Annotated in this window: 130 protein-coding genes, 1 tRNA gene, 1 pseudogene, 2 riboswitches and 1 other annotated feature (1 of these 135 only partly in view); of the genes and pseudogenes, 11 read left to right on the top strand and 121 right to left on the bottom strand. The window is 44.5% G+C overall.

Translation table 11 applies throughout. From position 1 onward, the window contains the following. From trpC to G519_RS0100430, 45 genes are all read right to left on the bottom strand, one after another. A protein-coding gene (gene trpC / locus G519_RS0100655) for an indole-3-glycerol phosphate synthase TrpC (protein WP_029193024.1) crosses the window boundary here: on the bottom strand, window positions 1–431 show its 5' portion. 367 nt of this gene lie to the left of the window's left edge; 431 of the gene's 798 nt are visible here — the first part of the coding sequence; it begins with the start codon at window positions 429–431; its stop codon lies beyond the left edge, outside the window. Beyond that, window positions 421–1,461, bottom strand: coding sequence for an anthranilate phosphoribosyltransferase (gene trpD / locus G519_RS0100650; RefSeq protein WP_029193023.1), 1,041 nt, complete (start codon window positions 1,459–1,461; stop codon window positions 421–423). Before trpD ends, trpC begins: the two co-directional genes overlap by 11 nt. 27 nt (window positions 1,462–1,488) lie before the next feature. After that, entirely contained in the window at window positions 1,489–3,036 is a 1,548-nt protein-coding gene (trpE, locus tag G519_RS0100645; protein ID WP_029193022.1) for an anthranilate synthase component I, read from the bottom strand. Window positions 3,037–3,325: 289 nt separating this feature from the next. Continuing rightward, on the bottom strand, window positions 3,326–3,712 hold the full coding sequence (gene aroH, locus G519_RS0100640) for a chorismate mutase (RefSeq protein ID WP_029193021.1): 387 nt from the start codon (window positions 3,710–3,712) through the stop codon (window positions 3,326–3,328). 3 nt (window positions 3,713–3,715) lie between these two features. Continuing rightward, window positions 3,716–4,810, bottom strand: a complete 1,095-nt coding sequence (gene aroB, locus G519_RS0100635; protein ID WP_029193020.1) for a 3-dehydroquinate synthase — start codon at window positions 4,808–4,810, stop codon at window positions 3,716–3,718. Between the two features lies 1 nt (window position 4,811). Further along, entirely contained in the window at window positions 4,812–5,975 is a 1,164-nt protein-coding gene (gene aroC / locus G519_RS0100630) for a chorismate synthase (protein WP_029193019.1), read from the bottom strand. 226 nt (window positions 5,976–6,201) lie between these two features. After that, on the bottom strand, window positions 6,202–6,366 hold the full coding sequence (locus G519_RS51215; RefSeq protein WP_164826741.1) for a hypothetical protein: 165 nt from the start codon (window positions 6,364–6,366) through the stop codon (window positions 6,202–6,204). 74 nt (window positions 6,367–6,440) lie between these two features. Then, complete coding sequence (locus G519_RS0100620) at window positions 6,441–7,223, bottom strand: CheR family methyltransferase (RefSeq protein ID WP_029193018.1); 783 nt, start codon at window positions 7,221–7,223, stop codon at window positions 6,441–6,443. Window positions 7,224–7,349: 126 nt separating this feature from the next. Beyond that, on the bottom strand, window positions 7,350–7,793 hold the full coding sequence (gene ndk, locus G519_RS0100615) for a nucleoside-diphosphate kinase (RefSeq protein WP_029193017.1): 444 nt from the start codon (window positions 7,791–7,793) through the stop codon (window positions 7,350–7,352). Window positions 7,794–7,917: 124 nt separating this feature from the next. Beyond that, window positions 7,918–8,895 carry a polyprenyl synthetase family protein gene (locus tag G519_RS0100610; protein ID WP_029193016.1) on the bottom strand — a complete coding sequence of 326 codons (978 nt, stop codon included), beginning with the start codon at window positions 8,893–8,895 and terminating at the stop codon, window positions 7,918–7,920. Continuing rightward, window positions 8,892–9,755, bottom strand: a complete 864-nt coding sequence (locus G519_RS0100605) for a menaquinone biosynthetic enzyme MqnA/MqnD family protein (RefSeq protein ID WP_029193015.1) — start codon at window positions 9,753–9,755, stop codon at window positions 8,892–8,894. Before G519_RS0100605 ends, G519_RS0100610 begins: the two co-directional genes overlap by 4 nt. Continuing rightward, the gene (locus tag G519_RS0100600) at window positions 9,736–10,347 is read right to left on the bottom strand and encodes a UbiX family flavin prenyltransferase (RefSeq protein ID WP_029193014.1); all 612 of its coding nucleotides are present in this window, start codon (window positions 10,345–10,347) and stop codon (window positions 9,736–9,738) included. The genes G519_RS0100605 and G519_RS0100600 overlap by 20 nt, the downstream gene beginning before the upstream one ends. Further along, window positions 10,344–11,219 (bottom strand): UbiA-like polyprenyltransferase, encoded by an 876-nt coding sequence (locus tag G519_RS0100595; protein WP_029193013.1) that lies wholly within the window; start codon window positions 11,217–11,219, stop codon window positions 10,344–10,346. The genes G519_RS0100600 and G519_RS0100595 overlap by 4 nt, the downstream gene beginning before the upstream one ends. 6 nt (window positions 11,220–11,225) lie before the next feature. Continuing rightward, window positions 11,226–11,975, bottom strand: a complete 750-nt coding sequence (locus tag G519_RS0100590; protein ID WP_029193012.1) for a demethylmenaquinone methyltransferase — start codon at window positions 11,973–11,975, stop codon at window positions 11,226–11,228. Window positions 11,976–11,993: 18 nt separating this feature from the next. Continuing rightward, the gene (locus tag G519_RS0100585) at window positions 11,994–12,860 is read right to left on the bottom strand and encodes a heptaprenyl diphosphate synthase component 1 (protein WP_029193011.1); all 867 of its coding nucleotides are present in this window, start codon (window positions 12,858–12,860) and stop codon (window positions 11,994–11,996) included. Window positions 12,861–12,956: 96 nt separating this feature from the next. Next, window positions 12,957–13,490, bottom strand: coding sequence for a hypothetical protein (locus tag G519_RS0100580; protein ID WP_029193010.1), 534 nt, complete (start codon window positions 13,488–13,490; stop codon window positions 12,957–12,959). A 123-nt stretch (window positions 13,491–13,613) separates the two neighbouring features. Beyond that, window positions 13,614–13,862: a trp RNA-binding attenuation protein MtrB gene (gene mtrB, locus G519_RS0100575; protein ID WP_029193009.1), complete on the bottom strand. Its 249-nt coding sequence runs from the start codon at window positions 13,860–13,862 to the stop codon at window positions 13,614–13,616. 78 nt (window positions 13,863–13,940) lie between these two features. Then, window positions 13,941–14,867, bottom strand: coding sequence for a phosphatase PAP2 family protein (locus G519_RS47130; protein ID WP_051252979.1), 927 nt, complete (start codon window positions 14,865–14,867; stop codon window positions 13,941–13,943). Between the two features lie 96 nt (window positions 14,868–14,963). Further along, window positions 14,964–15,037 (bottom strand) — tRNA-Pro (locus tag G519_RS0100565). Between the two features lie 154 nt (window positions 15,038–15,191). After that, window positions 15,192–15,464, bottom strand: a complete 273-nt coding sequence (locus tag G519_RS0100560; protein WP_029193008.1) for an HU family DNA-binding protein — start codon at window positions 15,462–15,464, stop codon at window positions 15,192–15,194. Between the two features lie 246 nt (window positions 15,465–15,710). After that, window positions 15,711–17,189: a stage IV sporulation protein A gene (gene spoIVA, locus G519_RS0100555; protein ID WP_029193007.1), complete on the bottom strand. Its 1,479-nt coding sequence runs from the start codon at window positions 17,187–17,189 to the stop codon at window positions 15,711–15,713. A 304-nt stretch (window positions 17,190–17,493) separates the two neighbouring features. Beyond that, window positions 17,494–18,243: a hypothetical protein gene (locus G519_RS0100550; protein ID WP_036631719.1), complete on the bottom strand. Its 750-nt coding sequence runs from the start codon at window positions 18,241–18,243 to the stop codon at window positions 17,494–17,496. A gap of 23 nt (window positions 18,244–18,266) precedes the next feature. Next, window positions 18,267–18,614: a 2Fe-2S iron-sulfur cluster-binding protein gene (locus G519_RS0100545; RefSeq protein WP_029193005.1), complete on the bottom strand. Its 348-nt coding sequence runs from the start codon at window positions 18,612–18,614 to the stop codon at window positions 18,267–18,269. A gap of 31 nt (window positions 18,615–18,645) precedes the next feature. Continuing rightward, complete coding sequence (locus tag G519_RS41210) at window positions 18,646–19,233, bottom strand: nucleotidyltransferase family protein (RefSeq protein ID WP_051252978.1); 588 nt, start codon at window positions 19,231–19,233, stop codon at window positions 18,646–18,648. Between the two features lie 27 nt (window positions 19,234–19,260). Then, entirely contained in the window at window positions 19,261–19,554 is a 294-nt protein-coding gene (locus G519_RS0100535) for a 2Fe-2S iron-sulfur cluster-binding protein (RefSeq protein ID WP_029193004.1), read from the bottom strand. Between the two features lie 21 nt (window positions 19,555–19,575). Beyond that, window positions 19,576–19,755: a DUF2768 family protein gene (locus G519_RS0100530; protein WP_029193003.1), complete on the bottom strand. Its 180-nt coding sequence runs from the start codon at window positions 19,753–19,755 to the stop codon at window positions 19,576–19,578. A gap of 103 nt (window positions 19,756–19,858) precedes the next feature. Beyond that, window positions 19,859–20,140: a stage VI sporulation protein F gene (locus tag G519_RS0100525; RefSeq protein WP_029193002.1), complete on the bottom strand. Its 282-nt coding sequence runs from the start codon at window positions 20,138–20,140 to the stop codon at window positions 19,859–19,861. Window positions 20,141–20,217: 77 nt separating this feature from the next. Then, window positions 20,218–21,261 carry an NAD(P)H-dependent glycerol-3-phosphate dehydrogenase gene (locus G519_RS0100520; protein ID WP_029193001.1) on the bottom strand — a complete coding sequence of 348 codons (1,044 nt, stop codon included), beginning with the start codon at window positions 21,259–21,261 and terminating at the stop codon, window positions 20,218–20,220. A 164-nt stretch (window positions 21,262–21,425) separates the two neighbouring features. After that, window positions 21,426–22,028 carry a glycerol-3-phosphate 1-O-acyltransferase PlsY gene (plsY, locus tag G519_RS0100515; protein ID WP_029193000.1) on the bottom strand — a complete coding sequence of 201 codons (603 nt, stop codon included), beginning with the start codon at window positions 22,026–22,028 and terminating at the stop codon, window positions 21,426–21,428. Window positions 22,029–22,041: 13 nt separating this feature from the next. Continuing rightward, the gene (gene der, locus G519_RS0100510) at window positions 22,042–23,367 is read right to left on the bottom strand and encodes a ribosome biogenesis GTPase Der (RefSeq protein WP_029192999.1); all 1,326 of its coding nucleotides are present in this window, start codon (window positions 23,365–23,367) and stop codon (window positions 22,042–22,044) included. 130 nt (window positions 23,368–23,497) lie between these two features. Continuing rightward, window positions 23,498–23,677 (bottom strand): capping complex subunit for YIEGIA, encoded by a 180-nt coding sequence (locus tag G519_RS0100505; RefSeq protein WP_029192998.1) that lies wholly within the window; start codon window positions 23,675–23,677, stop codon window positions 23,498–23,500. A 6-nt stretch (window positions 23,678–23,683) separates the two neighbouring features. Continuing rightward, entirely contained in the window at window positions 23,684–24,589 is a 906-nt protein-coding gene (locus G519_RS0100500; RefSeq protein ID WP_029192997.1) for a YIEGIA family protein, read from the bottom strand. After that, window positions 24,589–25,215 (bottom strand): YphA family membrane protein, encoded by a 627-nt coding sequence (locus G519_RS0100495; protein WP_029192996.1) that lies wholly within the window; start codon window positions 25,213–25,215, stop codon window positions 24,589–24,591. Before G519_RS0100495 ends, G519_RS0100500 begins: the two co-directional genes overlap by 1 nt. A gap of 130 nt (window positions 25,216–25,345) precedes the next feature. After that, window positions 25,346–26,404 (bottom strand): type 2 isopentenyl-diphosphate Delta-isomerase, encoded by a 1,059-nt coding sequence (fni, locus tag G519_RS0100490; RefSeq protein ID WP_029192995.1) that lies wholly within the window; start codon window positions 26,402–26,404, stop codon window positions 25,346–25,348. Between the two features lie 29 nt (window positions 26,405–26,433). Then, window positions 26,434–27,738: a 30S ribosomal protein S1 gene (gene rpsA, locus G519_RS0100485; protein WP_029192994.1), complete on the bottom strand. Its 1,305-nt coding sequence runs from the start codon at window positions 27,736–27,738 to the stop codon at window positions 26,434–26,436. A 151-nt stretch (window positions 27,739–27,889) separates the two neighbouring features. After that, a complete protein-coding gene (locus G519_RS0100480; protein ID WP_029192993.1) occupies window positions 27,890–28,471 on the bottom strand; it encodes a lysophospholipid acyltransferase family protein in 582 nt (193 codons plus the stop codon). A gap of 1 nt (window position 28,472) precedes the next feature. Continuing rightward, window positions 28,473–29,156 carry a (d)CMP kinase gene (cmk, locus tag G519_RS0100475; RefSeq protein WP_029192992.1) on the bottom strand — a complete coding sequence of 228 codons (684 nt, stop codon included), beginning with the start codon at window positions 29,154–29,156 and terminating at the stop codon, window positions 28,473–28,475. Window positions 29,157–29,295: 139 nt separating this feature from the next. Continuing rightward, entirely contained in the window at window positions 29,296–29,520 is a 225-nt protein-coding gene (locus tag G519_RS0100470; RefSeq protein WP_036631716.1) for a hypothetical protein, read from the bottom strand. A gap of 68 nt (window positions 29,521–29,588) precedes the next feature. Continuing rightward, a complete protein-coding gene (locus G519_RS0100465; RefSeq protein ID WP_029192990.1) occupies window positions 29,589–30,242 on the bottom strand; it encodes a flagellar brake protein in 654 nt (217 codons plus the stop codon). Window positions 30,243–30,346: 104 nt separating this feature from the next. Next, window positions 30,347–31,720, bottom strand: a complete 1,374-nt coding sequence (gene ypeB, locus G519_RS0100460; RefSeq protein WP_029192989.1) for a germination protein YpeB — start codon at window positions 31,718–31,720, stop codon at window positions 30,347–30,349. A gap of 108 nt (window positions 31,721–31,828) precedes the next feature. Beyond that, the gene (locus G519_RS51210) at window positions 31,829–31,984 is read right to left on the bottom strand and encodes a hypothetical protein (RefSeq protein WP_164826740.1); all 156 of its coding nucleotides are present in this window, start codon (window positions 31,982–31,984) and stop codon (window positions 31,829–31,831) included. Between the two features lie 70 nt (window positions 31,985–32,054). After that, window positions 32,055–32,750, bottom strand: a complete 696-nt coding sequence (gene prsW, locus G519_RS0100450; protein WP_029192988.1) for a glutamic-type intramembrane protease PrsW — start codon at window positions 32,748–32,750, stop codon at window positions 32,055–32,057. Window positions 32,751–32,856: 106 nt separating this feature from the next. After that, complete coding sequence (locus G519_RS0100445; RefSeq protein ID WP_051252977.1) at window positions 32,857–34,359, bottom strand: DnaB-like helicase C-terminal domain-containing protein; 1,503 nt, start codon at window positions 34,357–34,359, stop codon at window positions 32,857–32,859. A 132-nt stretch (window positions 34,360–34,491) separates the two neighbouring features. Beyond that, window positions 34,492–35,097, bottom strand: a complete 606-nt coding sequence (locus G519_RS0100440) for a genetic competence negative regulator (RefSeq protein ID WP_029192986.1) — start codon at window positions 35,095–35,097, stop codon at window positions 34,492–34,494. A 247-nt stretch (window positions 35,098–35,344) separates the two neighbouring features. After that, window positions 35,345–35,656 (bottom strand): hypothetical protein, encoded by a 312-nt coding sequence (locus tag G519_RS0100430; RefSeq protein ID WP_029192984.1) that lies wholly within the window; start codon window positions 35,654–35,656, stop codon window positions 35,345–35,347. Window positions 35,657–35,823: 167 nt separating this feature from the next. Between G519_RS0100430 and G519_RS0100425 the strand changes: the two genes are divergently transcribed. Beyond that, on the top strand, window positions 35,824–36,663 hold the full coding sequence (locus G519_RS0100425; protein ID WP_029192983.1) for a polysaccharide deacetylase family protein: 840 nt from the start codon (window positions 35,824–35,826) through the stop codon (window positions 36,661–36,663). A 58-nt stretch (window positions 36,664–36,721) separates the two neighbouring features. Here the strand turns inward: G519_RS0100425 and G519_RS0100420 are convergent, their stop codons facing one another. The 3 genes from G519_RS0100420 to G519_RS0100410 form a co-directional block, all read right to left on the bottom strand. Continuing rightward, window positions 36,722–38,377 (bottom strand): stalk domain-containing protein, encoded by a 1,656-nt coding sequence (locus tag G519_RS0100420; protein WP_029192982.1) that lies wholly within the window; start codon window positions 38,375–38,377, stop codon window positions 36,722–36,724. Window positions 38,378–38,492: 115 nt separating this feature from the next. Beyond that, window positions 38,493–38,696 carry a hypothetical protein gene (locus G519_RS0100415; protein ID WP_029192981.1) on the bottom strand — a complete coding sequence of 68 codons (204 nt, stop codon included), beginning with the start codon at window positions 38,694–38,696 and terminating at the stop codon, window positions 38,493–38,495. Continuing rightward, window positions 38,693–39,301, bottom strand: a complete 609-nt coding sequence (locus tag G519_RS0100410) for a CPBP family intramembrane glutamic endopeptidase (protein ID WP_029192980.1) — start codon at window positions 39,299–39,301, stop codon at window positions 38,693–38,695. Before G519_RS0100410 ends, G519_RS0100415 begins: the two co-directional genes overlap by 4 nt. A 91-nt stretch (window positions 39,302–39,392) precedes the next feature. On the opposite strand from G519_RS0100410, the gene G519_RS0100405 reads away from it, so the two are divergent. Further along, complete coding sequence (locus tag G519_RS0100405) at window positions 39,393–40,313, top strand: hypothetical protein (RefSeq protein WP_029192979.1); 921 nt, start codon at window positions 39,393–39,395, stop codon at window positions 40,311–40,313. A gap of 37 nt (window positions 40,314–40,350) precedes the next feature. Here G519_RS0100405 and G519_RS0100400 read toward each other — a convergent pair whose 3' ends face one another. Beyond that, window positions 40,351–40,659 carry a rhodanese-like domain-containing protein gene (locus G519_RS0100400; RefSeq protein WP_279626863.1) on the bottom strand — a complete coding sequence of 103 codons (309 nt, stop codon included), beginning with the start codon at window positions 40,657–40,659 and terminating at the stop codon, window positions 40,351–40,353. Between the two features lie 256 nt (window positions 40,660–40,915). Continuing rightward, window positions 40,916–41,147: a binding site (T-box leader), on the top strand. Window positions 41,148–41,221: 74 nt separating this feature from the next. Here G519_RS0100400 and serA point away from each other — a divergent pair. Next, entirely contained in the window at window positions 41,222–42,802 is a 1,581-nt protein-coding gene (gene serA / locus G519_RS0100395; RefSeq protein WP_029192977.1) for a phosphoglycerate dehydrogenase, read from the top strand. A gap of 142 nt (window positions 42,803–42,944) precedes the next feature. Here serA and G519_RS0100390 read toward each other — a convergent pair whose 3' ends face one another. The 9 genes from G519_RS0100390 to G519_RS0100350 form a co-directional block, all read right to left on the bottom strand. Then, window positions 42,945–44,822, bottom strand: coding sequence for a sensor histidine kinase (locus tag G519_RS0100390; protein WP_029192976.1), 1,878 nt, complete (start codon window positions 44,820–44,822; stop codon window positions 42,945–42,947). A 1-nt stretch (window position 44,823) separates the two neighbouring features. Continuing rightward, window positions 44,824–45,531, bottom strand: a complete 708-nt coding sequence (locus tag G519_RS0100385) for a response regulator transcription factor (RefSeq protein WP_036631784.1) — start codon at window positions 45,529–45,531, stop codon at window positions 44,824–44,826. A gap of 43 nt (window positions 45,532–45,574) precedes the next feature. Further along, window positions 45,575–46,831, bottom strand: a complete 1,257-nt coding sequence (ccsA, locus tag G519_RS0100380) for a cytochrome c biogenesis protein CcsA (RefSeq protein ID WP_036631710.1) — start codon at window positions 46,829–46,831, stop codon at window positions 45,575–45,577. After that, on the bottom strand, window positions 46,828–48,489 hold the full coding sequence (gene resB / locus G519_RS0100375) for a cytochrome c biogenesis protein ResB (protein WP_029192973.1): 1,662 nt from the start codon (window positions 48,487–48,489) through the stop codon (window positions 46,828–46,830). The genes ccsA and resB overlap by 4 nt, the downstream gene beginning before the upstream one ends. A 35-nt stretch (window positions 48,490–48,524) precedes the next feature. Beyond that, window positions 48,525–49,058 carry a thiol-disulfide oxidoreductase ResA gene (gene resA / locus G519_RS0100370; protein WP_029192972.1) on the bottom strand — a complete coding sequence of 178 codons (534 nt, stop codon included), beginning with the start codon at window positions 49,056–49,058 and terminating at the stop codon, window positions 48,525–48,527. 83 nt (window positions 49,059–49,141) lie between these two features. Next, the gene (locus G519_RS0100365; RefSeq protein ID WP_029192971.1) at window positions 49,142–49,888 is read right to left on the bottom strand and encodes a pseudouridine synthase; all 747 of its coding nucleotides are present in this window, start codon (window positions 49,886–49,888) and stop codon (window positions 49,142–49,144) included. 106 nt (window positions 49,889–49,994) lie between these two features. Beyond that, window positions 49,995–50,528 (bottom strand): spore maturation protein, encoded by a 534-nt coding sequence (locus G519_RS0100360; protein ID WP_029192970.1) that lies wholly within the window; start codon window positions 50,526–50,528, stop codon window positions 49,995–49,997. A 6-nt stretch (window positions 50,529–50,534) separates the two neighbouring features. After that, a complete protein-coding gene (locus tag G519_RS0100355) occupies window positions 50,535–51,134 on the bottom strand; it encodes a nucleoside recognition domain-containing protein (RefSeq protein ID WP_029192969.1) in 600 nt (199 codons plus the stop codon). Window positions 51,135–51,236: 102 nt separating this feature from the next. Further along, window positions 51,237–52,430, bottom strand: coding sequence for a D-alanyl-D-alanine carboxypeptidase family protein (locus tag G519_RS0100350; RefSeq protein WP_036631706.1), 1,194 nt, complete (start codon window positions 52,428–52,430; stop codon window positions 51,237–51,239). Between the two features lie 268 nt (window positions 52,431–52,698). Between G519_RS0100350 and G519_RS0100345 the strand changes: the two genes are divergently transcribed. Further along, window positions 52,699–53,994 (top strand): ArsB/NhaD family transporter, encoded by a 1,296-nt coding sequence (locus tag G519_RS0100345; protein ID WP_029192967.1) that lies wholly within the window; start codon window positions 52,699–52,701, stop codon window positions 53,992–53,994. A 56-nt stretch (window positions 53,995–54,050) separates the two neighbouring features. Here G519_RS0100345 and ytfJ read toward each other — a convergent pair whose 3' ends face one another. From ytfJ to G519_RS0100275, 14 genes are all read right to left on the bottom strand, one after another. Continuing rightward, window positions 54,051–54,548 carry a GerW family sporulation protein gene (gene ytfJ, locus G519_RS0100340; protein ID WP_029192966.1) on the bottom strand — a complete coding sequence of 166 codons (498 nt, stop codon included), beginning with the start codon at window positions 54,546–54,548 and terminating at the stop codon, window positions 54,051–54,053. A gap of 118 nt (window positions 54,549–54,666) precedes the next feature. Continuing rightward, window positions 54,667–55,368 carry a DUF2953 domain-containing protein gene (locus G519_RS47125; RefSeq protein ID WP_051252976.1) on the bottom strand — a complete coding sequence of 234 codons (702 nt, stop codon included), beginning with the start codon at window positions 55,366–55,368 and terminating at the stop codon, window positions 54,667–54,669. 220 nt (window positions 55,369–55,588) lie between these two features. Continuing rightward, window positions 55,589–56,191: an SMC-Scp complex subunit ScpB gene (gene scpB / locus G519_RS0100330; protein ID WP_029192965.1), complete on the bottom strand. Its 603-nt coding sequence runs from the start codon at window positions 56,189–56,191 to the stop codon at window positions 55,589–55,591. Further along, the gene (locus G519_RS0100325; protein WP_029192964.1) at window positions 56,175–56,966 is read right to left on the bottom strand and encodes a segregation and condensation protein A; all 792 of its coding nucleotides are present in this window, start codon (window positions 56,964–56,966) and stop codon (window positions 56,175–56,177) included. Before G519_RS0100325 ends, scpB begins: the two co-directional genes overlap by 17 nt. A 15-nt stretch (window positions 56,967–56,981) precedes the next feature. After that, a complete protein-coding gene (locus G519_RS0100320; protein ID WP_029192963.1) occupies window positions 56,982–57,623 on the bottom strand; it encodes a site-2 protease family protein in 642 nt (213 codons plus the stop codon). After that, complete coding sequence (gene ribH, locus G519_RS0100315; protein ID WP_029192962.1) at window positions 57,623–58,093, bottom strand: 6,7-dimethyl-8-ribityllumazine synthase; 471 nt, start codon at window positions 58,091–58,093, stop codon at window positions 57,623–57,625. Before ribH ends, G519_RS0100320 begins: the two co-directional genes overlap by 1 nt. Before the next feature lie 51 nt (window positions 58,094–58,144). Next, entirely contained in the window at window positions 58,145–59,371 is a 1,227-nt protein-coding gene (locus tag G519_RS0100310) for a bifunctional 3,4-dihydroxy-2-butanone-4-phosphate synthase/GTP cyclohydrolase II (protein ID WP_029192961.1), read from the bottom strand. Between the two features lie 48 nt (window positions 59,372–59,419). After that, on the bottom strand, window positions 59,420–60,091 hold the full coding sequence (ribE, locus tag G519_RS0100305) for a riboflavin synthase (protein ID WP_029192960.1): 672 nt from the start codon (window positions 60,089–60,091) through the stop codon (window positions 59,420–59,422). Window positions 60,092–60,107: 16 nt separating this feature from the next. After that, on the bottom strand, window positions 60,108–61,217 hold the full coding sequence (gene ribD, locus G519_RS0100300; RefSeq protein WP_029192959.1) for a bifunctional diaminohydroxyphosphoribosylaminopyrimidine deaminase/5-amino-6-(5-phosphoribosylamino)uracil reductase RibD: 1,110 nt from the start codon (window positions 61,215–61,217) through the stop codon (window positions 60,108–60,110). Window positions 61,218–61,450: 233 nt separating this feature from the next. Next, a riboswitch (FMN riboswitch) is annotated at window positions 61,451–61,633 on the bottom strand. A gap of 203 nt (window positions 61,634–61,836) precedes the next feature. Then, complete coding sequence (locus tag G519_RS0100295) at window positions 61,837–62,268, bottom strand: peptidylprolyl isomerase (protein ID WP_029192958.1); 432 nt, start codon at window positions 62,266–62,268, stop codon at window positions 61,837–61,839. Window positions 62,269–62,501: 233 nt separating this feature from the next. Further along, window positions 62,502–63,833, bottom strand: a complete 1,332-nt coding sequence (lysA, locus tag G519_RS0100290) for a diaminopimelate decarboxylase (protein ID WP_029192957.1) — start codon at window positions 63,831–63,833, stop codon at window positions 62,502–62,504. A gap of 159 nt (window positions 63,834–63,992) precedes the next feature. Further along, complete coding sequence (locus G519_RS41200) at window positions 63,993–65,627, bottom strand: spore germination protein (protein WP_051252975.1); 1,635 nt, start codon at window positions 65,625–65,627, stop codon at window positions 63,993–63,995. Between the two features lie 23 nt (window positions 65,628–65,650). Next, window positions 65,651–66,073 (bottom strand): stage V sporulation protein AB, encoded by a 423-nt coding sequence (locus tag G519_RS0100280; protein ID WP_051252974.1) that lies wholly within the window; start codon window positions 66,071–66,073, stop codon window positions 65,651–65,653. Further along, window positions 66,070–66,702 (bottom strand): stage V sporulation protein AA, encoded by a 633-nt coding sequence (locus tag G519_RS0100275; RefSeq protein ID WP_029192955.1) that lies wholly within the window; start codon window positions 66,700–66,702, stop codon window positions 66,070–66,072. Before G519_RS0100275 ends, G519_RS0100280 begins: the two co-directional genes overlap by 4 nt. A gap of 178 nt (window positions 66,703–66,880) precedes the next feature. Between G519_RS0100275 and G519_RS0100270 the strand changes: the two genes are divergently transcribed. Further along, window positions 66,881–67,090: a DUF378 domain-containing protein gene (locus G519_RS0100270; RefSeq protein ID WP_029192954.1), complete on the top strand. Its 210-nt coding sequence runs from the start codon at window positions 66,881–66,883 to the stop codon at window positions 67,088–67,090. A gap of 83 nt (window positions 67,091–67,173) precedes the next feature. On the opposite strand, the gene G519_RS0100265 is transcribed toward G519_RS0100270, so the two are convergent. The 19 genes from G519_RS0100265 to tnpB form a co-directional block, all read right to left on the bottom strand. Beyond that, complete coding sequence (locus tag G519_RS0100265; protein ID WP_029192953.1) at window positions 67,174–68,604, bottom strand: SulP family inorganic anion transporter; 1,431 nt, start codon at window positions 68,602–68,604, stop codon at window positions 67,174–67,176. A gap of 159 nt (window positions 68,605–68,763) precedes the next feature. Continuing rightward, complete coding sequence (gene sigF, locus G519_RS0100260; RefSeq protein WP_029192952.1) at window positions 68,764–69,519, bottom strand: RNA polymerase sporulation sigma factor SigF; 756 nt, start codon at window positions 69,517–69,519, stop codon at window positions 68,764–68,766. An 11-nt stretch (window positions 69,520–69,530) separates the two neighbouring features. Then, on the bottom strand, window positions 69,531–69,977 hold the full coding sequence (gene spoIIAB, locus G519_RS0100255; RefSeq protein ID WP_029192951.1) for an anti-sigma F factor: 447 nt from the start codon (window positions 69,975–69,977) through the stop codon (window positions 69,531–69,533). Continuing rightward, window positions 69,974–70,327 carry an anti-sigma F factor antagonist gene (gene spoIIAA, locus G519_RS0100250; RefSeq protein WP_029192950.1) on the bottom strand — a complete coding sequence of 118 codons (354 nt, stop codon included), beginning with the start codon at window positions 70,325–70,327 and terminating at the stop codon, window positions 69,974–69,976. The genes spoIIAB and spoIIAA overlap by 4 nt, the downstream gene beginning before the upstream one ends. A gap of 161 nt (window positions 70,328–70,488) precedes the next feature. Then, complete coding sequence (locus G519_RS0100245) at window positions 70,489–71,664, bottom strand: D-alanyl-D-alanine carboxypeptidase family protein (protein WP_029192949.1); 1,176 nt, start codon at window positions 71,662–71,664, stop codon at window positions 70,489–70,491. A 160-nt stretch (window positions 71,665–71,824) separates the two neighbouring features. Next, complete coding sequence (locus G519_RS0100240) at window positions 71,825–73,126, bottom strand: pyrimidine-nucleoside phosphorylase (RefSeq protein WP_029192948.1); 1,302 nt, start codon at window positions 73,124–73,126, stop codon at window positions 71,825–71,827. A 118-nt stretch (window positions 73,127–73,244) separates the two neighbouring features. Then, on the bottom strand, window positions 73,245–73,628 hold the full coding sequence (locus tag G519_RS0100235) for a cytochrome c oxidase subunit II (RefSeq protein WP_029192947.1): 384 nt from the start codon (window positions 73,626–73,628) through the stop codon (window positions 73,245–73,247). A gap of 179 nt (window positions 73,629–73,807) precedes the next feature. Then, window positions 73,808–74,245 carry a hypothetical protein gene (locus G519_RS41195; protein WP_051252973.1) on the bottom strand — a complete coding sequence of 146 codons (438 nt, stop codon included), beginning with the start codon at window positions 74,243–74,245 and terminating at the stop codon, window positions 73,808–73,810. A gap of 152 nt (window positions 74,246–74,397) precedes the next feature. Further along, window positions 74,398–75,252, bottom strand: a complete 855-nt coding sequence (locus G519_RS0100225; RefSeq protein WP_029192946.1) for a purine-nucleoside phosphorylase — start codon at window positions 75,250–75,252, stop codon at window positions 74,398–74,400. Window positions 75,253–75,270: 18 nt separating this feature from the next. Next, window positions 75,271–76,098, bottom strand: a complete 828-nt coding sequence (locus G519_RS0100220) for a purine-nucleoside phosphorylase (RefSeq protein WP_029192945.1) — start codon at window positions 76,096–76,098, stop codon at window positions 75,271–75,273. 55 nt (window positions 76,099–76,153) lie between these two features. Continuing rightward, a complete protein-coding gene (gene deoB / locus G519_RS0100215) occupies window positions 76,154–77,329 on the bottom strand; it encodes a phosphopentomutase (protein ID WP_029192944.1) in 1,176 nt (391 codons plus the stop codon). 109 nt (window positions 77,330–77,438) lie between these two features. Beyond that, the gene (gene xerD / locus G519_RS0100210; RefSeq protein ID WP_029192943.1) at window positions 77,439–78,335 is read right to left on the bottom strand and encodes a site-specific tyrosine recombinase XerD; all 897 of its coding nucleotides are present in this window, start codon (window positions 78,333–78,335) and stop codon (window positions 77,439–77,441) included. Between the two features lie 93 nt (window positions 78,336–78,428). Continuing rightward, complete coding sequence (locus G519_RS0100205) at window positions 78,429–78,665, bottom strand: DUF4227 family protein (RefSeq protein WP_029192942.1); 237 nt, start codon at window positions 78,663–78,665, stop codon at window positions 78,429–78,431. 57 nt (window positions 78,666–78,722) lie between these two features. Further along, window positions 78,723–79,838, bottom strand: coding sequence for an alanine dehydrogenase (gene ald, locus G519_RS0100200; RefSeq protein WP_029192941.1), 1,116 nt, complete (start codon window positions 79,836–79,838; stop codon window positions 78,723–78,725). 181 nt (window positions 79,839–80,019) lie between these two features. Further along, window positions 80,020–80,505 carry a ferric iron uptake transcriptional regulator gene (fur, locus tag G519_RS0100195; protein ID WP_029192940.1) on the bottom strand — a complete coding sequence of 162 codons (486 nt, stop codon included), beginning with the start codon at window positions 80,503–80,505 and terminating at the stop codon, window positions 80,020–80,022. 105 nt (window positions 80,506–80,610) lie between these two features. Then, a complete protein-coding gene (gene spoIIM, locus G519_RS0100190; RefSeq protein ID WP_029192939.1) occupies window positions 80,611–81,252 on the bottom strand; it encodes a stage II sporulation protein M in 642 nt (213 codons plus the stop codon). Window positions 81,253–81,313: 61 nt separating this feature from the next. Further along, entirely contained in the window at window positions 81,314–82,492 is a 1,179-nt protein-coding gene (locus G519_RS0100185) for an endonuclease Q family protein (RefSeq protein ID WP_029192938.1), read from the bottom strand. Then, complete coding sequence (locus G519_RS0100180; RefSeq protein ID WP_029192937.1) at window positions 82,493–83,047, bottom strand: NUDIX hydrolase; 555 nt, start codon at window positions 83,045–83,047, stop codon at window positions 82,493–82,495. It abuts the gene before it with no gap. 167 nt (window positions 83,048–83,214) lie between these two features. Next, window positions 83,215–84,318 carry an IS200/IS605 family element RNA-guided endonuclease TnpB gene (gene tnpB, locus G519_RS0100175; protein WP_029192936.1) on the bottom strand — a complete coding sequence of 368 codons (1,104 nt, stop codon included), beginning with the start codon at window positions 84,316–84,318 and terminating at the stop codon, window positions 83,215–83,217. Between the two features lie 197 nt (window positions 84,319–84,515). On the opposite strand from tnpB, the gene mciZ reads away from it, so the two are divergent. After that, window positions 84,516–84,722 (top strand): Z-ring formation inhibitor MciZ, encoded by a 207-nt coding sequence (gene mciZ / locus G519_RS53415; protein WP_084159952.1) that lies wholly within the window; start codon window positions 84,516–84,518, stop codon window positions 84,720–84,722. On the opposite strand, the gene G519_RS0100170 is transcribed toward mciZ, so the two are convergent. Continuing rightward, window positions 84,622–85,734, bottom strand: coding sequence for a DUF3866 family protein (locus G519_RS0100170; protein ID WP_029192935.1), 1,113 nt, complete (start codon window positions 85,732–85,734; stop codon window positions 84,622–84,624). The two genes, mciZ and G519_RS0100170, sit on opposite strands and share 101 nt — an antisense overlap. 468 nt (window positions 85,735–86,202) lie before the next feature. Further along, complete coding sequence (locus G519_RS0100165) at window positions 86,203–87,333, bottom strand: M20/M25/M40 family metallo-hydrolase (RefSeq protein WP_029192934.1); 1,131 nt, start codon at window positions 87,331–87,333, stop codon at window positions 86,203–86,205. 76 nt (window positions 87,334–87,409) lie between these two features. On the opposite strand from G519_RS0100165, the gene prli42 reads away from it, so the two are divergent. Continuing rightward, complete coding sequence (gene prli42, locus G519_RS49780; protein WP_244279968.1) at window positions 87,410–87,514, top strand: stressosome-associated protein Prli42; 105 nt, start codon at window positions 87,410–87,412, stop codon at window positions 87,512–87,514. 1 nt (window position 87,515) lies between these two features. Here prli42 and G519_RS0100155 read toward each other — a convergent pair whose 3' ends face one another. From G519_RS0100155 to lpdA, 4 genes are all read right to left on the bottom strand, one after another. Further along, entirely contained in the window at window positions 87,516–88,871 is a 1,356-nt protein-coding gene (locus tag G519_RS0100155) for a dihydrolipoamide acetyltransferase family protein (RefSeq protein WP_029192933.1), read from the bottom strand. Window positions 88,872–88,926: 55 nt separating this feature from the next. Continuing rightward, window positions 88,927–89,907 (bottom strand): alpha-ketoacid dehydrogenase subunit beta, encoded by a 981-nt coding sequence (locus G519_RS0100150; protein ID WP_029192932.1) that lies wholly within the window; start codon window positions 89,905–89,907, stop codon window positions 88,927–88,929. Between the two features lie 3 nt (window positions 89,908–89,910). After that, on the bottom strand, window positions 89,911–90,921 hold the full coding sequence (locus G519_RS0100145) for a thiamine pyrophosphate-dependent dehydrogenase E1 component subunit alpha (protein WP_029192931.1): 1,011 nt from the start codon (window positions 90,919–90,921) through the stop codon (window positions 89,911–89,913). 108 nt (window positions 90,922–91,029) lie between these two features. Then, window positions 91,030–92,454: a dihydrolipoyl dehydrogenase gene (lpdA, locus tag G519_RS0100140; RefSeq protein WP_029192930.1), complete on the bottom strand. Its 1,425-nt coding sequence runs from the start codon at window positions 92,452–92,454 to the stop codon at window positions 91,030–91,032. Between the two features lie 169 nt (window positions 92,455–92,623). On the opposite strand from lpdA, the gene G519_RS0100135 reads away from it, so the two are divergent. Beyond that, on the top strand, window positions 92,624–92,881 hold the full coding sequence (locus G519_RS0100135; protein ID WP_029192929.1) for a DUF2627 domain-containing protein: 258 nt from the start codon (window positions 92,624–92,626) through the stop codon (window positions 92,879–92,881). 9 nt (window positions 92,882–92,890) lie between these two features. On the opposite strand, the gene G519_RS0100130 is transcribed toward G519_RS0100135, so the two are convergent. Genes G519_RS0100130 through steA form a run of 3 tightly spaced genes read right to left on the bottom strand, consistent with a single transcriptional unit; the run spans window position 92,891 to window position 95,642 of the window. Further along, window positions 92,891–93,874 (bottom strand): hypothetical protein, encoded by a 984-nt coding sequence (locus G519_RS0100130; RefSeq protein WP_154669518.1) that lies wholly within the window; start codon window positions 93,872–93,874, stop codon window positions 92,891–92,893. Beyond that, window positions 93,760–94,491, bottom strand: a complete 732-nt coding sequence (locus tag G519_RS0100125) for a glycosyltransferase family 2 protein (protein WP_029192927.1) — start codon at window positions 94,489–94,491, stop codon at window positions 93,760–93,762. The genes G519_RS0100130 and G519_RS0100125 overlap by 115 nt, the downstream gene beginning before the upstream one ends. Beyond that, window positions 94,488–95,642 carry a putative cytokinetic ring protein SteA gene (gene steA, locus G519_RS0100120; RefSeq protein WP_051252972.1) on the bottom strand — a complete coding sequence of 385 codons (1,155 nt, stop codon included), beginning with the start codon at window positions 95,640–95,642 and terminating at the stop codon, window positions 94,488–94,490. Before steA ends, G519_RS0100125 begins: the two co-directional genes overlap by 4 nt. 129 nt (window positions 95,643–95,771) lie before the next feature. Here steA and G519_RS0100115 point away from each other — a divergent pair, with 129 nt between their 5' ends. Beyond that, window positions 95,772–95,957 (top strand): hypothetical protein, encoded by a 186-nt coding sequence (locus G519_RS0100115; protein WP_029192925.1) that lies wholly within the window; start codon window positions 95,772–95,774, stop codon window positions 95,955–95,957. Window positions 95,958–96,040: 83 nt separating this feature from the next. On the opposite strand, the gene G519_RS51205 is transcribed toward G519_RS0100115, so the two are convergent. Together G519_RS51205 and G519_RS41185 are read right to left on the bottom strand one after the other, a co-directional pair. After that, complete coding sequence (locus G519_RS51205; protein ID WP_164826760.1) at window positions 96,041–96,217, bottom strand: hypothetical protein; 177 nt, start codon at window positions 96,215–96,217, stop codon at window positions 96,041–96,043. Window positions 96,218–96,546: 329 nt separating this feature from the next. Then, window positions 96,547–96,801, bottom strand: a complete 255-nt coding sequence (locus G519_RS41185; protein WP_051252971.1) for a hypothetical protein — start codon at window positions 96,799–96,801, stop codon at window positions 96,547–96,549. A 180-nt stretch (window positions 96,802–96,981) separates the two neighbouring features. On the opposite strand from G519_RS41185, the gene G519_RS0100100 reads away from it, so the two are divergent. After that, window positions 96,982–97,248, top strand: coding sequence for a hypothetical protein (locus G519_RS0100100; RefSeq protein ID WP_029192924.1), 267 nt, complete (start codon window positions 96,982–96,984; stop codon window positions 97,246–97,248). A 47-nt stretch (window positions 97,249–97,295) separates the two neighbouring features. On the opposite strand, the gene G519_RS0100095 is transcribed toward G519_RS0100100, so the two are convergent. The 11 genes from G519_RS0100095 to G519_RS0100045 all read right to left on the bottom strand — a co-directional run bounded on the left by G519_RS0100095 (window position 97,296) and on the right by G519_RS0100045 (window position 108,410). Then, a complete protein-coding gene (locus G519_RS0100095) occupies window positions 97,296–98,684 on the bottom strand; it encodes a cobyrinate a,c-diamide synthase (RefSeq protein ID WP_036631698.1) in 1,389 nt (462 codons plus the stop codon). Further along, a complete protein-coding gene (locus G519_RS41180; RefSeq protein WP_051252970.1) occupies window positions 98,684–99,841 on the bottom strand; it encodes a cobalt-precorrin 5A hydrolase in 1,158 nt (385 codons plus the stop codon). Before G519_RS41180 ends, G519_RS0100095 begins: the two co-directional genes overlap by 1 nt. Beyond that, a complete protein-coding gene (gene cobM, locus G519_RS0100085; protein WP_029192922.1) occupies window positions 99,838–100,614 on the bottom strand; it encodes a precorrin-4 C(11)-methyltransferase in 777 nt (258 codons plus the stop codon). The genes G519_RS41180 and cobM overlap by 4 nt, the downstream gene beginning before the upstream one ends. Continuing rightward, the gene (gene cobI, locus G519_RS0100080; RefSeq protein WP_029192921.1) at window positions 100,615–101,325 is read right to left on the bottom strand and encodes a precorrin-2 C(20)-methyltransferase; all 711 of its coding nucleotides are present in this window, start codon (window positions 101,323–101,325) and stop codon (window positions 100,615–100,617) included. It lies immediately after the preceding gene. Then, on the bottom strand, window positions 101,318–102,553 hold the full coding sequence (locus G519_RS0100075; RefSeq protein ID WP_029192920.1) for a bifunctional cobalt-precorrin-7 (C(5))-methyltransferase/cobalt-precorrin-6B (C(15))-methyltransferase: 1,236 nt from the start codon (window positions 102,551–102,553) through the stop codon (window positions 101,318–101,320). Before G519_RS0100075 ends, cobI begins: the two co-directional genes overlap by 8 nt. Beyond that, a complete protein-coding gene (locus G519_RS0100070; protein WP_029192919.1) occupies window positions 102,550–103,680 on the bottom strand; it encodes a cobalt-precorrin-5B (C(1))-methyltransferase in 1,131 nt (376 codons plus the stop codon). Before G519_RS0100070 ends, G519_RS0100075 begins: the two co-directional genes overlap by 4 nt. A gap of 5 nt (window positions 103,681–103,685) precedes the next feature. Next, entirely contained in the window at window positions 103,686–104,336 is a 651-nt protein-coding gene (locus tag G519_RS0100065) for a precorrin-8X methylmutase (protein ID WP_029192918.1), read from the bottom strand. Window positions 104,337–104,341: 5 nt separating this feature from the next. Continuing rightward, window positions 104,342–105,118: a precorrin-6A reductase gene (gene cobK / locus G519_RS0100060; protein ID WP_029192917.1), complete on the bottom strand. Its 777-nt coding sequence runs from the start codon at window positions 105,116–105,118 to the stop codon at window positions 104,342–104,344. Beyond that, a complete protein-coding gene (locus G519_RS0100055; protein ID WP_029192916.1) occupies window positions 105,115–106,080 on the bottom strand; it encodes a sirohydrochlorin chelatase in 966 nt (321 codons plus the stop codon). The genes cobK and G519_RS0100055 overlap by 4 nt, the downstream gene beginning before the upstream one ends. A 19-nt stretch (window positions 106,081–106,099) precedes the next feature. Next, the gene (cobJ, locus tag G519_RS0100050; RefSeq protein ID WP_029192915.1) at window positions 106,100–107,794 is read right to left on the bottom strand and encodes a precorrin-3B C(17)-methyltransferase; all 1,695 of its coding nucleotides are present in this window, start codon (window positions 107,792–107,794) and stop codon (window positions 106,100–106,102) included. 141 nt (window positions 107,795–107,935) lie between these two features. Then, window positions 107,936–108,137, bottom strand: a riboswitch (cobalamin riboswitch). Between the two features lie 42 nt (window positions 108,138–108,179). Then, entirely contained in the window at window positions 108,180–108,410 is a 231-nt protein-coding gene (locus tag G519_RS0100045) for a hypothetical protein (RefSeq protein WP_029192914.1), read from the bottom strand. Window positions 108,411–108,573: 163 nt separating this feature from the next. On the opposite strand from G519_RS0100045, the gene G519_RS0100040 reads away from it, so the two are divergent. After that, window positions 108,574–109,152 (top strand): guanylate kinase, encoded by a 579-nt coding sequence (locus G519_RS0100040; RefSeq protein WP_029192913.1) that lies wholly within the window; start codon window positions 108,574–108,576, stop codon window positions 109,150–109,152. Window positions 109,153–109,218: 66 nt separating this feature from the next. Here G519_RS0100040 and G519_RS41175 read toward each other — a convergent pair whose 3' ends face one another. From G519_RS41175 to G519_RS0100005, 8 genes and pseudogenes are all read right to left on the bottom strand, one after another. Beyond that, window positions 109,219–109,644, bottom strand: coding sequence for a hypothetical protein (locus G519_RS41175; protein ID WP_036631695.1), 426 nt, complete (start codon window positions 109,642–109,644; stop codon window positions 109,219–109,221). 78 nt (window positions 109,645–109,722) lie between these two features. Next, window positions 109,723–110,199 carry an SRPBCC family protein gene (locus G519_RS0100030; RefSeq protein ID WP_029192912.1) on the bottom strand — a complete coding sequence of 159 codons (477 nt, stop codon included), beginning with the start codon at window positions 110,197–110,199 and terminating at the stop codon, window positions 109,723–109,725. A gap of 8 nt (window positions 110,200–110,207) precedes the next feature. Beyond that, on the bottom strand, window positions 110,208–111,164 hold the full coding sequence (locus tag G519_RS0100025) for an MBL fold metallo-hydrolase (protein WP_409371977.1): 957 nt from the start codon (window positions 111,162–111,164) through the stop codon (window positions 110,208–110,210). Between the two features lie 309 nt (window positions 111,165–111,473). Further along, a complete protein-coding gene (locus G519_RS0100020; RefSeq protein ID WP_029192910.1) occupies window positions 111,474–111,704 on the bottom strand; it encodes a helix-turn-helix domain-containing protein in 231 nt (76 codons plus the stop codon). A 39-nt stretch (window positions 111,705–111,743) separates the two neighbouring features. Continuing rightward, window positions 111,744–111,863: pseudogene (locus G519_RS49775) on the bottom strand (sporulation initiation factor Spo0A C-terminal domain-containing protein); the annotation flags it as partial. 389 nt (window positions 111,864–112,252) lie between these two features. Beyond that, window positions 112,253–112,750, bottom strand: a complete 498-nt coding sequence (locus G519_RS0100015) for a hypothetical protein (RefSeq protein ID WP_029192909.1) — start codon at window positions 112,748–112,750, stop codon at window positions 112,253–112,255. A 416-nt stretch (window positions 112,751–113,166) separates the two neighbouring features. Continuing rightward, window positions 113,167–114,426, bottom strand: coding sequence for a sensor histidine kinase (locus G519_RS41170; RefSeq protein WP_051252969.1), 1,260 nt, complete (start codon window positions 114,424–114,426; stop codon window positions 113,167–113,169). A 373-nt stretch (window positions 114,427–114,799) separates the two neighbouring features. Then, on the bottom strand, window positions 114,800–115,047 hold a 248-nt coding region (locus G519_RS0100005), incomplete at its 5' end, for an integrase core domain-containing protein (protein WP_029192908.1).

Genomic DNA, 115,047 nt, shown 5'->3' with positions numbered 1-115,047 from the left:
AAAATGGCTGCAATCAGCAGGATAGCATCAGCGCCAATCAAACGCGCTTCATAAATTTGCTTCGGATCAATGGTGAAATCCTTACGAAGCAATGGCACATTCACAGCCTTACGAACAGCTTTCAGGTACTCATTACTGCCTTGGAAGTAGTCCACATCCGTGAGAACGGAGATACAATCTGCGCCAGCCCTTTCATAGGCTTCCGCTAGAAGAACCGGTTCAAAATCATCGCGAATCAATCCTTTGGACGGGGAGGCCTTCTTCACCTCTGCAATTAAACCCATTGCACGGTTTTTCCGTGTAGTTAACGCTTGTTCAAAGCCTAAACAAGGAGGCATGTCCGAGATTAACCTCTCAGCATCCTTGATTGAAAAGCTGCTCATCGCTTCAACCTCTACCCGCTTAGTGGCAACAATTTTATCAAGAAACATGGCAAAGTTCTCCTGTATATTGGATTAATTCATTCAATTTTTGTTCCGCACGACCGGAATCAATGACGTCGGCCGCTAATTTCACACCCTGTTGAAGGGTTCCGACTTGGCCAGTCACATAGAAGCAGGCTGCAGCATTTGCAAGTACGATATCGCGGTAAGGTCCCTTCTCGCCAGCAAAAATATGACGAATGATTTCAGCGTTTAATATCGCATCTCCACCCGCTACGTCTTTGATACTATGTGAGCGTAAGCCAAGTTCATCCGGAGTAATGAGATAAGTACGAATGGTGTCAGCTTTCAGTTCCGTTACTTTCGTAGGTGCTGATATGCTGAACTCATCCAAGCCATCCTCGCTTGCTACGACCAAAGCTCGTTTCAGTCCAAGGGCTTGCAGCGCTTGCGCAATTAGCTCAGTCTTCGTGCTGTCGAATACACCAAGCACTTGACGGTCAGCGCCCGCTGGATTGGTTAAAGGCCCCAGCAAGTTGAATACGGTTCTGAAGCCTAGCTCACGCCGAGGTGCCGCTACATGCTTCATGGATTGATGGTACGCCTGGGCAAACATGAAGCAGATGCCTGTTCTGTCTAAGCATTTAGCCGCTTGCTCTCCGCTTAACGTAATCTTCACACCAAGAGCTTCTAGGACGTCTGCGCTTCCGCTTTTGCTCGACATCGCCCGATTGCCATGTTTCGCTACGCGAATCCCCCCAGCAGATGCAACGATCGCTGCCGTTGTGGAGATATTGAACGTCTCTGCGCCATCTCCGCCAGTCCCGCATGTATCCAGCAGATCATTCTGGCGTACATTGACCTGAACCGCTTTGCTCCGCATCGCTTCAGCGAAGCCCGTAATCTCCTCCAGCGTCTCTCCTTTGATTCGAAGTGCGGTAAGCAGACTGCCGATTTGAGCCTGAGTCGCAGCACCATCCATGATTTCTGACATGACGCCGCGCGCTTCCTCACGCGACAAATGACTACCGCTAACGACTTTCCCGAGCGCTTGCTGTATATGAATAAGTCCACTCATGACTAGAGTCTCCTCTCCTTCTCTCCCTTAAGAGTTAACAAAATAATCTTTGTTTATATCGCTAACTGGTCTAGGCTCAGGGCTGAACATGGCCTCTGCCATCCGAATTGATTTGAGCAAAGCTGTCGCTTTATTAACCGTCTCTTGGTATTCACTTTCAGGAACTGAATCCCATACAATACCGGCTCCGGCTTGCACGTAGGCTTTGCCTTTTTTGAAAATAATCGTACGGATCGTAATGCAAGTGTCCAAATTCCCCGAAAATCCTAAGTAACCAATCGCTCCGGCATAAGCACCGCGAGATTCTGGCTCCAGCTCAGCAATAATCTCCATCGCTCTCAGCTTCGGCGCTCCAGACACCGTCCCTGCAGGCATACAGGAAAGAAAAGCATCGAAGAAATCTTTGTCTTTTGCAATTTTACCAGAAACGTTTGAAACGATATGCATGACGTGTGAATACCGTTCAATGTCCATGAAAGTATCGCACTTCACAGTTCCGAATTCCGATACACGCCCGATGTCATTGCGACCTAAGTCCACCAACATCAAGTGTTCAGCGCGTTCTTTCTCATCTGCGAGCAATTCTTTTTCCAGGGCAAGGTCTTCTTCTGGTGTCTTTCCTCTAGGTCTTGTACCCGCAATTGGGCGCGTCTCTACTTTCTCTTCTTCAACGCGAACCAACAGCTCCGGCGATGTGCCAACGACGACTTCATCATCCATTTTGAGCACGTACATATAGGGCGAAGGATTCATCGTACGCAGTACTCGATACACTTGCAATGGTGAAACATTCGTTTCCATTTCAAAACGCTGCGACAACACGACTTGGAAAATATCACCGGCTCTGATGTATTCCTTCGCTTTATTCACGTTGGCGATATACTTTTCTTTCGTTATGTTGGATCGAATTTCGCCGAGATCCGGTTCAGACACAATCGGATTGTGAGTCATCGTATCGGACCCAAGCGGACGCTTAATCTTCTCGATGGTGGCATCGATTTTCTCACAAGTCGCATGATACGCTTTTACAATCTCAGCATCCGTAGCAAAAGGTTGAACATGCACATTGGCAATCACTTTGATCTGCTGTTTGAAATGATCGAACACAATGACTTGATCGCAGAACATGAATTGAATATCATTCATTTGTAAATCATCAATTTGATGAGCAGGGAGATTTTCGTAGTACTGAAGCAAATCGTATCCGAAAAATCCGACAGCACCGCCTGTAAAACGCGGCAAGTCCGCAAGCTGAGGACTGGAGTAGGATCTTAGATAGGCTTTCAACACATCGATTGGTTTCTCGTCTAAAACCTTATTCTCGGTTTGTGTTTCAACCATGGTCTTCCCATGCTTCGCCTTAATCATCAAGAAGGGATCGCTGCCGATAAAGGAATATCGAGCCCATTTCACTCCGCCCTCAACACTTTCTAAGAGGAAGGCACGCGGTTCTTGGTAAAGATGTTGAAATACACGTATCGGGGTTTCAGTATCTGCTAACAAATGACGTACGACAGGAATGAGATTATAATTTTTGGCCAAACGAATAACTTCTTGAATTTCAGGTGTATACATGGAAACATCCCCTCTCAGCTTGTGCGACTCGTCGATCTCAGTGGTGCAGAAAGCTCTATTCGAATGACAAAAAAACCTCTACCGAAGTAGAGGTTGACTTTAGTTAAAGTAGAAGTTCAATGGAATATGAAAAAAGAAGCCATGGCTATGTATGAACAAACAGACGCCCTCGAATAGAGTCGCTCTTATCTTCACACAAACCTATGTTACCTTTTCTCATCTCAACTGGGCTAAGCTCTACTCGACTAAATGCTTCTCTACTTACCTAAACTCATCTACTCACACTATACTACCGTGTTGCTTCATTTGTCAATTTAACAATATCAGGTCGTAGCGCCTTAGCTTCCTTCAAGTAAATATGGTTGATCTCAGCTTGGCTTTTGGTTGTGTTAACCTGCACCATAAAACGGATACATTTGGGCAATGCGTTCTCAACCGGTACTTCCAGTGAACACATTAATGGGACTAATTCCCAACCTACCATCGTGCGGATCGCACGGGCAGGGAATGTTGCCGTAATATCTTCTGTTACTGTAATGAAAACGGAACAAATATCTTCAGGTCGAAAATCATTCGCATCTACAATTGCTGCAAGCAGTTCACTGGTAGCGGTTAAAATCTCCTGAGCCTCATTGTGTTCAACCGTCGTCGCTCCACGAATTCCCCTTAAGAACATCGGCTAACTCTCCCCTTTTAAAAGCTCAACAATTTGTCTGACTTGTTCTACCGTGACATCCTTACGGATTTCTACTTTGCCGATCTCCGTTGGGATGATGTAGACCATTGTGCCTTCTTTGAATTTCTTATCATGCATCATCGCGCTCATGATGCTATCCGTATCCAAATGAGACGGAATGCTGACGGGCAATCCAAATTTCTCGAAAATCGCCTTCGTCACCATGTGGATGTCCTCGGAATAACCGAACTGCTGAGCTAATTTTGCAGCCCCCACCATACCGATTGCTATCGCTTCACCATGCAGCAGCTCGCCATAACCAGCGACTGCTTCCAAGGCGTGACCAATCGTATGACCGAGATTCAAAATGGCACGCAAATCATTCTCACGCTCATCTTGAGAAACAACGATAGACTTGACTTTACAACCTATGTAAAGCGCATAACTGAGCGCTTCCGGATCTAAGGCAAGCAGCTTCTCCGCATTGTTGTCGCACCACTGCGTGAATGCAGCATCCCAGATCAAGCCATGCTTGATTACTTCCGAGAGGCCCGCTTTCACCTCGCGGGGCGGCAATGTTAGCAGCAAGTCGATGTCGAAGAGAACGAGCTCGGGCTGGTGGAACGCCCCGATGATGTTCTTCGCCATCGGATGGTTAACCGCGACCTTGCCGCCGACGGAACTGTCGTGGGCAAGGATCGTTGTCGGGATCTGCGCGAAGCGGATCCCGCGCATGAAGCTCGCCGCAGCGAAGCCGGCGAGATCGCCGACCACGCCTCCTCCAAGGGCGACGATCGCAGAACTGCGATCGAGGCCCGCTTGGAGGGCGGCGGTGACAATTCCCTCGAGCTGCGCGAGGGATTTGGTGGTTTCGCCTGCGGGCACGACGCAGGCCGTGGCGGCGAAGCCGCCCTCACGGAGCAGCGTCATGACGCGCTCCAGGTGCAGCGCAGCCACCGATTCATCGGTGACAACGAGTAGCGGCGACTTGCGGCTAAGCTTCGCCCGGTCAAACAGAGCCGTGATATCGTTAAGAATGCCTTGGCCGATATAAATAGGATAAGACCGTTCTCCAAGATCTACGGTGAGCTCTCTCATATTAGTAGCTCTCCACTTGGGCTAAGAAATTGCTTAAGTTCGCACGAATTTCCTCGAGGGAGTCTCCTCCAAATTTGTCCAAGAAAGCATTTGCTACTTCCCAAGCAATTACATTCTCCATAATTACTCCTGCAGCTGGGACCGCACAAGTGTCCGAACGCTCCACTTGAGCTGTGAATACTTCCTTCGTATCAATATCTACGCTTTGCAGCGGTTTATAAAGAGTCGAGATGGGTTTCATGACACCGCGCACGATGATTTGCTCACCCGTTGTCATACCGCCCTCGAAGCCGCCTGCGCGATTCGTTCTGCGACTAAAGCCATCCTCTTTTGTGTATAAAATTTCGTCATGAACATTGGAGCCTCTACGCTCTGCAGCTTCGAAGCCGATTCCGAATTCAACACCTTTGAAGGCTTGAATAGAAAGAACCGCTTGCGCGATTTTACCATCCAGCTTACGATCCCATTGCACATGGCTGCCAAGTCCTACAGGAACGCCTTCAATGATAACTTCAACGATCCCGCCGAGTGTATCTCCATCTTCCTTGGCTGCGTCGATTGCGGCGATCATTTTGGCTTCAGCCTCTTTATCAACTACGCGTACCGGAGATTCTTCTGTAATGCGAATAAGTTCATCGACTGGAAGCTCTTGACGCTCTACTTCTACATCACCGATACGGATAACTTGGCCTGCTACTTTAATGCCGAACTCAGCCAACAATTGGCGTGCTACAGCGCCAGTTGCTACACGCATCGTTGTTTCACGCGCGCTTGAACGCTCAAGAATGTTGCGCAAATCTTTTTGATTATATTTGAGGCCGCCGTTTAAATCCGCATGTCCTGGACGAGGACGGTTTACACGACGCTTGCCTTCATTATCCTCTTCTACCGGCTCAATTCCCATTACCGTTGTCCAATGCTTCCAGTCGTTATTAACTACAACAAGCGCGATTGGAGCTCCTGTGGTTTTGCCATGGCGTACTCCGCCTGCAATGGTTGCTGTATCTTTCTCAATCTGCATCCGACGACCGCGGCCATAGCCTTTTTGACGTCTATGTAATTGGAAGTTCAAATCCTCAAAGTTTAGAGTTACATTGCTTGGAAACCCTTCAATAATCGCAGTCAGCTGCGGGCCGTGCGTTTCACCTGCTGTTAAATATCTCACAATCTATTACCCCCTATGAGTTTTGCGAAGCATCACAAGCTTCGTAAGCATACACTTTTGAGTTGTTGCTTTCATTAAACACTTTAGCGCTTTGACGCGCGATTATCTTTTGTCATTATAGTATAGGTACTCGGGTTTGGCAACAGCACAAACGCAAAAACACGCTTCGCACGTAAGGGAGAATCCCCTTAGCGAGAGCGTGTCTACATCTAGTCATGAGCAAAGATTACCCGTGCATAGGCTGCTTTTGGACGACTCTTGGGAGTTCGGAGAGCTGTGGATCATTCATGAGACCCACGATCTGTGACGAGTCCACACCCAAAATCTGCGCACATTCCTGAATGGAGATCATTCCCCTGCGATAAGCAGTAATCACTTTGCGTTTGTCCATAATTGCCTCCTAAGAGATATTGCCTTAGCAATAACTTGCATCGTACATCTTAGTATTGGAATTTATGGAAGAACTTATACACCCTTTTTGCGATAAAAGAAAGTGTCTGCGGGTTCAAGATCATATTGCCCTGGAGAGAATATTTGCTCTGTAGACCCAACGAACAATAAACCGCCAGGTTTCAGCGCTTTTGAAAATTTCTGATACAGGACATGCTTTGCTTCTTCCGTGAAATAAATGATGACATTACGGCAAACGATGAGATCATATCCCGTATCAAATGTATCGACAAGCAGGTTTTGCTTTTGAAATTTAATAGATTTTTTAAGATCGTCCGTAATATGATACATCATTTGTTCTTGTCGGAAATATTTCTTTGCATACTTCTCAGGCACATCTCGCAATGAACGATCGAGGTAGATCGCTTTGCGTGCTTTTTCCAAGGCGCCATCATCAATATCCGTCGCATGTAGATGGACCTCATTAAGCGCCCCCTGTTCTGCCAGTATCATCGCTAGCGTATAAGGCTCTTCCCCTGTTGAACAAGCCGCACTCCATACCTTCAAGCGTCTGTTCTTCTTCAACATCTCGGGTATAAATTTCTGCTCAACGAGCTCCCAACGATTCGGATTCCGCCAGAACTCAGAAACATTAATCGTCATACGATCCAGAAATTCATAGAATAGTTCTTTATCCTTCATCATCGCATCAAAAAAAGCGACAAACGTATTATAACCACGCTTCATCCGTAGAGTTGTTAAACGTCTTTTCATTTGCGCTTCTTTATAAAGAGCAAGATCAATGGACGTGTGTTCTTTTACTTTTTTAATAAATAACAAAAAATCTTGATCTTCCATGCTGTCCACCCACCTTGGTCAATTTCTGTTAACATACATTCTGTAAGCAAATGCCAATATCCTTTATAATACGACAAAAAAAAGAACCCGCATCCGTTATGATGTCAGGTTCCTTGATTGGTCGAACTAGATCCATTGTTGAATGACTTTACTGTATTCAAAAAGCTCGTCCGATTTAAAGAAATTGCTAATTTCGCGCTCAGCGCTCTCAGGTGAATCCGAACCATGAATGAGATTTAAATGCGTATGTACAGCATAATCACCACGTATAGTTCCCGGAGCAGCTTCAAGAGAATTCGTTTTCCCAATCATCGTGCGGGATAAAGCAATGACTTGTTCACCTTGCCACACCATCGCGAATACAGGTCCTGACGTAATAAATGTCACAAGTCTTTCGAAAAAATCTTTACCTTTATGCTCCGCATAGTGAAGTTCGGCTTGCTCTCTCGAAATAACCGTTAGCTTGCTGCCGATTAATTGAAAGCCCTTCTGTTCAAAGCGTTTTACAATTTCGCCTACAAGGCCGCGCTGTACGCCATCCGGTTTAACCATCAAGAATGTTTTTTCCATGTAAGGACTTCCTCCTTATAGTTTCCGTAAGAAACATCTGCATAAACTTACTCTTGGTTCAATCTATGTATTCTCCACTAGTTTACACTTTTTGTCAGCTTTTCTCAAATCGAAGAACAATCCATTAATAAGAACGATTTCCGATAAAATGTGCAATTTCAATGAGATCTTTCTTAGCTTGAACATTTGGCAGTTTGTCCAGAGAAGCAATGGCCTTATCAATATACTTCTGAGACAACAAATCTGCTTTATCAATGCCTTCACTACCACGGATCATATCCAAGAATTGAGTGACATCGGTTTGTCCATCCAGCTTATGTATACGGTCTAGTTCTGATAAAATGAGCGGCTTCAAGGATTCGTCCTGCATGGCAAGCAGAACTGGAATCGTTATGTTTCCTTGTTTGACATCGCTGCCCGGCGGTTTCCCTATTTGCTTTTCCGTGCCAATTAAATCCAGAATATCATCCCGTATTTGAAACGCCATACCTACGTTATATCCAAAAGCATACAGCTTGCTGCTTATCCAATCAGGTGCATCAGCTGCCATGGCCCCTAATTGGCATGAAATGGCAATAAGTAGTGCCGTTTTACGTCTAATCCGTAATAGGTAATCTCGAATGCTTTGCTCTGAGTGGAAAAAGAAACGAATTTGCTCCATTTCCCCAATTGACATCTCTACAATGGCCTTAGACATAATTTGATGGACTGCCGGCTTATGAATTTGAGTAATGACCCCTAAAGCTTTGGCAAAAATAAAATCACCCGTGAACATGGCAATCCGATTATCCCACTTGGATCGGACGGTCAATTGTCCGCGTCTTGTGTTTGCATCGTCAATCACATCATCATGAACAAGCGATGCCATATGTATGAGCTCGAGCGGTACCGCGACATGCTTCATCGTTTGGAGATGATAGCTCCCAAACTCGCCTGAAAGCAGAACAAAGACGGGGCGAATCCGCTTTCCTCCCGCTTTCAGTAAATGCATAGAGGTTTCTCGCAGCATCGCATGATCTGTATACACGCTTTCCTCGAGCTCTTTTTCAATTGCAGCTATATCCTTTTTCTTTCTTGTATAGATTTCCATTAGATTTTTCATTCTGTCACCCGTGCGTTCATTTTCTCTGACCATAAACCAATACTTACCGGCTTCGGCAGGAAACCAAGCTCATAACAGTACTTGTAATACGTAGCAAGTCCTTCCCATTGTTCCGATGCAAAATCATAACATAGCGTATGAAAATAATGATGCCAATACTGCGATGTCCCACCAACTGTACTTTGTGCTTCGCGGATCATTTCTTCCGGATTTTTGTGTGCTTTGGCTTTACTTGCCATGAAAGCCTCAAAAGCAGCTGCTACTAATTCCGGATACTTCTCGGTTGTCTCTCTTCGAATCGCCCATACGGCAAATGACATCCATTGTCCCGTCCATTTGGCCCATTCTTGCCCAAGATCTGTAATCATATACGTTTGATTGTGCCAACTCTCTTTAATCGCATCGTCTCCGATCAATAAAGCCCCATCTGCTTTTTCCATCATCTTTTCTAAATTAGGTTTCGCATATTCATATGTCGGGTTCCCATTATAGAATTTTTGGAGAATGATTTTGAGTAAATTCACTGATGTAGCTGAGGTTGTAGGCAACACAATATGTCCATTCGCAATTTCACGTAACGGCTTTTCATGGAACAATAAAATGGAATTCACTTCTCCATAGGCGCTAACGGAAAGATCCGGATACAACATGTAATTTTCAAAGGATTCTCCGTAAGCAAAGGAAGAAATGGGCCCCATGTCGATGTTACCAGCAGCCATTTCTTGATTAAGGGATGTTGGGACTTGTTCAATAATGTCGACCTCAGAGCTCTTCATAAGTTCGGGAAAGTAATAGTAGATCGGCCAAACGTTCGTATAATTAATCCGGCCAATTCGTAGTTTAGGGTCTAGGTTGCTCATTGTTATCTCCCCATCTTCTGTATAAGGAATGTTCAATGTCCATGCTATCCAGCACTTTACCCACCAAAAAATCGACCATTTCATCGATAGAACACGGACGATTATAAAAGGCCGGCATTGCCGGGAGCATGCGTACCCCCATTCTTGACAAGGTTAGCATGTTCTCCAAATGTATGGCGTGCAATGGCGTTTCCCTTGGAACCAGGATTAATTTTCTTCCTTCTTTGAGCATGACATCCGCTGTTCGCTCCAATAAATTATCAGATGAACCATGAGCGATCCCTGATAAAGTTCCCATTGAGCAAGGAATCACAACCATGCCCTTGGTCCGAAAAGAACCACTTGCCACGGTTGCCCCAATATCAGCAATTGGATGATAGTCAAAAGAGCCTGCGCGGCCGCCAAAATGTTCCTGCAGCATTTCTTGGCGTTTGCCTGCGTTCCAATCCAATTCGTCATGCAATACTCTCCAGCCTGCATCCGTAACGATTAGATGAACATTTAAGCCTTGATCCAGCAGTACTTGGCTGAGCCGCACCCCATAGATAGCACCACTAGCTCCAGTAATCCCTACTACCCAATTGCCGCTCATGAATGCTGACTCACTAGCACATCAAGTAAGGTGAAGGCAAACATCACTAAGCTCAGTACACCGTTCATCGTGAAAAATGCTGTGTTCAATTTGGACAAGTCTTGCGGTGAGACAAGTCGATGTTCTTTGTACAAAATAAAATAAGCGATAATAAGTCCAATTAAATAGAACCAACTCAAGTGTGTAATGAAAAACAATGTGACTAGACCAACAGCAGTAAGAACATGTAGGACACGAGCGGTATTCAAGGCAGCCTTAATCCCGAATCGGCTTGGTAAGGAATGAAGACCTTCATTCCGATCAAACTCGGCATCTTGACAAGCATAAATCAAATCGAAACCTGCGCTCCAACATACTACTGTCAAGTAGAAAATAATCGAAGACCATGTAAATTGACCGGTTACGGCAACCCAGCCTCCAAGTGGAGCTAATCCTAAGGTCAAACCTAAGACAAAGTGACAAGTCCATGTAAACCTTTTGGTGTACGAGTAAAAGACAAGAAAAAACACTGCAATTGGCAGCAGTTTCATGGATAAAGAGCTTAAATTAGAGGTCGCCCAGAAAAGCATCGCAAACGAGATAATGATATAAATAATAACCTGTTGAATGGAGATAAGCCCCGCGGGTATGGCTCGATTCTCCGTCCTTGGATTTCTTTTATCAATGGCTTTATCAATCACACGATTCAAGGCCATCGCTGCAGTTCTCGCTCCAACCATCGCAAGCGTAATCCAACCGATCTGGGCCCAGCTAGGCAGATGTCCATTTAATACGACTGAGCCTAGAATGGCTCCCATGAAGGCAAAAGGCAAGGCAAACACACTGTGCTCAAATTTAATCATTTCCAAAAATATTTTCAATTTAGTAAACATAGCTGACTACACTCCTGATTTCGTTTTCCCCTTAGTACCTATATGCAAGGCAGCAACCCCACCTGTTAATGGGTACGCCTCTACATGCTCCAATCCTTGTTTCGTAAAAATAGCGGCTAACTGTTTATGGTCTGGAAAATGGATCAATGATTCCGGCAGCCATTTGTACTGTTCGTACTTCTTTACAATTAGTTTGCCCAAAAATGGCAGTACGCGTTGAAAATAAAAATAATAAATGGACTTGAACGGCTGCCAAGTTGGTTTGGAGAGCTCTAGAGACACAACTAGCCCTCCGGGCTTAACGACACGCTGCATTTCACGGATGACCTGCTCCAAATCGGGTACATTACGAAGAGCAAATCCGATCGTTGCATAATCAAACGTGTTGTCGTCAAACGGAAGACTCATCGCATTGCCTTGAATGAGCTCAATCTGCTGATCCAAGTGAAGCTGCTTGATTTTCTCTGCACCGTAATCCAGCATGTTTTGGCTAAAATCCAGCCCAACCATTTTACCGCTTCCACTTGCCTGAGCAAGACTGATCGTCCAGTCGCATGTGCCGCAGCACAGGTCAATAGCTGTCTCCCCCGGCTGAACGTTCATCTTCTTCATTGTGAATTTACGCCATGCTTTATGCCTACGAAAGCTTAGGATACTGTTCATAAGATCATATTTGGGTGCAATACTTTCAAAGACTGAGTGAACGAACTCTTCTTTGGTTTTGGTCGTATTCGTTTTGCTATTTGTTTTTGTCATATTCATCTGGATGTCACCTCAAATTTCTTCTAGCACTTTGGGCTGCTTCGCTGAGAATCGAAGAAACGGCTCCCCAATGTGAAACAGTTCACTTATTAGTTTATCCGATTCAAGTTGCTGTACTTTGGACTGCAACTGCTTGGTGTGGGAGTCCAGCATCTGATAAAGCTGCGAAGTAATATTATATTTATGAATGAGTGTACGAAGTCTAGTTTGATCGGATTCATCCGCATGCAGTTGCTTCCGTTCTTCCTTCGTACCATGCTGAAGAATGTGCCAGAATCCCCAGCTGTCCCTGAAATTCGCCGCAGATTCTACGCGGAAAATTTCTTCAAAAATAACCTCACACTTGGCATAGCTTCTCAGAATATCCGGCCATGCTTGATCATACACCTCAGTCATAAAGTCAGAGAAAGACAAAAACAGCTGAGATTTAATTTCCACGGTTAGGTGGATGTAATCTTCTGCCGTCAATTTCAATTGCTTCATTTTCATGTAGATATTCATTTTGAGCCGGTTGACTTCACAGATTGCATTCGACAACTGTTTAATCATCTCGATCTGGCCTGCCTGTGCAAGGAGATTATAAAAGCGGGAACTGAAATAATCCCCTGCAAGAACTTTTAATTGCCTAGATCTTGCTGCCTTTTTCTCTTTGACATCATTAGATGCTGTAACCAAATCATGGGTATCGAGCGCTAGTTGAACAAGCGACGTAGCTAGCGTATACAACTCGCTTGAAGAACTGAACTTACTGTTTCCGTTCAAGAATGCAAACAACAGACGTGTGCGAAGCTCCGGAAAATCGGGCAAGTCTGTGTGATTTTGAATCATATCATACTCTGTGTATTGCTTAGCGATCTCTGGGATCCGATAAGAATTCATGCAAAAGCCTCCGTAACCGTGTGCCAAATCATTTATGTTCAAAACATGCTCAATTCAAGTCATTATATCATAACACGTAAATAGAAGCACATTTAATTATAAGGGATATCTTTGCTGCCATTTAGAGGTGTATGTGATACGAAAACGGTTTTGTAATTGCTGTTCAAGTTGAATAAGGCTGAGTTCATTCGCGTTCTTCTCCATATCTTTCCCATATTCGCGCTCTGCAACCATAGCCAGCACAAGCTGTGTAGATGTTGAATCTGTAACGCCCGAATAATCGATGACACGAACCCATATTTGATTGACATTTTTCGTTTTCGTGATCATGGTTTGTGCGATTGTGTACAAATCTCGATAGACGGCAGCAGAATCCGCGTTTTTCGGTAAGCTCAAATCAAGGGACATGCGGGAGTTGCTCAGCTCAACTTTGCGAATCCGCAGGTGAAGTGGGACTTGCACCAGTAAATCTACCATATTATTATTTGTTAGCTCCCCTGCACGATTGCTTGACCAATTATAAGGCGAACCTAACCCTGAGGAACGATCCATCTTCGGAAGTAGAGATAGACAGACGACTATTATAATAGATAGACCTAACGTCAACACAATACGCATCGACCATTTCATGAACAAGCACCTCCTACACTTTGCAAGCACCAAACGAGTTAACTAAGCATTCGGTAGTTCCAAGCCCTATACATCATTCTACAAAGAAAAAAAGCAGGCTATGCCTGCTTTAACAATTATAAATTATTCTTCTGTGTCAATCGTACCGTACTTGGTCATGATAATTGCCTTGCCTCTAACCTTTACTGCGGATGTATGCTCCGTGAACTGAGCAATCATAACTTCGCCCTTGTCCAGCTTTTCTGTATGATGAAAGCGAGTATCTTGACCACGGGTTAGCCCGATAACATGTACACCATTATCCTTGGCTTTAATAACGAAATATTCATTGCCATTCGTATTCGGGTTATTCGATTTATTCGGTTGATCCATTTCCATCCTCCGTTCTTGCCCTAAACTACAATCCTAATCTTCATGATGCCAAAAAAGGTATCGGGAAGTCAACCGGCCTTAAATTGTTATCTCGTTGGAGGCAGCTTTCGTTCCCTTTTGGTAAAATTTCTTAAATGTCGTTGGCAGCATGTTCTTGGATCCTATCCGTATGAGTAAATCAGATAGCTTGACCGTGCCAAATGCAAATAACATACCTGCGAATACATCGATCAGCCAATGAATTTGTAAGTACAAGGTTGAGAAAATGATTGCCGCGCAGTAGGTGACCATCATCGTTTTGAATATACGGTCCTTTTCTCGCAGGGCGAGAAGAAGCATAGCAAAAGAGATGGAAGTATGCATACTAGGGAAACAGTTCATCGTAGCCACAAGTAAAGAGTTTTCATCCGTAAAAACACGGTACAATAAGTCAGGCTGCTTATTCACATACCAAACTTCATGCAGCAAAATTAAATTGTAAAAGGGCAAAATAAGTGGGAATTGCAGCATGTGGCCGGATAAGGCATAAGAAAGCATTTTTTTAATACTGCGTGTCCAGAAGCTCCGCACAATGCAGATCCACAAAGATAAGACAAAGCCGTAGTTATAAATCCAAACCATCGCTTTATCTAGAAAAGGGGATGCAATCCATCTCGCCCATCCGCCCGTATTCAACGGAATTGCGTTCATATACGCATCCCAATGCCAAGGATGGCGGTTATTTTCAAACATCCAATTGGCGATTCTCCACCAGAAACCATTTCCCGTCCCGTAAAAGTAATAAAATACGCCTAGTAAAGGAATACCAAAAAGGAAGAATCGTTTCCAATCCACATCAACTTGGTCTTTGCGGATACCTAGCAAACAAATTAACAGCAGGATCCAACATTCCTTACTCCAATTCCCAACCGTACCGATGCGCCAAACCAAGAAAATAGAAGCGATAATGCCAAACATCGTCCAATCTTGCGATTTCACGAGCGCGTTCAGTTTCAACTTATTCAAGACCGTTCCCCCTACATCTTCTAAGAAGTTCTATCTGTTTTGGAACAAGTCTCTTCATGAGAAAAAGACATCGGACTTTCGATGTCTTTTTCATAATCGGAGTAACACGATTCGAACGTGCGACCTCACCCACCCCAAGGGTGCGCGCTACCAGGCTGCGCCATACCCCGTTTGTAGCTTAAGTTTACTTATTCACTTTTGTAATTATAGTAGGAGATTTTGGAATTGTAAAGGCATTTTCTATTAGCAATAAACAAAGCCGCGACAGCTATTAGCGGTCACGGCTTTGTTGTTATATAACGTTCAATAGTATGTAAAACGCGATTATTGAATGCCATCTTTAAGTGCTTTACCAGGTTTGAAAGCTGGAATTTTGCTTGCTGGAATTTCGATCTCATCACCAGTCTGTGGATTACGTCCTTTACGAGCAGAACGTTCACGAACTTCAAAGTTACCGAATCCAACTAGTTGTACTTTATCCCCGCCTTGCAGCGCTTCGGAAATTGCATCAAAAACAGCATCAACTGCTTTAGTTGCATCTTTCTTGGAAAGCTCAGAGGTTTCAGCAACCTTGTTAATCAATTCAGATTTATTCATGCCATTCACCTCCCCCCAAGATTTCTCACTTCCGTTACTTCCTGTTTTCACCGTTTCTTCAGAAAATATACATTATCCAATGAAAAATCGTTGATTTTCTTAGTAAAAATGAACTTCGAAAGCAGACGAATAAATTTATAGTAATACACTCCGACAGCAATTTCAAGTATCGTTTACCAAATTATGTGGGTATTTTTGCTATTAAACGACAAAAAACACTCTTTTGAGTGTTTTTTGTCTACATATTTACAAAATTATAGCAATTAAACCGCCAGATCCTTCGTTAATAATTCGGCCAAGCGTCTCTTGCAGTTTATAACGCGCATTGTCCGGCATCTGGGCAAGCTTCCCTTGAATCCCCTCGCGAACAATTGAATGAAGCGATCTTCCGAATATATCGGACTCCCATATTTTAAGCGGATTGTCTTCGAAATCTTGCATGAGATAGCGGACAAGTTCTTCGCTTTGCTTCTCCGTACCGATAATCGGTGAGAACTCCGACTCTACATCCACACGAATCATATGAATAGACGGCGCTGTAGCCCGTAAACGGACACCGAACCTAGATCCTTGACGTATTAACTCCGGCTCATCCAAAGCCATCTCAGCGAGCGTCGGAGGCGCTATGCCGTAGCCTGTCGTTTTCACCATCTCAAGCGCCTCAGCGAATTGATCATATTCTCGTTTCGCATGCGTGAAATCCTGCATGAGCTGAAGCAGATGATCTTTGCCGCGAATTTCTACCCCGACAACTTCAACCAGAATGCGGTCGTATAGCTCATCAGGCGCAAACAAGTCAATCTCCGCTACACCCTGCCCCATATTAAGTCCGGCCAAAGCGGCTTTATCAATGAACTCATAATCGCCGAATTGACTAACGACACGATCAACGTCGCGAAGGCGTCTAATATCTTGAACCGTATCACGTACGGAAGCTTCGAATTGAGTCCGCAGCCAATGATTCTCGTCAAGAACCATCACCCAGCTTGGTAAGTTCACGTTCACTTCATGAACTGGGAACTCATAAAGCACTTCACGCAGCACAGAGACCATTTCCTCTTCGCCTGCGCTTGCTACACTCATTGTCACAACAGGGACGTCATAGCGGCTTTGCAGCTCGCTGCGCAGCTCAAGCGCAGGCTCACTATTTGGTTTCTGTGAGTTAATGATGACAATGAAAGGTTTGCCTACTTCTTTCAGCTCATTAATGACTCTTTCTTCTGCCAACACGTACGAAGACCTCGGAATATCAGAAATCGTACCATCGGTAGTTACAACAACACCGAGTGTCGAATGCTCCTGAATGACCTTGCGAGTTCCGATTTCAGCTGCTTCCTGGAATGGAATCGGTTCATCGAACCAAGGTGTATTAATCATCCGCGGTCCGTTCTCGTCTTCATAGCCTTTGGCGCCATCGACTGCGTAACCTACACAATCAACAAGGCGAACATTCACATTCAGCCCTTCGGCCACCGAAATTTGGACCGCCGTATTCGGTACGAATTTCGGCTCCGTTGTCATAATCGTGCGGCCAGCAGCGCTCTGCGGGAGTTCATCGGTAGCCCGGATCCTATCCGCTTCACTTTGAATGTTAGGAAGCACTACAGATTCCACAAAACGCTTAATAAAGGTTGATTTTCCTGTCCGGACCGCTCCAACAACCCCCAGGTAAATGTCCCCTCCCGTTCGTTCTGCAATGTCCTTAAAGATATCCACTTTCTCCAAGAGAATCCCTCCTACAGTTTGGTCGTCAACTGACTTTTGTGACGGTAACAATTGACTACTCGTACATTCATTTGGACTAGTAAGAAATATATGTACTTTCGATAGAAATATGATAGATGCGTATAATCTTTTTTTTGACGCTCATATTTTATGAAGCACATACGGCTTTCTTTATAGAACCATATTTAGGGGAACTTGACGCTAGATCAAAGTCTCACCACATTGAGAAAATATATGATTGACTTGTATCGGTTATTCTGAAAATCTAAAAAAACCTCTTACAGATTTCTGTAAGAGGTTGCGTCTATTGTTTATTCTGCGGCATGGGCTGATTATTTTGCCATAAATACGGATTGCTTCGTATAGGCACGAAATAAGTTTTATTTACGAGAATCTCTCGCAAATCCTGATCTGACTTCAAAGAGCTTACTAACGAATTGCTTTGGATAAGCTGCATCATGTCCATCGCATAATCAATCGATACATCACCCGTTTGCTTGTTTACCAAATAGGATATGAAATTTTTGCGATTGTAAACGGACTTGATCTCGGGAGATTTCATGCCTAGCTTATCAAAATCTACATAGTCAAAAGCTTCATTAATAGCAATCCCCGGAGGCAGGTTACCCTCATGCTTTACCTTGTAATCATTGATCTTCTTCTGGACGTCCTCCACACTTTGATAAGCGGATATATCCATCAACTTCACCAATGGCTTTGTTTCCACATCGACCAGCACATAGATAAAAATGCCGCCGCTTTCGAACGCGTTTGCCGGAACGGTGCTCAACAGATTCGTTTTTTTCAATTTGCCAAAATCAATCACATATTTCTCATAGAGGGGTGTTGTCATCTCACTATTCTTGATCGGTAGAACGCCGTTCTTCTCGTGGTAGAGATCTATGGCCTGCTGAACAACGGTAATGAACTCAGCCGGGTTAATTTGATTCTCTTTGCGCATTTCCTTAGGATAAGCACAACCACTGAGCAGCAAGACTATACTAAGTATGATACCTGCCCAACTGCCAGGTAAAAGGCTTCGAGCTATTTTCACGACATAATCATCCTATCTTTTATCTAAAATAAATCGTCTTCCTCCGCTTGCCTCGCAAGTTGGGCACGTATGGCAGCCTTAAGAGGATCTTCAGGCACCGTAACCTGCACAGAGCCAATCACACGTGCTTGACATGCAAGTCGAAAGCCCTCATCAGCCTGAGTACCTAGCTTTAACCGTTCATTGACATTCATAGGTGCCAGGCCGCTAGGATCATCAACCTTGACCTTACACATAAGACAAGCCGCCTTGCCATCACAACGGGTACGTATGTGAACCTTAGCTTTGCGCCCTGCATCCAGCAAGGTCGTTCCCGCTCGAACACTTATTTTTTTGTTATCGGGCCAAAAATGTACTTCTGATCCATTCATCGCGTCCACCTTCTGATAGGCTATCTTCCTGCTAATTGCTTGAATCTATCAACTGCTCTAATTTCCGCTCCAACTCGCTTCCCCAGTGATTTCTTTGCATTAAATCACTTAGCGCCTGCATATGCATCTCTGGAAAAGCTTTCATCGTTCTGGCTATAGCTTCATAGCGATCAGGACGATTGCGAAGTAAATTAAAGAGGAGTTCATGGGCTAATGGCATCATTTTAACTTCCTGTTCGTCGATCATGACCGAATGGCTATGATTCTCCCATAGATAAGAGGCTTCCACTTGGTAAGAAGAATGCAGAGCATTCACCCTGAAATCACCAACGACTTCCACAGCATTTCCACCGATATGATAATGACTTAGGATTGAAGCATAAATGGGGGTTTCACTATAAATCGGTGCATCCACCGAATATTCTAATAAAGAAGTATGTACAGCAATTACATCGCTGTCATCAACATAAATGTCCAGATCTCTTGGACTTCTTCCAATATCTACGTTTTGAAAAAGCAGTCCGCAGCTTCCACCGATGAGCCATCGTACGTCTGGAACTTTCAATAAGTGTGTATGGATGGTTGTAATCGTTGGGAGTAACGGCTCCAGCAGGACCAAGATGCCCACACCTTTCAGGCAGAAATTTTAGAAATAAGGCTTATGCGTAACGGAAATATGACCGGATTGCTTCACTATAGACTGGCAAGCTAACCGGTAGCCCTGCTCGATCTCCTCAGGCTCCAAACGGCTCTCTTCTTCATCCGAAGGCAATGACAACAGTTCGCGGCCAGAAGCAACATAACAACGGCATCTGGCGCAAGTACCCCGTGTACAGGAAAATCCCCAATCTAAATCTTCTTTGAGCGCGTGGTCTAGAATCGTTAATCCGGTAACCGGCTCTATCGTTTTCTGAGTTTTGCGTGTTTTCAATTCTAACATCGATATCTCGCCTCCAGGTTGCTAAAACAAAGATAGCAGCATGTAAAGTAAAATCGGAATAAATAGGAAAAAAGCAATTACGGATAACACAACACGTAGAGCTCCTGAGGTTCGAGTTCTTGCGTAAGAAATTAATAATGACGCGACTACCATGAGTCCGATCGCCACGAATGAAGCCCACATTTTGTCTAAACTTGACATAATCTTAACTCCTTATGTATGAAACATTCAAATTGATCACCAGTAAGTATAGCATAGGATGAGAAAAAAAGCATAAAGGGGAACGATTTCCCCTTCATGCTTTTTATTTCTTACCCATCATCATGTTCATTAATTGCTGCATATTATTGGAATCCAGTTTACTGCTTTTGACCGCCTGAACGATATCATTGATGGTCTCTTCAGATACCTTCACGTTCACTAAACTAGAAACTTGTTTGATGAGTTGGCGAAGTTGAGTTTCACTTTGCAGGGTAGAAGGTGTCACACCACTGGCTATTTTTTCAATATCTTTGGATGTAACGGATTTACCTGTTTTCTTTTTCACCACATTTAATACGTCTTTCGAGATATCCTTATTCGACAAATGTGCCGCCTCCCTATACCTTTGGATGACTGGATCTTCTAAGGTATAGTATGAATGCGGAAAGGAAGTGGTGTAGGCTACTTCAACACATTTGTTGCTGATTCGCTGGCAACTTCTTCGATCTCATGGGTTCTGACGCGCCCCATCAGATCTTGTGCAGCTAGCTGAGGGGACTTCCCATCGAAGAGAACGTTGTATAACTCATCTGTAATTGGCATGGTTACATCAAATCTGCGGCACAACTCATAAGCAGCTTTCGTTGTTTTCACGCCTTCTACGACCATTCCCATCTCTCTGAGCACGTCGTCCAAGGGTATTCCCTTCGCTAACTTATTGCCGGCACGCCAATTCCTGCTATGTTGACTCGTACAAGTCGCAATCAGATCGCCAATCCCCGCTAAGCCCGCAAATGTAAGTGGATTGGCTCCCATTGCGGTACCCAAACGTGCAATCTCGGCTAGGCCTCTCGTTACAAGAGCAGCCTTCGCATTATCACCAAATCCTAGACCATCTGTCAAACCAGCGCCTAGACCAATGATGTTCTTCAGCGCTCCCCCAACCTCTACGCCTGTAACATCTGGATTCGTATACACACGGAAGTAGGAGTTAATCAGTAAATCCTGTGCAGCTTCAGCCGCTCCCAAGTCTTGGGCCGCGACAACGACAGTCGTCGGGTATTTGCGAATAACTTCCTCTGCATGACTTGGACCGGAAAGGACAACAAGCCGCTTGGCATCCATGTCAGGAAGCTCATCGGCAAGAACTTCAGTCATTCTCTTTAACGTCCCTATTTCAAAGCCCTTGGTCGCGTGAATGATTAATGCATCCTTCTTCAAAAAAGGACGCATACGTGATGCTACCTCGCGCATTCCGGTTGAAGGCACGACCATGATGATCGCATCAGCATCTTCTACCGCCTCCTGCAGCGAGTTAGTCGCTACAATGAGCGGCGATAGCTCCACATCTTGAAGAAAGCGGCTGTTACGATGCTTTTCATTTATTTCTATAACCTGATCCTCATTACGAGACCATAAAAGCACTTGCTTCCCATTATCCGCCAGTACCGAGGCAAGTGCCGTCCCCCAACTTCCTGCTACTAGGACCGATACTTTGTTTGACAAGGTTACTCCTCCTAAAAGTTTTGCTTTAGCAAAACTGGCTTCGTAAGCATTAACTGAGTTTTCGTGAGAAAACTTACTTCGTAAGCGTTACTGAGTTTTGCTTTAGCAAAACTGGCTTCGTAAGCATTATTGAGATTTCATAGAAACTGGCATCACGAGATTAGCTATGCCCTCTTCTGACCTAGCTTGTTCTCTTTACCTTGAATGAGCTTCACAATATTCGTACGATGACGCATAAAGGCAAACGCACACAGCAAAATGCTAATCCACAAGATAGGCAAAGGTCGATCCATCCCCCAAATAAGGAAAGGTAAAAGTGCTGTTAGAATAAGGGAACCGAGCGATACGAATCTGGTGACCGCAATGATGACGATTGCTGTTAAACCAGCAATTAACGTTGGTATGAAGCAGAGTGTTGCCATAACGCCGATGGTTGTCGCGATACCTTTACCGCCTTGGAAGCCGAAGTAAACCGGCCAATTATGCCCGACGATGGCAGCGAGTCCACATAATACACGTATCCAGATGTCATCAGGTCCAGGAGCTGCCCATGTTCCAATCCACACGGCAGCAACTCCTTTTAAGGCATCCAGCAAGAGAACTAAAATGGCAGGCCCCTTACCCAGAACACGAAGCGTATTTGTCGCCCCCGCATTGCCACTCCCATGCTTACGGATATCAATGCCTTTGAACCATTTTCCGAATAAATAACTAAAGCTTATGGAGCCTAATAAATAACCCGCTACAATTGTTATTATCGAAAGCAATGCACAACATCTCCTATTCTTTGTCCGATGATTTCCTACGGCTTAAGATACGAATCGGTGTTCCTTCAAATCCGAAGGCAGCACGAATCTTGTTATCCAAGTACCGTTCATATGAAAAGTGCATGAGCTCAGGCTCATTCACGAAGAGCACAAAGACAGGAGGCTTAACAGCAACTTGTGTCACATAGTTAATACGCAGGCGTTTGCCTTTATCCGTAGGAGGCGGATTGTAGGCTACTGCATCCGAAACAACATCATTAAGCAGATGTGTTTGTACGCGCAGGGAATGATTCTCGGCAACCTGAACAATAACAGGCAACAGCTTGTGCAAGCGCTGCGTCGTTTTGGCTGAAACAAAAACAATTGGAGCGTAGCTTAAGAACAAGAAATGATCACGAATGGTTTGCGTAAAATGCTGCATCGTTTTATCGTCTTTATCGACGATGTCCCATTTATTTACGACAATCACGATCGCTTTTCCTGCTTCATGCGCATATCCGGCAATATGCTTGTCCTGATCGATAATACCCTCTTGACCATCGATAACGACGAGTACAACATCAGCACGCTCAATCGCTTTCATGGCACGCATGACGCTATATTTCTCCGTGTTCTCGTAGACCTTGCCTCTTTTACGCATTCCCGCCGTATCAATAATAACAAACTTTTGTCCATCCCGTTCAAATGGCGTATCGATGGCATCGCGCGTTGTTCCCGCCACATCACTAACGATGACCCGTTCTTCTCCAAGAATGGCATTCGTCATCGAAGATTTCCCGACATTCGGTCGTCCGATTAGGGCAAATTTAATGACCTCTTCGCCGTATTCATCGTCTTTTTTATCAGGAAACAAGTTGCAAACGACTTCAAGTAAATCACCGATCCCGATACCGTGGGAACCTGAAATCCCGACTGGATCGCCGAAGCCTAAAGAATAAAACTCATAAATATCATCTTGACGCGCAAGGTTATCTACTTTGTTAACAGCAAGTACGATCGGTTTTTTGGAACGGAATAACAATTGGGCAACTTCTTCATCTGAAGGTGTTACACCCGCTTTGGCATCCACCATAAAAACAATGACATCCGCCTCTTCAATAGCAAGCTCCGCTTGAATACGAACAGATTTGAGGATCGCATCCTCCCCATCAATTTCAATACCGCCTGTATCAATGACACTGAATGACGTATTGAGCCATTCACCTACGCCGTATAATCGATCACGTGTAACACCCGGTTTATCTTCCACAATCGCAAGCCGATCGCCTACGATCCGATTGAAAATGGTGGACTTGCCGACATTGGGTCGGCCTACAATTGCAAGTACAGGTCTAGCCACTACTCATTCACTCCTTCGAATTCCATGATCAGCCATGGAAAAATACGCAACTTACATCATAACAAAAAAGACACGACTTGGCTAATCTCATTTGAGACTCCGCACGAATCATGCGGGCATACCAACTATTTCAGGTATGCTTGACCAGAATCATCGTGCCATTTTTCAAATCGTGAGCATTAGCATCCAATATCTTTTCTAGAGAGAAAGAGACTTTTTGGAGGTCGTCTTCCTTATCCACAACGAAGATTGGAGCACCTCCACCTATTCGTTCCTTCGTCAAGGTTACAATAGCTAGGATTTGCGACATCCTGATTTAGGCCTCCTTCTTTTTGTTTACACCCGCTTCGGACGGCATACGAACAGCACTTTCCAACACGGGTACCCGATGAAGAGCGATTAACGTTTTCTCAGCATCTTTCTCCTGCAGGAGGAGCAGAACGGCTAATGTGCCAGTATTCAAATCCAGCTTAGCCATCGGCCGCAAAGAAGGCTCACCTTCATCACGATAAGCACCAAACAAGGTTGAAATATCATGAAGAATAGCTTGTCTTTGCCCTAAATGAGCTAACGTTACGCGAGAATTGCGATTTTTGGGTTTGATTAAGAAGCCAAGCCCGTGTTCAAGTATTAGGTCACGATTGTCTGCGAGTCCAACGTTCATTATATATACCGAACCGACGTAAAGGTCCGGGCCATCCATCCGAATATCGGCAGGTTCAATGTCTGCAACTTTCGCTAAATTGTTACCTGATTTAAAGTAGTTAGCAATCCAAATGGATACAATCCCGGCAACGATCCCCCAATACCAAGCAAACAAAATACTGAATAAAGAAGCAAGAAATGCTGAGAAAATAACCAGATAATTTCTTCCCTCAAACACCATCGCTATCCCTTCAATATATGCCGCTCCTCTTGGAACTAACTCTAATTCATCGATCTTGGATAGACTTTGTCTTTCCATATTACGCACATCACGAAATTGTTGGGCGGCTAGCGATAAGAAAGTGACCGCCGTATAATTTTTGTCCAGCAAAGCAGGAACAGCCACGGCTCCTAGTCCTGCTGCGATGACACCCAGTGAAATATGTATAATCTTACCATGCGGATAGGTCGGATATTGCCTGTAGTCCGTTCTCAGCATATTCAGACGTGCCAAAATGCCAAAAATAACACCTACAACGATTCCGATCGTATAACGATGCGAATAAAACCAATCCATTACTTCTTCCAGCCTCCTCTTCGGTCCATCCAGTTGCGAATGATATTTCGGCAGCCGTTATAAGCGGATTGAAGAATGATGGTCATTGTTCTTGCCGCAAAAACGGATAGCCACCATTGGTCTTGAAAAGTTGCCTTGCCGACGTGATGGTAGCCATCAACTGGATGAATTCCCGCCTGATACATGTCGCCTAGTAAGTAGCCAATTGAGAGTGCCGCGATCTGCTCCCATGCACTGCGCTGTAAAACGAGAACTACAACGGCAAGCAATAAAGCCGTATCCCACTCCGAGTTACGAACAATGAGTATGGGATCCATCTCAAGCAGCTGCTGCAACAAGAAATGAAGGGAACCTAATAGTAGGCCGATAGAAAGTAAATGAAGCTTATGTATGAATCCTTGTGTCTTATAGAGAATACCCAGACTGATGATCAGAACCCAGACATAAACGAGCCCCACTTGAACATGCTGGATCGTTACGGTAAACCTGGAAAAGACAATCCATGAGACAAAAAAAAGAAGCATGCCTTTGTGCGATATACTTCTGATGTACAGTTCTTTCCATCCGCTGGCGAATAAGATCAACGTGATACAAAGGAGAATTAGAGACAAATAACCGGCATTCATAATCGGACCACCCTACCATGCATAGGCGATCAGGTGACGTATGCCACCGATCTGCCTGCGGATCTTCAGGCTTCCACTCCAACTAAACGAGGGGAAGCACCGCCTGATCTATAGTATGGCAATATTTCGATTATTTACTCCAATTGGCTCTTTCTGCATATGAAGTTAAGTTAATCCCTCTTGCACGGCACCATTCTGCCGTTTTACCCATGATGACTACAGGACAATTCCCTAATGCCTGAATCGTATTAGCGCCTAGCGCTGTCATAATAAGAATAAGTCCTTGATGAAGTTCATCAGCAAAATGATGGAGCGCATCGACACCCTCGCTGCGCAAAACCCTTAGGAAAGCGCCTGCCATGCCAACCGCTGATGCGCCAAGTGTTAATGCTTTGGCCGCTTCCAAAGCGTTCGTAATACCGCCAGAAGCAATAACTCCGCCTCGCGGATAAACGGAGAGTGCTTCTAGCAAGGCGATGCTGGTTGGAGTGCCCCAATCGTTCAACCATTCCAAAGCCGCTGGACGTCTTGCATTCTCAATGGCGGCGAAATTCGTGCCGCCCGAGCCGCCGACATCCAAAAAGCGGACGCCAATGTTCTGTAATTGTTTGGCGTTATCCTTCAGGATACCAAAGCCAACTTCCTTCACGATGACAGGTACCTGTACATGCCGAACAATCGCTTCAATGCGGCTTAACATGCCCACAAAGCTGCGATCTCCTTCGGGCATAATTAACTCCTGCATGACATTCAAATGAATTTGAAGCGCATTCGCTTCAATCATATCAACAGCCCGGAGCGCTTGCTCGATGGTCGCCTCACTGCCTAAATTCGCGAACACAATCCCTTTGGGATTTTCGCGGCGAACAACTTGATAGCTCGATGCAACCTCGCTGTTTTTAATTGCAGACATCTGGGAGCCAACGGCCATAGCCATGCCCTTTTCCCTTGCCAAGATGGCTAATTCGCGGTTTATGCTTTCCGTCTCCTGAGCGCCGCCCGTCATTGCATTAATTAAAATCGGCGAACTCATAAAGAGATCGCCGATTTCTGTAGTTAATGCTATATGATCCGTCGAAGTCTCAGGCAGACAGTTATGCACAAGCTTGATATCCGACAGCCCTTGCTGCCGTGATTGACCAAGCTCCAGCGCGTAATGGACATGCTCCATTTTGCGTGAGATGCGCATTCTTATGGTCCCCCTAAGCGTCGTATCATTTACTTTTTGAATTTAGCAAGTTTATCGCCAAAACGCTCGCCAAGAGTCATGGACAGACCTTGATTGCTCAAGGACACGTTCTCATTGCCAGCAATCTCTTTTTGGTGACTTGCGCTGTTTCCGCGGTCACGATCGCCTCTTGGTTGTCTTTCTCTGTCTGGTTTAGAAGCAGACGGAGCGGCTGCACCAGCTGGAGCTTCAGGAGCTTCCTCTGTATCTTTAATGCTTAAGCTAACGCGTTTCTCAGCCGTATTGATTTCCAAGATTTTCACTTGAACTTCTTGGCCTTCTTTCAATACTTCGTGCGGAGTACCGATGTGACGGTGGGCAATTTGGGAAATATGCACAAGACCTTCAACACCAGGAGCCACTTCAACGAATGCGCCGAAAGCTGCAAGACGTTTCACTGTACCTGTTACGATATCGCCTGCTTTGAATTCATTCTCCACACTCGCCCATGGGCCTGCTTGTGTAGCTTTGATGCTCAAGCTGATTTTATCATTGGAAGGATCAAGCTTAAGGATTTGCACCTTTACTTTATCGCCTTCTTTAACTACGTCAGAAGCTTGTTCTACATGGTGCCAAGCCAGCTCGGAAATGTGTACAAGTCCGTCGATACCACCGATATCAATAAACGCACCAAATTGTGTCAAGCGTTGAACAGTACCTTCCAGTACTTGACCCACTTGAAGTCCTTCGATGATTTGCTTTTTGTTAGCTTCGAACTCTTCATCCAGAACATCTTTTTGGGAAAGAATGACTTTGTTTTTCTCGCGATCGATTTCTTTTACACGAAGACGCAATGTGCGGCCTTTGTAAGCGGAGAAATCTTCAACGAATTGACGCTCAACCATGGAAGCAGGTACGAATCCACGTACGCCGATATCCACAACAAGGCCACCTTTTACAACTTCAGCTACAGTAGCTTCAATGATTTCTTTGCTATCCAGCTGGCCTTGCAGTGACTCCCATACTTTGCTGTTGTCAACAACACGTTTGGAAAGAACCAATGTTTCTTTCGCATCGTTGATTGACACAACTTTCAATTCAACTTCTTGTCCAAGCAAAGTTGCTTCTGCATCGGAAGAAAGTTCGCGAACTGGGATAACACCATCGTATTTGTAACCGATATCCACGAAGGCTTGATCTGCGTCTACCTTAACGATTTTGCCTTTAACGGTAGCGCCTTTCTTCAGCACAGCAACGTTGTTAAGAGCGTGCTCAGCTTCTGCTTGCGATACGGCTGTTTCTTGTGCTTCTTGTACTTCTTGCGTTTGATCTTCAACTTTTACTTCATCTGACATGAGATTAGCCTCCTCTTATTACAACCAACAATAAATAATTTATAAGTCACAAAGCAGTATTGTAAGCTTCTACTCTGTTTCAAACAAAACAATAACTACCATTCGCATTAAAGATAGTATAATTCCAAGCTTTCGATTCCATACATCCTTGTTAACCTTTGCTATAAGCAGTATGTAATCGGCGAATTTCTTTCATAATGGCTTCTGTTGCTTGCTCCAAATCTTCAGAGCTTGCTCCTGCATAAGCACTTAGGTCAAGCGGTTTTCCATATACAATTGTCATGCGGCGGAATAAGGAATAATTGCCAATAATAGCCACAGGAACTACGGTAGCTCCAGATTTAAGTGCAAGACTGGCTGCGCCCTTCTTGCCCATCCCTCCTGCATTGTTTCGCGATCCTTCTGGGAAAACACCCAACATATTACCATCGCGAAGCAATTGTACCGCAAGTCGGATCGATTCTCTGCTAACGCCACCGCGTTTTACAGGAAAAGCGCCTACTTTAGAAATAATGGAACCCAGCACAGGGATATCAAACAGTTCTGCCTTTGCCATGAAATGAACCATACGCTTAAGCGGAGTTCCTAACAATGGCGGATCTAGCAAACTGGTATGATTCCCGCAAAGCACAACCGCTCCGTGTGTAGGAACATTCTCCATACCTAAAGCCCGCATGCGGAAAAACAAAGTAAAAACAAAACGAAATAAAGCCCTGCCGATGCGATAAAGCATCTTATTTGCCACCTCCGACTTTGTCTTTGCAAAGCCCAAGGATTTCGTCCACAACTTCTTCAATGGTCATTGAAGTACTGTCCATTAGAACAGCATCATGAGCTCGTCTAAGCGGTGAGATCTCTCTATCCTGGTCCAGTTGATCGCGTCGGGCAATGTCCTGTTCAAGTTCAGAGAGCGTTAGGGTGCAAGTCCCGCTATTTTGCATCTCTTTGAATCGACGCTCTGCTCTTTCCTTTACGCTAGCTGTCAGAAATACTTTGATTTCAGCATCCGGCATAACATGAGTGCCGATATCGCGGCCATCCATGACTACGCCTTTGGTTATGGCCATTTGCTTCTGAAGTGTTACCAGGAGCTGGCGTATAGCTCCGTAGCTAGCGATTTGGGAAACATGATCCGTTATGGCTGTCGTTCGGATTTCTTTGGTCACATCGACGCCGTCAACGATAACCTGTTGTCCTTCCTCGCGAGGAATGAGCTCAATCTGCATGCGATTCGCCAAGGCAGCCACTTCTAGTTCTTGATCAGGTAGCAGCCCTTCTTGTTGTACTTTCCACGTTACTGCCCGATACATGGCTCCTGTATCCACGTAAACGAAACCAAGTGCCCTAGCAACTAGCCGCGCAATGGTGCTTTTACCGGCTCCAGCAGGACCATCAATGGCAATATTGAACTTTTCCAAGCTGCTGTTCCTCCCAACAATACCTCACAGTACCTTACGAACAAAAAAGCAGGCACTGCCTGCTAATTAATTGAAATTATAGCACATTAAAAAGGCATATGCAAAACTTGGACGTATATTTGATTACGTTTAGATATGCCTAAGTGCGCTCTCCCTTCCCATTTTGAGGCCAAATATAGGGCTTGCCCTCTAGGGGTTCAACACGTGTAAAATGCTTACGTATGTAGGGAATTTGAAGCATCGCCTGAACACATATAAGTAAAACGAAAAATACGAGCGTTGTCCGAATGATCACCTTCTCTACCTTTGCAGAAAAGAGGATAAACAGCTGCTCGTATGACTTATTTTCCCGATCCCTTGACATGAGATGCCCCACCTGCTCACATTGACATATTGCTTGGTAGTATGCCCATGCAGGTGAAATCTCATGCGTTATCGTTTACGGAAATCCATTTGTCTCTCAAAGCAAAAGCGAATTAGTTTCTGACGTTCACGATCGGCTATATCCGTAAATCTGATCATAGCCAATTGCTTGCCAGACTCGAGCTGTTTAACGCGGACAACCTCGCCAGTAAACGGAATATGCTCAATATTACCATTCTTGAATGGAACAAGAACCCAACATGAGATAATGGCATTCATTCCGATTGGGATATGTCCTTCACAAATAAACGAAATCCCGCCGCCGCCGACATCTTCCGTCACGCCAATGAATTGAATTTGATCTGACAATTTAACGGCAATTTCAAGTTCCGCCAGTACCCTTAGAAAACTTCTGCGTTGAACTTGCGTAATGGCTTCAGGCTCTGGTTTACGCAGTTCCACTAAGCGAATCACGTCTTCTCTAAAACCAGTAACGGAAGTTGTGAAGTAGTGCTTCACTCCGCCTTGACCTAAAAAGAACGTGCTTAATTCATCACCTTGATAAAGCTTCTTGAGTCGGCCTGTTTTCTCATTCAGCGGGAGCTCAATGGCGATCACATGATCCGTCACGTCAGCAATTCTTGACTTGTATTCAATTTTGGACTCTTCATCGTCGATGCTGTTCACTTGCATATGTAAGATCTGGTTGACTTTAGGAAGCAATTTCTGCACCTCCGAGACGTAATATGTCCTAATTATACCAATGCTCTATTAATTATGATAGCAAAAAAAAAGAAGCTAGGATTGAACCCGCTTCTTCTCTATGATTATTTCTTCGCAGCAGCAGCTGCTTCTGCCTGTTCAGGGCGTATGGTTTCAATTTTCTCTTGCGTGCCATTCTCACTATTCATATAGACACGATAAATATTGTTGTTCATCTTCCCGATAAATTCATGACAAAGCACTTCTTCGTCTAATTCATTTTTAATGATCGCCAAAGACTCCCCAGTTACTTCCATTTTCGGGTTAAGCTGCTTTCGCGCTTCGGCTGCAGTCATTTTAGGCTGACCAACTGTTCGCTGTTTTTGACCATATATATAGTCGGTGGCCTGCACACCAATGACTTCAAGGGTGTCCAAAGCTACTTTAATACTAGCCTGCTGAGGATAAATCGTAACATCCTTTTCTCGTTTAGCGAAAATAATGTTAGCGATATTTTGATATTGATCATAGCTTACTGCGCTCATATCTTTATATTCGTGTTGATCTAAGAACTCATTAGCAATATCTCGCGCTTGTCTAAGATCAAACTTGGATTCTTTAACGGTTCGTGGCTTCATAAAATAAATGAGGTGACCGCCTTTTTTTGTGAAATCCATCTGAATATCATTTTCACTGCCGTCTCCACCTGGAACTACAACGCTAAAGCTTTGATATTCTGGCGAGCTGCCGCCATTCTCAATTACTTTCATATTGGCTGTATCATTGACTCCCAGAAATTGCGCTGCTTTTTGTTTAATTTGATCAGCCGTCATATCATTTCCTGACAAGGCACTAACATCATTTTTGGAAAATATGCTTAAATTTCCTGGTCCCCAGTTTAGCTCCTCGTAGGCTCCAACTTTTTTGTCAACGGTTGAAAAGCCATCAATGATCGCATTATCATGTGGTTCATTTTTAGAAGCTAGGGCGACCTCGACGTCCATCCATCGCAGGTTTTTGGACAATACCTTATCCTGAACACCGCGTATTTCCTTTGTTATCTCCGAGGAATGATCGTAAAGAGCGCTCAACGTTTTTATTTCTTGCTCATTTAGAGGCTGCTTCGTCATGTCGCGTACGGACATTCGGTAAGAGAAATTAGCCATATTTGCTAAGAAATCTTCCGTTTTATTAAATGGCAGCAGGGTTAGCGGCAGCTGCGTAATATCGCTTTGCGCTTGGCTCGTTAGCCGCCATACATTCACCAATCCCTTTCGGTAGGAAGGCTCTGAGGTTGCGTTAACAGCCAACGTATTTCCAAGCTCAGTATGAAGCTTATCCACATGGAAAGAAAGATCATGGAACGCACGTTGATACTGATTTTCTGCTTTGATCAAAATCGTATTCTTCTCTTGATGTTCCAAATATCCCCACACTGAAGCACCAATCAAGGCAAGCAAGAGGAAGGGAAACATAACAATACTTAATCTTTTATACACGCGACTGCTCCTTTCGTACCCAAACTTGCGCTTAGTTTTTACGTGGGGAGACAGGTTTATACAAGATTGACAACAAAAAGAGGCCAATTCTTAAAAGAATGGCCCCCGCTAATCTTCGGTCTCTACTTCAAAGTCTTGCTGATTGCTGCAAATGCATTGACGGAATCCCGTTTCAATTTTCCCTTTTTCTTTTTTGCCTATCAGCACAAACTTTTCACCGCATAATCGGCAGCGGATCTTTACTTTGACTCTTGTCGTGGACATGTACACCCTCCCGGTCGTTCCGAAGCTTACAGCTTGGAATCGCCATCTATACAGTCCATTATGACCTATTTTAGCTCACTTTAATCTTCTCTTCGGCTGTCGCGATGCGTAATGGGGAATGAGCATTAGCACGATCAACCCGCCAAATCGTACGAATCCATAGAAAAGACATGACTGGAATCATGATCCAAATCCAGTTCGTTTTGAATAAAAGCAAAATATAATCAAACAATCCATGCCACAAAATAGGCAGCAGCAAGGACATCCATAGATACCTTCGCGCTTTGTGCGGAATGAATTTAGCCTTACCCAAATAGTAACCCATCATGACACCGAACAAAGCATGCGCTGAAACAGGCAATAGAGCGCGAATCATCAGTGCAGAGAAAGATGAGGCATTAAGGAAAGCATAAATGATATTTTCCAAAGTCGCATAACCTAAGCTTACGGCTACTGCGTACACAATTCCGTCATAAGGTTCATCAAAGGCTTCATGCCTAAAGATCAAATGATAGAGGATAAACCATTTCATAAACTCTTCAATGCCACCAGATAGGAAAAAGGCCGAGAAAAACGTCCCCTTTCCAAACTCTTCAATCAACGAATTCTGCAGTACCATTGTAGGGTATACAAGCAGAACACCGAACAAAAACATTCGAATAACTAGATGAATCGGTTCCGTTTCGTATCGGTCCTTCAAATAAAAGTACGTTAGCAATGAGAGACCTGGCGCTATGGCTGCCATAATGATCGGCAGAATTTGCAATTGCAGCTCCCCCTTTTTGTTCACTACCTTATAGAATAACAAAGCCATTCCCGATTCCATACGTAATATGACCATTATAGTCATTTTCGGATGACTTTTCTATGTCTTACTCCGTAAACAATGCACAATCATTGTGGAAAATGAGTGGGATATTCCCTATTGTACCATTTCGATTCTTCTTCAATACAAGCGATATCGACTGCGGTTGGTCCTCTTCTGTTTCATTAGGCTGCATAATCATGACTACATCAGCCGAAGCTTGCACATTGTCGGGCACGTTGTCTTGGCCAAGCTCTAGAGCTGTAGCTGCGATAATAGGACAATTCCATTCTCTGGACCATTGTTTAAGCGTATAGGCGATCGCAGCCTGCTGCTGCTCCCAAGTTAGCGGTGTTGCCCCTTTAGCTGCAGGAATTCGCTGCAAGTGATCAATGAAAATAACAGGTTCTTTGCCGACAACAGCAGCAATCCGTTCAATAGAAGCAGCAACTTGATCAAGCGTTGTATCTATCGAACACTCAAGCATCCAAAGCATTTTACTAATTTTCACATACTGCTTGTTCGCTTCTGCTACCTGTTCGGGATCAACTTTGCCCCCAAGTACTTTCTGTGGAGCTATACCAATAATCCTTGCAATGCTTCGTGCCCAAAGTTCGAAATTCGTCATGTCCCATGATACAAAAATGACTGGGTTCTGCTGAAAAGCAAGTTCATCAGCCATTTGTTTAAGCAGCATGCTCTTGCCAATGGAGCCTGAACCTGCCAGTAAATACAAGCCATTCCCAAAGCCGCCGAAAAGTAACAGATCCAGCTTGGCAAAGCCAGTGCGAATACTAGCGACTTGACCGCGGAAGCGTTTCATATATTCTTCTAAATAAACGGTGCTATTTTTGATATCTGGAGCTACAGGGGCCAGCATTGTTTCCTCAACGGTTTTATTAACTATAGCGAGAAATGTCTCAACAGGATTCTGAGCTCTTATGAACAAATCGTTAATATCCCGAATGGTTTCAGGCAAATTTATGATAAATGTCTCATTGCCCTGTTCCCTGAATAAGGCTTCTATTCGTGTAGAATCCCTTCTTCCGGTCTCGTCATTCCCCATACAAATATAAACCCGTTTACCAGCAAATAGTGATAAATGTTGTTCTTTAAACATACCGTTATCAGGAACACAAACAGCTGGCATTTTGGCCTGAGATAATGTCAGGACATCGAATATCCCGTTACAAAGAACTACTTCATCTGTATCTTCAAGTGCTGAGTAATTAAAGAGATACTGATCTAAACCATACAAAGGTTTATATTTCGGTTCTCTATTGTCAATCGAGCGTCCGATTAAGTCGACAATTTCGCCGTCATAGTTCCGAATTGGAACAATAACCCTATGCTCGAAGTAATCACCTAGCTGATTCTGATCAACATAGAATCCTATCTTGCCAATTTCAAAGCCAATACGGTACTGTAATACCGTTTCTTCCGTTATTCCTCTTTTTTGTAAATAGAAATAAGCCTCCTCACGGAGCTGTTTTTGGTAATAGGTCAATAACCCGTCCAAATCAACAGCAGCCAGAGTAGGCGCCAGCCGTTTGCGATCTATGCTAGTCATCTAGGACTCCCCCGCTATCTACTCGCCACGTTAATAAATAATCACGATTAACCAACAAAACAAGCATCTGCAAAAACAATCGTTTTTGGAAATGCTTGTTTCATTCTTCATCAAAAAGTAAGGAAGATGGCCTTATTTGAAATGACGGCAGAGCACCTTAACGGCATCATCTGCAATGATTGTCTTCCCATACTCTTCAAGCACTGCTTGCGTAACGGAAGCGGCTTCGCCGAATTCAGATAAGACTGCAATTAACGCTTGATATTTCGTTTCTTCGAGGTCAACAGGCTCGAGCTGTAAAATATATTTCCCTTTGTAGGAATAAAGGGTACCGCCTTCCATGAGAAGGGGATTAATTACTTTGGATACACGCACCAGGTCTTCAAAATCACGGAAAGCATAGGAGACTAAATCGCTTTGTTCTAGCGTTACTTCCATTTCGTACACTTCTTCAGCTTCGTGATCGTCATATGCATCTGAGTTTGCATACAAATCAAGCTTCCCTCTGGTCACAATAACGACCATTCCTTGTGCTGGAAGTGCAAACACCTCAACAGCAAGCGGGCCGGACGGGTCAAATCCGAGCTCGGAATAGGCTTGATCCATCATTTCACTAAATAATTCGTGTACTTTGGGAATTTCTCTCCACATGTCGTCCTTTTGAATTCCGCGTTCAGTTAAGTCATCGAATGTTAGGAAAATCCGTATCTTATCCTGACTTAAGCGTTCTATTTTCATGATAGGATCCTCCTTTGAGCCTTCCGACTGGAAAGCTTGCATCGAAAGCATGGTAATCTTATTAAAACAGAATATGATAAAAAAAGAAAAAGGTGAACCTTTGAGAACGAAAATGGACATGCATCCTTCTTTCGTTTTCACCTATCATGTTAACATTAATTGCGTGCAATTGCACGCGCAAGTTATGTATAAAAAGAAAAGCACAGCCGGCACCTTGGGTATGCCGGACTGTGCTTCATACGTATGTTCATTGGATAGTTGATGAACTTTCTTTATTTTCACGCATGATTTCATTGACTGTTGCTTTCAAATGAGGATCTTCTTTCACTATTTTTTCCACTTGATTCAGGCCATTCGAGTTTGAAGTCGAGAAACTTTTGGCTGACGAATTTCCAAATGATTTGTTCACCAACGAGTCCTTTGCTTTATCAACAACTTTACCCATCGATTCACTGGACGAACTGAAAGCTGAGAACAACATGGATTTACTTTTACGATTGAGATATATAACCGCCGCCGCACCAGCAATACCGCCGAGCAAAAATGTACCTATCTTCATTGGGTCTCCCTCCATGTCAAGTAGTATGAATCCTTCATAGGTTGTGCGAGTTTCTAAGAGGGCATACGTTAAGGGTGAGAGGAAAACAAAGGAGATATGTTATCTGTGAAATGTGGTACTATAGGAATGGACCTACAAGTATAATGACCTGAGGAGAACGAAGGATAATGAACAAAAAAGCCAGTGTACTAATGATGAGTGTCATGATCTTATTAGCTGCCTGCAGTGCAAACCAAACAAGTCCCGCCGCAACAACTAGCTCTACACCAGCAACTGTCGCCACCATTTCACCGAGTCCAACACCTACAGCGACACCCGTTTCAACTCCAACTCCAACAGCGTCAACACCAGCTCCTGAAGTTGTAAAAAAAACATATCATATGAATAAAAACTATGATATTGTGCCAAACGATCCCACTGGAAACAAAAAGATCGTACTTTTAACCTTTGATGACGGTCCGAAGGAACAAGCCATGAACCAGGCATTAATCGACATCCTAAAAAAACATAATGCCAAGGCAATCTTCTTCTTGAATGGATACCGTATCAAACAAAAGCCCGAACTTGTCAAACTCCTTTATAGCAGCGGGAATATCATTGGCAATCATGCCTGGGACCACGATAACTTGAAAAGCATGACGAATGAAAAGATTGACCAGCAAGTGGATGATGTCCAAAAAATAGTAAAAGAATTAACTGGACAATCGCCTGTTTTTTTCAGACCTCCTTATGGTTCGGGCAATGACTATTTGAAAACCAAAGTGAAAGACAATAAGATGCTTTATATGACATGGTCCAACGGTTCATTAGACTGGGATATGACCAATAAAAATAACGATTCCGGTAAAGTGATCGAAAACGTGATGAAACAATTGCATGACGGCAGTAATATTTTGATGCACGAGCTGCCTTGGACAGTGAAGGCCCTAGACACACTTCTTACCCAACTCGAGGAAAAGGGATATTCCTTCGTAGATCCGAATGCCATTGAGCTTGAAATGAAATGATAAAAGAGCCTTGCAGTGCCTACACATCAGATGTCGGCTTTGCAAGGCTCTATTTTAATTAATAACTAATATTCACTGTTCTTGTACTTTCCTCATAGGTCACTTTCGCTCCAAGAGTTTCAGAAAGCAGCCGCACCGGTATCATCGTTGTTTCATGAATGAGCTTTGCAGCAGATTCTGTCTTATACTCTACACCATTCAAACTATACGCATTGCGGTTCGTATAAAAGATAATTGTCTTGTCTTTCTTTTTGTAAACAGCAGCTTTCTGGCTATCGTCCCACTCAACTGTTGCACCAAGTGCCGCGGCAAGGTCTCTAATGTAAAGATATGAAGTCCCATCTTGAATATATGGCTTTTGCTTCATTGGATAAGGGATTAAATCAAGTAGATACTTGTCCTCATTTAATCCAAATGAAACCAAGTGATTGCGATTTAGCCCGAAATTAGCCATTTGCAACGTGTAAGCAACAGCATCCTTATGAAGTTTAAGCACACCAACTCCAACCCGAGGTTCCGTGCGGAATGTCCATTCTTTCGAATAAGGTCTTGTGCTTCCATCTTCCATGATTGCTGTCAATTTGATTTTGGCTTTATAGGTTGTATCCAATTCTAGTGGTTTCGAAGGCATAACAATCACTTCGGTATCCAGATGATCATCTTTACCCGGCTCATTTTTCAGTAGTGATACGGCATTTCCGCTCTCATCTTTTAATTCCGCCTCAACCAAACTTACTTTCTTCACCCCTGGACCGTTTAAGGAAGCCATGATCGGATAGCCGACTGGATATTCAGCTCCTGTATGCAAGCGAATTGGATCCGGAGTCTCATGACCATCGAAAATGGTTGGCACATACACATCATTATTTCCTGGAGAAACGACTAGTTCTGGTGCAATCCCATCTGAGAAACCAAATTCGATAACATGATAATCACCATCTTTAAACACACCTATTTCAACGAGTCCTGGCACCATGAAAGGCGAACGATGATAAGGAGCATCAAATAAACTATCTATAGCTTCAACTAAGGAAACCCGATTATAAGCTACATCCTCACTGCTTGAACGCGAGTACCCGATGAATTGTACCCGCTCTCTTAATGACTTCCCGATATAACCAGGAAGCGCTGGGTCCTCATCATGCAAAGAAACCGACGTCCGAATAGGATCGATTTTATTTTGAGATAAATACTGCGCATGCTTCTGGGCTGCTGTATTCAAAGCACTACTGAATTTGACCTTCGAAAGCCCTAATTTAGCCCGATAATCATTGATCGCTTGAAGTCCATCCTCCTGCTCTTTGGTCGTTTCAGATGATAAGGAGACCGCTCCTTTTATCACATTAAATTTCCAATTAATAGTTATAGGTTGATAGCCATTGAAAGACAAAACTAAACGTGCAGAATAGTTCCCAGGCAGCAAATCAGCTGTAGGGCGATAAACAAATTTGACCGAAACGGGATCATAGCTAACATTTAATTCTTTATCGTTTAGGTAAAAATGATAGCTTTCCGGCGTTTTCCCTTCACTTAGCTCAAGCGTTACTCCAATATCTGGACGTAAGAGTCCAACATCGCCTTGCGGATAAGACAATGTTCCATAAGACAGTGCATACGATGGTTTCGCTGACCAAAAGATACTTGAACATAATACAAATATAATTGCAATTATTTTTACGTTAAAAATCCATCTTACTTTGTGGTTCCCCTTCATAACGCTGCATCCTCCTGTTAAAAGAAACTGTGAAAAAATGAAAAAAACTATGAATCTATCATAGCTTCTCCACTTCTTTTACACAACTTAGGTTGATTGTTATATTTTAGTCGCCTTACGAATAATATTTAATGCCCCAAACCGTTAAACTAACCACCAGAATAATGAATAACCACAATAAAGTAAGATAGAATATACGCGTCCACTTCCCCTGTTCAGAGGGATGCACAGCATTACGCGGCGGTAAGTACGTATCGTCTTCCTCTATCTCTATTGGCCTCCGATCAGACCGTAAAGGCGATCTTTCCCCTACACTCATGTGCCCTGCTCTTCCTCCTTGCTGAACCGAAGTATACAGCCCATTACTAAATCAATTATAAAATGAGCAATTATCGGAGTCCACAAACTCCCTGTTTGAAGATAAATCCACCCAAGACCATAACTTATACTGAAAACCATTCCTGTCATTAACCAATGCTGCAAATAGCGAATATGGATCGCTGCAAACAAAATACTCGTCCAATAAGGACCCCATGCATACTGAATCGCTCCTCGAAACAGCACTTCTTCACAGATTGCAACGATGAGAGAAATCAAAGCTATATGCCATATAGGTCGATTCCCGAATAACATTTGATTAATTCCACCATCGTCTGACACTTCCTTGGGCACCCACCTAGAAATCAAAACGTCGATCCCCAGGACAAGAAGAGCAAACAAACTTCCCCATATGAGAATCTTCCAGCTCCCTTGAATGGTAAACATGGAAAGAATCTTATGATTGCTCTGAAATAATAAGATGATAATACCGATAATAAGCGTAAGCAGCTGGGTTATGTAAAGATTAAGTAATAATGTTCGGTCATTCAATTCATTCACATCAACTTTTCCGAAGCGAATGTTCTTAAAATCGAATTTTTTCAAGGAAGCAGCCTCATTTCCTCACATATTCCCTTTTATAGCTATTTCCCCTATACTAAGTTAAAAGAAAAAGAGAGAATAAGGAGCTTTAATTATGGATAAACGTCTAACCCGCACTGATTATTTATTCGCCCTCATGTTTATCTTTATGCTTGTTTGTATACTTGGCGCTTTTTTCTATGGGTTAAGAGTCGGCCAGGAGAAATCAGATCAAAAATACGATAAAATATTGCACGCTGACAAGGCTGTCGTTCAGGAAATCGGAGCCTACGACCAACAAGTACTCGTATCTTATTACCATACCATCTTTTTGCCCTTTAGGGAATTTCAGAATAAATGGTTTGAGTTGATGAGTCAAATTGAATTAGGCAACTCAACAGTCGATGCCTCTGCCGTTCTTAAAGAGTTGTACAAGCTCGCTGATGAGAAATACAATGAGTTGCAAAAAAAGAGTATGCCTGCTTCATCACCGCTGCTGGTGCAGTCTCACCAAGGCTATCTCAAAAGCCTGAAGCTTTTTGCAGATACGTTAAAAAGTTATCAGACCAAGGCCAATGGACTTACGAGTCCTCAACTACTCGATGCGATCCAGAAGGACGCCTATTTCCTAGAAGCCAAAACACAAGCATTGACAGCTCAGAAAAATTATTTCGATTCCATCGTTGCTTGGAACGGCACAATCGATCATGATATTGAGAATTTTGATCCAAACAATAATGCCAATTTGGATCAATGGCGTGCGATGAACATTAACGTCAAAAATCATTACATAACAGCAAAATTACTTAAAAATAAAGCGTTCGCCCCTTTTTATCCACAGGATTTGACGATTCGAATTGATGAATTCATTGCCTCAGGTCAAGCTAAGAAAATGAACATAACTGATATCAATCAAACGATGGATCTGCTGCTAAGCACAAATGCTGTTCGACCTGGAGACTTTGTCAAAGGGAAATCAAAGTGGTATGCCAACGAGCTGCTTCCACAGCTTCCATTTTTCTCAGATGTAAATTGAATCAAAAGCCGGGCGTGGATGCGCTCGGCTTTTTCTTTTAATCATATTGGAATCCGCGAAGCATAGCGACCGCTGCCATCCCACCATCTACATTAATGACCCGCTCAAAACCGTTCGCCAACAAATATTCAGCAACGCGATAGCTGCGCACACCATGTGCACATACGATATAAATATCCCGGTCATCCGGCAGTTCACCCATCCGATGTGGAATTTGCTGCATCGGGATAAGCTGTGCTTCCTCCAGATGATAAAACTCCCATTCATGTAGTTCCCTTACGTCGATAATGATGCTGTCTTTCAGTTTCTGTTGATCCAATGCTTCTAGGAATTTATTAGGATAAATACTCGTTATGTCGATGACGGCACTTCCTTCCTTACTTGCTGCAGGAGCAATATCTATTTAACGAGTACAATAGCGAAAATCAGGCTAAAAGACAAGTCAAATAGCATTGCTTTCTAAGCGTCCTTGCTATAAAATAAACGAAAAGCTTTGGAAAATCAGTCGTTCAAATTTCAATTATGACTTTCATGTGAAATTGATTCGACATGTATTGACACGATTTCAAACGCATGTTAATCTTATGAAAATTCTATATCACAGCACAGCGTTGACGGAGCCAAGCAAGTAAAGTAGCTTTCAGAGAACCGATGGTAGGTGCGAATCGGTAGCGAACATTTGCGGAGCACTCCAGAGTTATTGCATTGAAATAAAGTAGATGCAATCGGGATAGGAACACGTTACAGTTCCAGGTCGCAAGACCAATTGAGGCTTCCCATGTGAATGGGCAGCGAACTAGGGTGGTACCACGAAAGCAATCTCTCGTCCCTTTGGCTACAGACATACGTGTCTGTACCTGAGGGGTTGGGAGTTTTTTTATGTTCATATTCTAAGGAGGGTTCGAATTATGTACAAAGTTCTAGTATCCGATCCAATTAGTGACATGGGAATTCAAATGCTTTACGATGCAGCCGATGTTGAAGTGGTTAAGCAATCTGGTTTATCCGAAGATGAGCTCATTTCCATCATTGGCGACTATGACGCGCTTTTAGTTCGCAGCCAAACGAAAGTTACAGAGAAAATCATGAATGCCGGAACGAAGCTTAAGGTTATTGGCCGCGCTGGTGTTGGTGTAGATAATATTGATTTGGAAGCAGCAACAAAACGCGGTATTATCGTTATTAACGCACCGGACGGAAATACGATTGCTACTTGTGAGCTTACATTTGCCATGATGATGTCTACTGCACGTATGATTCCTCAAGCATACAAGAAAACAGTTGGCGGCGAATGGGATCGGAAATTCATCGGTGTTGAGCTTCGCAACAAAACGCTCGGTATTCTCGGCATGGGACGTATCGGAAGCGAAGTTGCCAAACGTGCCAAAGTATTTGGAATGGAAGTTATCGGGTATGACCCTTTCCTGACGGAAGAACGCGCTGAGAAAATTGGCGTTAAGCTTGGTACAGTGAATGAAATTGTTGCTAAAGCAGATTTCATCACGGTTCATACGCCACTCACACCAGAAACGCGCCACCTGATCTCCAAACCGCAATTCGATATTATGAAAAAAGGTATGCGTCTTATCAACTGTGCACGCGGCGGTATTATTGATGAGATGGCGATGGTTGAAGCGATTGAACAAGGAATTGTAGCCGGAGCTGCTTTCGACGTATTCGAAGTAGAGCCGCCACAAAAGGATCACCCATTCTTGAACAATCCGAAAGTCATTGTGACCCCTCATCTTGGTGCTTCAACAATTGAAGCACAAGAAAACGTAGCAATTGATGTATCGGAAGAAGTCCTTCATATCTTGCGCAACGAACCATTCAAAAATGCAGTTAACTTACCGCCTGTTCCAGCTAATGTATTGAATAAACTCCAACCATACTTTGGACTCGGCGAAAAAATCGGCTCCATTCTTGGTCAAATTGCACAAGGCGCTGTTTATGAAATCGTTGTGAACTATGCGGGTGATTTAATTGACGTCGATACTAGTCAATTAACACGTTACATCGTAAAAGGTGTGTTCGAGAACCAACTAGAATCGATTAATATCGTGAATGCCATGCACTTGGCTAAATCACGTGATGTGAATATCGTTGTTCAAACATCAAACACAGCCAACAGCTTTACAAATCTTGTTACCGTTACTGTAAAAACGAAGCAAGAAGAGAAAACACTTGCTGGTACTTTACTAGCTGGTTACGGTGAACGAATCGTTCGTATCGATCAATATCCGGTTGATTTCGCTGCCGAAGGTAACCTGTTATTGATTTCCCACAACGATAAACCGGGTATTATTGGCCGCGTTGGTACGCTTCTTGGAAGCAATAATGTGAACATCGCAACGATGCAAGTTGGACGTAAAGTCATTGGCGGCTCGGCAATCATGGTTCTAACCATTGATAAGTCTGCTCCTGCTGAAGTACTGGCTGACCTTGCAACGCAAGCCGAAATCGTGAATGTTCGTGCCCTTACGGTATAATCTAATCGCGATAAGGTAACAAAGTGTTTCACGAACAACAAGATTTTGTCTGAATATTCTACAAAATTAAAGGCGTTTGCTGTGAGTTTACTCAGCAAACGCCTCTTTTTTGTCGAATTTCGTTATTTAAAGCTTATTTACGCTAACAAGGTAAAAGTAAAGTAAAGGTTGTTCCTTGTCCCAAAGTACTTTGTACGGTTACACTGCCGTTATGTGCATCTATGATATTTTTTACGATGGCGAGTCCAAGCCCTGTACCACCTGATGAACCGCGCGTTCGGGCTTTATCTGCCTTGTAGAAGCGTTCAAATATGAACGGCAGGTCGTCGGCAGGAATCCCCTGCCCCTCGTCGGAGACCTCAATGCGGATCGCCGGCCGATCCTTGTAGACGGCGGTCTCTGCCTTAATGGCAATACGCGCCCCAGAGGCCGTATGCCGAAAAGCATTGTCGAGCAGGTTCGTTAACACCTGCTCAAGCCGGTCCTCATCCCCCCGTGCGAGGATGAGGGGCTCTTCAGGCAGTGCAGCGCTTAGCATGATGCCGCGCTCTTTGGCCAGCACCGCGAATTTGCGGTGCATGCGTCTCACCAGGGAGTCAAATTCGACCTCCCTGTAGACTAGCTCGAGATGGCCGGCTTCCATCCGCGCCAGATCGAGCAGGTCACGGACGAGACGCCCCATGCGGAGCGACTCGTCGTGAATGACCTGCACCAGCTCCACGCGCTCTTCGGGCGTGGAGGGGATGTCATCCAGCAGGGCTTCGCTGTAGCCCTGCAGCATCGAGATCGGCGTACGCAGCTCGTGCGACACGTTCGCCACGAAATCCTTGCGCAGCTTATCGAGGCGTTCCTCCTCCGTAACATTACGGAGCACAGCCACGGCGCCGCGTACCTGATCGCTCGTGTACAACGGCGTCATCGCGACGGACCACACGCCGTTTTGCACGTGTAGCTTCGTGGCTGCTTCAGACGATTCGTCCACCACCGCTTCAAACAACGGAATCAATGGCACAGGAATTGGAATCGAGTAAGGATTGCTGTAGCTCATTAATCCCCAATCTCCGAGCGCTGTATCCGGTTTACGGAAGCGCCTAGTCTCCTCATCATCCTCTGACCATTCAATCTTGCTCCACTCTTGTACGATCTTCTCGCCTTGCGGATTGGTCAGCATAACAGATCCATTCGCATCGAGTGTAATGACCGCATCGGTCATGCTTCGTAATATACTGGATAAATGCTCTTTTTCCTGACTAAGGGCTCGAATGCTTTCCTGCATCTTCTCACCCATGTGGTTGAACGTTTTGGCCAGCTCGCCAATTTCATCCTTGGACTGAATGGGAACACGGGTACCATACTCCCCCATCGTGATGAAATCGGCTGCTTTTTTCAACTGCTGAAGCGGTCTAGTAATTCGAGAGAATAAGAAGAACGCGAAGAAAGTCGTCATAAGGAAGCCGACTATGGATACATAGATAAACAATCTCAACATATAGGATTGAGTCGCTTCTAATGATTGTAGAGATTGATACAGAAGCGTTGCACCAACGATGGTGCCTTGAAGATTTCTTAATGGTACGGCAACAACAAGGTACTCAGCCCCTGCCTTAATTCGCCCCGTGCCAGTCATATTGACTTGTTTGTCTTGCGTCTGACCTGCGAATACTTGTCGGAGCTCCGCTTCTGTGAAAAAATCAGTTACATGGAAGGTGGCTAAATTACTTCCCTGTGTTGAAGGAGTAACCATTTCCTTCATATCCGTGGAGATCACCAGCATTTTAGCATCTTGGAAGCTTAGCAGTTCATTGCTCAATTGATAAAACTGCTCATCAAACATGTGATGCGAAGCTTCTTCCGAGAATTTAACAGCCACATTTTTCAGGGTTTTTGTTTGGTCATTCGCTTGAGCGAAATAATTTTCCATGTAATTAACAAGAAAAAGACCTAGTATGAGCAGTACAACCCCAACTAGGCCAATAATCGTTAACCAGAGCTTACCTACGACACTTCTGAAAATAAACACTTTATTTGGGCACCTCTAGCTTATAGCCTACTCCCCATACGGTCGTGATCATTGCCGCAGCATCCGGGGATACTTTGTTTAATTTTTCACGGAGTCTTTTTACATGAGTATCTACGGTACGTAGGTCTCCAAAAAATTCGTAATTCCAAACGTCCTTGAGCAGTTCCTCACGAGAGAACACTTTATCCGGAGAAACGGCCAAATAGTGCAGCAGCTCATATTCCTTCGGAGTCAATGCTACTTCCTGGCCTCCTGCGGTTACACGATGCGCATCGTGTTCGATAATTAGGTTAGGAAATACGATATTATTGCTCGAACTCGCATCTTTGGACAAGTACGCTGTCGCCGACGAACGGCGCAGAATCGCTTTAACCCGGTAGATGACTTCGCGTGGAGAGAACGGTTTAACGACATAGTCATCTGCACCAACTTCAAATCCGCTAACTCGATTCGTCTCTTCGCCTTTGGCGGTCAACATAATGACAGGCGTGGACTTCACTTGTCGAAGCCGTGCGCAAACTTCAATTCCATCAATACCTGGCAGCATCACATCGAGCAGCACTAAGTCATAGTCCGTTTCAGTGGCCATCCGAAGCGCTGTCTCACCGTCTTCTGCTTCTTCAATGATATAGCCCTCTTTTTCCAAATACATTCTGAGTAGTCGACGAATGCGTTCCTCATCATCAACAACGAGTATGCTAGCTTTCATTTCCACCCGGCTTCACATCCTTATCTAATTAAGTTCGAATGATTTATACACCTGCATAGGAGTGAAGACCTGCAATGACAAGGTTCACACCAACTAAAGTAAACATAACAACAATAAATCCAATTACAGTCAACCAAGCAGATTTCTTGCCTTGCCAGCCCTTGGAGAGACGTAGATGCAAGAACACCGCGTAGAACAACCAAGTAATTAAGGCCCAAACTTCTTTGGGATCCCAACCCCAGAAACGGCCCCATGCTTCTTGCGCCCAAATCATCGCAAAAATCAATGCGCCTAATGTGAAAATCGGATAACCGATCGCAATGGCACGATAGCTGATTTCATCCAGATCCTCCGGGTCCATTCCTTTGACGATGGGTCCTATCGCTGCTCCAATCGGCTTACGTGCAACAACACGTGCGAGTCCATAGAGCAGAAGTCCACCAAGTATCGACCAAATGACCGTATTCAACTTGCGCCCTGCACTTGCACCTTCCATCCAAGATGGAGCTGTGAATAAAGGTTCCGACATGCCCAAGAATGGCTTCATTTCTTCGAGCTTTGTATCATAAGGCTTCACGATTGGAGGCAATACATAAGTTTCTTTCTGAATGCTCGTTTCTTCTTGGCCTGCATTGATTGTGATAACTTCTTTGGAGAAAACGGCTTTATAGCCAGAACCATTAAAAGTAAAGATGGAAGCAATGAAGGCGATTAACATCAGAATGAAAAAGATCGTAAGCTCCACGCCTTTTTGTTCTCGCTTATCCACTTTGGACGTACCTTTGTAATCGACAGCACGGAGCAGATACATCAGTCCGCCGGCAAAGCCGACTCCGAAGAAAGCTTCTCCTGTAGCTGCTGTAGTTACATGGATCTTAAGCCAGTAACTTTGCAACGCCGGAATTAAGGGTTGTACTTCACTTGGGAAAACAGATGCATATGCGATGATGATAAAGCCAATGGGTAATGCGAACACACCAAGGACAGGCGTGCGATAAATGAGATACACGATCAAGAAGGCAAACATGATCATCATACCTAGAAAGGTCATGAATTCGTACATATTCGATGTCGGGATATGATTACCTTCCGCCCATCTGGTAAAAAAGAAAGTCACATGGCACGCAAATCCAACTACGGAAGCAATGAAAGCAACGAAGCCCCAACGCTTCGTATGTTGTTCTGGATCCCGGTTACTCCATTTCCTGCCGGTTATCGAGAGGACAAACAACAAAAATGCCACGAGGTAAACGAAAAAAGCTATAAGTAAAAAGGTACTGCTCAGTGAGTTAACATTCACCCCTGGTCTCCTCCAATATCTAATGATTTCGGTGAAACATCTATATCGTTCTTCTTGAGTGCTGCTGCTACTTCATTTCGAAGGCCAAACCAGTTCTTATTCGTATGACCGCCCAAAGTTAGCTTCCCGCTATCAATTCGAATCCAGATGCGGCGATGCTGCCAATAGAAGCCCATAATCACACCAATCATGAATATCGCAGATCCTACCCAGATATAGGGCATTGCCTTGTCTACGCGAATGTTCAAATAGGTCGTATAATTAGCAAATTGAACACCTTCCATGGAGCCGACAGCGAGCTTCAGCTTTTGGCTGATTGGGCCGTTAATTGTATCTTGAGAGAACGTTTCTTTATCTATTTGTCTTGGGAAGTACAAGTAAGGTACACCGTTAGCTGCTAGATCGGGACCTGTGATGCTAAATATAAATGCAGGTGCTTTGGGCTCATTCGACTTGCTGATGGGCTGTCCCTTTTCAAGACCAAACTCGGGGAAATACCCTTTCAGCGTCAGCTTGTAAGGACCCACTTGATATTCATCCTTAGGATTATTCATCGGCAATTCAAAGCTTCCATAAGACTCACCTGTTGCGGGATTGCTAAGTGTAGGCTTCACGGAGATGAGCATTGGTGTAGATTTATAATCGAATTGATAAGCTTGAAGTCCTTTGTAATCTAGTGGATGATTCACGATGATGTTTTCTTTATGCACTTCGGTAAGTACCGGTTCTTTGGAGGAATCCTCACAATTCGCTGAACAATGGTACAAAACTGCCTTAGTTTCATAGGTTTTTGGGACAATTTGCCCCTTAGCCTTAATACTTTCAGGCAAATCTTTCTCGTCATACAGCTCCAGCGTGAACTTTTCATTTTTGATGAAATAGGAAGTGTGCGGGATTGCCTTGGTTTCCCCTTCCAGAATACCCATGTACTCATCCATATGCCAGCCTGGAATGCTTCTCATTAACACACCGATCAGAAAAATAATTAGACCAATATGATTGATATAAGGCCCCCAGCGGCTAAAACGGTATTTCTCAGCTAGAAGCGCTGTGCCATCTGTATGTACACGGTAATTTTTCTTACGCAGAAGCGCACCAAGCTTATTGGTCCATGCTTCCTCATCCGTACCGGGCGGCAGTTCGGTGACAAGTGTCACTTTCTGTCTCGTGAGAAAATTCAAGTGCTTGCGAATTTGCTGCTTAGATAGCGCCCGATATAACGGCAGCACCCGATCCAAACTACAAATAACTAGCGATGTTCCAATCATAAATAGCAGCGTGATGAACCACCATGAACTAAACGTGTGGGAGAATCCTAGAAAGTGATAAATGGTCCCCAGTGTACCATAATTTTGCGAGTAATACTGGGCAGGATCCATATCTAAGAACGTATTTTCTTGCGGAAAAATAGTGCCTACGGCAGATGCGACGACCGTCCAAATAATGATCCATACCGCTATTTTAACCGAGGAAAAGAAATTCCAGACTTTATCCAGCAAAGAAGGATTCGATTTCTGAGAGCGACGGGCCATACCGTCGTATCGCATTTCGAGTATATCTCTGCCCTCCGTGTCAATCAGCGGGTTACCACACGATTCACAAAGCGTAGTGCCTGTGGGATTCTGATGCCCGCAATCGCATTTGGTGTTGTAGAACATGATGACCTCCTGAAAGCTTTAAGCATTCGTTCATTTTAAGATTTGTTAACTAATTTAGCGATCGATTCATCGATAAAAGTCTCAGTCATCTGGCCGATTTTTTTGATGCTCACTTTGCCGTCTGTTCCAATAAAGAAAGTTGTCGGATAGTCCATGACACCATACTGTTTGCGTACGACTTCTTTGGCATCTAGAAGCACAGGCATATTCAACTTATACTGATCCATGAAGCTTTGAACTGTTACTTTATTCTTATCAACGTTAACCTCTAAGAAAACCACGCCTTCTTTGCTCCATTTATCATATTGCTTTTGGAGAGCAGGCATTTCTTCTTTGCACGGCGGACAAAAGGTTCCCCAGAAATTAATCAAAACTGGTTTGCCTTTATAATCCGATAATTCATGCGTTTTACCATCTAATCCGACTAAGGAGAAATTTGGCGCTTTATCACCTGTTTGGGGATACTTCTTGCTGTCAGAAGCCGACAAATTCGTAATAATGGTAAACACGCCAATAATAAGCACGATCGCAAAAATCCCAATCTGTACCCATTTCTTATTTGGACCCACGTATAATCACCTTCGCTTTTTAACAATGTTAGTTTTTTCACATAGGTTTATACCTTATATTATAACGAAAAGAAGGCCAATTCTTATTGGCCTTTTTGAACGTTATGTGTCTTGAGAGCCTCGTTCCTAAGCTCCTCAACCTCTTTTGGTGTCAAGTGACGATACTTGGCTCTTGGCAAGCCCGTTAAAAAGATTGGACCGAATTTAATTCGTTTTAATTTGATCACTGGAAAGTTGATTGCCTCGAACATACGTCTGACTTGTCGATTCCTGCCCTCGTAGATCGTAATTTGGACGATAGACTCATTCTTCTCCATATTCACATCCGCATATTCAACCTCAGCAGGAGCCGTCATGCCGTCCTCTAACTGTATGCCCGTTTTTAGCTTGTCTAATAACGTTCCGTGCGGTACCCCTTTGACAGTGGCTTGATAAGTTTTAGGCACATGGTGTTTGGGATGCGTGAGTAAATGGGCAAATTCACCGTCATTCGTCAGAAGGAGTAACCCTTCCGTATCATAATCCAATCGTCCGACTGGATAAACGCGTTCTCTAATCCCAGGCAAGAAGTCCGTAACTACTTTACGTCCCTCTGGGTCCGTAGCACTTGTAATAACGCCCTTAGGCTTATTCAAAATGACATAGATCTTCTTTTGTTGACCTATGGTACGTCCATCGACCTTAATTTCATCCTCGTCTGTATTCACTTTCACACCTAGCGTAGTGATGACTTCGCCGTTCACCTGCACACGTCCAGCTAGGATGATTTCTTCACATTTCCGGCGGGATGCGATACCCGCTTCGGCTAATACTTTTTGCAGTCTTTCCATGATCCGCTTTCACCTCAAGCTAATGATAACGGAGTTCTATGTAAATCTCAAGAGCGAAGACATATTGAGACTGTTAATCGGTTGCAAGACACGATGGAATAATCGTTTAAGTGAATACCAAAAAGCAAATGATGATGGAAGCAACGAAGCCGACAAGGTCAGAAATAAGTCCTACTTTTAGCGCATAACCAGCCTTCCGAATGCCGATAGCGCCGAAATATACCGTTATCACATATAAAGTTGTATCCGTACTTCCTTGAACCGTCGATGCGATGCGGCCAATCATAGAATCGGGGCCAAACTGCTCGATAAGATCCGTTGTAAAAGCTAGCGAACCCGCTCCAGTTATCGGACGCAGGATGGCCAATGGCAGCACTTCGGTTGGAACTCCGATGCTTTCAAAGAATGGACGCATCCAGCCAATTAATAAATCCATCGCTCCGGAAGCACGGAAAACCGATATGGCTACCATCATACCGACTAGATGGGGAATGATTTTGATAGCTGTATCAAAGCCCTCTTTAGCTCCGTCAACAAACGATTCGTAAACCGGCACCTTGCGATAGGCCGCGTATAAAGGAATGAAGACGATCATGATAGGGATTGCCCATGCAGAAATGAGCGAAACGAAGGCATACATACATAATCATCCTTTCAAAGGAGGGATGGGGGAGCGTGACCTTCGATACCATCGATCCACAAAAATAGCCGCGGCCGTCGAAATGATAGTAGCAATTAGAGTGGTGCCGACGATTTCCGCAGGATTTACAGAATTGTAATTCATCCGAATGGCGATTAATGTCGTAGGAATAAGTGTAATGCTTGAAGTGTTAAGCGCTAAAAGTGTACACATAGCGGTGCTAGCCGTGTCTTTATCGGGATTCAACTTTTGCAGCTCCTGCATCGCCTTAATTCCCATAGGAGTGGCCGCGTTCCCGAGCCCAAGGATATTGGCACTCATGTTGGACATGATATAACCGATGGCCGGATGATTCTTAGGAACACTAGGAAATAAGAACCGAACCGCAGGCTGCAATAATCTCGCAAGTTTATTAAGAAGACCAGCATCTTCGGCTATCCGCATCATCCCCATCCAAAAGACAAGCACACTAATTAATCCAAAGCAGACCGTTACACCACTCTTAGCACCATCAAAAGCTGCTTGTGTAACAGTTGCAACGTTTCCATTCAATGCTGCCACGCCGAACCCAGCGACAATAAAAAACAACCAAATCCAATTCACCATATCAAATGGCCTCCTAAGAGTTTTGCTTTAGCAAAACTGGCATCGTAAGCATAATCTTGAGTTTTGCTTCAGCAAAACAGGCATTTTAAGATTAAGTTCTGTTTAATCCGCCCATTGTGATTCCGAGACTGTGAATAGGCTCTGTACTAGTAATCTGCAAATATAACCATAGTGTGAAAGCCATGTTTCTTGATACGCCTTACCTTCTTTGAAGGAGAAAGTAGACTGACTGGTCGTTTGCAGCAACGGACTTGTTGAATCATAGATGGGTACGGTTTGAATTAATTTCTGGTTAAGTGAAAATTGCAGCGTCCCGCGTTCTGCCAGTCGGTATTCCATAGAAGCAGGATCCACTAGAGCTACTTTACGAGTCAGCTGCGCTGCCTCACCTTCAGCTAATGGATAGGAGAACGTCCTCCCCGCAACCCAAGGAGTTCCCTCCACGGCATCCCCCTTTTTAACAATCGTTTGTAACGGATAATTGTTAAAGCCATATTGAAGTAACCGAGCATGATCCCCCCAATCATCCGGATCATTGAGCGTAACAACGGCTAGATGCTGACCGTTTCTGGTGGCTGATGAGACCAAGCAGCGTTTGGCAAGCTTCGTATAACCTGTTTTCACCCCGTCAGCACCTTCGAAGAGAGACAGCATCTTATTTTTGTTAAGCCATGAGTAATCCCAAGCTTCATTCGGGTTCGGTACTTTCTTGATTTTCGTCGAAACTATGTCTTGAAATACGGTATTTTTCAGGGCATAAGCCGTCAGCTTAGCCATATCGTTCGGACTAGCGCGATGACCTTCTCCCTCATCGAGACCAGAGGGATTGGTGAAATGCGAATGATCCATACCGAGCATCTTCGCCTTCTCATTCATCAAATAGACGAAGCCTTCCACACTTCCTCCAATATGCTCGGCGATAGCGGTAGCTGCATCATTTCCAGAGCGCAGCATGAGACCGTACAGCATGTCGTGCAGACGCATTTCTTCACCAAGCTTTAAATAGATGGAGGAACCTTCTTTGCCGAACGCATTTTTACTAACCTTGACCTTATCCGTCAATTTCCCTTGCTCAATCGCAATGATAGCGGTCATGATTTTGGTTAAGCTGGCTATTCGCATAGGCGTATCCCCTTTTTCACTATAGAGGATACGGCCTGACTCCACATCAATAAGGGAAGCACCTACAGCATTCGTACGGATGCTCGGCGGGGCTGCCTCCACTTGTCCAAATGGCGCCCACAGTAAACTAATGATCGCGCTCCACAATAGGATAAACCTGACTTTTATCTTCATCGTTTTCCCCCTACGCAAAAGAACTTGTACCTTTTAACTAGACAAAACTTTGTACAAGTATATGCTTACAGAATGGGGATATGTCCAAGTCTTCTTATTTACAAAACGGAAGTCAGTCCGTATAATGAAAAATAATTCAATACGGAGATCACCGGAGGAGCCTGCCACTGCAGGCTTCTTTTTGCGTTTTTTGGGGTTCTCCTGGATTAAAAACTTATTTTTTACTTACAAAGTCAGTCAAGCTAAAGCTTACTGCGAGGAGGAAAACATGCTAACTTGGATTGCCTTACTTATTTTTATTGTGACGTATGCGCTCATTATTTCTGAGAAAGTCAATCGCGCGGTCATCGCCTTACTTGGTGCTGTGATCATGGTATTTGCCGGTATTCTAGACGTGCACCAAGTGTTTCAACAGTATATCGAATGGGAGACCATCACTCTACTTATTGGCATGATGATTCTCGTAGGGATTACGAATCAAACAGGAGTTTTTCAGTTCGTTGCCATTCGCGCCGCGAAAGCTGTGAAGGGAGATCCCTTGCGTATTTTACTCGTATTATCCGTATTAACGGCAGTTGGCTCAGCTCTCTTGGATAACGTGACAACGGTTTTATTGGTCGTTCCTGTCACCATTGCGATTACTCGGATACTGGGAATTAATCCGATCCCTTTCTTAATGTCTGAAATCATTGCTTCTAATATAGGGGGTACAGCAACACTCATTGGGGATCCTCCCAACATCATGATTGGATCTGCAAACCCACATCTAACCTTTAATGCCTTCCTTCTCAATCTTGCGCCGATTACGATCATTATTTTCGGTGTTGCCCTTTTCATGCTGTATAGGAAGTATAGAAAGGAATTGAGGCCTAATCCTGCTCTGCAAACTAAACTATTAGAGTTAAATGAACGTGATTATATCAAGGATACGCGGCTCATGAAGAAATCTTTACTTATCTTATCACTGACTATTATCGGGTTTATGCTTCATGCCATTATTCATGTTGATGCAGCAGTTATCGCGATAACCGGTGCTATTTTGCTCATGCTTTTCGGTCTCAAGGAACACGATGTCGAAAAAGCTTTTGATTCTATTGAATGGGTTACGATATTTTTCTTTGCCGGCCTATTTAGTTTAGTTGGAGGTTTACAAGAGGTTGGATTGATTAAAGTTCTAGCCATGAAAGCTCTAGCTGTGACGGAAGGAGACATCACAACCGCTTCATTATTGATTCTCTGGGGCTCTGGTATTGCATCAGCAACCATTGACAATATCCCATTCGTTGCTACGATGATCCCCTTAATTAAAGACATGGCTGAGGGGCTTGGACTTGCCGTTGATTCGGAGCCTATCAATATCCTGTGGTGGTCGCTTGCGTTAGGGGCTTGTTTAGGAGGAAATGGCACAATTATCGGCGCTTCCGCCAATGTTATCGTTGCAGGACTTGCTTCAAAAGAGGGCAAAGGCTTCAGTTTTATGGAATTTCTGAAGGTTGGGGCTCCTATAACCCTTGTCTCTTTGGCAATAGCCCATGTTTATATTTATATCCGTTATCTGCTGTAAGGGAATAAAAATGAAAAAGCTGTCCTCAAAGGACAGCTAAAACGAAGGCCAATCTGCTACACGATGAAGTTTTGATTCTCGATATTGGTTACATTTGTCCCGTTTGCGCCAACCGTACTGGCTGTTGTCTTGGTACTAAAGCCTTTGATCATGCTTTGGATTTTGTCAACCACTTGCGGTGCGGAGTCAATGAGGCGTTCAAGAATATGTGTTTGGTTGTCCAGTGGAACAACCTTCACGCCATTCTTGCCTACGACGAGGAAAGCAATTGGTGTAATGGATACCCCGCCGCCGCTACCGCCGCCGAAAGGAAGAGCAACCTTAGCATTCAGCGCATCGCTTCTACCTACAGAGCCGCCTTCGATTTCAATTTCGGAATCAGTCACGAATTCGCTGCCGCCTGCAGCAAAACCGAAACCAACTTTGGATATCGGCATGATAACACTGCCGTCCGGCGTTTCAACAGGATCACCGACAATTGTGTTAACGTCGACCATTTCTTTAATATTTTCCATGGCGACTTTCATGAGGCCTTGAATCGGGTGTTCGGACATGATCTTATTCCTCCTTAGAGTTTTTAGCCAGATACACTGACATCGGAAGCACATGCGTTAAAAAAGCAATAATGGTTCATTTGTAGAGTGCCCTTAGTGGAATATCCTTATGTACACTTCAAGAAGCCGTTTTAAATCGCGCTCTTGTCTTCAATACGATTTGAATCCAAGTTCGAATACCGCCTTTTACTTTGGCCGCTCTGCTAATCAACCGTATTCCAGCTACTACGATAAACCATACGCGGATACGTCCTGCGAATCGAAATTCGGTAGAAAATTGCTTCTCATTATATTGCGGAATAACATCAATCTGCGGCTTAGCTGTTAACTTCACATAGCGAATAGAAAATCCAAGCAGCGAGGATTTGATTCCCCATATTGCCCCTGTTGTAATCGCTGTTTCAGGAGCATCACCAAGGCCTATACGAGTTATCCATTTCAAATCCGTACATTCTACTTTTGCTAATGTCTGCTTCATCCAATCATAAAGATTTAATGTATGTACTAGTGCTTCCTTTGCTTGTTTGTAAACGTTGAGTATTTTATCTTTCGTGATATGATCCTTGGTCTCATCTTTAAGTTTGGAACTGGATTTGGTCACGATTTCCGATTTAACCAAAATCCCCTTCGTAAAACCTTTGAATTGTATAATTGGAATTACGTAACGATAGCGAATAAGCCCGAATAACGCCCGCATTTCCACTGATAACGTATCGTTATCCTTTACTCTTGAGAAATTGAACTCTCCACGAATAAAGCTACATAAGAAGACGATGATGACAAAAATGATGAAAAGAATGACAACCCCCAGCCACAACAACTTAGCATCCCTCCTAATATAGGGATCTTTGAGCTATGCTCAAAGTCTCTCCGCTTTGGGATCTTTGAGCTATGCTCAAAGTCTCTCCGCTTTGGGATCTTTGAGCTATGCTCAAAGTCTCTCCGCATAACCAAAAAAACTCCGCCTGCAAGAAAAAATCTTCTTGTAGGTGAAGTTAGTATGACCTTAAAAAGGAAATGAAATGCATGTGTGCGGGTTCTTATTCAATTTCATCACTTACATCTTCAAGTGTAATCTGCTTCTGATCCCCGCCTATTCGGTCAAATAATAGACGTGTCTCTTCCTCCAAATCGAAATTCCCTTGGAAGCTTCCCGAATCCGGCAGCTCTGTAATCGAACTAAGCCCGAAATATTCTAGAAATTGTTTGGAGGTCCCATACAATATCGGTCTCCCCACCGCATCAGCGCGTCCGACTTCCGTTATCAAGTCTTTGCCGGTTAAGGTTGCCAAAGCTCGGTCGCATTTCACGCCGCGGATCTCCTCAATTTCAACTCTAGTAATTGGCTGTTTATAAGCAACGATGGATAAAGTCTCTAACGCCGCTTGCGATAGGGACGATCGGGAAGGTGAATAAGCAAGACGTTCAAAATAAGGCGCATGTTCCGCTAAGGTAGTTAACTGATACGCTCCAGCTACTTTCACAATCTGAATGCCGCGACCCTTTCGCTTGAACTCCGTTCTCATATCTTTGAGCAGATCTCGAACCAAATAAAGATCAAGCTCCATGACCTCAGCTAATTGCTTGGCATCCAAACCTTCGTCGCCAGAGGCAAAGAGCAGTCCTTCAATAATTGATTTCATCTGTTGGAAATTGAGTGTCAATGTCAGAAACCTCCTCTTTCGCTTGGATGACGATGTCTTCAAATAACTTGTACTGATAGCAAATAACTTTTTTCATTTTCATTAATTCAAGTATGGCTAAGAATGTCACAACGATTTCTTCACGTGTCATTTCGTAATCGAATAGCTTCGAGAAGAGCAGCTTGCCGCCTTTGAATTTCAGTAAATCAATTACCTCACGAATTCGTTCTTTAACGGAAATTTCATCTCTGCGTATTCTCGTCACCACATTACGGTTAGCCAGCTTCCTTAACGTTCGTTGAAAGGCAAACAAAAGATCGGCGACATCAAGTCCCTCAACCGGGTTCTCCTGAATGTCAGGCAAATAGGATGTCAAATCCTCAGGTTCCCGCGTATAAACTAGACTGCGTTCTACTTCTTTATCCCTTAGCATGTCGGCAATCGACTTGTACTTCCGGTATTCAATCAGCTTCGCAACAAGTTCTGCGCGAGGATCTAAGGAGTCGTCCATATCATCAAAATATTCATCAAATTCAATAACAGGCGGCTTAGGCAATAGCATTTTGCTCTTGATAGAAAGAAGTGTTGCAGCCATCACAAGAAATTCACTCGTAATATCCAGCTCCAACTCATGCATAGCTTGAACATAACCCAAGTACTGATCTGTTATTTCTTTGATCGGAATATTATAAATGTCAAGTTCATTTTTATCGATCAGATGAAGCAAAAGATCAAGGGGGCCTTCAAAGACTTCTAGCTTGTAGGTTACTTTCATTGCGTTATCCCCTTGTCATAGTGAAAATAGATTCATAACAAACTGCGCGGCAAACGGATATATATGTCCGAGCGCCCATTGTCCAACCGGTGTAATCAGTAAAACAATAACTAGAATAAGTGCATAGCGTTGATTACGTGCAAACCATCCCTGCTTGCGGGTAGGAACAAGTCCTTTCAAAATATGCCATCCGTCAAGCGGATAAAGGGGCATCATATGTATAAGACAAATCATTAAATTGACGATGACGCAGTACTGCAAATAGACTCGCCATAGTTCAACCGTAGTGGATTCTGTCGCTCCTCCTACCAAATCCGGAAGAAAGAAATAGAGCCACCAGAAGAACAAAACGAGCAGTAAATTCGTAAAAGGACCCGCTAAATAAACAAGTGTGTGGGATAGCCTCGGTCTTTTCTTAAATCGTGATTCATCTACCGGCAATCTCTTCGACCAGCCATAAGGTCCGAAGATGATCATCGCTAGCCCCAAGGCATCTAAATGTGCCAAGGGGTTTAGCGATAACCGTTTGCTATCTCGAGCTGTACGATCTCCGAGCAGCCAAGCTGCCCCCGCGTGAGCCGCATCGTGCAGCGTCATCGCGATCAGAAAAGCGAACAACCTGGGCAGCAGTGTTTCCAGATGATAATAAGAAAGCATTACGAAGTGAATTGTTTCGTCAAATTCGCCATTTCAATCGCTGTGACGGCAGCTTCCCAGCCTTTATTTCCAGCTTTGGTACCCGCACGTTCCACCGCTTGCTCAATGGAATCTGTTGTCAAAACACCGAAAATCGTAGGAACGCCCGTTTTCAGGTTAATAGCAGAAACACCTTTCGCTACTTCGCTGCACACATAATCAAAATGCGGAGTTGATCCACGAATTACCGCGCCTAGTGTAATAACGGCATCGTACTTTCCGCTTTCAGCCATTTTTTGAGCGATTAGCGGAAGTTCGAATGCGCCTGGTACCCAAGCAATATCTACTTCATCTTCATTTACGCCATGACGTTTCAGAGCGTCCTGCGCGCCACCCAATAATTTGGATGTAATAAATTCATTGAAACGACCTACAACGATACCGTATTTCAAGTTTTGCGAAATTAAATGTCCTTCAAAAATGTTAGCCATGGTAAGATACTCCCTTTCTTATTTGAACAAGTTTTATTGGATTAGATTAGATTAAATACCGCTGCCCGAGTCATGAAAACTGAGCATATGGCCAAGCTTGTTTTTCTTCGTTTGTAAATAATTGAGGTTATCAGCCTTACTATCCATTTGAATCGGAACCCGCTCAACTACTTCAAGGCCGTAGCCTTCAAGACCTTTAATTTTGCGAGGATTATTCGTTAATAAACGAAGCTGCGTGATGCCAAGATCTTTCAAAATTTGCGCCCCAATCCCATAATCGCGAAGATCTGGAGCAAAGCCAAGCTTAATATTCGCTTCTACAGTGTCTAATCCCTGCTCTTGCAAGGCATAAGCCTTCAATTTATTGATTAAACCGATTCCGCGACCTTCCTGTCGCATATATAATAATACACCATTGCCCTCTTCATCAATCTGTTTTAATGCGGCATCCAGTTGTGGACCGCAGTCGCAGCGATGAGAATGGAAGACATCTCCAGTCAAACACTCGGAATGTACGCGTACCAACGTTGGTTTGGAAGGATCAATTGTCCCTTTGACAAGGGCCACGTGCTCTTTATTATCCAGTTGGTTCGTATAGGCAATAGCCTTGAAAGTACCGAAATCAGTTGGAAGCTTAATTTCAACTTCACGCTCAACCAATTTCTCCTGCTGATTCCGGTAATGGATTAAATCCTGAATCGTAATGATACGCAGATCGTGTTTCGCTGCAATTTCCATCAGATCAGGTACACGCGCCATCGTCCCGTCTTCTTTGATGACTTCACATATGACGCCTGCTGGATAAGAGCCACAAAGAATAGCTAGATCTATTGTCGCTTCCGTATGTCCAGCCCTGCGGAGGACACCGCCCTTCTTGGCAATCAGTGGGAAAATATGGCCAGGTCTGCGGAAGTCCTGCGGTTTTGTTTCGGGATCAATCAAGCCCAAGATTGTTCTTGAACGTTCATGCGCAGATATCCCAGTGCTGGTATCCATATGGTCAACAGAAACAGTAAATGCAGTTCCATGATAATCCGTATTCCGAGCAACCATGGGAGGAAGCTCAAGTTGTTGTGCACGTTCTTCTGTTATAGGTGCACAAACGAGTCCGCGTCCCTCTCTGATCATGAAGTTAATGACTTCTGGTGTAGTCTTATCAGCAAGTGCGATAAAATCACCTTCGTTCTCGCGATCCTCATCGTCTACAACAATAATGACTTTACCTTGTTTGAGATCCTCTAGCGCTTCTTCTATGGTGTTGAAGTTTATTTGTGTCATATTCACCTCTCCTAAGAGTTTTGCTTTAGCAAAACTGACTTCAAGTTCTTACATAAAGCCGTTATCGGCAAGAAAGCTCGCAGTTAACGTACTTTGCTTTTTCCCGTTTCCATCCGAAGATTCTGATGGACCGAACTTTAGCAAACGCTCCATATACTTGCCTAGCACATCACATTCTATGTTGACCGTATCCCCGGCCTTTTTATCATGTAGAACCGTTTGAGCAAGGGTATGCGGGATGATGGAGACCGCAACTTCACGATCATTGACATCAACAACAGTAAGGCTAATCCCGTCAATCGTGATGGAACCCCCGGATATAATATATCGGAAAATATGCTTGTTCTCCGGTTCGAACCGATAAACAACGGCATTTTCTTCAGGTATTCGTGAAAGGATCGTTGCAGTTGCATCCACATGCCCTTGAACGATGTGGCCGCCGAACCGGCCATTCGCTGCCATCGCTCGTTCCAAATTCACGCGGGTGCCTGTTTGTAGTTTGCGAAGATTCGTCTTGCGGTAAGTTTCTGGCATCACATCCACGGAAAATGTATCGTTATCAAAGGCGATGACCGTCAAACAGACGCCATTAACAGAAATACTATCACCCAGGTGGACATCTTCAAGCACCTTCTTGGCAGCGATGGTCAACACCATCGCTTGTCCATGACTATGAATGCGGCGCATGTGGCCGATTTCTTCGATAATTCCGGTAAACATGCAAGTCCTCCATTCGTTAGCTCTTATAATTCGGATAGCCGGTTATGCAGATATCCGGTCCGAACTGCTCGACCTTGAGTCGGTCGAGCGTAATCGCATCATCCATCTTCGCGAAGCCATTGAAGTTGATGTTTACAGGTGCTGCAGAGCCTCCGCCGATAATTTTCGGCGCAAACATCAGCACCAGCTTATCAATCAGGCGCCGCTCCAGCATGGCGCCGTTGAGCTTCCCTCCACCCTCTAGGAGGATGGAGCCGATCTCGCGCTCGCCGAGCTGCCGCATGGCGAGCGTCAGGTCCACCTGCGGGCCGTCCCCGCAGGTGAGGACCGTAATGCCGCGCGCTTCCAGCGCGGCACGCCGCTCCACGGGCGCCTGTGCGCTCGCGAGCAGGATCGTCGGCTGACGATCCTGCTCCGTGAGCACCCGGGCGTCCAGCGGGACTCGCAAGCGCGAGTCCGCGACGATCCGTACCGGCTGCACAGCCGGTACGTCGCCGCGCGCGCTCAGCAGCGGGTCATCGGCGATGACGGTGTCTACGCCGACCATGATACCCTGATGCCGGTGGCGCAGGGTATGAACGAAGGCACGCGACGCTGGGGACGTGATCCACTTGCTGTCGCCGGTTTGCGAGGCGATGCGACCGTCAAGCGTGCTCGCTGTTTTCATCGTCACATAAGGCATGCGGGTGACGATGTATTTGTTGAAGGCCTCGTTCATTGCCGCGGCCTCCTCTCCAAGCAGCCCAACCATCACGTCGAGACCGTGCTCTCGCAGCTTAGCGATGCCTGTCCCCGCAACCTGCGGGTTGGGATCCGTTCCAGCGACGACAACCCGTGTCACTCCCGCCTCAATGAGTCGGTCGCTGCAAGGCGGCGTCTTGCCAAAGTGACTGCACGGCTCTAATGTCACATAAGCCGTGCTGCCCTTGGCTTCCTCGCCTGCCATTTGCAAGGCGAGAACCTCGGCATGGCCATGCCCGCGCTTAAGGTGCGCTCCCATGCCAACAATGCGTCCATTTTTAACTAGGATACACCCTACTACGGGATTAATTCCCGTCTGACCAAGAGCACTTTCAGCCATTTGCAGAGCAAGTCTCATGTAAGCTTCGTCATTCAGTACATGCACGAAGTTCACCGCCTTTCAAGTTCATTCTCAAATTTGTATGCAAAAAGGCCCCTCCGTGTATCGGATAGGGGCCAGAGATTGTCTAGATAACACGAAGAAGCTTCATCCATTCATACTTGCCGCATTTTTGTTCAAATCAAACAACAACGACCTATCTGCCTTAAAGACAGACCTGCCGAATTTTTGTTTACGTGAAAAAATGTACAAGCATGCATGGCGAATCAAATGTTCGCGTTTTCCTTCTCCCATCCAGACTATACTGTCGGTTCCGGAATTGCACCGGATCAGCCGTAGCGAAGCTGTGTATCAGGTACCGCTAGCTTCAAAACGGGTCACGGACTTATCGAAAACAGGTAACGGGTACATGCTTTCGAATCACCGCCGGTGTGGAATTTCACCACGCCCCGAAGGTTTTGCATACATATGAAAGTTACTTACAACTAGGAACTAGCTATAAATTACTTTGGTAATGAAAAATTTATCACTCACACTTACAAAAAGCAAGTGCTTTTTTCCTTTTCACATTAATTTCTTACTTTTTCTATGAATTCACTCGGAATTATTACAAAAAAGAAATCTGTTGAAATGAATCAACAGACTTCTTTTCGATGATGACGATTTATACTTCTACAACTTCAACTTTTTCCATCAAATCTTTGCCTTTGAAAGCATCGACTAACTCCATGCCTTTGGATACTTTACCGAATACAGTATGCCCGCCATCCAAATGCGGTTGCGGTTGGTAAGCAATATAGAACTGGCTACCACCTGTATTTCTGCCTGCATGAGCCATAGCCAAGGAGCCGCGCTCATGTTTGTTCGGGTTGATTTCGCAGTCGATTTGGTAACCAGGGCCACCAGTTCCTGTTCCAGTAGGGCAGCCACCTTGTGCTACGAATCCTGGAATAACACGATGAAAAACAAGTCCGTTATAGAAACCGGAGTTTGCTAATTTTTCAAAGTTAGCAACGGTATTCGGTGCATCTTTTTCAAAAAGATCGATAACGACTTCGCCGCCACCTGCTAGTTTAATTTTTGCTTGTTTGGCCATTTGTGGTCCACTCCTTTAGGAAATAATATCTTATTCTACTATGAAAACTTCCATTTCACAAACTGCGCTATATTTCTAACACAATTCTACCGCGACTATGCCCTGTTTGACTGCGAATAACATGGCTATCAGCCATAACCTGCGCGATTTCCTGACATTCGATTTCGATAAAATAAAACGCAAAAAAGGAACCCCCCCGTGTAAGATGAGGTTTCCTTCTTTGTTAATGCTATTTAAACAGTCTCGCTCAATTGTTTCATTCGTGCAGGAATGATGTCGTTACCTACGATATTTTCAAATGTTTCGCGTTTCACGACGAGATCACTTTGACCATCTTTTACAAAAACAACGCCTGGTCGGCGAATACGGTTATAATTGCTTGCCATTGCATAATTGTATGCACCTGTACAAGATACAGCAAGAACGTCGCCTGAATTTACTTTTGGCAGGTTCAGATCCCAGATCAGCATATCGCCGCTCTCACAGCACTTCCCTGCAATCGATACAACCTCTGTTGGTTGCTCTGTAGCACGGTTAGCCAGCATCGCCTCATACACAGCATCATACAAAGCAGGACGAGGGTTGTCAGTCATGCCGCCGTCTACAGCCACATATTTACGCACCCCTGGAATGTCCTTTGTTGTACCTACGGTGTACAACGTAGTTCCGGCGTCACCTACGATACTGCGACCTGGTTCAACCCAAATTTCAGGCATTGGAAAATCATTGCTGCCGAAGTTGTCTTTAATTGCGTCTGTAATAGCTTTCACATAAACGGCAACGGGAAGTGGGCTATCTTCGTTCACATACCGAATTCCGAAACCTCCGCCAAGGTTAATGACCTTGAACGTAACGCCTATTTCTTTGCGGACTTGAACGGCAAAGCCGGCCACTTTCTCAGCTGCCATGCGGAAGCCTTCTACTTCAAAAATTTGGGACCCAATATGGGAATGAACGCCTAGTAATTCTACATTTCTTAATTGCGAAGCTTCTTGAACAGCGCGGAATGCAGATCCATTGCCCATGTCGAAACCAAATTTGGAATCCGTCTGGCCTGTGGAAATATATTCATGTGTATGTGCCTCAACACCCGGCGTAATACGCAGCAAGATCTTCACCTTTTGGCGCTTCTCTCCGGCAATCGCATCCAACATTTGAAGCTCAATAAAGTTATCTACGACGAAACAGCCAATTTTGGCATCGATCGCCATTTCCAATTCATCGATTGTTTTGTTATTGCCATGAAAATGAATTCGGTCCGCTGGGAATCCTGCTTGTAGAGCCGTATACAGCTCACCATCGGAAACAACGTCCAGTGACATTCCCTCTTCATCTACAATTCGGCACATAGCCATTACGCAGAATGCTTTACTTGCATAGGCCACTTGGAATTTCAGACCAGATGCTTTGAAAGCTTCAACGAATTCACGGCAGCGCCCACGCACTAACGCTTCGTCAAATACATATAAAGGAGTGCCGTATTCAGCAACCAATCTCGTTGCATCGACACCGCCGATTTCGAGGTGGCCTTGGTCGTTTATTTTACTAGTACCATGTAAATACATAGCTTTAATTCCCTCTCTCCCTGAACCTTCTTCTTGCTATTTGCCGCCAAAGAGGTTAACGTGCATTACTATTAAAAGTACCATATGGCATGCTCTTTTGACAATACACGCTTCGACATAAAAGCAAAAAAGGACAGGTGAATTCCCTGCCCATTTCTGTTATTTGGATTTTGGTTGACGCGTGCCATCAATTGGCTTTGTAATACTTAGCCGCGTTTTGCCAGCAAGCACCGGACGACGAACCAGGATAGCAAAGAAGCTTTTGGCGTTAAATGGAAGAAATGGCCACATATAGGGTGCATTAAAGGATTTCCTTGAGGCCAGAAGAATCAACCATAGTGTTGAGCCTACTACAAATCCGGGGACATGGAAGATCGCCACGATGATTAAGAGCGCAAGCCTTATTATTCGATTAGCTAGACCCAATTCATAGCTCGGTGTCGCGAACATCCCAATGGAGGCGAGAGCCAAATATAGGATAACCTCATTGATAAAAAGACCCGTTTTCACCGCGATATCTCCAACCAATATGGCTGCGACCAAGCCCATTGCGGTAGCAAGCGGTGTGGGTGTATGAACAGCTGCCATTCGCATGAGATCAATCCCTATATCCGCTAACAAGAACTGAACCAATAGCGGGAGAGTTCCTTCCTTCTGCGGACCGAGGAACTCAAGTCCCGGCGGCTTTAAGGAGGGATCCATCACCATCATAAACCAAAGTGGAAGCAAGAAAATCGAAGCCATAATGCCAGCAAAACGCACCCACCTTAAATAAGTACCAATGAATGGCGTTTGCCGATATTCCTCAGCATGCTGTACATGATGAAAAAAAGTAGTCGGCAGGATCATGACGCTCGGTGACGTGTCCACGAAAACACAGACATGACCTTCCAGTAAATGAGCAGATACAACATCCGGCCGTTCAGAATACCGAACCATTGGATACGGGTTCCACCCTTTATTAACAATCGCTTCTTCCAGCTGTTTTTCTGCGAGAGGAAGGCCGTCGATTTCAACATTTTTTATTTTATCTTTCACAGCTTGGACTAAGTCCGCGTCAGCAATATCGTTGATATAGCCCACACAGACATCCGTCTTGGTTCGTTTGCCGACTTGCATGATTTCCAACTTAAATCTCTCATCGCGAATTCTTCGTCTGACTAATGTTACATTCAATAAAAGAGTTTCAACAAAGCCATCTCGTGATCCTCGGACGACCCTCTCCAAGTCTGGTTCAGCAATCGAACGAATGGGAAAATTTTTGGCATCGATCGTAATCCCCGCAGACTCTCCTTCAATGAAAAATGCCGTTCCGCCCATCAATACTTGGCCTACGATTTCAGATATTTTCTTGTAGGTCTTCACTTGAATGTGCGGAATTAATTTCTCAATGAATGCTTCTAGCGTATGATGTGAAACTGATTCTTCGTCCGCATAAGTAAGACGTGTAATGATATCGGTTAACACCGTATCTTTGGCAAATCCATTGCAATAGAAGATGCCTACGCGTTTGGATCCAAACACCATTTCTCTGAGGATAAGATCGAAGCTTCGATCGAGTCCTACTCGCTCCTCCAGCACCCTTCGAACTTCTCGAAGAGTTCTAGGGATATCTTCCTGAATTTTAAGTGCCTTCTCCTCAGGCGTCATGTCTGTTATTGGATTGTAAACAGATAAATTGCCTTCCTCATCTATAGCCAATTTCTCAGACTGTTCCTTTGATTCGCTCGATTCGTTTGATTCGTTGGAGTCATTCTGATCGCTCCCATTTCCCTTTTTCACAATAAACTTCATTTGAGCGCCTCCTTCGACACACGTTAATAAAATAACCATTCAAACAAGGATCCAACGACTTTACCGAAAATCATCGCCATGAGCAGCAGAATCATATAAGATCCCATGCCAACACGCTTGGCGAGGATAGGCAGCACGTTAATGATTTCTGTCAATGCGGCCGCTAGCATGCCAACGAAACAACCAGCAAAAATACCTACCACTGCTGCTCCCATCGGAAAAAGATGCACCTTAGCATCACTGAAATCAACCCAAGTAAATAAGAGTGAGCCTAACACAACCGCTGCTTCATAAGCATGAATTTTCGAAAACGAACGTGTGATCTGAGCAAGTCTTGGAATAATATCCAGTACCACAAGGAATGCGACCATGCCGCTGCCAACTGCGATTCCACCAGCTAACCCGATAAAAGCCGCCAAGAAGGCCTCCCCAAATTGGGTAATCACGAACGGTCTCCTTCCTCATGAATTTTGACATATTCTTCTGTTATCACATAACGGTTTATATTTTCCTGATACATAAACATCTCTACTTCAAGCGGGCTAGGTTCTTCATTGAATTTTTTCTTAAACAGATGGTTGAAAAAAATGACCATTCCAACACCTATCCCTAAGGAATAAGGGATTTGCAGTATGAGCGGATGCTCCACCTTTTTCCCTGTCATCAATTCATAAATACGTTGGTGAACTTGCAGCATGGACACATCCGCATGAAAATTCATAATGGCCAGGCCTGAACCGATGAATAAGAGCAGCCAAACCAAACCGATAAGTATAGGACTTGGCTTTCTGGGATCGGAAATAATCTCAAGAAGCACATGAGGTTCTCCGAAATGCTCAATTTGCAGCTGTGGATAAAGATCTTTCACTTTCCGAACGATCAGCATCATGTCAATGAGCACGCGATTGCCATCCTCATGTTGAGGATGATGAATGATCAAATTGTTCAGTGCTTGCTCATATTCAGGTTCCACGAAAATCTGAGCGATATGACGTAAGTACACAACATTCCCTTTGCGAACGTTGGCTTTTCGACGCAGCCGGATGTATACATATGGTTTTTCATCCCGAATCATGGTTTCACTCCCCTCAGCGCATAGTGGTGAATCCTCCATGTATAGGAGTAGTATGCAAAATCTTTCCTTCCCATAAACACCTGACAAGATGGTAAATTCTCCAGGAATAATGTCACCTGCAATATGGCATAGTAAGATCGAATAACGATAACTTATTCCATATAAAGAAGGTGATAACATGGCAAAATTCGCGTTAACACTAGTTATTATTGGTGCGCTGAATTGGCTCTTGGTTGGGCTTTTCCAATGGGATTTAGTTTCAGCTTTATTGGGAGGAGATTCTCATCGTGCATCTTCCGGTCTAAGCCGTATCATTTATACGGTAGTTGGCTTATGCGGAATTTACTGCGTGAGATTTTATTCAGATGACAGGCACTCTGCCCGATAAACATGTTCGTGATCACAAAAAGCCGCAAACTACCCTGTGAAGTATTAGGGTAATCAGCGGCTCTTTTTTTATGCGGTGCGGACTTATCTGCCTTGTTCAACCATTAATTTACTTTCCTCGTTTAAACCAATACAGATGACTTTTTTGCCCAACTGCTCATATTTCGAAATGGTTTTCGTTATAGCTGTCACAGCAGAATGATCCCAAACATGTGACGAGCTAAAATCAATCGTAATCGTATCCGGGTCGTTCCTATAATTAAATAAATCAATAAAATGTGCCATGGTTCCAAAAAAAAGCTGACCAGAAATGCGATATATTTTGGAGCCATTCTTGTCATTGGAAATGAGTGCCTTAATTTTGGCTGATCTCCAGCCAAATATCACTGCACTTAATGTAACGCCTGATAATACGCCAATTGCTAAATTGGAAGTTGCTACAACGATGGCTACTGTAAGGATCATGACTAGGGCGTCACTTCGCGGAATTTTAACTAAGGTTCTAAGCGACTGCCAATCAAATGTCCCTACGGATACCATAAACATTACACCAACTAGCGCGGCCATTGGAATTTGCTTGACCACATTACCTAATACCATGATTAAGAAAAGCAGGAAAACCCCAGAAACAAAGGTGGATAGTCGGGATCGACCACCCGATTTCACATTTATGACCGTTTGACCGATCATGGCACAACCTGCCATCCCACCGAAAAAGCCAGACACAATATTGGCTATGCCCTGCCCTCTCACCTCTTTATTTTTATCACTTTTCGATTCGGTCATTTCATCTACAATCGTAGCCGTCATCAGGGATTCGGTCATACCTACAACGGCTAATGCCAAGGAAATTGGAAGTATATATCCAATTGCTTGAAGAGTTAGCGTTAAGTCAGGGACATGGAAGAACGGCAAGGTTTGTGTAATTTCACCCATATCACCAACTGTTCGTAAATCTAAGTTTAAGTTCATAGACAGAATCGTCATCACGATAATGGCAACCAACGCAGAAGGAATGGCTTTCGTGATCAAAGGCAGCAAATAAATAATAGCCAAAGTACCAGCTACCATGGCATACATCTGCCAGCTTGCCCCGTTGAAATTAGTAAGTTGAGCCATGAAAATAATAATGGCGAGTGCATTAACAAACCCAACAATGACAGAGTTCGGAATAAACGTAATGAATTTGCCAAACTTCAAAACACCCATGACATATTGAATAACACCGGTCAAAATGCTGGCCGCAAACAAATATTCAATCCCATATTTCGCAACTAAAGGACCCATTAGAGAGGCCATCGCGCCTGTAGCCGCTGAAATCATTCCCATCCGACCACCTGTGAATGATATCACTATGGCAATAATGAAAGAAGCATACAAGCCAACCATAGGGTCTACACCTGCTAAAATTGAAAACGCAATAGCTTCTGGAATTAAAGCTAGGGCAACCGTAATGCCGGACAAAACATCCTTACGTATATTAAAAAACCATGAATCCTTCCATTTGCTATAAATCAAAAAATACACACTCCTATGTTCATTTTTTGACTTCTCACTCTCAGAAAAGTCGGGACCGATATTTGCAGTATTTATTATACACAAATCGAGCCTATGTCTCTACATAGACAAATAACCGTTCCTCTTAGGAGGAACGGTTATTTATCTCAAAGCCTGTTATTGAGCAATCTGATCTTTAATCGATTGCAAAATTTTCTTTTCCAATCGTGATACCTGCACTTGGGAAATACCTAGCCTACTTGCGACCTCGGACTGCGTTTGATCCCTGAAATAACGGAGATAAACAATCAGCCGTTCTCGCTCCGACAGCGTCCCAATGGCTTCATTCAACGCAAGCTTCTCGAACCACTTCTCCCCGGACTCATCCGAGATTTGATCCATTAGTGTGATAGGATCTCCATCATTCTCAAAGACGGTCTCATGGATGGAAGATAGAGGTTTATTCGCCTCTTGTGCGAACACAACTTCCTCCGCTGTTATCATAAGCTCCTCGGCTACTTCTTTAATCGTAGGCAGTCTGCCAAGACGTTTCGAAAGCTCGTCCTTCGTCTTGCGAATCTTATTCGCCAATTCTTTGAGTGAACGGCTTACTTTGAGTGTTCCGTCATCGCGAAGAAAACGTTGAATTTCACCGATAATCATCGGTACCGCGTAGGTTGAAAACTTCACATCATAAGATAGATCGAATTTGTCAACGGACTTGAGCAGTCCGATACAACCGATCTGGAACAAGTCTTCGGCTTCGTATCCCCGGTTCAAAAAGCGTTGAACCACAGACCAAACCAAGCGGATATTGCAGCTGACAAGTGTTTCTCTGGCGAGTCCATCTCCGGATTGGCTGAGGGCGATTAACCGTTTGACTTCCGAATCGTCTAAATAACTATGAGAAGCATGTTTCAGATCGACATCCATAGATCAAACCCCTAATTGTATAAAGCTTTTTTAGATTCAATTCGCTTCAACATGTTTATTTTGGTTCCGATTCCGACGGCCGTCACAACTTCTACTTCGTCCATGAAATTTTCCATAATCGTGAAACCCATGCCAGAGCGTTCCAACTCTGGTTTGGATGTATATAGTGGCTGTTTCGCCTGTTCTAAATCAGCAATGCCTGAACCCTTGTCTTCGATCGTAATCCGAACCACGTCATCATCAATTTGCGTCGAAATGATGATAACGCCATCTGTTCTATTGTTATAACCATGAATAATCGAATTCGTTACCGCTTCAGAAACAACCGTCTTGATATCGGTTAATTCATTCAGCGTAGGATCCAATTGAGAAACGAAAGCAGCAACGGCTACGCGAGCAAAAGCTTCATTCTCCGAGCGACTAGCAAACTCTAGTGTCATAAAGTTATGTTCACTCATAATGCAACCTCCAAACTGGACATTGCATTGCGTTCGTTGTCCTGTATAGATACAATCTTGAACATTCCAGAAAGCTCGAATAAGCGGTAAACGGCTGGGGCAACATCACAAACGACCATTTTACCGCCTTTACTCGTGATCTGCTTATAACGACCGAGTATGACGCCTAGACCCGAGCTGTCCATGAAGGATAGATCCTTCAAACTAAGGATTAAATGGCGCGTATGCTCTTTAGCAATCGCTTCCTCCATCCTCGCCTTCACAACCTCGGCTGTGTGATGATCCAGCTCGCCTTTCAATCTAACAATCAGCGCTCTTCTGCCTTGCTCGAATTCAATTTGCAGGCTCAACATGTTCACTCCTCTCAGCTGAGAGACTTTGAGCTCACTCAAAGATCCCGTCATGAAACTTAACTTTCTACAGCTGAGATGGAATCTCCTGCCCCCCGACAAAACTAGAAGAAAACTGCTAAAACTAGTAGAAAACTGCGCTTATTCGCGTATTCTCACCATTAATCCGTATGAAACAGGTGCGATGTGGTTCGCTTAAATAGCTTCCACCAGGACGCTCTATCTACAGCAACCGGAGACTCGAGCGGGTATTCAGCAAGCAAATTATCTCCGTTGTATACAATAATTTTACCAATAGGCTGACCCATAACGATCGGAGCTCTTAAGTTGGGATCGAGTTTCAGTTCATGTCGAATCTCCCCCGTCACAGTGCCCTTTTTCATTAAAATGCTATAGTTTTGCTTCGCCACTAACGGTACTGTCGAAACCTGGCCTTTATTCACCGTAAAATTCCCTAGACTGTCGCCTGACTTAAATAAAGGGTAGTTCGTAAATTGCGCAAAAGCGTAATCAAACAGCTTTGTTACTTCAGCATTCCGTGTTTTTGTATTCGGTTCACCGAGCACTACGGCAACGACGCGTAGATTTTCCCTTTTGGCTGTTGCGGATAAGCAGAATTTCGCTTCGCTTGTGTATCCCGTTTTCAAACCATCCGCACCGCTGTAGAAACGCACCAGCTTGTTCGTATTCACTAGCCAGAAAGGATTTGCTGTTTCTTTTCGTAGATAGTCTTGATAAGCACCTGTAAATTTAGTAATCCCCTCATGCTTGAGCAATTCTCTTGACATGACGGCGATATCATTCGCTGATGTATAATGATTGGCCACAGGGAGTCCGTTGCAGTTTGAGAAATGCGTATTTTTCATGCCTAACTGCTGCGCACGATCGTTCATCATTTGCACAAAATTTTCTTCCGAGCCTGCAATTTTCTCAGCCATTGCCACAGAAGCATCGTTCCCGGAAGCCATGGCAATCCCCTTCAGCATTTCCTCAACCGTCATCTCTTCGCCGGGCTCAAGGAAAATTTGCGATCCACCCATGGAAGCCGCATATTCACTGACCTTGACCTTCTCATCCATTTTAATGTTGCCTTTGTCGACAGCTTCCATAATGAGCAGCATCGTCATTATTTTCGTTATACTGGCTGGAGGAAGCTTTGCATCCTTATTCTTTTCGGCAATGACCGTGCCCGTGTCTGCATCCATTAACACAGCGGATAGTGCATTCGGTGTCAAATCGACCGATGGCGCCTTCTTCTCTTCCGCAAACGCAGCCGGTATGAGCAGCATCAAACATAGCTGTAAACAGATAAAACTGATTAGCCCTTTTTTTCGCATAGCAATTGTACCCCTCCTGTGATGTATGAAGTGAAAGCCTGACACTTGCGGCTTGAATGACTGCTAATCAGTCTTGACGATTTCCGCACAAAATATTCCAAAAGGAAGAAAATAAAAAAGGCACTTTCCGAGTGGAAAGTGCTTGGGCAATCATTTGGCATTAAACAATGACATCATAAATTAATTGAACAGGTGCTGGTTTGCTATTCTCGATGCGATAGGCTCCTTGAATCATGCTCTCGACAGCCTTCACATCCTGTTGATTTGCATGAATCGTACATATGGATTCCCCAATCTGCACTTGGTCACCGATTTTCTTATTCAGTGTAAGACCCACTGCATAGTCAATCAGATCTTCCTTCTTCGCACGCCCGGCACCAAGCAGCATCGCAGCAATACCAATTTGTTCCGCATTGATCTGATTGATATAGCCGTCTCTTTCAGCAAGCACTTCGAAATGATAAGCTGCCGTCGGAAGGAGCTCGGGCTGGTCTACCACATTCGGATCGCCGCCCTGGCTTGCTATGAAGCGTTTGAACGTTTCTAACGCCTTACCATTCAAGACAATATCGCGGACGGCCACCTGAGCCTCCTCGAAGCTCTCAAACACTTTCCCCAGCAGCGACATGTAGGCTGCAACCGAGATCGCTACCTCAGTCAGCTCCTTATCACCTGTGCCGCGGAGCACCTCAATGGATTCGCGAATTTCATTTGCGTTTCCGATTTCACGACCGAGCGGCTGCTCCATATCCGTAATCATAGCGATCGTGTTCCGCTTTAATTGCGTTCCGATATCAACCATCGTACGAGCGAGAACCCTTGCATCGTCCACTGTTTTCATGAAAGCGCCAGAACCGATTTTCACGTCCAGCACAATTGCATCCGCTCCGGAAGCAATCTTCTTACTCATAATTGAGCTAGCGATTAATGGAATTGAATCAACCGTAGCTGTCACGTCCCGAAGCGCATACATCTTCTTGTCAGCTGGAGCTAAGTTACCACTCTGGCCAACGATGGCAATTTTATTCGTATTCACAGCATGTATAAAATCTTCTTTGGACAATTCAATCTGAAAGCCAGGAATCGACTCCAGCTTATCTACTGTACCGCCCGTATGTCCTAAACCTCTTCCTGACATTTTGGCAACAGGGATTCCAAGCGAAGCAACAATAGGTCCAACGATCAGGCTAATTTTGTCGCCAACCCCGCCTGTTGAGTGTTTATCCACTTTAATGCCAGCAATCTCCGATAAATCGATCATTTCTCCTGATCCTGCCATGGCTAGCGTGAGTGCAGAGATCTCTTCACTTGTCATCCCATTGAAGAAAATAGCCATCAGTAGAGCCGACATTTGATAATCCGGAATATCGCCACGTGTATACCCGCTAACGATATACGTAATTTCTTGCTCGCTAAGTACTTCACCTGAACGTTTCTTATGGATTAGATCAACCATTCTCATGTGCATTCCTCCTTAAGTTTACTTAAGCGTTTTCGTTCGAAAATATGCATCGTAAGCATGCTCTTCAAAATCGAAAAAAGGGAGCTGCTAGAGCCCCCTTTGATACTACCATTATTGATTAAGAAACAACTAATTTGCTTTTCATTTTAGCATGGCCTTCACCACAAGGAAGTACACACTGAATTTCATATGTACCTGGTTTATCAAACGTTATTTGCTTGGAAGGATTTTCTTTGTCCAGCTTGATATCCAATCCTACGATTTCAATCGCGTGTACCCCTTCTTTTAAAGACAAGGAAACCTTCGTAGGCTCACCGCTTTTAACCGTATAATCTGCAGAATCGAACTGCCAGTTAGAAGCTGCAATTTTAAGCTGTTGACCTTTGCCAGCGGCAGCCTCTGCTTCCTTAGCCACTTGGCGGTTAGAAATATCTTGAAAGAGGACTCCCAGCCCCAATGCGCCCGCAAGTATAAATAACACAAAGAAAATCCACTTTTGCATGCATATCCCCCTCATAATGTGTTCACTTCATCTATTCTACCTAACATCTCCATACAATCCCATACATGGTCAGTGGCAAATCCTTGAATATTTTGTGACAAAATTGTGAATACGGCTTTCCAAAAAACATCCCCCTTATCGGGGGATATCATCCTTACTATTGCCCATTATGCTGTAAATTACACACCACTAAGTCTTTCACGAATTTGGAAACTGCCAGCGGATGCTGTTTGTTTTTCTCTAAGAAGAGGCTGAAAAGATCGGTCTTTCTCTTTCAACTCTCTAATATCCCGATTAATTCGGTACGCGCAATCCGGACAAAGCTTTTGCCCGCGAATTGGTTTCGAGCAGGAAGCGCATGGGTAGTTCAAATTCGGGTAATCCGAAAGCAGCAGCTTTCCCTCTTTGATCCATGTATGCATTTGCTCGTGCGAAACACCTGTCGCTTCGCTGAATTGTATATTCGTTGAACGATGATTTTTACGTAAAAATTCAAGACTGCTTGTGAGCATGGAATCCATGCTGCGGCTGCAATCTGAACATTGGTTGCGCAAATTTTTCTGGAACACTTTCCCGCATCTAGGACAGTTGGCGACCATTAATTGTTGGACTGACATGCTCCATCACATCCTTGTTATGGAATGGGCATCCGTATCTACTCGACCCATTAATATAGTTCTAATTAACTATATATTAGCATGACTCCCTCCGAATTCATAGGTCTTCAGAAGCTTATTTTCATTAAAAGTTCATAAAAAATATAGCCAAATTATCCCAGACGGACCTCACGAACAAAGGCCTTAACGAGAGCAATGAACTTCGGTTTCGTCCGATTTGCAACAGCTACAACCTGCTCATGCGTCAATGGTTCCAGCTCTTCACCTATCGCCATATCGGTAATACAGGAAATGCCAAGTACTTTAAGCCCTGCATGACGTGCTGCAATAACTTCACCCACCGTGGACATACCAATCGCGTCGCCACCGATTCGAGCTAACATCGTAAGCTCAGCAGGCGTACAGTAGGTTGGACCTGTAATCCCCGCATAAACTCCCTCCTGCAGCTTCAATGGCACGCCATCTTCTCCAACGACCGTTTGTGCTAGCTCATGAGCGAGCTTGCGGTATTCGCGGTTGTAAGCCTCTGACATGTCCGGGAAACGAACACCGAGATCAGAATGGTTAGGACCGATAAGCGGGTTGTCTCCTGTCATGTTTAAATGGTCGCTAATGACCATTAGATCTCCTGCTTTGAACTCACGATTCATGCCGCCTGCTGCATTCGTCATCACAACGGTCTGAACGCCGATCGCCTTCATAACGTACATAGGAAATACAACCTTTTTCATATCATAGCCTTCATAATAATGAAAACGTCCCTGCATCACGATGACTTGTTTACCTTCTAGTGTGCCTACAACAAAACGTCCTTCATGACCTTCAACGGTTGAAACGGGAAAGTGCGGCACTTCGCTATAGTCAATTGCTATGGGCTGCTCAACCTGATTCGCCATATCTCCCAAGCCTGAACCAAGTACTAATCCAATAACAGGCTTAACACTGCCTAAACGCTGCTCAATAAAGCTCGCTGCTTCTTTGATTTTCTCTATGTAAGTCAGTTCCATTTTGTTCTCCTCTTCTTGTTAAAGTGCTTCGATAATGCCTAATACCAATTTCAAAAACTTAGGCTTTACTTTCTCCGTCGTTTCCATGACTTCTGCATGGGAGAGCGGTTGGTCCAAAATACCTGATGCCATATTCGAAATGCAGGAGAAACCAAGCACTTCGATCCCTGCATGGCGTGCTACAATCACTTCTGGTACCGTTGACATCCCAACGGAATCGCCGCCTAATGTGCGGAACATGCGAATCTCCGCAGGAGTTTCATAGTTAGGACCGAGGAGTCCAACATAGACGCCTTCTTGTAAATGAAAGTTCTGTGAAGCCGCGACATCGTGCGCCAGTTTACGCAGACGTTTGCTGTAAGCTTCCGACATATCCGGAAAGCGAACACCTAACGCTGAATCATTCGGGCCGATGAGCGGATTGCGGTATGTCAAATTCAGATGATCACTTATGACCATCAGATCGCCAACCTGATAGGATTCGTTAATTCCACCAGCTGCATTCGTTACGATCAACGTTTCTACACCTAGTTCTTTCATAACTCTTACTGGAAACGAAACTGTTTCCGCGCCATAGCCCTCGTAAGCATGAAAGCGGCCCTTCATCACTAACACTTGCTTGCCTTGAATCGTACCCACAACCAATTCCCCCGCATGACCTTCCACGGTAGACACTGGGAAATGGGGAATATTCGAGTAGTCTACAACGATAGGCTGCTCAATAAGATCAGCAAGAACGCCGAGACCTGACCCTAGAATCAATCCAATTTGGGGTTTAATATTCGTTTCCTTGCTAATAAATGCAGCTGCTTCTTGAATCTTCTGAATCATGGATGTATCGGACATGGATAGATTCCTCCTAAGCGATTTCAGTTCACATAAACTGAAAATTCGTAATCATTTATTTTAAAAGAGGTAAGAAGCTCTCCCCTTGATCTGTTGCTCTCACGCCAAAATTATCAGCGATGGTCGCTCCCAAATCAGCGAAGGTTCCGCGGATACCAAGCGAAGCAGGTGAGTTGAAGCTTGGGCTGTACAACAAAATAGGCACGTATTCGCGCGTATGGTCGGTTCCCGGGTGCACAGGATCATTGCCATGGTCCGCTGTAAGGATTAATAGATCCTTCGGTCCTAGACCTGCTTTGAGCTGAGGCACATAGCTATCAAATTCCTCCAGTGATCTTCCATAGCCCTCAGGATCACGACGATGACCAAACAACGAGTCAAAATCTACTAGATTCGTAAAAGCCAGTCCTTTGAAAGACATGCCAAGTACCTCTATTGTCTTCTGAATACCATCTAGATTACTTTTTGTTGATGTGGTTTTAGTAACACCTTCACCATCAAAAATATCATTAATTTTCCCGATCGCAATTACATCAAATCCAGCATCCTTCAAATGATTCATAACAGTTGGCGCTGGCGGCTTCACGGCATAATCATGGCGATTCGGAGTGCGTTTGAAAGCACCAGGCTCCCCGAGGTACGGTCTAGCAATGACTCTGCCCACCGAAAATTCATCCTGCATAGTCAACCTTCTTGCAATTTTACATGCCCGATACAGCTCTTCCAGCGGAATAATGTCTTCGTGCGCAGCTAATTGAAATACACTATCGGCTGATGTATAAACGATCCAAGCACCTGTTTTCATCTGCTCTTCACCGAGCTCATCTAAAATTTCTGTACCTGATGCCGGCTTATTACCAATGACCTTGCGCCCTGTCTCCTGCTCAAATTGAGAAATCAATTCAGCTGGAAATCCATCCGGGTACACATTAAAGGGTGTAGTCATGCGAAGCCCCATCAATTCCCAGTGTCCAGTCATCGTGTCTTTACCAACCGAAACCTCAGCCATTTTTCCATAGTAGCCTTCCGGTGAATCTGTTGCTGGAATCCCTTTAATCTCAGCTATGTTCCCTAGTCCCATTCGCTGTAAATTAGGGAGTGCAAATCCGCTTACTTTCTCTGCAATATGACCTAGTGTGTGAGCGCCACTATCGCCAAATTGCTTGGCATCCGGTAATTCGCCGATGCCTACGCTATCCAATACAATTACACATATACGTTCGAAGCGCACAATTGTCCCTCCAAATCAATTCCTAATGTTATCCACCCTCGATTATCTCACTTCCACCCTATGAATGCAAAACAGCAGCTTCCCCCTAGGGGAAATGCCGCTGTGCAGGTTATAACTTCGCTCTTGGGTGTGCCAAGTTGTAAACGTCTTTCATTTTAAGCTTAGTAACTTGAACATACATTTGTGTCGAGGAAATATCGGAATGTCCTAGCATTTCCTGAACGGATCTCAGATCTGCGCCATTTTCAATTAAATGGGCAGCGAAGGAATGCCTTAAGGCATGAGGTGTTATCTCATTCGCGATATTCATCTCATTGGCATATTTCTTCAAAATCTTCCAAAACCCTTGCCTGGTCATCCTTGTTCCCAAATGACCGATAAATAAGGCTTCTTCATCCGCCGTTTTTTTTAACAACTTCATCCGATGATTATGTATATAGGTCGATAAACACCGAATGGCGATAGAGCTAAGAGGAATATTACGCTCTTTATCTGCCTTCCCCGTGCAGCGGATAAAGCCCATTTGCAAATTAATATCCGTTACATTCAGAGAAATGAGCTCCGATACTCGAATCCCAGTCGCATAGAGCAGTTCCAGCATGGCCTTATCACGCGCACCGCTTACAAGCTCAGGTTGCGGTGCTTCGAGAAGCTTCTCTACCTCTTCAATCGACAGTACTTTTGGAAGCTTTTTTTCCAGCTTTGGGGCATCTACATAAATACTTGGATCTGAATCCGTTACACGTTCTTTCACAAGATATTGATAAAGTGCTCGAATGGAAACCATATTGCGAGACAAGGTTGCGGATGCTCGTCCTAGCATCTTCAGCTGTGATAAGTATCCTGCAATATGAGTTTTGCCTGAATCTCTCCAAGCTGTGATGCCTTGCTGTTGTAGATATTCAACAAATTGCTGTAAGTCTCGCTCATAGGATTCCAGCGTATTCCGCGACAGTCCCCGTTCAACGGACAAAAATCGGATGAAGGATTGCAGGTCGTTCGTCATCATGCAGATAATACTCCCTCGTTATCATGCCATATCTTCATACCGAATAGCATTCAACGATTCCCGTGCGAACTCCTCTTTTTTACGCTTTTTTTATTCCCCATACCAATAAAATAAACGCAAACGGTCACTCATTGTTCCTGTATCCGAACCCGAAGCATTGTGTTGACCAAACACTTTAACGGACTTTCCCGTTGGTGTTCTGTACTTGTTGACAGGTTGAATCCAACCGCTTAGAACAAGCATAACTTGATATAGAATCACCGTCAAAATCATAAAAAGTAAAATAAAGCGTAAGCGAACAACGAGTTTTCGATATGAAAATATCATAGCCAGTCCTCATTTCTATCCCCTTTTTAAGATCAGGATATGAGGCTTAGTCTATGATTATGACAGATCGGACAACTTCACATACGGCATTCCAAGAGCTTCCGCCACTGCGGGATGGGTTACGCTCCCCTTGTACGTATTCACGCCTAATTGGAGTGCATAATTTGCAGCTACGGCCTCTGTAAAACCTTTATTTGCAAGCTCTATCGCATAAGGTATCGTTACATTGGTTAACCCAAGTGTTGAAGTTCTCGGAACAGCACCAGGCATATTGGCAACAGCATAATGCAGCACACCATGCTTCTCGTAGGTGGGATTACTGTGGGTTGTCACACGGTCGATCGTTTCAATCGATCCTCCTTGGTCAACGGCAACGTCCACAATTACAGCGCCTGGCTTCATGCTTTGAACCATAGCTTCCGTTACTAATCTTGGAGCTCTTGCTCCAGGAATAAGAACAGCGCCAATTAATAAATCCGCCTTCTGTACAGCATTCGCAATATTATGTGGATTCGACATCAAAGTTCGTAGTCTTCCCCCGAAAATATCGTCCAGAGCCCTCATTCGATCGGCACTCCGTTCAATAATGACAACATTAGCTCCGAGTCCGAGCGCCATTTTGGCCGCATTCGTTCCAACGATCCCTCCGCCCAAGATGATGACATCAGCTGGCGGAACACCAGGCACACCACCCAATAATATTCCGCGTCCCCCATAGAACTTTTCCAAAAAGTGGGCACCGATTTGTACCGACATCCGGCCAGCCACTTCACTCATCGGTGTCAAAAGCGGCAGTGAGCCGTTCGGAAGCTGAATCGTTTCGTAGGCAATCCCCGTCACTTTCTTGCTAAGCAAATGTTCAGCCAAGTCTCCTGCTGCTGCCAAATGCAAATAAGTGAACAGCATCTGCCCTTCTCGGAAATAACCATACTCGGCAGGTAATGGTTCCTTGACTTTCATAATCATATCGCTGGAGGCCCATACCCCAGCAGCATCCGCGACTATGACGGCGCCTTCACGAGCATAGTCCTCATCCCCGAAGCCACTGCCCACACCTGCTCCAGTTTCTACTAGCACCTGATGCCCTGCCATCAAAAGCATACCCGCTCCGCCAGGCGTTAAAGCCACTCTATTTTCATTGTTTTTGATTTCTTTTGGAACTCCAACTACAATCGATTGCATTGTCATAGTTGCTACCTTCTTCCTTAATATCACTAAACATAATGTGCCATGCTTCTATGCGAATTATGTGAGTACATTTCCGACTTTCTTATTACCTAATATATGAAACGAACACAAAAATGCCTGTATGCACAAGGTGATCATACAGGCATTTTCATTGTATAAACAGCTTCTATTCCGAAACTGTTATTTTAGATTTGTCCAATGAGTCCGGTTTTCCTCGATCGTTACAGCGATAGCATATACCTTGAAAATCAAGTCGATGATCTAGCACCTGAAAATGAAAATCTTGCTCTAACCGTTCTTCCAAAGGTCCGAGCCAATCTTCCATAATTTCATCCACGGATCCGCATTGCACGCAGATTAAGTGATGGTGATGATGACGTGTACTGTCGTCACGTAAATCGTAACGAGCGACACCGTCGCCAAAATTCATTTTCTCCAAGACATGCAGCTCACTCAGCAGCTCTAAAGTTCGATAAACTGTCGCCAGTCCGATCTCTGGAGCCTTGTCCTTCACAAGCATAAACACATCTTCAGCACTTAAATGATCTTGTTCATTCTCTAAAAGTACGCGTACTGTCGCTTCCCGTTGAGGGGTTAGTTTGTACCCTTGGGATTGCAATTGCTGCTTAATCTTCTCGATCCTTGCTTCCATATGCCTCCCCCTCAGAAAGGTGGGCATCCAAGCCCAGTTTTAGCCACTCTTTTTATTATAGGGGGAGCTGACTGACAAAGTCAAACAGAAACAAAAGTGGATCTCTTATCCATATAGGCCAACAAGCATTGGCGTTACCCATTTCATCATCAATTGCGATATATATCCTTCCCAAAGCGCTGCGCCAAAAAGGAATACCCCCATCAGGAGTGTTAATGTTGTATAACGCATAAAGGGCTGATACATGTTTCCATTACGGCTCATAAAGCGATTTTTGATCATATAGATGGAAAAGGCCATAGCAGCAACACTGCAGAAAAGGATCGCCGGGATAACGATCAGATTCTGCGGCGCAACGGAAACAAGCGCAAATAGCATGCCTTTCCATGACATTTGGCCGACAAGATATCCAACCGTAAAGCCAATTAATACACCTTTGAGAAAATCCAAAACGAGAATCAATGGCAGCCCCACAATCGACAAACCAAAGAGCCATATCAACAAAATCCATTTCATATGCATGCCAAAAGCTTGAACAAACGATTGCCTGCTGTCAAACTCGGCGCCTTCATTAATTTCATGAAAGAAACTACCCAAATGACGAGTCATTTCTTGCTTTTGTTCCAAAGAAAGTGCATTCACCATCACAGCGCCGAACACGACTCCTATGGTGAAAAGTACGGAGACGAATATAAATAGCGGCAAATTATCCTTCATATATTGTTTCATCGTTAGGTTCCTATTCATCTCGCAGCTCCTTCCTTGTGTCAACCTCTACAAAGACAAGCTTATGAGCGAATGCTGGAAACTATGAACGATTTTTAACTTTGCCGTACCTGCCTCCGCCGCCAACTTCAAGCTGCAAGGAGCCTTCTCGCGCTTTTACAATATAAGCAGCAATTTCTTCACCAACTTCACTTGCAAGCTCATCTCGCGTCGTGCGATGCAGTACATTCATTTCCGTTCCAAAGCGGCGAAGCAGCTGGTCGAGCTTTTTAGGCCCTAGGCCTGGGATAAATTCTAGTGGAACTTGAAAATGATACGGAGGTCGATAAGGCGGGAGGTAAGGCAATTCACGATCCGCTAAGTGCTGGATCCGATCCATGACTCCTCTGACGATTTTATTGCTGCCACAGTCGGCACAGCGTTGGGTGGTCGTTTCACTTTCATCCAGAACGGATTCGCATAGACTGCAATAGGTTCGGTGGTATTTACCAAGTCGTGGATTAAGGCCGTAGTTAGCTATTATTCCGCGTTCGTCTTGACGATGAAGCGCTTTGACGAGTTCCTCATAAGTAGGGGCAGCCAGCTTCATTTCGTTGTACTCTCGTCCGATTTTACCAAGAGAGTGTGCATCTGAGTTGGTAACGAAAGTGAACGCATCAAGCTCCGAAATCAAACCAGCCATCTCGGAATCAGCACTTAGACCAAGTTCTACAGCAGATATGCCCTTAAGATCAAGAAGGTACTCCATTTTAGAAGTTGCGCTTCCGTAGACACTTTTGTGCGGAGTGAAAATATGCGCAGGTATAAGGATACCGCCCCTGCCGAGCACTTCATCTTGAAGTTCGCGGGCAGGTACATAAATGCGTTGAGAGCTAAGCTCTACATTTTTCATGTGACCCTTCATCCATTGCGTGAATCCCTGCATCACTTTCAGATTTGGCATATAAGCAAGTAGATGCGCTGGCCCCATACCTGGATCGCGCACCTCTATTTCACAGCCCAACATAATCGTCGTGTCTAGATACCGGATGCCGCCGCCCTCCAGCTCCACCATCTCACCCCGATCCAAGTACGTCATGATGTCATCCTGTACGGAAGGCGAGTGACAATCAATAATACCGATGATCTCCATCCCTTTTCTGACGGTGGCTTCCTTAGCAATATTGAAGAAAGTCAGGTCATTCGCAGCGCTGATCTTCACCGCTTGTCCCTTCTCTGTTCGACCTATGTGAATATGAAGATCAACATAATAAGATTTCATTTAGATTTGACCTGTTAAAAGGTACAGTTGCCAGGCGTAAACAGCCATAATCGTCTTCGCATCGCTAATTCGCCCTTCACGAATGTACTGCTGAGCTTGTTCCAAAGTAATCGCTTCGCACTCCAAGAATTCATCCTCATCGGGATTCGCTTCGCCCTTCATCAAATCTTCTGCTAGATAGAGATGAATGATTTCATCCGCGAAACCTGGCGAGGTATAGAAGGAACTGACCAGCTTGATATTTTCCGTCCGAAAGCCCGTTTCTTCCTCTAATTCGCGTAAAGCTGCCTTTAGCGGCTCTTCGCCTGCATCCAGTTTGCCAGCTGGGATCTCGACCTGACTTTTCTCAAGCGGTTTTCGATACTGTTCCACAACGATCATTTTATCCCCAAGCAGCGGAATTACAGCTACAGCGCCAGGATGTTTAACGATTTCACGAGTTGCAGATTCCCCATTAGGGAGCAGGACATGATCCACTTGCAGCGAAATGATTTTTCCTTTGAAAATAGGTTCCGTCTTGACGGTTATTTCTTCGAATTTTTTGTGTAATGACATACGAACACCTCATCCTTTTTAAAATTGGTCTAACTTGTCCCATTCACGCATATCGTTCATTATTTGAACCACTCATGACTGAAGTCAAGAGATTCTTGGGTAGTCCCTTCTAACGAAAAGAAATTTACCAAGCTAACCCTGTCGTCCCGACAGTTCGTGTAATGGGATTACACGGCAAGCAGTCTTTTGCCTTCGGCAAGAATATTTAAACTTGCGTTGAAATCTCTATCATGTTGCGTTCTACACGCTGGACAGTCCCAAACACGCAAATTTAAGTCTTTCACGTCTTTGTTTTTGTAGCCACAACAAGAGCACAATTGACTACTCGCAAATGTTTTTCCTACTATGGCGACAAGCCGACCATACCATCTCGCTTTGTATTCAAGCATGGAGCGAAACATCGACCACGATACTTCGCTAATAGATTTGGCCAACTTATGATTCTTGACCATATGGACTACTTGCAAATCTTCCATCGCTATGATGTCGTGGTTTTTGACAATCTGCGTAGAGATTTTGTCTAAGTAATCTTTACGGGCATTGGCCATATCCTCATGGATCCGAGCAACTTTAATCCGTTGCTTGTTCCAATTGGAACCGCCTTTTGTCATTCGTGAAAGTTTTCGTTGTTCCTTTCCTAATTTTAATTCTTTTGTGCGTAAGAATCTGGGATTGCCAAACACTTCACCATTTGAAAGAATGGCAAAGTCTTTTAAGCCCATGTCTATTCCAACTTCTAATTTTGTTTTTGGAAGTTCATGTACTTGGGTCTCAACCAACACAGATACAAAGTATTTGCCACTTGGACTCCGCCTAACAGTAGCGTTCAGAATACGTCCTTCGACTTCACGACTTTTAGCAAACTTCACAAGCCCCAGTTTAGGTAACTTGATCTGATTACCTACAACTGTGATATTTCCATTGGTGTAGTTGGTTTGGTAAGACTGTACGGGATTCTTTTTACTTTTGAACTTAGGGGCATCGTTCTGTTTTTGAAAAAAACGATTGTACGCATCGTTCAAATTCCTTAGTGCATTTTGCAGAGAGAATTTATCTGGCTCCTGAAGCCACGCTAACTCTTGTTTTAGCTTGGTCAACGTTGCTGAACACGCACCGTAGGTTAAACCTTTACCTGTCTCTTTGAATGTGTCGTTCCACAAGACAAGAAACCGATTGAACACAAAGCGGCAACATCCAATCGTCTTGTTAATAAGTGTTGCCTGCTCTGACGTAGGGTATATGCGGAAATTATATGCTCTGTGATGCATCATGGCGAACATGACCTCCTTTCGTCTTGGAATGTACACCTATTATAGCACATACGTTCGCTATACGTATCCGTTTCCAACATAAATGTCGGATAGTTAACTCAGCAAAATCCACGCCTTATCCGAAGTTTTTATATCTCACGACCAAAGTCACGATTTTACGAAAACTATTCATCAAAATTTTACCTGAAAAGAGGAAAATGGATATGAAGAGCTATGTAACCGACCGTCAAATTCGACTTGTAGGGAAGGCATGGGAAATCAAACGTCAATTGCAGCTCATGCTGCAGCAAGGCGGACATACAATTACATTAGTCGATTATGTATCTGGCTTGCACAATCAGCAGCAGCACAAATCGTTTGGAAATAAGCTGGGTCCTGCGATAGTCCCCTTCCCATCGAGGTAATGGGGTGTGGATACTGCGAAAAAGCTTCAGCGATTTCCGCTATCGATGGGCTTGGCATGGCAACAATTTGATGAAGCTGCAGACTCTGTGCTTGTTTCTGCACAATCGCATTTTCTTTCGCCTCCAATAGTGGCAAAGGTACTACAGCGGGACATCTCGCTGCCAGCTGAAGCGCTGTAAGCGTATGATGACTAATGCCCTGATGTCGAGTCCTTGGATCAGCAAAAGAAATTCTCGGAATGACCACTGGAATCCCTTCTAGAGCATATACAGCATTTACAAGTTCACCAACCTCAAGACCCGAAAAACCATATCGGCTATTCGTTCCCACGATTCCTGGCCCCATGGTTACAAGACTGATATCTGCATTGACAACATGCTTCGCTGCAACTAATGCGCTAAATTTGTTAACCGCCTCCACCTTACCACCGTAAGCTTGACCATAAGTAATGGTGGTTTTAAGCCATTCCTTCCCCTCAAGTATCGCTACATGTTCACTCCATGCAAGTGGAAGAGCACCTCCATCTGTCATAATATAGGCGACATCCAAAGCTCTACCATATGAATTCCTTTGTTGATGTCGATATCGGAGCCAGCACATCACGACAGGCAGCATACTGTGCAATTCGCCCAGCAAGACCGGCATCCCCTCTATTTTCTTTTCACCTTGAAACGAAGAATGAAACGAGCTGTCAGGTTCTTCAATAGCCAACACACTTCGCTGCATCGGAGTATATTTGAGCTTCATGATATGTCCATTTGATGATGTAGTTGAATGGTTTTCTAATCCTCGGTCACGAATGGATAGCACGATATGAAATCCCCCTGAACCTAACCTCAGCTTCACGGCGGTTACATTTAAATCAACCACGTCCCCTGGATTTAACAAAGGTAATGTATCGGTGTAGTGTACAGCGTGCTCAAGCTCACCGCTCCGCATCCATACGGTGACAATCTGTAGTCCCCCTCTGACCGAAATAATATCAGCAACCGTACCCTCATCTCGTATCATCAAGCCAGTTTCCCCTTTCCGGACGTGTCTTACTCGAAGCATATGAGGAATGATTTAATTTTACCCCACTAAACGCGTGTAAGAAGTAAAAATAATGTCCGTGTTATTCAAATCAAATTTGAAAACTAGAGGGCGGGATTGGAGTTTGTGTTCTTTCAAACGCTTCTGGAGCCTCATGAAAGAGAACGTCGATGCGTTATTTTACTAGAAATTCACTTTTAACTAACATAACGGAACGTCAATCGCTTATTTTCGCCTTTAAAGCTGAGTTTCGCTCAAATTGACAAAATAACGCATCCATGTTCCCTTAACGCTGCAAAATGGTCGTTATTTCCATAAATAAAGCATCGTCGTTCCTTTATGTAAGTCTGAGTCTCTCACTTGCAATGCCTAGATGAGATCACGTAAAAAAACCGACCAGCATGCCATGACAATGGCAGACTAATCGGTTCTCTAGAAAGAGGTAAATTAAACTTTCGCTGCTTCCTTCACGAGAGCAACGAGTAATTCAGCCGTTTTGACTAAATCACTGATGGCAATATGTTCTTTTGTTGTATGAATTTCATGGTAACCAACTGCTAGATTAACCGTTGGTATGCCCATTCCGTTAAAGATATTAGCATCACTGCCGCCACCAGAGTGGAAAGTTCGAGCTGTCAATCCAAGAGTTGAGAGTGCTCTAGAAGTCAATTGCACAATCGGAGCAGAATCATCATGCATATAGGAAGCATACACAATATCTGCATTAAACTCGCAAGTGGTGCCAGCATCAGCTGCAGCTGATTCACAAGCCTCTTTCATCGCGGCGATTTGCGCTTCCAGCTTGTGTTGAACGATACTGCGAGCTTCCGCTTCCATCTTCACTTTATCGCATACCACGTTCAAAGGGCCTACGCCTGAGAAACTGCCAATATTCGCAGTAGTTTCACTATCAATTCGACCGAGCGACATACGCGAAACCGCTTTACTCGCTACTTGAATGGCACTGATACCATCTTCAGGATTTACGCCGGCATGAGCTGACTTACCGTGGAAAATAATTTCAATTTCTGCACGTCCAGGCGCTGCAGTCGCAATATCGCCGATGCTGCCATTCGAATCAAGTGCGAAGCCGAACTCAGCTTCCATGACACTGCGATCCATGGCGCGTGCGCCCTTCAGACCGCTCTCTTCCCCTGCCGTAATCACGAATTGAATGCGGCCATGCGGGATGTTTTGCTCTTTTAGCACTTGTATGCCTTCGATCATCGCCGCGATACCCGCTTTGTCATCACTGCCTAAGATCGTCGTTCCGTCACTGCGGATATAGCCATCGTCGCCAATTTGAGGCTTGATACCTTTCCCAGGGGCTACCGTATCCATATGAGAAGTGAAGAAAATAGTCGGAATAGCTGCGTTGCTGTCGGTTGCTTCAAGAGTACAGATCAAATTCCCCGATCCGTGACCACTTTTTTCCATCGAATTATCTTCTACGACATGCAGCCCTAAACGACTGAACTTTTCTTTAAGAACGACACAAATTTCTTGCTCAAATCGAGTCTCGCTGTCAACTTTAACAAGGGAGATGAACTCTTCCACCAAACGATTTTGCTGAATCATGTACTTTCCTCCGATACACACAATGAGTTACAATAAAACGGTACAAGCTTTTTCACGAAAAAGGAGTGAATCTTCATTGTTACAGAATAAGCGTTGGTTTAAAATCGTGATTTACGTTATGCTGCTCACGATGCTGCTTTCAAGCATATTGTTTACTGCGGGATTATTTTTTAAAGCTTAGTTTAATAAATCTTTGTATCCGCGTTATAGCTTTCTAAATTTTCTTTCACTCTCTGTAGGAACCTACCACAGATGACACCGTCAAGAATACGGTGATCCAGTGACAGACAAAGGTTAACCATCGAACGAACCGCAATCATATCTTGAATAACGACAGGCTTCTTCACTATCGATTCGAAGGTCACAATAGCTGCTTGCGGGTAGTTGATGATCGGATAAGACAGAATCGAACCGAAGGAGCCTGTATTATTTACAGTAAATGTCCCGCCAACCATATCATTCAGCGATAATTTCCCCGCACGCGTTTTCTTCGTCAATTCATCGATTTCTCTGGCCAGTCCGGCGATATTTTTTTGATCCGCTTTTTTGATGACCGGCGTCAAGACCGAATCTTCTGTTCCTACGGACAACGAAATGTTAATATCGCGTTTCACGATAATTTTATCGACGGCCCAGACGGAGTTGATAATCGGGTAATCCTTAATGGCATTGACGACCGCTTTCAGCATGAATGCCAAGTACGTTAAGTTAATGCCTTCTCGGCGCATAAACTCGTCTTTCACTTTATTCCGCAGAACAACAAGATTCGTTACATCGACCTCAATCATTGTCCAAGCATGCGGAATTTCGGTTACACTCTGGCGCATTTTTGAAGCAATGGCATTGCGCATTGGCGTAACGTCAATGAAATGCTCATTGCGAGAGTCTAATGAGTGTCCTTCCGCTTCAATCAGCGGCGTTTGCGGATTGGCGGATAAATGAATGCCAGAACTGCGAACAGGCTGGTGAGCCTGCTGCGAATCAACGGGTGGAGCGGTTTGAGGAACAACTGCAGCTGCCGGTTGATTCGTTTGCACTGCGGCAGGAGCTGCATTGGCTCCACCGGAGGCGATGAACTGCTCAACGTCCTTGCGCGTAATCCTTCCGCCAAGCCCCGTTCCTGCAACACGAGACAAATCTACGCGATGGTCTTGGGCAAGCCGGTGGACAGCTGGCGAATAACGACCACGCATGCTTTGGTCTGAGTCTTCCGCCAGCGCGGCTCCAGCATGACTAGCAGCTGAAGCTCCTGCAGTTGATGCTCCGTTCGCTAAAGCTGCATTCGGCTCTTCAATCAAACAAATCGCTTCGCCAACAGCAGCTGTTTCGCCGTCGCCGACAATGATTTTGACAAGCGTCCCTTCAATTGGTGAAGGCATTTCCGTATTCACTTTCTCTGTGAATAGCTCACAAAGCACATCGTATTGTTCGATATAATCGCCAGGCTTCTTAAGCCATTTGCCTATTGTAGCCGAAACGAGGCTCTCCGCTAAATGCGGGACCGTTACCTCGGTTAGTCGGCTGTTGGTTTGGTTCATGGGTGTACCTCCTAAGTTCAGGAAATGATCAATGAAAGGATATTAGATGTGAAAATTAGAACATCGCAAGCTGGTACATGGCTTCCTTCAGCTTATCTGCATTGAGCAAGAAGAATTTCTCCATCGGTGGATTGCTGCCCACTGCCGGAACATCGGGGCCGCAAAGTCTTGCAATAGGCGCATCGAGCTCAAACAGCATTTCTTCGGCGATAATCGCTGAAACTTCAGCTCCAACACCGCCTGTTTTGTTGTCTTCATGAGCGATGAGTACTTTGCCCGTCTTCCTAGCGGCCTCCAAAATAGCCTCTTTGTCAAGCGGCTGCAGAGAACGAAGGTCAAGTACATGTGCGGAAATGCCATCCTTCGCAAGTTCTTCTGCTGCTTGCAATGCATAATTTACAACCATACCGTAGGCGATGACTGTAATGTCTGTGCCCTCGCGTTTAATGTCGGCCTTGCCGATCGGCACGATATAGTCGTCATCTGGCACATCAGCAGACAGCGCCAGATAACACTTCTTGTGCTCGAAGAATAACACAGGATCTGCATCTCGGATTGCTGCTTTCAGCAACCCCTTGGCATCATATGGATTCGAAGGCGCTACAATCTTAACTCCCGGTGTACCGAAGAAAACAGATTCCGGACATTGGGAATGATACAAGGCACCTGCTCCGGTCGCACCATATGGAGCACGAATGACGATCGGGCATGTCCAGTCATTATTAGAGCGATAACGAATCTTCGCTGCTTCACTTAGAATTTGATTCGTTGCCGGGAAAATGAAATCAGCAAACTGAATTTCGGCGATCGGTTTCATTCCATACATCGCCGCACCAATAGCCACACCTACAATGGCAGACTCCGCTAACGGTGTGTCTAGAACTCGCTCTTCACCAAATAAATCACGCAGTCCTTTGGTCGTGTTCAAGACACCGCCTTTACCAACGTCTTCACCAAGTACGAAGACGTTATCATCCTGCTGCATTTCCTCCTGCATCGCAGAACGGATTGCTTCCAAATATGTAATAACAGCCATAATTTATTGGTCAACTCCTTCCGCGTAAACATGAAGGAGCGTATCTTCCGGTTTCGGATAAGGCGCGAGATCCGCATACTTAGTAGCTTCATTAATCTCTTGCTTTTGCCGTTCCTGAAGATCACGATCCTGATCTTCACTCCATAGACCGCATTCCATTAAATATTCTTTGAATTTAAGGATGCCGTCTTTTTGACGATTCTGTTCAACTTCTTCTTTCGTCCGGTACAGCATGTCATCATCCGACGTTGAATGAGGCATGAGACGATAAGAAATCATTTCGATGAGCGTTGGTCCTTCGCCACGAGCAGCTCTTTCTCTTGCTTCCTTCGTTACCCGGTACATTTCCAAAACATCGCTGCCATCTACTTGAATACCTGGGAACCCGTACCCCAGCGCACGATCCGCGATTTTGCCCGCCACTTGTTTATGCAGAGGAACAGAAATTGCATATTGATTATTTTCACAAACGAAAATAACAGGCAGCTTATGTACGCCCGCGAAATTGCAGCCCTCATGGAAATCCCCCTGATTGCTGGAGCCTTCTCCGAAGGAAACAAAGGTGACGAAGTCTTGCTTTTTCATTTTGGCAGCAAGCGCGATACCAGCTGCATGCGGCACTTGCGTTGTAACAGGAGACGACCCTGTGACGATATGATTTTTCTTATCGCCAAAGTGACCAGCCATTTGTCTTCCACCGCTGTTCACATCTTCAGCTTTGCAAAAAACCGCAAGCATTAGATCCTTCACTGTCATGCCGACAGATAGTACAAACGCATAGTCACGGTAATAAGGCAGGAAATAATCTTTTTGCGCTTTCATCGCAAAAGCCATCCCTACCTGACCGGCATATTGTCCCATTCCAGACACGTGAAAAGGTATTTTACCTGCGCGTTGCAGCATGAAAGCTCGCTCATCATATTTAGCAGCAAGGCTCATGACTGTATACATACGAACGACTTCGTCGTCAGATAAACCTAAACTTCTATGTTTATATAGTTGACCAATAGACATGGAGGTTGCCTCCTTTAGAAATTTTAGGTACCAAGTAAATTTATTACCTGGTCCTAGTACTTGACTCTATATGCTTATTATAAACGCAAATGTTTATGATTACAATTTTTATCCACTAATTGCAATCCCATCGACGGCCAGCATCGCTTCACCTAATGCTTCCGACAAAGTTGGATGCGGGTGAATGGTTTGGCCCACTTCCCAGGGCGTTGCATTCAATAGCTGTGCAAGTGCTGCTTCCGATATGCTGTTGGTCACATGCGGTCCAATCATGTGTACACCTAGAATGTCATTCGTTTCGCTATCTGCTATAACTTTGACGAAACCATCTGTATCTCCATAAACAAGTGCTTTCCCAATCCCCTTGAAGCTGAATTTGCCAATTTTCACTTTATGTCCTTGGTCGGCAGCCTGTTGTTCGGTCCAACCCACACTAGCTATTTCCGGTCTTGTGTATGTACATCTTGAAACGAGATGCGCATGCAGCTCATGCGGAGTCTGACCAGCCAGGTGCTCAGCAGCCAAAATGCCTTCATGACCGGCCATATGCGCCAACATGAGCCCTCCAATAACGTCGCCAACCGCATAGATATGTGATTCCGTCGTTTGCATGAACCGATTCACACGTATGACACCTTTATCGATTTTAATATCTGTATTTTCAAGCCCGATTCCCTCAATATTGGCCATACGGCCTACCGAAACAAGCACTTTATCTGCCGTTAACTCAACGATCTCTCCCTGCTTGTCCGCTTGTAAAGTAACACTGCCTTCCGTCACCTTTACAGAATCAGGAAGTACCTTTGCTCCAGTAACAAGATTAATGCCGCGTTTCTTGAACAAGCGCTCCAGCTCTTTGGAGATATCCGCATCTTCTAAACTCACTAATCGTTTATCCAGCTCAACGATGGTAACCGCTACGCCGAAATCGCTCAGCATCGAAGCCCATTCTACCCCTATCACACCGCCGCCGATAATAATGATTGATTTCGGAAGGCTCTCCATCCGCAGAGCGTCTTCACTTGTTAAAATATGGGTACCATCAATCTCTAAACCTGGTAAGCTGCGCGGTCTCGAGCCTGTAGCAATAATCAAATTACTCGATAGAAGCGTTTCGATATCCCCATCTTCCTTCTCGACGGAAACGGCACCGCTGCGCGGCGAAAAAATAGAAGGCCCAATAATACGGCCATTGCCGTAATGGACCGTGATTTTATTTTTTTTCATCAGGAATTGCAGCCCTTGAAGCAGTTGATCAACAATACGTTGTTTACGGTTAAGCACACTGTCAAACTTCACTTCAATGGAATTTGCAGAAATGCCATATTCCTCACTTTTCTTCATTGTTGCGTATACTTCAGCACTCCGAAGGAGCGATTTACTTGGAATACAGCCTTGATGTAAACAAGTGCCTCCAAGCTTGTCTCTTTCCACGATAGCCACAGTTTTCCCTAATTGAGCAGCCCGTATAGCCGCGGTATAACCTCCAATACCACCACCAAGGACGACGACATCATATCTATGTTCACTCATTATGTATTTCCTCCCTATTAAGCGTTCACAACCTCATATGTATACACTTCACTCTATTATATTACCCTTTTTTGGTCACCAAATCATAGTCTTATTTGTGAATTAGACACACTAACAGATTCAGAGTATGATGATATAAAATAGGAATCATGCAAAGTAAGGAGCAGCTATGAGAGCGCCATTTTATCGATTTATTGCTATTCTTCTTCTCGTTATCCCCGGTTTGACAGCCACCTATGGGTTCCTTGCCATGAAGGATGCCTTTTTCGCTCAATTTGATACGGACGGTCATATCCTGTGGGGCAAATTTATCCTTGGGCTTATTTTGTTTCTCTTAGGTGTTGCTTTTATTGGAGGATGGACGTTTTTCCGTGATCGTAAACGGAATTATGTGGCGCCAAGATTTAAACCTAACCGCCGCAAATAGACCGAACTTTCAAGTTCGGCCTAAACGGTCTATCCAATGAAGGATCCGGTTCTTTTCAATCATTTGCGTTATGGAACTCACCTCCGCTTGTCCATGCAGGAAGCCGATCACAGCAACAATCACAACTTGTGCTTCCCAAGGCAAGATCAGGATGATTTCATATCCTAATGTAAAACCAAGCAGATTCGCTCCGGCATCACCCAGCATCCCAAAACCACGAATATCAAGGCTATATAGCAGCAATCCACCCATGAATACCGGGATCATCGGAAAAAATACACTCGTTTTCAAGTCTAAAAAATACAAGCCCAAGAGCAGCACCGCGCAAGAACTACCCAGAAATGCTTTTAATGAACGACCAGGACGAACGTCAAGCAAATTCAAGGTATTCGTCATAAGTATCAGCAGGATAAGCTCAACCCCCATCTGCCAGATGGGGGTTTGATCGTTTCGGATCGTAAAGACAAGCCATGCAGAGATAGATAATGTGCCTAGAGCCTTAACGGCTCCCATTGATAAAGTCTTTGAGTCCATCCAATACCGGAAGTGTCCTTTTAGACCTTTCACGGCCTTACTGCCTATTAAATCGTCTGTCCAACCTAGTAAGAAAATCAATGTAGCGGCAAATATAAATACCCGATTATTCACTTCAAGTGAACTTAGCTCTTTCAGCGATAAGAATTCACTCGTTAAGCCTGATGATTCTATCCTTATCGCACCTTGAAGAACCAGCTCCTGGAGCCATAAGAGCAGCCAAAGAACAACCCCCATCCCGCGAGGGATGGTATGGCCAAGATAGTTCGGGCCCACCTGCCCATGGGCCTCCAGAAAGCGCCTAACGTGCGGCAGCATCCACCGCCCTGCCGCTCCAAGCACAATCAGATCGAGGATCGATCCGATGAGAACCATACCTGCTTCCTCTCCTTCCAGCGAGTCAGCAGCGTCAAACCGACCGCGGCGAACTGCCTGCCGCGGTGCATATACCCGTGCCAATCCCGCCCCGTCTCCCGGTGCGTGATAGGCACGTCCAGCTCCACGATGCGCAGGCCATGCCTCACCGCATCGATCGTTAGCGCGACTTCCACGCCGAAGCCGCGCGCGAACCCCCCAAGCTCCCGCAGCCGATCAGCACGCACCGCGCGCTGTCCGGACAAGGGAGCTTCGGTCTTATAGCCGCTGAGCCTGTGAATACCGCGGCGGGCTAAGCCCTTGACCAAGCCGAAGCCTGCTTTGGCGCCGGGCAGGGGCAGCTTCGCTATCGCCATGTCCGCTTCGCGCCGCAGCAGCGGCGCGATGAGGACGAGCGCCTCGCCGGCCGTAGCCTGCAGGTCGGCGTCAAGGAAGAGCAGCAGGTCGCCGCGTGCCTTGGCGACACCTGATTGCATCGCCGCTCCTTTGCCGCGGCGGCGATCATGCTTGACCAGCTTGTCCGCCCAAGGCCATGCGACATCATACGTATTATCGACGCTGCCATCGTCGACCACAATAATTTCGAATCTCATCTCAGTCCCCCAAATCAAATCGGCCTGATTCAACAGATGTTGAAGTGTATTTGGAATCGTACTTGCTTCATTCCAAGCTGGAATAATGATGGATAGATATGGCTTCATCTTTCACCTCCAAGATACCAAACAACGTGAGCAACTCGTTTCAAAATCCAGTGAAGCTGAAAAAGCCCTAAAGCAATAAAGAAAAGCGAAAGTAAAACAGTGGTGGCTGTCTCTTTCGTCCATAGATACGGCTGCTTGTACACGGCGCCTATACTTTTGATATCAACCAAACGCGACCCTATCTTCATTCGCACAAGAAGCGTGCTTCCCATGCCTTCCCTCCCTTTTTCCAGAAAGTCAATCATGTGGGTATGCGCACCAACCGTAACCAGCCACTCCCCCCGCTGCTCAAAGGCAAGTAACAGCGCGGCATCCTCACTCGTTCCGAAGCAAGGCAGTACATGCGCAAATAACCCCATTGCGTTCATACGAGCCATCCCAGGTGCCGTTCCATTCGGGTAAGCATGGACAATTAGCTCGGCTCCGCACACAAGTGCTCGATCCGTCACGCTATCCATATCTCCAACAATAAGATCCGGCTGATAACCGCACTCCAGCAGCGCATCGGCTCCGCCATCAACCCCAATCAGAATCGGTTTGACCTTCGAGATAAAAGCTTTTGCTGCAAGTAAATCCTTCTTATACCCCTTCCTTCTGGAAACAACCAAAACGTGCTTTCCTTCGCAATTTACCCTAAGAGGTAATGAAGGCAGCGGCTCCATAACAGCTTGCTTCTCCCGAACGGCATAAGTTAATGTATTATCAATAAATTGCTCCAATAGTCTTGACGATTGGTCATTTGCAAGCTGCTGCATGCTTATCCAATTCTCACGTGTAAATGCGGTACAGGAGATATATTGATCTTCGACGATGATCTTATCCTCATAAATCGCAACTTCCCTATTCGATTCAAAAACTTCGAAAGCAGACGACTCCACTTCCCAAATCGGTATTTGCTGCTGCAGCAGCAACAGGGGTCCTTGGGTCGGATACGTGCCGCTCATCGTTTGGTCGCAATTAATGATTGCTTTAACTTTACGATCGATGAGTTCCTGTGCAATGACTTCATCAAGGTCACGGTGCTGCAGAACAACGATTCGGCCTGACGGCAAATCACGCAGCAATACTTTCGTAATCGCCCCTACGCTAATCTTCCCTTTGCAGAGCGGCAGCGGCTTCGAAGAAAACAATGACAACGAGGGCCAATTCATGATAGACACCGACTTTCCTTTCGTCTTTGGCCCACTTATTTTGCCCTTTGCCACAATATTCTATGTATATTTTACCCATCCGATGGCAAGTATTGGGTTATATTCTTATTGAAAGGAGATAAAACATCCATGGAGCTAAACATGAGCGCAGATGAAGTGTTAGGCCAAATTGTACAGCTTCACAACACCGGGGAATCGCTTGCCAAAAAAAATGTGAAGAAGCTGCATCCTGATCTAATGAAAAATGCCTTGTATTACTACCCTAGCTGGGAACACGCCTTGCAAAAGACAGGAGTGGGCAACAACGTTCACTAAACATACATAAGGTTGCATACAAAGAGCTCCGAAGGGGGATTTAACCTCCTTCGGAGCTCTTTCCAATCAAGTGCCTTTCTTCGTTATTCAATCACTTCCCATTCAACTTGCACCATGCGATCTACCCATGTACGGATTTTAATTTCAATCGCACTCTCGATTTCTTCATCCGTCATTTCACCAAGCTTATATTCCGCAATTTCAAGTACATCCTGTTTTACCATTTCGCCAGACACGGCTAGTTGAATTTGAATACGCAAGCCCTCACCCTTTTCTAAATAAAGCGAATATATCATTGATAAGAAATCTTTCCATTGCAGCTAAGCAGCGGATTACTTACAATTAACAAGAGTAACAATCAAATTTGTAAGAGGAAAAGAGGAATCCTAATGTCCCGAACCCAAGCACAAAAAAAACGACAACGCAATTTACGCGAAGGCAAGCTCGATCCTGCACTCAATCGACTGCATTGGCATGGGGTCAACCCGGTATCCAAAACGACGCCTACTTTGAAACAATTATTAACGAAACAAAATCATAAACACAAATCAAGGAATTTGAACCATTCGTATGGGGACGATTCCTTTTTTCATGCTTCCTCACGTTCTTGGATCATGATTCCATGCTCGGCTGCATAACGGACTAACGTTTCTCTTTCCTCAGGACGAAAGGTATAATTACAGTCAAACCCGTTAAAGAACAGCTTCCACTCCCTTACAACTCCGTTTTCTTCTAGCTCTAACTCCGCAACATATAAGGAATCAGGTTCATCTTCAAACTGCAGGCCGACGTGGAGCTGCACCTTTCCTTCCGTAATTTCCTTCTCACAATAGTCCATAATCACGCGTGTAGGACCTCCTATTGAATTAAATCTTTTTTATTTATATAATATACTAATGCGCACAAGCTAAACAACGAGGTGAGACTTTGATCTCTGATCAAAGATCCCTATACGAAAATGCTAGTTTATGCTTAAGCTTACGTAGAAAGTTTTGCTAAAGCAAAACTCTTAGGAGGAATTACAATGGCATACGATCCGCAGGTAGTAGATGCAACAATAGTTAGTGATAATAAAAAAAATGGTCTTTTCGAAGTCGTTGTCTCACTGAAAGACCGCAATAAATGCCGTCTTTTCTTCGAAAGAGATTCTGAAACCGGTATCGGCAAAGTGACTGATTTGAATAGATTGATGAAAGAACCTTGCCCGATCTGTCGCAAAGATTACCTTTGCAACTGTCTTGACCGTTACAAATATTCCATTGCGGATCAAGCGCTAACCTTCATAAAATAATGGCATGACGAAACCCCCTAGCTAACTTAAGCTAAGGGGTTTCATTGTTATTTACGATTTTGTTGATACTTCGTACACGCATGAATCCATTCCTTCACCATGTTCGGATTAGATGCGAAATGCAAATGTGTATAGCCGGCAATAAGATTCCCAGTGAGATATCCATCTGCTTTGGTTCCAAGCCTGCCCTTCGATTGAAAGGCAGCTTTCACATCAGCGCCTCCATTAGCTTGAAAAGTTGAATAATGAAATTCATGACCGCGAGCTTCTTCACCTGAGGGCAGAAGGAAGTTTCCCTCCACACCAGAAGCCTCACGATATCCTAAAGCTGCTAGTTTCGTCTGCATGGTTACTTTACCGGGGATCATCCCAACCATTGGAAATTCATTTCCTGTGGTATCTACAATTTGTTCTGTGAGGAACATAAATCCACCGCATTCTGCGAGTGTCGGAATACCTTCCTCAATTCGGCTGCGGACAGAGGCCTTTACCCCTTCTTCGGCAGCTAATCGCTCTGCGAATTCCTCAGGAAACCCTCCGCCAATGTAAAGCCCATCCGCATCAGAAGGAACCTCTTCACCTGCAAGCGGCGAAAAGAATATACAATCCGCACCTCCCGCTTCTAACAGTTCCAAATTTTCCGGATAATAGAAGTGAAATGCGGCATCTTTGGCGACTGCTATTTTAACTCGTTTAGGTGCCTCAAGTTGATCTTTGCTTGTGAATAAAACCGGCTTACAATCTATTGGTTCAGCTGCGGCTAAATCCAACAGAAGGTCCAGATCTATATGTGCCGTCACTTTTTCAGCCAAAAGCTCAAAAAAAGGTCGGAGCTCGCCTCGCTCAATCGATGGAACCAAACCTAAATGTCTTTCGGGAAGCTCTAAATTCGCGTCGCGAGGCAGATATCCAAGGACAGGAATACCGCATTCCTGCTCAATTGCTTGCTTAACCATTTTATAATGCCCTTCGCTGCCTGCTCGATTGGCAATGACACCTACAACGTTATCGCCTTGACCAAACTGCTGAAAGCCCTTTACGATCGCAGCGGCGCTTCTTGCCATACTGGCAATGTTGACAATTAACACGATCGGAGCGCCTAGAATACGTCCTATATCCGCGGTACTGCCTTCATCCGTCAGTGGGTTTTTGCCATCAAACATCCCCATAACACCTTCGATAATCGATATATCTGAAGCTTGACTTCCGCGTTCAAATATTTCTTTCACCGCTTCACGCCCCGTCATCCATGAATCCAAGTTGCGTGAAGATCTTCCGGTTACCGCTGAATGATAGGTTGGATCAATGTAATCCGGACCGCACTTAAATCCCTGAACCGTAATCCCTCGTTTCTGTAAAGCAGCCATGATGCCGATGGTCAAGGTGGTCTTCCCTACACCACTGCCTGTGCCTGCAATGACAATTCGCCGATCCATCACAAGTCACCTCGCTGTGATTGAACAGACGCTGTAAAGTCGAGTAATCCTACTGAAATCGTGACATTTCCTGATTTTTTCTTAACTAAGGCCAGCTTGTCTTGGCCCGTATAAAGCTTAACAGCCGGCTCACTTACCGCATACGCCCCAGTAAACTGATACACCGTTTCGGAAGGTGCCTCAATGGTCACGGTGTTTAACTCTTCAGGAGTATACGTGATGAACTCCCAGCCATGCTTACGAGTAACCTCGAGCAAGCCAACTTCGTCCTTCTTCAAATCGATCGTACAGACAGCTTTCACGCTTCGCATGGAAAATGATAGCTCTTCAAGTGTTAATTGAATCACGCGTTCAATTTCATCTGCTGAAGTTCCGCGGTTACAGCCTATTCCGAGAATAATAACTTTCGGCCTGTACAATACACCATTAGTTAAAATGCTTTCCTCTTCTGGCCTCAGAAGACGATGTGTGATGAGCAGCACGGCATTCGGCTCACTTGCTCGACCATCCTTAATTGATGGGAACCACTTAATATTGGCGGGTATGGGTCGCTCGTGCGTCCACCAATTCGGTTCACCCGATTCCTGAATAACAGCAATCCGCTCTTCATTGACGACAGCCGCGCTAACTGGAGTTAGTTTATCTGCCGAGTCCCAAGCCCAGCCGAAACGGCGTCCGAAGAGATCGACAGGAATTGTTTTCTGAACATCCGATGCCGTCGTAATTACAGCCCTTGCATCAATGGCAGCTGCCACCTCATGAGTTAGCTCATTCGCACCACCCAAATGCCCAGAAAGCACGCTGATGACATGCTCCCCGTTATCATCAATAACAACAACACCAGGATCTCTCTTCTTATCCTGAAGTAAGGGAGCGATCATACGTACGACGGCACCTAGTGAAATAATGATAATAAGTCCTTTGTATGCAGGAAATAAGGCCGGAAATAGTAACCGAACACTTCCTGTAAAAAGTTGAATCGAACGCTGCTCTTCATCACCTTTGACGAATTTGCTCATGTAATAAACATCCGTGCCGCTCATTTGCTCATTCAGCTTGCGTGCGATCTCGACACCATGCTTCGTAATAGCTACGATCGCATAGTCATTTTGCTGTCGTATAACAGGAATGACTCCCTCTTGGAGACCAATCGTCATGGCTTAACACCTCTGCGGAAACGGTGTGTAAATGATTTATCGTATAACTTGGAGCGATACTCCTCTTTGCCATGAATTTCTGGATCCAGCGCCCAGCCTGCTAGAATCATCGCATGCGAACGGATCCCATGGCTCCGCATATCCTCTTCCAGCTTTCCTACCGTTGTACGAACAATGAGCTGATCAGGCCAAGTAGCACGCTGGACGACAGCAACAGGTGTCTCTTTGCTCCACCCCGCCTCAACAAACTCGCTGACCACTTTCTTGATTAAAGTCGCGCTCAGGAACAAGGCGATTGTACAATGATGTGCAGCAAGATCGCGCAATTTCTCAAGCTCCGGCACTGGCGTACGGCCTTCTGCTCGCGTTAGAATAACCGTTTGAGTAAGTTCTGGAATCGTGAGCTCTGCGCCAACAGCCGCGGCTGAAGCGAATACGGAGCTTACGCCTGGAATAATTTCATAGCCAATGTTTTCTTTGCGCAGCAGGGCGATTTGTTCCATCGTTGCTCCGAACATGGCTGGATCTCCAGTATGCACGCGCACAACCATCTTTCCCTGTTTAAGGCGATCGACAATGATACCCACCATCTCCACCAATTCCATGCCCGAGCTTTTCAGTACTTCTGCTTCAGGCTTCGCCTTAGCGATCAACTCATCATTCACAAGCGAGTCCGTATACATCACTACATCAGCTTGTTGAAGCAGCTTTAACCCTTTCACAGTGATCAAATCCGGATCTCCCGGTCCCGCGCCAATAATATAGAGTTTCATCTATTTTCTCACCACCATCAAGGTTAAATATTCTAATTCTCGTCCTTGCAGTTCTTCCACATTCCGCCAAATCTCTTCCTCCGAAGAAGTGACTTTGGTTAAAACGGATGCTTTATTCACGAGTCCGAGATCGCGAAGTACGGATAGCATCAAATCTATGACCTTCGCGACCTTGATGAACACGACACAATCATGTTCTTCGATGGCCTTGCGCATCTTGTCGTAGTCGTCCACAGCCGGGACGATGGCAATTTGCTCATCACCATCCGCTAAGGGGATGCCCAAACGGGAAGCAGACGCGTTAATCGATGAAATCCCTGGAATGGAGACAGCCTTTACTTCAGGATGACGTTCGTTCATAAGCCGCATCAAGTGAATGTAAGTGCTGTAAATCATCGGATCGCCCTCCGTCACGAAGGCAACATCTTTCCCTTGCACCAAATGTGCCCAAACACTTTCAACCGTCTTCGTCCACTGCATTTCAAGCGCTTCTTTGTCCCTTGTCATTGGAAAAGTGAGCCCCATCATCTCTTTTTGTTCCGTATTCACGTACAGCTCCGTAATCGCGAGCGCATAGCTCTTGGCTCCACGCTTCTTTCTTGGGTAAGCGATGACCGGACATTCTTTTAACAATCGAAAAGCTTTGACCGTAATTAATTCCGGATCGCCTGGGCCAACACCCAAACCATACAGCGTGCCGAGTTTACTCATCGCCTGTTCCTCCCTCTATATCTGTCTGCTTGCGCTGCGCTGTGATGATGTAGATCGGATTCAGTGCGTCGAATCGTTTCATATGAAGGATAGGTTTGCTTCGCGATACTTGTACAAGCGATATCTGCGTAGTGAAACCAACCTTTTCAAATGTCTTATCTGCTTCATATAACGTCTCGATCGTCGCTGCATTCAACACAATCCTGCCATTCGGCTTCAGTCTCGCTGCACATATTTCTAGCAGTTCCTGCATCTCTCCGCCGCTTCCGCCAATAAAGATCGCATCCGGATCAGCGAAAGCATCGAGACCCTTTGGTGCTCTGCCATGCACGGCCGTAAGATCAACACGAAATTTGGCGCTGTTTTCCAGGCAATTTTGGAGATCGTCTTCGTTTTTCTCGATGGCAAATACGGAGCCTTCACGAGCTATGCGTGCCGCCTCAATGGCTATGGAGCCTGTACAAGTTCCAATATCCCATACGACACTGTCCACTTGTAAAGCTAATTGACTGATGCTTAATACGCGAATTTCTTTTTTCGTTATTAACCCTTTATCCGGTTTGCGTTGGGCGAACTGGTCATCTTCAATGCCAAGCGGCCAAACTGGACCTGGGGCTTGTTTTTTCAAAATAACCACATTGAGTGGTGAAAATATTTCTGTAACCAGCTGGTCCAATTCGTACCAACAACAGCGTTCTTCGGCTCCGTCCAAATTCTCAGCTACAAAGGCCCGATATTCGGTCATGCCAAAAGAAAGCAAATAAGCCGCAATTGCACTCGGTGAGTTCGTTTCATCCGTGAGCAGGGCCACTTTATCTTTCCCGTCTATTCGCTGCGCCAAGCCCTTCATGCTTCGTCCATGAACGCTTGTGATATAAGCATCGTGCCAGCTTTCCCCCATCCGGGCAAAAGCCAATTGAATCGAGCTAACAGCCGGGTAAATGTGTACACCTTCCAGCTTCTTCTCTGCATAACCGCCAATTCCATAAAAGAGCGGATCGCCCGAAGCCAAGATAACAACAGAACGTTCTTCATTCTGTAGCTTACTCATGAGTTCTGGCAAGCTGCCTTTTATGACGATTTTCTCGCCATTATATGCTGGAAAAAAGGCCAGATTCCGCTCTCCGCCAACAAGCACTTCACTTTCATGAATCCATTTGATATATAAAGGGAGCAGGCTCCCTTGTCCGTTATCGCCAACACCAATGACTTTCACGCTTCTACTCATTCGTATGCCATCTCTCCATTCTCGCTCTGCTTCACCATCGCCGATTTCCCTAAGAGTTCGGCTTTCATTGAAATAATCACTGTTTCTATGAAATCAAACCCGTCTCTCGCAACTTCTCCTAGTCCAGCTAAGTTACAGCGCTCGCATAATCGTTCAAAATATCGCAAATTCCCCGTAGCCGCCATTAAATCTCCAACCTGTGAAGCAGTGTTTGCGCCCCTGATTTCTTCGACAAGCACATCGGAAGCCTCCGATTCGATCGCAACCTGTGCAAGAAACCCAAAATCAACCGGCGCACTCTTCGAATGCACCATCATCACACCTTGTGCCACCTTAGAGAACTTGCCCATCATACCGACTAACGTTACTTTACGAATGCCTTGTCTTTGGGCTTGTATCAGGGCAAATCCAACGAAATCGCCCATCTCGATAAAAGCTTCCTCCGGAAGCTCGGGATACATGTTAATCCCAAATATTTCCGTCCGGCCGCCGGTCGAGAGCACGAGATGCTTGCAGCCGCATTTCACGGCTACGCGAATCGCTTGTGCGACACTGGCCTTGTAGGCCGCACTCGAGAACGGCACCACCGTGCCACGGGTGCCGAGAATCGAGATGCCGCCGAGGATGCCAAGACGCCCATTCAGCGTCTTCTTGGCGATTTCTTCGCCGGCGGGCACAGAGACGAGCACGTCTACTCCGTGCGCGATCTCGTATAGGTCAAGCACTTCCTGCACGGTTTCGCGGATCATTTTCCGCGGAACCGGGTTGATCGCAGCTTGACCGATCTCGACCGGCAGGCCGGGCTTCGTCACGCGCCCGACGCCAATGCCGCCATCGATGCCGACGCCAGGCTCGGCACGAAAGCTTACGCGCACGATGATCTCCGCACCGTGCGTCGCATCGGGATCATCGCCGCCGTCCTTGATGACGGCGGCTTCGCCCCACAGCTGCGTGAACGCGCAGCTGTGCAGGGCAAACTCAACCGTTTCCCCGATGGGGATACGGATGTGCACGTGCGTTTGTGGCGCTTGCTCGATGAGCGCCAGTAGAGCTGCTTTGGCTCCTGCGGTTGCGCAGGAGCCGGTGGTGTAGCCGTGGCGCAGCGGCTTGCCCGGTACTTCCTCCATAGGCGCTACTCCTTACGCGCCGCCATAATCGACAGCGCGTTGACGGCTGCAACGGCAACGGGACTGCCGCCCTTGCGGCCAATGTTCGTGATGAACGGAATGTCCAGCTTGGCAAGTTCATCTTTCGATTCCGCTGCGGAAACGAAGCCCACAGGCACCCCGACGATGAGCCCAGGCTTCGCGATTCCTTCTTTGACGAGTCGAATCAGTTCCAGCAGGGCTGTCGGTGCATTTCCGATGGCATAAATAGCGCCATCCGCTTCCTTAATCGCTTTGCGAATTGAAATTATTGCCCTAGTCGTGTTCAGACGCTTTGCTTCTTCCATGACATCCTTGTCAGAAATATACACTCTAACATCGCCGCCAAATTGCTCGATACGCGGTTTGCTGATGCCGACTTGCACCATCTGAACGTCGGCAACAACGAGTTTACCAGCTCGAATGGCAGCAATACCTGCCTCGATTGCTCTCGGGTGAAAGACAAGACTGCGTCCTAATTCAAAATCCGCTGAAGCATGAATCACACGCTGTACAACCGGATATTGCTCTGGTGTAAACGTATGCTCGCCTAATTCTTCAGTAATCATCTCAAAGCTTTTCTCTTCAATTTCTTGCGGTTGAACGGTTAACGGTTTAAAATCCGTGTGAAAATCCATCGTATTTAGCCCTCCTTATGAATGCTATCGTTTACAAATTGTATAACGCCTTGAAAGTCTGAATAGAGCGTCCCATATTCTAGTTCCGGTCTTCCTATCACAATACTCGGAATACCCATTTCGAGCGCTGCTTCGAGCTTCTCATCCACCGCTCCGACTTTCCCGCTTTCTTTCGTTATCATCAAGGTAACTTTGTAATGGTCATAGAGCGCTTTATTTAACTCTTTAGAAAAAGGGCCCTGCATAGCCACAATATTTTTCTGCTCAATCCCCAGTTCTTCGCATTTCTCCATATTATCTTGGCGTGGAAGCATACGCGCGATGAGCCTTGTATCGGGAAGCCCAATCAGACGATCAGCAAAAATCTTCAACGTTTTGCTGCCGGTTGTCAGCATAATGCTGCCACGCTTCTCCGCTGCTAACTCTGCAGCTTGTTTATAATCATCAACCGTTGTAATGAGTGCCCCCTGTTCGATGGACAGGCTCTGACGTTCGAATCGAACATAAGGTACAGCTGCCAGCTTTGCAGCCGCCATCGCATTCTTCGACGCTTCCTCCGCAAAAGGGTGGGTCGCATCAACAACCACGCGTAAGCCTTTATCTTGAATTAGCTGATTCATATCTTCTGCGGTCAGGCGGCCTGTGAGTACCGGAAGCCCTTCCGCCTCCATGCTCTTTGCTGCGCTTTCGGTCACAACTGTTGTGAGCACTGTATAACCTGCTGCCCGAATCCCCAACGCCAGTTCCCTTGCGTCACTTGTTCCTGCAAGAACGAGAATCATCGTTTGTCACCTCTGGAATGAACATGGTCATGATGTTCATGTTCATACTTATGATCGTGGTCGTGATCATGTTTATGTTCGTGGTCGTGGTCGTGGTCATGTTTATGCTCATGGTCGTGATGGTGATGATCGTCATGATCATGATGGTGATGATGATCGATATGCTTCATCGCCTCAAGCCGATATTGGCACATGTCGCAGTTCATCTTCACTTCATCCTGAAGCGCTTCCTGTGCGCGTCCAATCAAAATCTCTTGAAGCAGCGGATGGAAGCCAAAATATGGAGCCATTTGGAATTGTTTATCTGGATATGTCTCCCGATACCCTTGAACCATTTGTTCCATCCGCCCAATCAAAACACCAGTGAACAGGAAATACGGCAAAATGATGACCTTCTTTGCGCCGAGCAGCAAACAGCGCTCAATTCCAGCATCCATCAGAGGCGCTGTAACGCCAATAAAGGCTGTTTCCACCCATTTCACCTGAAGCTTCTCCCAGAATAAACGAGAGATTTTAAACAAATCGCTATTCGCATCTGCATCACTGCTTCCACGCCCAACAATGAGCAGCGCTGTTTCACCCAGATCTTCCTTCACTTGAACTCCGAGATCCTCAACCCTTGAAGATAAAATATCCAGAATTTGTTCATGTACCCCAATCGGTCTGCCGTATGTAAATTTCACCAATGGATATTTTAATTTCGCATCATCAATAGCAGACGGGATATGAATTTTCGCATGTCCAGCCGCAAATAAGATAATCGGAATGACAACAATATGAGCGGCTCCTAATTCAACACAGCGGTTAATTCCTTGCATGATCGTTGGTTGAACAAATTCCAGGAAACAGGTCTCCACAATTTGCTCTTTCATCTTACTCGCAATTTCTGAAACAAAGAGGCGAACTTCCTCATTCCCGCCTTCTTCCCGACTCCCATGACCCACAAATAAAACAGCATTCATCCTTTATTTCCCCCTAATCCTAATCGCCGCAAATGGCATTTTCGATAACGAAACCTACCATTTCTTGATGGCGGTAGCCTTCTATTTCTTTAACACGCTTGAAAAATTTATGAAACCGTTCGTTCGGATGTCCTTCTTTTTGGTAACGTTCCACGATCCTGCCCACTAAGTCGACAAGCTCCTCAGGAGCAATTCCTTCTGCAACGGGTTGAGCCGCATGTGCATTTCGACCTACTGTTTTTCCGCCAAGAAATAGATCGAATTTCTCTTTGCGGTAGACGATGCCGATATCTTGCTGAACAGCTCCATAACAAGCCATGCCACACCCGTTAAAGCCAATTTTCAACTCTTTTGGTACTTCGAGATTGCCAATTCGATGATGGATGGCTTCCGCATACGGAATAGACTCACCTTTTTCCAAATTACAAAAGTCACATGCTTTGATTTGAGCAACATCACCAATCGGTGATAACAATAAACCAAGTGCACTTAGATCGGATGTAATCTGATTAGGGTTATTGGTTTGCACACGAACAATCAGTTGATGATGCGGGGAGTATTCGATGTCTCCACGATCTCCGACAATCTCGCCTAAAGCACACAACTGGGCAGCTGTTAACTTTTTATTCGCGATACCCGGGCTTACGGCAAACTCAAAGATCGATTGGGTCGCAGTCAGCTTATTGTCAAATTCAAAAGACACCTCTTCAGTCCCTTTGGATACTAGCTGCAAGGCTTCCATTGCAAGTTGTAAGGAGTTGCTAGGTGACAAATTGGGCGATGATTTTAGCTGGGACGGTTCTTTACTCTCAATCACCTCAGCATCCATAAGTTCATCTTCTTCATCAAACTCCTCCAAGGATTCATTTAAGTCCTGCCCATCCAGTTGTTCCAAGGCCCAAGGCTCAGCTTCAGATTTCAATCTTTGATGTGGTTTAAGCGGCTGTGTTTCAGCCCCTAAGGTGTATTTCCGCTGGTAACCGCGTGGTGTAATCATGAGACCGTCATACAGCTTAGTAGCGGAATTGCCAATAATAATGGTCGTTAACATGCCAATATCATGATTCAGCATATCAGCAAGCGTCGTCACAACCACATGCTCGCGGTCTCGATATGCGCTTTTAACAATCCCAACAGGTGTTGAAGGAGAACGATGCTTAAGGAGAATGCGCTGCGTCTCCACGATTTGTCTGGTCCGTCTACCGCTTCGCGGGTTATAGAGGGCAATGACGAAATCTGCCATCCCTGCTGCCTCAACCCGTTTCGCAATCAGCTCCCATGGCGTCAGATGATCACTTAAGCTGATGGTGCAAGAATCATGCATAATTGGTGCCCCTAGCAGAGATCCAGCCGAATGAACAGCAGAAATGCCCGGAATCACTTCCACTTGAACGCCGTTCTCACGGGTCCAGCCTTGTTCCATCAATACCTCATAGACAAGACCGGCCATCCCATATACGCCAGCGTCTCCACTGGAAATTACGGCTACTTTCTTACCCTGCTTCGCTTGCCGCACAGCCTCTTGCGCACGACTCACTTCTTCCGTCATGCCGGTTCGAACTACTTGCTGTTCGGTTAATAGACCTGCGATAAGATCCACATAGGTGTTATATCCGATGATGACTTCACTTTCCCCAATCGCTTCCCGTGCACGTTTCGTAATATGTTCAAAACTCCCTGGCCCAAAGCCGATAATAAGCAGTTTTCCTGACATTTTGTAACACCCTTCCCCCGTTATTACACAACAAAAAAAGCATCCCTAACATAAGTCATGTTAGAAATGCTTGGTAAATTACGACAGTTAATAAAACCAGAAGTAACCGCTCTCTAACACTCCCTAATTCCACGTAGGGTTCATGTGTTGTTGAATTAGGCAGGTCTCCTGACTTCATCATCCCCTTGCACCTTCCCAGGTTGTTACCCAGTGGCATGTTGCAAGGAGTTACCGTAATAAACGGCGATATTCACAGTGGCGGGTCCGTGCCGGTATATCACCGGTCTTCCCTTTTAACCATACATCCGAATGGATATATGGCACCTAATTCCATTGATATGCAATTACGATCATCCTACCATCTATCGATAGGGTTGTCACGTATTTATTCATAGATGGCCTGGTAGAGTCCTTCCATCAGACTCTGGTAACTGCTTGGATTATACGTCACTTCGGCAAAAGAAACTTGAATGACCTTGTTGATCGTTTTAACGATAAAAAAACTATCCTCCCCACGCTCCGGGTCAATATAGGTATAGCACTCTAAGTGACTGCTTCCCGTTTTTTGACGTAAAAATTCCGTTGCTTCCGCACTTAAATTCGCATATTTAGGCATAGTTAAGTTCCTTTCCATTAAACGAAGTGATGCTATCTATTATAACGTATTTTCACCCTTTGATTCCTATCAAAACGAGAAAGTATTTCTTTAATTTTCAGAATTTTCGTACTATAATGAATCTATCAAGATATCGCTTTCATTCTATGAAGGAGGAATTGATATGAGCAGTCATGAAACGAATGGATTGGTGTTTGTCTTTACGGGTACTAGCGGTTCTGGTCGTAAAACAATTGCCCATCACATTGCCAAAGAGCTTGGTTTCTCATCTGTCGTCTCCTACACAACTCGAACACCTAGACCCAAAGAAATCAACGGGAAGGATTATAATTTCATCTCACGCAAAGTATTCATCGATAGTGACATTGCAGGTGAATTTTTTCAAACTGTTGAAATTGACGGGAATTTCTATGGTATTAAGAAAGCGGACATCGATGAAGCGCTTCGCAAAGACGGACTTATCTATGTCATTGTGAATCGTTATGCAGCTAACCGTTTCAAGTATACATTTGGAGAAAGAGCGATCCGCTTGTTCATCTATGTTAACAAACAAACGATCATGGAACGCATGCTTGCTCGAAACACGCCAACAGACGTCATTGACCACTACATGAACCACTACATAGAGGAAGTCTCCTACCGCAAGGATTGTGAACATGTTTTTGAGAATATGAATTTACAAGAAACGATCGACAAAGTAAAGGCAACCATGCTCGCCCACATGCCAACTACAACTAGTTAAATGTGCTAAAAATGTTAAGAGACCCGGTGATCGACATCACCGAGTCTCTTTTTTACGATCTTACATTCATTTTAAAGGGGCTTTTTTCCTTTTCAAAGCCACGAATCCGCCTAATAGTGAAACCGGTACGATGACGACTAAACCAATCAATTCATACCATAATGGAATGCTATTATTGGTTAAAATGGAATCAAACCCGATTGCAGCGCCGATGACACCAATTATGGCAGCATTGAAATATTCGGCACGCTTCGCAACTTTAGCAGCAATGTATCCGCCAAGAAACGACCAGAACAAACCAACGACCATAAGCAAAAGTAATAGACCCACATTCGAATTTATAGCACTTACATCCTGCTCATTCACCGGGCGATTAGCAAAATATATACCGCCAATTAACGCAGTCGATATCATTGTCCCCAAGTTATCAATCGCTACTCCAAGCAGTACACCCAGAAAATGAAATTTTCGTTCACTTTTTTGTTCAACCATAGATTATTCTTCTCTCCTGATCACTTCGATCTACCAGCCTTATCCATAATACCATGTGGCCGCCTCAGTATCCAGTTCTTACCTAGATGACCTTGCAGACTCCGCTGTCTCTTCGGCCATCTTCTTCACGTATAAATTGCGCTTTTCAAGAAACTGAGTCATATAGTTAGCTAAAAACAAGCGATCAACAAGCTTCCCCAATCCTCCAAATGGTGAGGTATAATCGAACGTATCAACCATCAAAGTGCCTTGCACTACAGTTACAAATTCATGTGTATGATGAAATCGCTTGAACGCTCCTCTTACCATTTCGTCAACAAAGTAATGCGGCTTCTCCATCCCCGTAATCTGGGCAGTCAACTTCTGCTTAATACCAAAATGATAAGCTTCCCAAGTCACTGTTTCTCCACACTCAATCAACCCTTGCGTCCTGCCGGCTATCGCTCTTTCCCTCGTTTGGGAGGTTGATTCCGCATGGATATCTATACTCCTAGCCAAATCAAAACAGACTTCAATTGGTGCTTGAATAAGTAACTCCTGTCGTATTGTTGGCATTGACTCCTCTACTTCCACCAAGTTTCTATTGGATAATCCGCGGCATTCACATGGACAGTTTGACCTATTTTCGGTGTGAGAATTGACACTTTGATAGCATGTGCGGCCTTTGCGGCACGCTCTATCGGATCTGTCCAGTCATGTAAGGCTAGCGTAAATGCCCCCCAATGTATCGGAAGCATCAGCTTCCCTTTCACATCCAGATGGGCTTGGACCGTTTCTTCTGGCATCATATGAATATCAGACCAGCGATCATCGTACTGACCGCACTCCATCAGCGTAAGATCGAATGGACCATACTTCTGCCCAATTTCTTTGAAATGAGAGGAATACCCGCTATCACCGCTGAAGAAGATATTGGACTGCTTTCCTTTGATCACCCACGAGCACCATAGGGAAGCCCCACGGTCCGTCATGCTTCTCCCCGAAAAGTGTGTAGCCGGCGTACAGGCCAATGTCAAACCTTCGTACGTAAACTCATCCCACCAATCATGCTCTTCGATCTTTTCTGGCTGCACACCCCATCTGATTAGATGACCCCCAACCCCTAACGGGACTAAAAATTTGTTCACTTTATGCTTTATTTTCATGATCGTTCCATAATCCAAATGATCATAATGATCATGTGACAAAACGACCGCATCAATCACTGGCAGCTGCCCAATTTCAAAAGGCAATCCACCGCTATATCTGCCCTTCCCGAACCATGGAAACGGCGAAGGAGCTTTCCCGAACATGGGATCTAATAATAAGGCTTTTCCATCGATCGTTAGTAAGGAAGCCGAATGACCAAACCAGGTCACTTTCGTTTCCATATCCTTGGCCAAATTCGGTGTTTCCATTGCTAAATGCGTCATTGGACGTCGATTAGGACTGCTTTTCGCAAATTCTAGCAAGATCCCCACTGTACTCCCGAAGCCCATATTCATCATGGTAGGGAATGGATTTTGGAATTTCCCATTCACATACTGAGAAGATCGAGAGAAAGCCTGTGCCTTCTCCTTCGAGGGTCTCCGTCCAAAAACAGGATAAACATTCATAAAAAGAACAATAACACACACAATTCCAACTATAATACTCGTCCATATAAGTAACAACTTCTATGCCGCCTCCAAGGCCTTTTTGTATGACCGTTTCATCTTTGAAAAATAATTGACTAGATGTATAACGTAAATCCGTATGGTATGGTTCCAAGAATTATGGCGACCAGATTTAACGAAAAAAGAACGCTCTGGATAAGAGCGCCCTCTTTATGATATGTAGGATTAGAGCCATCAATTCATTACCTTAGACTCGATCGTGACCAATTCATACAAATCATTCACATCACACCCCAAGGTGTCAGCGATAGATATTGCAGACTTAAGCGGCATGATTCTTTTGTTTTCAACAAAGTCGGTAATCCGCTCTGGCTTGTAAAGCAAAGTTCGAGCGAGTTCTCCAACCGTCATGTTGGATTCAAGCAATCGCTCACTAAGTAGGCAGCGACCGAGCTCATATTTCATGCTGATGACCTCCGAAAAATGACAAAGATTCTAACCCTCTCAAGAAACCTTATGCTCGATGCGAAGCTTATCAGCAACCATCGCGATGAACTCCGAATTGGTCGGTTTGGACTTCGAGATGTTAATCGTATACCCGAAGATAAATGAGATGGAATCAATGAACTGTAAGGTTTTCGACTTTTTTTGAAACCTAAAATTTTCCCATCTCACTAGGTATTTATAGGTTTTATAACCAATGTTTATCGGTCTAGGATAACTATATATTACTACGAATTTAATACCAGTTGTAAGCCTATAAACTTTGAAAAAAAATTTACATCATCCCGATATTCACATTCTGTCACCTTCTTGAATATTTTATGTAATCAAACATTTTTCACATTCAGAAACAACAATATTTTACCACTAATTTTCCAACTCTATTCAATAATGGATTATAAATAATAAAGAAGCAGCGATAACCGCTACTTCTCCATCTCAAATATTCATGTTTAATAGCGATGAGATCATTCTAATATATCAGAGTACTAACTCGTCACCTTATATAATTAATCTTCGTCACCTTCATAATCCTCTAGTAATGTATTCTTTAGAAAATTCACTCCACTAAGCATTTCAATATACTCATTGGGATGTTTCACAATTAAAGCTACAACATCATCATCGTAACCAGCATAATCAACTTCTAATCCATCCTTAAGGATACCTTTAATAAATTTATTACATTTAATGTACTCACCAACTAAATAGATTTCATCACCAATACCTACGACACCTTGAGTCACGATTAAAGCTACACTCTCTTCATCAAATTCCGCAACTTCAATTACCGTTGCTTCAATATAAAGTTCCCCATCTTCAAATTCTGTTTGAAGTTCATCATCCTCAACATACACACTTAAATCATTCTTATCTTCTAGTTCTTCATCGATCGTTTTCCTTATCGTTTCAAGTACCTCAATCACTTCATCAGCTGCAATCTCTTCATTTAACTTAAAAATTACCTTTTCAATTCCCAAGCTATAACGATCAATAGTTAATTCCAAAATAATCTCTTGAGATTTAGAAAACCAGCCGCGAGTCTCCCTAATTTCTTTACTTGCAACCAATTGATTTGCAGGGAAATGTATTCTTGCACTGCCATCAAAAGCAGAATCAATGTGAATTTTATCGTCTACAATTGTGATCTTACAATTTTTATTGATAAGGTGCGAATATGTATCTTCTAATTGATCATCTTCATAGTGACCTAGATGAATACCCTCAAATGTAATAAAGACGTTATTATATTCATAACCCTCATACTTACTTTAATTGAATTGATTTCATCTTTGATGCTCAAAGCAAAAGACTTGATTATTAAACCTGTTAGGTCATTTCAAGAAATAATTCCCTAATCTTTTAATTTACTTTTTTCTCACAAGAACTGCAATGAAATGATAGGGAAATAACCCTCACTTCGTTATACTTTTATTATGGGAAAGGAAATATCAAATACAGTCCCTTGTCCCAATTCGCTTTTCACATTGATTTTTCCCAACATTCCTTTTATAAAGCTAAATGACACCATCATTCCAAGACCTGTACCTTTATTTTTGTTGGAAAAATACGGGACTCCTAGACGATTAATTTGGTCAATTGTCATACCGATTCCAGTATCGCTAATGGAGAGAATCACCTCATTGTTTCTCCTATAAGCTTCAATTTTAAGTATTCCTCTCTTATTCTCCATCGCCTCTATCCCATTTTTGGCAATGTTAATGATACTTTGCCTTAGCTTTTGCCGATCACCCAATACAAACAAATTTATGTCATATTTTATCTCTACTTCTACTCCTGTAAGGTTTGCAAGGGATGTTAAAACATTACAAATGTATTGAATTTCCTCACCTAAATCCAGTTTTTCTTCAACCTCTGGATACGGCTTTGCTAATGATAGGTAATCATTAATAATTTGCTCCGCACGATCAATTTCTTCTAAACAAATTTCACCGTACATCTGTTTTTTTTCGGGATTTAATTCTGTTTGAGTAAGTAGTTGAATAAATCCTCTAACTGAGGTCAGCGGATTTCTAATTTCATGTGCAACAGATGCTGAAATAACACTTGCGATGTTCATTTTTTCTGAAAATATTAATTCTTTTTTTAGGTCAGCGTTTCTTCTAATAGATTCAATAATGTATACAGCTAAGCCCATGAATAAACTTTGAACAATATAAAACTTAAAAGCAGACATGAGACCGTAATCAGAATGAATAATTAGAACACTTGCTATGCCAATCATTTTACAAACAAAAGAAAGTATAGAGGATGTTAGAATTTTATTAATTAAACTATAAGAATGATATTTTTTTGATAAAGATATGATTACAATAAACGATAGAGTGGAGGAGACTAAATTTAAATAAGCGCCTGTGCCGCCAATCATAAAACGAACACTAATAAGAGAGAAGAATAACATGATAGAAGTTATGGAATTACCATAAAAACAACCCAATATCAAAGGAATAATTCTAAGATCAAATATTAAACCTTTTGCTTCTACAGGAGGAAAGAACATACATAAAAACATTGGAGTGGCAAATAAAGAAAAGAGGATTACATTTTTTAAAGCTTTTCTCTCATTCATTTTTTCGTATACTGCAAATTGATAAAACATTAATGGGAACATTATGAAGAAAATATTAAGTAGAAACTTGCTTAGGTCATAGTTAAATCCCATAAATTTTCACCACTTTTTTAATTAAATACTAACCTTGAGATTTTATGTTTAGAACCATTAATAAGAGTTCTTTTGTGAAAAATTATACCATAGCCTGTTACCCACTAAAGCACTTTCAAGAAAAAGCATCACATGGATGCCTACTGATGATTTCAACAATTAACTTTAATAGCAACACAAGAACTATATAAAAAGACAAATAATTTCTCCTTATCTGGTTGAATAGTTAAATAAATTGTACCATGTGAACTGTAGTTTGTAGAGGGAAATGTAATATTTTGTAGGTCTCTGCTCATAGACGGTTCGGCCCCTTAATTATGGAGTCTAGCTGCTAAATGCTCTCGCTCTCGCAGCTTCTCATTTCTCTAGCACACTAAAGCGCAATTTCTACGGCTTCTAATTTTTTAGCTTCCCAAGCTGCATGGTACTGGCTTGGACTCATTTTGTGCAGACTTCCGTGGAAACGCCGTTGGTTGTAGAATTCAATGTATGTGTGTACTCTTTGGTAAGCTTCTTCAAACGTTTCAAAGTACTCTTTTGTGTACACATCTCTTTCAATAATGCTATGAAATGACTCAATGTATGCGTTCATATTGGGGGTCTTGGGCGGTATGCGCTCGT

Source organism: Paenibacillus alginolyticus DSM 5050 = NBRC 15375 (assembly GCF_000422905.1).
In the GTDB taxonomy this organism is placed as follows: domain Bacteria; phylum Bacillota; class Bacilli; order Paenibacillales; family NBRC-103111; genus Paenibacillus_E; species Paenibacillus_E alginolyticus.
Note: the sequence above shows the minus strand (reverse complement) of the source record. Positions and strands in the feature narration are given on the sequence as shown.

Excerpts from the sequence above, each read along its gene's own strand:
- G519_RS0100180 (WP_029192937.1), bottom strand. The coding sequence starts at position 83,047 with ATGTCATTACACAAAAAATTCGAAGAAATAACCGTCAAGACGGAACCT.
- G519_RS0100590 (WP_029193012.1), bottom strand. The coding sequence starts at position 11,975 with ATGACAAAAACAAATAGCAAAACGAATACGACCAAAACCAAAGAAGAG.
- G519_RS0100020 (WP_029192910.1), bottom strand. The coding sequence starts at position 111,704 with ATGAAATATGAGCTCGGTCGCTGCCTACTTAGTGAGCGATTGCTTGAA.
- xerD (WP_029192943.1), bottom strand. The coding sequence starts at position 78,335 with ATGACGAACGACCTGCAATCCTTCATCCGATTTTTGTCCGTTGAACGG.
- G519_RS0100220 (WP_029192945.1), bottom strand. The coding sequence starts at position 76,098 with ATGTCCGATACATCCATGATTCAGAAGATTCAAGAAGCAGCTGCATTT.
- G519_RS0100405 (WP_029192979.1), top strand. The coding sequence starts at position 39,393 with ATGGATAAACGTCTAACCCGCACTGATTATTTATTCGCCCTCATGTTT.
- trpE (WP_029193022.1), bottom strand. The coding sequence starts at position 3,036 with ATGTATACACCTGAAATTCAAGAAGTTATTCGTTTGGCCAAAAATTAT.
- lpdA (WP_029192930.1), bottom strand. The coding sequence starts at position 92,454 with ATGAGTGAACATAGATATGATGTCGTCGTCCTTGGTGGTGGTATTGGA.
- G519_RS0100430 (WP_029192984.1), bottom strand. The coding sequence starts at position 35,656 with ATGAAGATAGGTACATTTTTGCTCGGCGGTATTGCTGGTGCGGCGGCG.
- serA (WP_029192977.1), top strand. The coding sequence starts at position 41,222 with ATGTACAAAGTTCTAGTATCCGATCCAATTAGTGACATGGGAATTCAA.
- G519_RS0100070 (WP_029192919.1), bottom strand. The coding sequence starts at position 103,680 with ATGGAGGAAGTACCGGGCAAGCCGCTGCGCCACGGCTACACCACCGGC.
- rpsA (WP_029192994.1), bottom strand. The coding sequence starts at position 27,738 with ATGTCAGATGAAGTAAAAGTTGAAGATCAAACGCAAGAAGTACAAGAA.
- G519_RS0100425 (WP_029192983.1), top strand. The coding sequence starts at position 35,824 with ATGAACAAAAAAGCCAGTGTACTAATGATGAGTGTCATGATCTTATTA.
- G519_RS0100165 (WP_029192934.1), bottom strand. The coding sequence starts at position 87,333 with ATGATTCAGCAAAATCGTTTGGTGGAAGAGTTCATCTCCCTTGTTAAA.
- G519_RS0100185 (WP_029192938.1), bottom strand. The coding sequence starts at position 82,492 with ATGAAATCTTATTATGTTGATCTTCATATTCACATAGGTCGAACAGAG.
- G519_RS0100385 (WP_036631784.1), bottom strand. The coding sequence starts at position 45,531 with ATGAAAGCTAGCATACTCGTTGTTGATGATGAGGAACGCATTCGTCGA.
- G519_RS0100275 (WP_029192955.1), bottom strand. The coding sequence starts at position 66,702 with ATGATTCGGGATGAAAAACCATATGTATACATCCGGCTGCGTCGAAAA.
- G519_RS0100170 (WP_029192935.1), bottom strand. The coding sequence starts at position 85,734 with ATGATACGAGATGAGGGTACGGTTGCTGATATTATTTCGGTCAGAGGG.
- G519_RS51210 (WP_164826740.1), bottom strand. The coding sequence starts at position 31,984 with ATGTCCACGACAAGAGTCAAAGTAAAGATCCGCTGCCGATTATGCGGT.
- G519_RS0100030 (WP_029192912.1), bottom strand. The coding sequence starts at position 110,199 with ATGCCAACAATACGACAGGAGTTACTTATTCAAGCACCAATTGAAGTC.
- G519_RS0100345 (WP_029192967.1), top strand. The coding sequence starts at position 52,699 with ATGCTAACTTGGATTGCCTTACTTATTTTTATTGTGACGTATGCGCTC.
- ribE (WP_029192960.1), bottom strand. The coding sequence starts at position 60,091 with ATGTTTACCGGAATTATCGAAGAAATCGGCCACATGCGCCGCATTCAT.
- G519_RS0100620 (WP_029193018.1), bottom strand. The coding sequence starts at position 7,223 with ATGGAAGATCAAGATTTTTTGTTATTTATTAAAAAAGTAAAAGAACAC.
- G519_RS0100225 (WP_029192946.1), bottom strand. The coding sequence starts at position 75,252 with ATGGAACTGACTTACATAGAGAAAATCAAAGAAGCAGCGAGCTTTATT.
- resB (WP_029192973.1), bottom strand. The coding sequence starts at position 48,489 with ATGTTCTACAACACCAAATGCGATTGCGGGCATCAGAATCCCACAGGC.
- G519_RS0100145 (WP_029192931.1), bottom strand. The coding sequence starts at position 90,921 with ATGTCTATTGGTCAACTATATAAACATAGAAGTTTAGGTTTATCTGAC.
- G519_RS0100135 (WP_029192929.1), top strand. The coding sequence starts at position 92,624 with ATGAGAGCGCCATTTTATCGATTTATTGCTATTCTTCTTCTCGTTATC.
- G519_RS0100295 (WP_029192958.1), bottom strand. The coding sequence starts at position 62,268 with ATGGCCAAACAAGCAAAAATTAAACTAGCAGGTGGCGGCGAAGTCGTT.
- G519_RS0100445 (WP_051252977.1), bottom strand. The coding sequence starts at position 34,359 with ATGACTAGCATAGATCGCAAACGGCTGGCGCCTACTCTGGCTGCTGTT.
- G519_RS0100355 (WP_029192969.1), bottom strand. The coding sequence starts at position 51,134 with ATGGTGAATTGGATTTGGTTGTTTTTTATTGTCGCTGGGTTCGGCGTG.
- G519_RS0100270 (WP_029192954.1), top strand. The coding sequence starts at position 66,881 with ATGGCAAAATTCGCGTTAACACTAGTTATTATTGGTGCGCTGAATTGG.
- fur (WP_029192940.1), bottom strand. The coding sequence starts at position 80,505 with ATGGAAGCAAGGATCGAGAAGATTAAGCAGCAATTGCAATCCCAAGGG.
- G519_RS0100325 (WP_029192964.1), bottom strand. The coding sequence starts at position 56,966 with ATGAAAGTAACCTACAAGCTAGAAGTCTTTGAAGGCCCCCTTGATCTT.
- G519_RS0100580 (WP_029193010.1), bottom strand. The coding sequence starts at position 13,490 with ATGAAATGGTCGATGCGTATTGTGTTGACGTTAGGTCTATCTATTATA.
- G519_RS0100480 (WP_029192993.1), bottom strand. The coding sequence starts at position 28,471 with ATGCTTTATCGCATCGGCAGGGCTTTATTTCGTTTTGTTTTTACTTTG.
- G519_RS0100055 (WP_029192916.1), bottom strand. The coding sequence starts at position 106,080 with ATGAATGCTGTTTTATTTGTGGGTCATGGGAGTCGGGAAGAAGGCGGG.
- lysA (WP_029192957.1), bottom strand. The coding sequence starts at position 63,833 with ATGTATTTACATGGTACTAGTAAAATAAACGACCAAGGCCACCTCGAA.
- spoIIM (WP_029192939.1), bottom strand. The coding sequence starts at position 81,252 with ATGAATAGGAACCTAACGATGAAACAATATATGAAGGATAATTTGCCG.
- G519_RS0100530 (WP_029193003.1), bottom strand. The coding sequence starts at position 19,755 with ATGTCAAGTTTAGACAAAATGTGGGCTTCATTCGTGGCGATCGGACTC.
- G519_RS0100595 (WP_029193013.1), bottom strand. The coding sequence starts at position 11,219 with ATGTTTACTAAATTGAAAATATTTTTGGAAATGATTAAATTTGAGCAC.
- cobM (WP_029192922.1), bottom strand. The coding sequence starts at position 100,614 with ATGAAACTCTATATTATTGGCGCGGGACCGGGAGATCCGGATTTGATC.
- G519_RS0100240 (WP_029192948.1), bottom strand. The coding sequence starts at position 73,126 with ATGAGAATGGTTGATCTAATCCATAAGAAACGTTCAGGTGAAGTACTT.
- fni (WP_029192995.1), bottom strand. The coding sequence starts at position 26,404 with ATGCGCATCTCACGCAAAATGGAGCATGTCCATTACGCGCTGGAGCTT.
- sigF (WP_029192952.1), bottom strand. The coding sequence starts at position 69,519 with ATGGATGTCGATCTGAAACATGCTTCTCATAGTTATTTAGACGATTCG.
- G519_RS0100560 (WP_029193008.1), bottom strand. The coding sequence starts at position 15,464 with ATGAATAAATCTGAATTGATTAACAAGGTTGCTGAAACCTCTGAGCTT.
- G519_RS0100420 (WP_029192982.1), bottom strand. The coding sequence starts at position 38,377 with ATGAAGGGGAACCACAAAGTAAGATGGATTTTTAACGTAAAAATAATT.
- mciZ (WP_084159952.1), top strand. The coding sequence starts at position 84,516 with ATGGATATGAAGAGCTATGTAACCGACCGTCAAATTCGACTTGTAGGG.
- G519_RS41195 (WP_051252973.1), bottom strand. The coding sequence starts at position 74,245 with ATGTCAGTCCAACAATTAATGGTCGCCAACTGTCCTAGATGCGGGAAA.
- G519_RS0100365 (WP_029192971.1), bottom strand. The coding sequence starts at position 49,888 with ATGGAAAGACTGCAAAAAGTATTAGCCGAAGCGGGTATCGCATCCCGC.
- G519_RS0100235 (WP_029192947.1), bottom strand. The coding sequence starts at position 73,628 with ATGCAAAAGTGGATTTTCTTTGTGTTATTTATACTTGCGGGCGCATTG.
- cobK (WP_029192917.1), bottom strand. The coding sequence starts at position 105,118 with ATGATTCTCGTTCTTGCAGGAACAAGTGACGCAAGGGAACTGGCGTTG.
- G519_RS0100310 (WP_029192961.1), bottom strand. The coding sequence starts at position 59,371 with ATGACACAAATAAACTTCAACACCATAGAAGAAGCGCTAGAGGATCTC.
- aroB (WP_029193020.1), bottom strand. The coding sequence starts at position 4,810 with ATGAGAGAGCTCACCGTAGATCTTGGAGAACGGTCTTATCCTATTTAT.
- G519_RS41200 (WP_051252975.1), bottom strand. The coding sequence starts at position 65,627 with ATGAAGTTTATTGTGAAAAAGGGAAATGGGAGCGATCAGAATGACTCC.
- G519_RS41175 (WP_036631695.1), bottom strand. The coding sequence starts at position 109,644 with ATGGTTGAACAAAAAAGTGAACGAAAATTTCATTTTCTGGGTGTACTG.
- ytfJ (WP_029192966.1), bottom strand. The coding sequence starts at position 54,548 with ATGTCCGAACACCCGATTCAAGGCCTCATGAAAGTCGCCATGGAAAAT.
- cobJ (WP_029192915.1), bottom strand. The coding sequence starts at position 107,794 with ATGTCAGGAAAACTGCTTATTATCGGCTTTGGGCCAGGGAGTTTTGAA.
- G519_RS0100610 (WP_029193016.1), bottom strand. The coding sequence starts at position 8,895 with ATGAAAAATCTAATGGAAATCTATACAAGAAAGAAAAAGGATATAGCT.
- scpB (WP_029192965.1), bottom strand. The coding sequence starts at position 56,191 with ATGAAATCAATTATTGAAGGACTGCTCTTTGCCTCTGGCGACGAAGGT.
- ndk (WP_029193017.1), bottom strand. The coding sequence starts at position 7,793 with ATGGAAAAAACATTCTTGATGGTTAAACCGGATGGCGTACAGCGCGGC.
- G519_RS0100065 (WP_029192918.1), bottom strand. The coding sequence starts at position 104,336 with ATGGATTTTCACACGGATTTTAAACCGTTAACCGTTCAACCGCAAGAA.
- G519_RS0100545 (WP_029193005.1), bottom strand. The coding sequence starts at position 18,614 with ATGAATGGATCAGAAGTACATTTTTGGCCCGATAACAAAAAAATAAGT.
- G519_RS0100600 (WP_029193014.1), bottom strand. The coding sequence starts at position 10,347 with ATGAGCGGCAATTGGGTAGTAGGGATTACTGGAGCTAGTGGTGCTATC.
- G519_RS0100040 (WP_029192913.1), top strand. The coding sequence starts at position 108,574 with ATGAGCAGTCATGAAACGAATGGATTGGTGTTTGTCTTTACGGGTACT.
- G519_RS0100415 (WP_029192981.1), bottom strand. The coding sequence starts at position 38,696 with ATGAGTGTAGGGGAAAGATCGCCTTTACGGTCTGATCGGAGGCCAATA.
- G519_RS0100150 (WP_029192932.1), bottom strand. The coding sequence starts at position 89,907 with ATGGCTGTTATTACATATTTGGAAGCAATCCGTTCTGCGATGCAGGAG.
- G519_RS0100440 (WP_029192986.1), bottom strand. The coding sequence starts at position 35,097 with ATGAAAATAGAACGCTTAAGTCAGGATAAGATACGGATTTTCCTAACA.
- G519_RS0100125 (WP_029192927.1), bottom strand. The coding sequence starts at position 94,491 with ATGAAGCCATATCTATCCATCATTATTCCAGCTTGGAATGAAGCAAGT.
- G519_RS0100245 (WP_029192949.1), bottom strand. The coding sequence starts at position 71,664 with ATGCGAAAAAAAGGGCTAATCAGTTTTATCTGTTTACAGCTATGTTTG.
- G519_RS0100470 (WP_036631716.1), bottom strand. The coding sequence starts at position 29,520 with ATGTCAAGGGATCGGGAAAATAAGTCATACGAGCAGCTGTTTATCCTC.
- trpD (WP_029193023.1), bottom strand. The coding sequence starts at position 1,461 with ATGAGTGGACTTATTCATATACAGCAAGCGCTCGGGAAAGTCGTTAGC.
- G519_RS0100360 (WP_029192970.1), bottom strand. The coding sequence starts at position 50,528 with ATGTATGCCTTCGTTTCGCTCATTTCTGCATGGGCAATCCCTATCATG.
- tnpB (WP_029192936.1), bottom strand. The coding sequence starts at position 84,318 with ATGATGCATCACAGAGCATATAATTTCCGCATATACCCTACGTCAGAG.
- cobI (WP_029192921.1), bottom strand. The coding sequence starts at position 101,325 with ATGAGTAAACTCGGCACGCTGTATGGTTTGGGTGTTGGCCCAGGCGAT.
- G519_RS0100535 (WP_029193004.1), bottom strand. The coding sequence starts at position 19,554 with ATGTTAGAATTGAAAACACGCAAAACTCAGAAAACGATAGAGCCGGTT.
- ribH (WP_029192962.1), bottom strand. The coding sequence starts at position 58,093 with ATGGCTAACATTTTTGAAGGACATTTAATTTCGCAAAACTTGAAATAC.
- G519_RS0100605 (WP_029193015.1), bottom strand. The coding sequence starts at position 9,755 with ATGAGCAACCTAGACCCTAAACTACGAATTGGCCGGATTAATTATACG.
- G519_RS0100115 (WP_029192925.1), top strand. The coding sequence starts at position 95,772 with ATGGAGCTAAACATGAGCGCAGATGAAGTGTTAGGCCAAATTGTACAG.
- G519_RS0100320 (WP_029192963.1), bottom strand. The coding sequence starts at position 57,623 with ATGCTTTCTTATTATCATCTGGAAACACTGCTGCCCAGGTTGTTCGCT.
- G519_RS51215 (WP_164826741.1), bottom strand. The coding sequence starts at position 6,366 with ATGGACAAACGCAAAGTGATTACTGCTTATCGCAGGGGAATGATCTCC.
- G519_RS0100095 (WP_036631698.1), bottom strand. The coding sequence starts at position 98,684 with ATGGATCGGCGAATTGTCATTGCAGGCACAGGCAGTGGTGTAGGGAAG.
- G519_RS0100045 (WP_029192914.1), bottom strand. The coding sequence starts at position 108,410 with ATGCCTAAATATGCGAATTTAAGTGCGGAAGCAACGGAATTTTTACGT.
- spoIIAB (WP_029192951.1), bottom strand. The coding sequence starts at position 69,977 with ATGAGTGAACATAACTTTATGACACTAGAGTTTGCTAGTCGCTCGGAG.
- steA (WP_051252972.1), bottom strand. The coding sequence starts at position 95,642 with ATGAATTGGCCCTCGTTGTCATTGTTTTCTTCGAAGCCGCTGCCGCTC.
- G519_RS0100155 (WP_029192933.1), bottom strand. The coding sequence starts at position 88,871 with ATGAACCAAACCAACAGCCGACTAACCGAGGTAACGGTCCCGCATTTA.
- G519_RS0100205 (WP_029192942.1), bottom strand. The coding sequence starts at position 78,665 with ATGATATTTTCATATCGAAAACTCGTTGTTCGCTTACGCTTTATTTTA.
- mtrB (WP_029193009.1), bottom strand. The coding sequence starts at position 13,862 with ATGGATCAACCGAATAAATCGAATAACCCGAATACGAATGGCAATGAA.
- G519_RS0100585 (WP_029193011.1), bottom strand. The coding sequence starts at position 12,860 with ATGAATTCTTATCGGATCCCAGAGATCGCTAAGCAATACACAGAGTAT.
- G519_RS0100500 (WP_029192997.1), bottom strand. The coding sequence starts at position 24,589 with ATGGATTGGTTTTATTCGCATCGTTATACGATCGGAATCGTTGTAGGT.
- aroH (WP_029193021.1), bottom strand. The coding sequence starts at position 3,712 with ATGTTCTTAAGGGGAATTCGTGGAGCGACGACGGTTGAACACAATGAG.
- G519_RS0100495 (WP_029192996.1), bottom strand. The coding sequence starts at position 25,215 with ATGAATGCCGGTTATTTGTCTCTAATTCTCCTTTGTATCACGTTGATC.
- G519_RS41170 (WP_051252969.1), bottom strand. The coding sequence starts at position 114,426 with ATGGGATTTAACTATGACCTAAGCAAGTTTCTACTTAATATTTTCTTC.
- G519_RS0100075 (WP_029192920.1), bottom strand. The coding sequence starts at position 102,553 with ATGAGTAGAAGCGTGAAAGTCATTGGTGTTGGCGATAACGGACAAGGG.
- G519_RS0100100 (WP_029192924.1), top strand. The coding sequence starts at position 96,982 with ATGGCATACGATCCGCAGGTAGTAGATGCAACAATAGTTAGTGATAAT.
- G519_RS0100505 (WP_029192998.1), bottom strand. The coding sequence starts at position 23,677 with ATGTCGCAAATCCTAGCTATTGTAACCTTGACGAAGGAACGAATAGGT.
- G519_RS0100350 (WP_036631706.1), bottom strand. The coding sequence starts at position 52,430 with ATGAAGATAAAAGTCAGGTTTATCCTATTGTGGAGCGCGATCATTAGT.
- G519_RS41180 (WP_051252970.1), bottom strand. The coding sequence starts at position 99,841 with ATGACGATTGGTCTCCAAGAGGGAGTCATTCCTGTTATACGACAGCAA.